Annotated in this window: 97 protein-coding genes, 1 tRNA gene, 1 pseudogene and 3 riboswitches; of the genes and pseudogenes, 55 read left to right on the top strand and 44 right to left on the bottom strand. The window is 72.5% G+C overall.

Annotated features, from left to right (window positions below):
• Positions 1-271 (top strand): integrase core domain-containing protein (locus AB0O11_RS25755; RefSeq protein ID WP_363391456.1); only part of this gene is annotated, 271 nt, incomplete at its 5' end.
• A gap of 32 nt (positions 272-303) precedes the next feature.
• On the opposite strand, the pseudogene AB0O11_RS25750 reads toward AB0O11_RS25755, so the two are convergent.
• Positions 304-621: pseudogene (locus AB0O11_RS25750) on the bottom strand (GTP cyclohydrolase); the annotation flags it as partial.
• A gap of 367 nt (positions 622-988) precedes the next feature.
• On the opposite strand from AB0O11_RS25750, the gene gdhA reads away from it, so the two are divergent.
• The 3 genes from gdhA (at position 989) to AB0O11_RS25735 (ending at position 4,528) form a co-directional block, all read left to right on the top strand.
• Positions 989-2,404, top strand: coding sequence for an NADP-specific glutamate dehydrogenase (gdhA, locus tag AB0O11_RS25745; protein WP_363391453.1), 1,416 nt, complete (start codon positions 989-991; stop codon positions 2,402-2,404).
• A 215-nt stretch (positions 2,405-2,619) separates the two neighbouring features.
• The gene (locus tag AB0O11_RS25740) at positions 2,620-3,537 is read left to right on the top strand and encodes an AraC family transcriptional regulator (RefSeq protein WP_363391450.1); all 918 of its coding nucleotides are present in this window, start codon (positions 2,620-2,622) and stop codon (positions 3,535-3,537) included.
• A 226-nt stretch (positions 3,538-3,763) separates the two neighbouring features.
• A complete protein-coding gene (locus tag AB0O11_RS25735) occupies positions 3,764-4,528 on the top strand; it encodes a VOC family protein (RefSeq protein WP_363391447.1) in 765 nt (254 codons plus the stop codon).
• Here the strand turns inward: AB0O11_RS25735 and lnt are convergent.
• The 3 genes from lnt to AB0O11_RS25720 form a co-directional block, all read right to left on the bottom strand.
• Positions 4,504-6,090 carry an apolipoprotein N-acyltransferase gene (gene lnt / locus AB0O11_RS25730; RefSeq protein ID WP_363391444.1) on the bottom strand — a complete coding sequence of 529 codons (1,587 nt, stop codon included), beginning with the start codon at positions 6,088-6,090 and terminating at the stop codon, positions 4,504-4,506. The genes AB0O11_RS25735 and lnt overlap by 25 nt on opposite strands.
• A gap of 230 nt (positions 6,091-6,320) precedes the next feature.
• The gene (gene cobN / locus AB0O11_RS25725) at positions 6,321-9,944 is read right to left on the bottom strand and encodes a cobaltochelatase subunit CobN (RefSeq protein WP_363391441.1); all 3,624 of its coding nucleotides are present in this window, start codon (positions 9,942-9,944) and stop codon (positions 6,321-6,323) included.
• The gene (locus AB0O11_RS25720) at positions 9,941-10,099 is read right to left on the bottom strand and encodes a hypothetical protein (RefSeq protein ID WP_363391438.1); all 159 of its coding nucleotides are present in this window, start codon (positions 10,097-10,099) and stop codon (positions 9,941-9,943) included. The genes cobN and AB0O11_RS25720 overlap by 4 nt, the downstream gene beginning before the upstream one ends.
• A 65-nt stretch (positions 10,100-10,164) precedes the next feature.
• Positions 10,165-10,250: riboswitch (cobalamin riboswitch) on the bottom strand.
• A gap of 180 nt (positions 10,251-10,430) precedes the next feature.
• Here AB0O11_RS25720 and AB0O11_RS25715 point away from each other — a divergent pair.
• Genes AB0O11_RS25715 through AB0O11_RS25705 form a run of 3 tightly spaced genes read left to right on the top strand, consistent with a single transcriptional unit; the run spans position 10,431 to position 13,881 of the window.
• Positions 10,431-11,744 carry a hypothetical protein gene (locus AB0O11_RS25715; protein WP_363391435.1) on the top strand — a complete coding sequence of 438 codons (1,314 nt, stop codon included), beginning with the start codon at positions 10,431-10,433 and terminating at the stop codon, positions 11,742-11,744.
• A complete protein-coding gene (locus tag AB0O11_RS25710; RefSeq protein ID WP_360338504.1) occupies positions 11,741-12,367 on the top strand; it encodes a precorrin-8X methylmutase in 627 nt (208 codons plus the stop codon). Before AB0O11_RS25715 ends, AB0O11_RS25710 begins: the two co-directional genes overlap by 4 nt.
• Positions 12,364-13,881, top strand: coding sequence for a precorrin-2 C(20)-methyltransferase (locus tag AB0O11_RS25705; protein ID WP_363391432.1), 1,518 nt, complete (start codon positions 12,364-12,366; stop codon positions 13,879-13,881). Before AB0O11_RS25710 ends, AB0O11_RS25705 begins: the two co-directional genes overlap by 4 nt.
• Before the next feature lie 86 nt (positions 13,882-13,967).
• On the opposite strand, the gene AB0O11_RS25700 is transcribed toward AB0O11_RS25705, so the two are convergent.
• The gene (locus AB0O11_RS25700) at positions 13,968-15,707 is read right to left on the bottom strand and encodes a TIGR03767 family metallophosphoesterase (protein WP_363391429.1); all 1,740 of its coding nucleotides are present in this window, start codon (positions 15,705-15,707) and stop codon (positions 13,968-13,970) included.
• 365 nt (positions 15,708-16,072) lie between these two features.
• Here AB0O11_RS25700 and AB0O11_RS25695 point away from each other — a divergent pair, with 365 nt between their 5' ends.
• Positions 16,073-17,224 (top strand): cobalt-precorrin-5B (C(1))-methyltransferase, encoded by a 1,152-nt coding sequence (locus AB0O11_RS25695; protein WP_363391426.1) that lies wholly within the window; start codon positions 16,073-16,075, stop codon positions 17,222-17,224.
• A 183-nt stretch (positions 17,225-17,407) separates the two neighbouring features.
• Positions 17,408-18,937, top strand: coding sequence for a UDP-N-acetylglucosamine 1-carboxyvinyltransferase (locus AB0O11_RS25690; protein WP_363391423.1), 1,530 nt, complete (start codon positions 17,408-17,410; stop codon positions 18,935-18,937).
• A gap of 25 nt (positions 18,938-18,962) precedes the next feature.
• Here the strand turns inward: AB0O11_RS25690 and AB0O11_RS25685 are convergent, their stop codons facing one another.
• From AB0O11_RS25685 to AB0O11_RS25660, 6 genes are all read right to left on the bottom strand, one after another.
• Entirely contained in the window at positions 18,963-19,469 is a 507-nt protein-coding gene (locus AB0O11_RS25685) for a protein phosphatase (RefSeq protein WP_363391421.1), read from the bottom strand.
• A gap of 101 nt (positions 19,470-19,570) precedes the next feature.
• A complete protein-coding gene (locus AB0O11_RS25680; RefSeq protein WP_363391418.1) occupies positions 19,571-20,074 on the bottom strand; it encodes a DinB family protein in 504 nt (167 codons plus the stop codon).
• 102 nt (positions 20,075-20,176) lie between these two features.
• Positions 20,177-20,917: a cobalt-precorrin-6A reductase gene (locus AB0O11_RS25675; RefSeq protein ID WP_363391415.1), complete on the bottom strand. Its 741-nt coding sequence runs from the start codon at positions 20,915-20,917 to the stop codon at positions 20,177-20,179.
• Positions 20,914-21,675 (bottom strand): precorrin-4 C(11)-methyltransferase, encoded by a 762-nt coding sequence (gene cobM / locus AB0O11_RS25670; RefSeq protein WP_224278408.1) that lies wholly within the window; start codon positions 21,673-21,675, stop codon positions 20,914-20,916. Before cobM ends, AB0O11_RS25675 begins: the two co-directional genes overlap by 4 nt.
• Positions 21,672-22,976 carry a precorrin-6y C5,15-methyltransferase (decarboxylating) subunit CbiE gene (gene cbiE, locus AB0O11_RS25665; RefSeq protein WP_363391412.1) on the bottom strand — a complete coding sequence of 435 codons (1,305 nt, stop codon included), beginning with the start codon at positions 22,974-22,976 and terminating at the stop codon, positions 21,672-21,674. Before cbiE ends, cobM begins: the two co-directional genes overlap by 4 nt.
• A 168-nt stretch (positions 22,977-23,144) precedes the next feature.
• Positions 23,145-23,582: a gamma-glutamylcyclotransferase family protein gene (locus AB0O11_RS25660; protein ID WP_363391410.1), complete on the bottom strand. Its 438-nt coding sequence runs from the start codon at positions 23,580-23,582 to the stop codon at positions 23,145-23,147.
• A 130-nt stretch (positions 23,583-23,712) separates the two neighbouring features.
• On the opposite strand from AB0O11_RS25660, the gene AB0O11_RS25655 reads away from it, so the two are divergent.
• Complete coding sequence (locus tag AB0O11_RS25655) at positions 23,713-24,786, top strand: EamA family transporter (protein WP_363391407.1); 1,074 nt, start codon at positions 23,713-23,715, stop codon at positions 24,784-24,786.
• Positions 24,787-24,937: 151 nt separating this feature from the next.
• On the opposite strand, the gene AB0O11_RS25650 is transcribed toward AB0O11_RS25655, so the two are convergent.
• The 6 genes from AB0O11_RS25650 to AB0O11_RS25625 form a co-directional block, all read right to left on the bottom strand.
• A complete protein-coding gene (locus AB0O11_RS25650) occupies positions 24,938-25,501 on the bottom strand; it encodes an EF-hand domain-containing protein (RefSeq protein ID WP_363391404.1) in 564 nt (187 codons plus the stop codon).
• A gap of 192 nt (positions 25,502-25,693) precedes the next feature.
• Complete coding sequence (locus tag AB0O11_RS25645; protein ID WP_363391401.1) at positions 25,694-26,104, bottom strand: cytidine deaminase; 411 nt, start codon at positions 26,102-26,104, stop codon at positions 25,694-25,696.
• A gap of 44 nt (positions 26,105-26,148) precedes the next feature.
• Entirely contained in the window at positions 26,149-27,924 is a 1,776-nt protein-coding gene (locus tag AB0O11_RS25640; protein ID WP_363391398.1) for an ABC transporter ATP-binding protein, read from the bottom strand.
• 14 nt (positions 27,925-27,938) lie between these two features.
• The gene (locus AB0O11_RS25635) at positions 27,939-28,931 is read right to left on the bottom strand and encodes an ABC transporter permease (protein ID WP_363391395.1); all 993 of its coding nucleotides are present in this window, start codon (positions 28,929-28,931) and stop codon (positions 27,939-27,941) included.
• 172 nt (positions 28,932-29,103) lie between these two features.
• The gene (locus AB0O11_RS25630) at positions 29,104-30,861 is read right to left on the bottom strand and encodes an ABC transporter substrate-binding protein (protein WP_363391392.1); all 1,758 of its coding nucleotides are present in this window, start codon (positions 30,859-30,861) and stop codon (positions 29,104-29,106) included.
• Between the two features lie 109 nt (positions 30,862-30,970).
• Positions 30,971-31,948, bottom strand: a complete 978-nt coding sequence (locus AB0O11_RS25625; RefSeq protein WP_363391389.1) for an ABC transporter permease — start codon at positions 31,946-31,948, stop codon at positions 30,971-30,973.
• Positions 31,949-32,252: 304 nt separating this feature from the next.
• Positions 32,253-32,350, top strand: a riboswitch (ZMP/ZTP riboswitch).
• A gap of 19 nt (positions 32,351-32,369) precedes the next feature.
• Between AB0O11_RS25625 and AB0O11_RS25620 the strand changes: the two genes are divergently transcribed.
• Entirely contained in the window at positions 32,370-33,827 is a 1,458-nt protein-coding gene (locus tag AB0O11_RS25620; protein WP_363391386.1) for a glycine hydroxymethyltransferase, read from the top strand.
• 113 nt (positions 33,828-33,940) lie between these two features.
• On the opposite strand, the gene AB0O11_RS25615 is transcribed toward AB0O11_RS25620, so the two are convergent.
• From AB0O11_RS25615 to AB0O11_RS25600, 4 genes are all read right to left on the bottom strand, one after another.
• Complete coding sequence (locus AB0O11_RS25615) at positions 33,941-35,368, bottom strand: aldehyde dehydrogenase family protein (protein WP_363391384.1); 1,428 nt, start codon at positions 35,366-35,368, stop codon at positions 33,941-33,943.
• A gap of 111 nt (positions 35,369-35,479) precedes the next feature.
• Positions 35,480-35,944: a DUF6624 domain-containing protein gene (locus tag AB0O11_RS25610; protein WP_363391478.1), complete on the bottom strand. Its 465-nt coding sequence runs from the start codon at positions 35,942-35,944 to the stop codon at positions 35,480-35,482.
• A gap of 309 nt (positions 35,945-36,253) precedes the next feature.
• Positions 36,254-37,906, bottom strand: a complete 1,653-nt coding sequence (locus AB0O11_RS25605) for an APC family permease (RefSeq protein WP_363391381.1) — start codon at positions 37,904-37,906, stop codon at positions 36,254-36,256.
• Between the two features lie 316 nt (positions 37,907-38,222).
• A tRNA-Leu gene (locus tag AB0O11_RS25600) sits at positions 38,223-38,307 on the bottom strand.
• A 511-nt stretch (positions 38,308-38,818) separates the two neighbouring features.
• Here AB0O11_RS25600 and AB0O11_RS25595 point away from each other — a divergent pair.
• Complete coding sequence (locus AB0O11_RS25595; RefSeq protein WP_224281127.1) at positions 38,819-39,238, top strand: ATP-binding protein; 420 nt, start codon at positions 38,819-38,821, stop codon at positions 39,236-39,238.
• A gap of 9 nt (positions 39,239-39,247) precedes the next feature.
• Here the strand turns inward: AB0O11_RS25595 and idi are convergent, their stop codons facing one another.
• Entirely contained in the window at positions 39,248-39,901 is a 654-nt protein-coding gene (gene idi, locus AB0O11_RS25590) for an isopentenyl-diphosphate Delta-isomerase (RefSeq protein WP_363391378.1), read from the bottom strand.
• 532 nt (positions 39,902-40,433) lie between these two features.
• Between idi and AB0O11_RS25585 the strand changes: the two genes are divergently transcribed.
• The 15 genes from AB0O11_RS25585 (at position 40,434) to AB0O11_RS25515 (ending at position 58,158) form a co-directional block, all read left to right on the top strand.
• Complete coding sequence (locus AB0O11_RS25585; RefSeq protein ID WP_363391375.1) at positions 40,434-41,189, top strand: phosphocholine cytidylyltransferase family protein; 756 nt, start codon at positions 40,434-40,436, stop codon at positions 41,187-41,189.
• On the top strand, positions 41,177-42,238 hold the full coding sequence (locus tag AB0O11_RS25580; protein ID WP_363391372.1) for an iron-containing alcohol dehydrogenase family protein: 1,062 nt from the start codon (positions 41,177-41,179) through the stop codon (positions 42,236-42,238). The genes AB0O11_RS25585 and AB0O11_RS25580 overlap by 13 nt, the downstream gene beginning before the upstream one ends.
• Positions 42,239-42,329: 91 nt before the next feature.
• Positions 42,330-43,067, top strand: coding sequence for a CDP-alcohol phosphatidyltransferase family protein (locus AB0O11_RS25575; RefSeq protein WP_363391475.1), 738 nt, complete (start codon positions 42,330-42,332; stop codon positions 43,065-43,067).
• A 73-nt stretch (positions 43,068-43,140) separates the two neighbouring features.
• On the top strand, positions 43,141-44,040 hold the full coding sequence (locus tag AB0O11_RS25570) for a glycosyltransferase (RefSeq protein ID WP_363391369.1): 900 nt from the start codon (positions 43,141-43,143) through the stop codon (positions 44,038-44,040).
• Between the two features lie 154 nt (positions 44,041-44,194).
• On the top strand, positions 44,195-45,136 hold the full coding sequence (locus AB0O11_RS25565; protein ID WP_363391366.1) for an ABC transporter permease: 942 nt from the start codon (positions 44,195-44,197) through the stop codon (positions 45,134-45,136).
• Positions 45,129-45,938: an ABC transporter ATP-binding protein gene (locus AB0O11_RS25560; protein WP_363391363.1), complete on the top strand. Its 810-nt coding sequence runs from the start codon at positions 45,129-45,131 to the stop codon at positions 45,936-45,938. The genes AB0O11_RS25565 and AB0O11_RS25560 overlap by 8 nt, the downstream gene beginning before the upstream one ends.
• A 293-nt stretch (positions 45,939-46,231) precedes the next feature.
• Positions 46,232-47,194, top strand: coding sequence for a squalene synthase HpnC (hpnC, locus tag AB0O11_RS25555; protein ID WP_363391360.1), 963 nt, complete (start codon positions 46,232-46,234; stop codon positions 47,192-47,194).
• A gap of 41 nt (positions 47,195-47,235) precedes the next feature.
• A complete protein-coding gene (hpnD, locus tag AB0O11_RS25550) occupies positions 47,236-48,093 on the top strand; it encodes a presqualene diphosphate synthase HpnD (RefSeq protein WP_363391472.1) in 858 nt (285 codons plus the stop codon).
• Between the two features lie 127 nt (positions 48,094-48,220).
• Positions 48,221-49,654 (top strand): hydroxysqualene dehydroxylase HpnE, encoded by a 1,434-nt coding sequence (hpnE, locus tag AB0O11_RS25545; RefSeq protein ID WP_363391357.1) that lies wholly within the window; start codon positions 48,221-48,223, stop codon positions 49,652-49,654.
• A 236-nt stretch (positions 49,655-49,890) separates the two neighbouring features.
• Positions 49,891-50,922: a polyprenyl synthetase family protein gene (locus AB0O11_RS25540; RefSeq protein WP_363391469.1), complete on the top strand. Its 1,032-nt coding sequence runs from the start codon at positions 49,891-49,893 to the stop codon at positions 50,920-50,922.
• A 7-nt stretch (positions 50,923-50,929) separates the two neighbouring features.
• Entirely contained in the window at positions 50,930-53,011 is a 2,082-nt protein-coding gene (gene shc / locus AB0O11_RS25535) for a squalene--hopene cyclase (protein ID WP_363391355.1), read from the top strand.
• Positions 53,008-53,688 (top strand): 1-hydroxy-2-methyl-2-butenyl 4-diphosphate reductase, encoded by a 681-nt coding sequence (locus AB0O11_RS25530; RefSeq protein WP_363391352.1) that lies wholly within the window; start codon positions 53,008-53,010, stop codon positions 53,686-53,688. The genes shc and AB0O11_RS25530 overlap by 4 nt, the downstream gene beginning before the upstream one ends.
• A 2-nt stretch (positions 53,689-53,690) precedes the next feature.
• Positions 53,691-54,719: an adenosyl-hopene transferase HpnH gene (gene hpnH, locus AB0O11_RS25525; RefSeq protein WP_363391349.1), complete on the top strand. Its 1,029-nt coding sequence runs from the start codon at positions 53,691-53,693 to the stop codon at positions 54,717-54,719.
• A 138-nt stretch (positions 54,720-54,857) separates the two neighbouring features.
• A complete protein-coding gene (gene dxs, locus AB0O11_RS25520) occupies positions 54,858-56,768 on the top strand; it encodes a 1-deoxy-D-xylulose-5-phosphate synthase (RefSeq protein WP_363391346.1) in 1,911 nt (636 codons plus the stop codon).
• Positions 56,758-58,158: an aspartate aminotransferase family protein gene (locus AB0O11_RS25515; protein WP_363391344.1), complete on the top strand. Its 1,401-nt coding sequence runs from the start codon at positions 56,758-56,760 to the stop codon at positions 58,156-58,158. The genes dxs and AB0O11_RS25515 overlap by 11 nt, the downstream gene beginning before the upstream one ends.
• 71 nt (positions 58,159-58,229) lie before the next feature.
• Here AB0O11_RS25515 and AB0O11_RS25510 read toward each other — a convergent pair whose 3' ends face one another.
• Positions 58,230-58,502: a DUF6343 family protein gene (locus AB0O11_RS25510; protein ID WP_363391341.1), complete on the bottom strand. Its 273-nt coding sequence runs from the start codon at positions 58,500-58,502 to the stop codon at positions 58,230-58,232.
• A gap of 75 nt (positions 58,503-58,577) precedes the next feature.
• Between AB0O11_RS25510 and AB0O11_RS25505 the strand changes: the two genes are divergently transcribed.
• Positions 58,578-58,823, top strand: a complete 246-nt coding sequence (locus AB0O11_RS25505; RefSeq protein WP_363391338.1) for an I78 family peptidase inhibitor — start codon at positions 58,578-58,580, stop codon at positions 58,821-58,823.
• A 78-nt stretch (positions 58,824-58,901) separates the two neighbouring features.
• On the opposite strand, the gene AB0O11_RS25500 is transcribed toward AB0O11_RS25505, so the two are convergent.
• Both AB0O11_RS25500 and fabG read right to left on the bottom strand, forming a co-directional pair.
• The gene (locus AB0O11_RS25500) at positions 58,902-59,564 is read right to left on the bottom strand and encodes a phosphatase PAP2 family protein (RefSeq protein ID WP_363391335.1); all 663 of its coding nucleotides are present in this window, start codon (positions 59,562-59,564) and stop codon (positions 58,902-58,904) included.
• Positions 59,565-59,942: 378 nt separating this feature from the next.
• Positions 59,943-60,710 (bottom strand): 3-oxoacyl-ACP reductase FabG, encoded by a 768-nt coding sequence (gene fabG / locus AB0O11_RS25495; RefSeq protein WP_363391332.1) that lies wholly within the window; start codon positions 60,708-60,710, stop codon positions 59,943-59,945.
• A gap of 445 nt (positions 60,711-61,155) precedes the next feature.
• Between fabG and AB0O11_RS25490 the strand changes: the two genes are divergently transcribed.
• Complete coding sequence (locus tag AB0O11_RS25490) at positions 61,156-61,980, top strand: MarR family transcriptional regulator (protein WP_363391330.1); 825 nt, start codon at positions 61,156-61,158, stop codon at positions 61,978-61,980.
• Between the two features lie 179 nt (positions 61,981-62,159).
• Here AB0O11_RS25490 and AB0O11_RS25485 read toward each other — a convergent pair whose 3' ends face one another.
• A complete protein-coding gene (locus AB0O11_RS25485; RefSeq protein ID WP_363391327.1) occupies positions 62,160-63,023 on the bottom strand; it encodes an aldo/keto reductase in 864 nt (287 codons plus the stop codon).
• A 566-nt stretch (positions 63,024-63,589) separates the two neighbouring features.
• Here AB0O11_RS25485 and AB0O11_RS25480 point away from each other — a divergent pair.
• The 12 genes from AB0O11_RS25480 to AB0O11_RS25425 all read left to right on the top strand — a co-directional run bounded on the left by AB0O11_RS25480 (position 63,590) and on the right by AB0O11_RS25425 (position 75,912).
• Positions 63,590-65,365: an ABC transporter ATP-binding protein gene (locus tag AB0O11_RS25480; protein WP_363391324.1), complete on the top strand. Its 1,776-nt coding sequence runs from the start codon at positions 63,590-63,592 to the stop codon at positions 65,363-65,365.
• A gap of 43 nt (positions 65,366-65,408) precedes the next feature.
• Complete coding sequence (locus AB0O11_RS25475) at positions 65,409-67,181, top strand: ABC transporter ATP-binding protein (RefSeq protein WP_363391322.1); 1,773 nt, start codon at positions 65,409-65,411, stop codon at positions 67,179-67,181.
• A gap of 159 nt (positions 67,182-67,340) precedes the next feature.
• Positions 67,341-67,586 carry a LapA family protein gene (locus tag AB0O11_RS25470; protein ID WP_363391319.1) on the top strand — a complete coding sequence of 82 codons (246 nt, stop codon included), beginning with the start codon at positions 67,341-67,343 and terminating at the stop codon, positions 67,584-67,586.
• A gap of 47 nt (positions 67,587-67,633) precedes the next feature.
• Positions 67,634-68,362, top strand: a complete 729-nt coding sequence (locus AB0O11_RS25465) for an amino acid ABC transporter ATP-binding protein (protein WP_363391467.1) — start codon at positions 67,634-67,636, stop codon at positions 68,360-68,362.
• A gap of 135 nt (positions 68,363-68,497) precedes the next feature.
• On the top strand, positions 68,498-69,379 hold the full coding sequence (locus tag AB0O11_RS25460; RefSeq protein ID WP_363391316.1) for a glutamate ABC transporter substrate-binding protein: 882 nt from the start codon (positions 68,498-68,500) through the stop codon (positions 69,377-69,379).
• 12 nt (positions 69,380-69,391) lie between these two features.
• Entirely contained in the window at positions 69,392-70,036 is a 645-nt protein-coding gene (locus tag AB0O11_RS25455) for an amino acid ABC transporter permease (protein WP_363391313.1), read from the top strand.
• Positions 70,033-70,902, top strand: a complete 870-nt coding sequence (locus AB0O11_RS25450; protein WP_363391310.1) for an amino acid ABC transporter permease — start codon at positions 70,033-70,035, stop codon at positions 70,900-70,902. The genes AB0O11_RS25455 and AB0O11_RS25450 overlap by 4 nt, the downstream gene beginning before the upstream one ends.
• A gap of 175 nt (positions 70,903-71,077) precedes the next feature.
• Complete coding sequence (locus AB0O11_RS25445; RefSeq protein WP_363391307.1) at positions 71,078-71,983, top strand: LysR family transcriptional regulator; 906 nt, start codon at positions 71,078-71,080, stop codon at positions 71,981-71,983.
• Positions 71,984-72,109: 126 nt separating this feature from the next.
• Entirely contained in the window at positions 72,110-72,691 is a 582-nt protein-coding gene (locus AB0O11_RS25440) for a cysteine dioxygenase family protein (RefSeq protein WP_363391304.1), read from the top strand.
• 58 nt (positions 72,692-72,749) lie between these two features.
• Positions 72,750-73,892, top strand: coding sequence for a putative sulfate exporter family transporter (locus AB0O11_RS25435; RefSeq protein WP_363391464.1), 1,143 nt, complete (start codon positions 72,750-72,752; stop codon positions 73,890-73,892).
• A gap of 102 nt (positions 73,893-73,994) precedes the next feature.
• Complete coding sequence (locus AB0O11_RS25430; protein ID WP_363391301.1) at positions 73,995-74,705, top strand: spermidine synthase; 711 nt, start codon at positions 73,995-73,997, stop codon at positions 74,703-74,705.
• A 175-nt stretch (positions 74,706-74,880) separates the two neighbouring features.
• Positions 74,881-75,912, top strand: coding sequence for a TetR/AcrR family transcriptional regulator C-terminal domain-containing protein (locus AB0O11_RS25425; protein WP_363391298.1), 1,032 nt, complete (start codon positions 74,881-74,883; stop codon positions 75,910-75,912).
• 131 nt (positions 75,913-76,043) lie between these two features.
• Here AB0O11_RS25425 and AB0O11_RS25420 read toward each other — a convergent pair whose 3' ends face one another.
• From AB0O11_RS25420 to AB0O11_RS25410, 3 genes are all read right to left on the bottom strand, one after another.
• A complete protein-coding gene (locus AB0O11_RS25420) occupies positions 76,044-77,924 on the bottom strand; it encodes a hypothetical protein (protein WP_363391295.1) in 1,881 nt (626 codons plus the stop codon).
• A 207-nt stretch (positions 77,925-78,131) separates the two neighbouring features.
• A complete protein-coding gene (locus tag AB0O11_RS25415; protein ID WP_363391292.1) occupies positions 78,132-78,974 on the bottom strand; it encodes a TetR/AcrR family transcriptional regulator in 843 nt (280 codons plus the stop codon).
• 96 nt (positions 78,975-79,070) lie between these two features.
• Positions 79,071-79,580: an NUDIX domain-containing protein gene (locus AB0O11_RS25410; protein WP_363391289.1), complete on the bottom strand. Its 510-nt coding sequence runs from the start codon at positions 79,578-79,580 to the stop codon at positions 79,071-79,073.
• 111 nt (positions 79,581-79,691) lie between these two features.
• On the opposite strand from AB0O11_RS25410, the gene AB0O11_RS25405 reads away from it, so the two are divergent.
• Positions 79,692-80,912 (top strand): serine hydrolase domain-containing protein, encoded by a 1,221-nt coding sequence (locus AB0O11_RS25405; RefSeq protein ID WP_363391286.1) that lies wholly within the window; start codon positions 79,692-79,694, stop codon positions 80,910-80,912.
• 119 nt (positions 80,913-81,031) lie between these two features.
• On the opposite strand, the gene AB0O11_RS25400 is transcribed toward AB0O11_RS25405, so the two are convergent.
• The 3 genes from AB0O11_RS25400 to AB0O11_RS25390 all read right to left on the bottom strand — a co-directional run bounded on the left by AB0O11_RS25400 (position 81,032) and on the right by AB0O11_RS25390 (position 84,596).
• Entirely contained in the window at positions 81,032-81,355 is a 324-nt protein-coding gene (locus AB0O11_RS25400) for a nuclear transport factor 2 family protein (protein ID WP_363391284.1), read from the bottom strand.
• A 267-nt stretch (positions 81,356-81,622) separates the two neighbouring features.
• A complete protein-coding gene (locus AB0O11_RS25395) occupies positions 81,623-83,146 on the bottom strand; it encodes an aldehyde dehydrogenase family protein (protein ID WP_363391281.1) in 1,524 nt (507 codons plus the stop codon).
• Positions 83,147-83,648: 502 nt separating this feature from the next.
• On the bottom strand, positions 83,649-84,596 hold the full coding sequence (locus AB0O11_RS25390) for a terpene cyclase (RefSeq protein ID WP_363391278.1): 948 nt from the start codon (positions 84,594-84,596) through the stop codon (positions 83,649-83,651).
• Positions 84,597-84,906: 310 nt separating this feature from the next.
• On the opposite strand from AB0O11_RS25390, the gene AB0O11_RS25385 reads away from it, so the two are divergent.
• Positions 84,907-87,921: an AAA family ATPase gene (locus AB0O11_RS25385; RefSeq protein ID WP_363391276.1), complete on the top strand. Its 3,015-nt coding sequence runs from the start codon at positions 84,907-84,909 to the stop codon at positions 87,919-87,921.
• A gap of 281 nt (positions 87,922-88,202) precedes the next feature.
• Entirely contained in the window at positions 88,203-89,270 is a 1,068-nt protein-coding gene (locus AB0O11_RS25380; protein WP_363391273.1) for an aldose epimerase family protein, read from the top strand.
• 35 nt (positions 89,271-89,305) lie between these two features.
• Here the strand turns inward: AB0O11_RS25380 and AB0O11_RS25375 are convergent, their stop codons facing one another.
• Positions 89,306-89,809, bottom strand: a complete 504-nt coding sequence (locus tag AB0O11_RS25375) for a GNAT family N-acetyltransferase (protein WP_363391270.1) — start codon at positions 89,807-89,809, stop codon at positions 89,306-89,308.
• 310 nt (positions 89,810-90,119) lie between these two features.
• Here AB0O11_RS25375 and AB0O11_RS25370 point away from each other — a divergent pair, with 310 nt between their 5' ends.
• From AB0O11_RS25370 to AB0O11_RS25350, 5 genes are all read left to right on the top strand, one after another.
• A complete protein-coding gene (locus tag AB0O11_RS25370; protein WP_363391267.1) occupies positions 90,120-91,397 on the top strand; it encodes an extracellular solute-binding protein in 1,278 nt (425 codons plus the stop codon).
• Positions 91,398-91,605: 208 nt separating this feature from the next.
• Complete coding sequence (locus AB0O11_RS25365; RefSeq protein ID WP_363391265.1) at positions 91,606-92,607, top strand: sugar ABC transporter permease; 1,002 nt, start codon at positions 91,606-91,608, stop codon at positions 92,605-92,607.
• Positions 92,608-92,647: 40 nt separating this feature from the next.
• Complete coding sequence (locus AB0O11_RS25360; RefSeq protein ID WP_363391263.1) at positions 92,648-93,547, top strand: carbohydrate ABC transporter permease; 900 nt, start codon at positions 92,648-92,650, stop codon at positions 93,545-93,547.
• A 73-nt stretch (positions 93,548-93,620) separates the two neighbouring features.
• Positions 93,621-95,318: a glycoside hydrolase family 13 protein gene (locus tag AB0O11_RS25355; protein ID WP_363391260.1), complete on the top strand. Its 1,698-nt coding sequence runs from the start codon at positions 93,621-93,623 to the stop codon at positions 95,316-95,318.
• 25 nt (positions 95,319-95,343) lie between these two features.
• Positions 95,344-96,363 (top strand): LacI family DNA-binding transcriptional regulator, encoded by a 1,020-nt coding sequence (locus AB0O11_RS25350; protein ID WP_363391257.1) that lies wholly within the window; start codon positions 95,344-95,346, stop codon positions 96,361-96,363.
• 100 nt (positions 96,364-96,463) lie between these two features.
• Here AB0O11_RS25350 and AB0O11_RS25345 read toward each other — a convergent pair whose 3' ends face one another.
• From AB0O11_RS25345 to AB0O11_RS25335, 3 genes are all read right to left on the bottom strand, one after another.
• Positions 96,464-96,664: a hypothetical protein gene (locus AB0O11_RS25345; protein ID WP_360338684.1), complete on the bottom strand. Its 201-nt coding sequence runs from the start codon at positions 96,662-96,664 to the stop codon at positions 96,464-96,466.
• 287 nt (positions 96,665-96,951) lie between these two features.
• Entirely contained in the window at positions 96,952-98,331 is a 1,380-nt protein-coding gene (locus tag AB0O11_RS25340) for a transglycosylase family protein (protein ID WP_363391253.1), read from the bottom strand.
• Positions 98,318-98,482: riboswitch (cyclic di-AMP (ydaO/yuaA leader) on the bottom strand. Its footprint overlaps the gene before it by 14 nt.
• 462 nt (positions 98,483-98,944) lie before the next feature.
• Positions 98,945-99,904: a hypothetical protein gene (locus AB0O11_RS25335; RefSeq protein WP_363391250.1), complete on the bottom strand. Its 960-nt coding sequence runs from the start codon at positions 99,902-99,904 to the stop codon at positions 98,945-98,947.
• Positions 99,905-100,463: 559 nt separating this feature from the next.
• Here AB0O11_RS25335 and AB0O11_RS25330 point away from each other — a divergent pair.
• Positions 100,464-100,727 carry a DUF397 domain-containing protein gene (locus AB0O11_RS25330; RefSeq protein ID WP_097235176.1) on the top strand — a complete coding sequence of 88 codons (264 nt, stop codon included), beginning with the start codon at positions 100,464-100,466 and terminating at the stop codon, positions 100,725-100,727.
• A 387-nt stretch (positions 100,728-101,114) separates the two neighbouring features.
• Here the strand turns inward: AB0O11_RS25330 and AB0O11_RS25325 are convergent, their stop codons facing one another.
• Entirely contained in the window at positions 101,115-101,690 is a 576-nt protein-coding gene (locus AB0O11_RS25325; protein WP_363391247.1) for an ATP-binding protein, read from the bottom strand.
• 418 nt (positions 101,691-102,108) lie between these two features.
• Between AB0O11_RS25325 and AB0O11_RS25320 the strand changes: the two genes are divergently transcribed.
• Positions 102,109-102,975 (top strand): helix-turn-helix transcriptional regulator, encoded by an 867-nt coding sequence (locus AB0O11_RS25320; protein ID WP_363391244.1) that lies wholly within the window; start codon positions 102,109-102,111, stop codon positions 102,973-102,975.
• 79 nt (positions 102,976-103,054) lie between these two features.
• Here the strand turns inward: AB0O11_RS25320 and AB0O11_RS25315 are convergent, their stop codons facing one another.
• Positions 103,055-103,660 carry a TetR family transcriptional regulator gene (locus tag AB0O11_RS25315; protein ID WP_363391241.1) on the bottom strand — a complete coding sequence of 202 codons (606 nt, stop codon included), beginning with the start codon at positions 103,658-103,660 and terminating at the stop codon, positions 103,055-103,057.
• Between the two features lie 228 nt (positions 103,661-103,888).
• Entirely contained in the window at positions 103,889-105,403 is a 1,515-nt protein-coding gene (locus tag AB0O11_RS25310) for an MFS transporter (protein ID WP_363391238.1), read from the bottom strand.
• 87 nt (positions 105,404-105,490) lie between these two features.
• On the opposite strand from AB0O11_RS25310, the gene AB0O11_RS25305 reads away from it, so the two are divergent.
• Positions 105,491-105,925, top strand: coding sequence for a MarR family transcriptional regulator (locus AB0O11_RS25305; RefSeq protein ID WP_363391236.1), 435 nt, complete (start codon positions 105,491-105,493; stop codon positions 105,923-105,925).
• Between the two features lie 41 nt (positions 105,926-105,966).
• On the opposite strand, the gene AB0O11_RS25300 is transcribed toward AB0O11_RS25305, so the two are convergent.
• From AB0O11_RS25300 to AB0O11_RS25280, 5 genes are all read right to left on the bottom strand, one after another.
• Positions 105,967-106,914 carry a M56 family metallopeptidase gene (locus AB0O11_RS25300; protein ID WP_363391233.1) on the bottom strand — a complete coding sequence of 316 codons (948 nt, stop codon included), beginning with the start codon at positions 106,912-106,914 and terminating at the stop codon, positions 105,967-105,969.
• 175 nt (positions 106,915-107,089) lie between these two features.
• Complete coding sequence (locus tag AB0O11_RS25295; protein ID WP_363391231.1) at positions 107,090-107,644, bottom strand: DUF5134 domain-containing protein; 555 nt, start codon at positions 107,642-107,644, stop codon at positions 107,090-107,092.
• Between the two features lie 294 nt (positions 107,645-107,938).
• A complete protein-coding gene (locus AB0O11_RS25290; protein ID WP_363391229.1) occupies positions 107,939-108,697 on the bottom strand; it encodes an amino acid ABC transporter ATP-binding protein in 759 nt (252 codons plus the stop codon).
• Positions 108,694-109,569 (bottom strand): amino acid ABC transporter permease, encoded by an 876-nt coding sequence (locus AB0O11_RS25285; protein WP_363391461.1) that lies wholly within the window; start codon positions 109,567-109,569, stop codon positions 108,694-108,696. The genes AB0O11_RS25290 and AB0O11_RS25285 overlap by 4 nt, the downstream gene beginning before the upstream one ends.
• A 74-nt stretch (positions 109,570-109,643) precedes the next feature.
• Positions 109,644-110,531 (bottom strand): ABC transporter substrate-binding protein, encoded by an 888-nt coding sequence (locus tag AB0O11_RS25280; protein WP_363391227.1) that lies wholly within the window; start codon positions 110,529-110,531, stop codon positions 109,644-109,646.
• A gap of 527 nt (positions 110,532-111,058) precedes the next feature.
• Here AB0O11_RS25280 and AB0O11_RS25275 point away from each other — a divergent pair.
• The 3 genes from AB0O11_RS25275 to AB0O11_RS25265 are packed head-to-tail and all read left to right on the top strand — an operon-like array spanning position 111,059 to position 114,287.
• Positions 111,059-112,459, top strand: a complete 1,401-nt coding sequence (locus tag AB0O11_RS25275) for a DUF6421 family protein (RefSeq protein WP_363391224.1) — start codon at positions 111,059-111,061, stop codon at positions 112,457-112,459.
• On the top strand, positions 112,456-113,214 hold the full coding sequence (locus tag AB0O11_RS25270) for an SDR family NAD(P)-dependent oxidoreductase (RefSeq protein ID WP_363391221.1): 759 nt from the start codon (positions 112,456-112,458) through the stop codon (positions 113,212-113,214). The genes AB0O11_RS25275 and AB0O11_RS25270 overlap by 4 nt, the downstream gene beginning before the upstream one ends.
• Positions 113,211-114,287 (top strand): low specificity L-threonine aldolase, encoded by a 1,077-nt coding sequence (locus AB0O11_RS25265; protein ID WP_363391458.1) that lies wholly within the window; start codon positions 113,211-113,213, stop codon positions 114,285-114,287. Before AB0O11_RS25270 ends, AB0O11_RS25265 begins: the two co-directional genes overlap by 4 nt.
• Positions 114,288-114,529 lie beyond the last annotated feature (242 nt).

Genomic DNA, 114,529 nt, shown 5'->3' with positions numbered 1-114,529 from the left:
CGAGGTCTGCGACCGGCACGGGATCCGCAGGAGCATGGGCCGGGTCGGCTCGAGCTACGACAACGCTCTGGCCGAGAGCCTGTGGCAAGGACTGAAGCGAGAGGTGATGTACAGGAAGCCGATCTTGACGATGAGCCAGGCAAGACTGGAGATCTTCCAGTGGCTGACCTACTACAACGCCCGCCGTCGCCACAGCACGCTGTCCTACCTCTCACCGATCGAGTTCGAACAGCAACACCACATGCACGCTAGACTCTCACTCGCAGCATGAACCCCTGTGTCCACGTTCCAGGGGTCACCTCAGAGCCCGATGCCACGGCCCTCCTGCCGCAGGTAGAGCAGGTATCCGCCGGCCTCGCTGATCCGCTCCACCGACTCGCGCAGCTGCGGCCCGCAGTCGCAGCGGTCCGAGCCGAAGACGTCGCCGGTCAGGCACTCGGAGTGCAGTCGCACCAGTGGTGTCCCGCCCTCGGGGACCGAGCCGAGCGCGAGTGCCAGGTGCTCGGCGCCGTCGGCGAGGTCGTGGAAGGTGAAGACCTCCGCCTCGGCACGGTAGCCGTCGGGGAAGGTCAGCGGGATGCGCACACGCGAGCGCACCGTGGCGGAGCCGGGCTGCGGCATGGGCGGGCCTCCGTGGATCGGGGGTGGACCGGGACGAGCCGGGGTGGACCGGACCGGGACGGACCGGGCCGAGGTGGCACGGACCGGGGGGATTCGATCGGACCCGGATGGATCGTGGTGGATCGGAGGTCGACCGTACTAGGTAGTTCCAATTTGAACAACTAGGTGCCGGTGTTGCCGGACTCGACCGCGGAGGCGCAGAACACCCCATCAGCCCCGTCTGTTCCCGCCGGGTCTTCCACCATGTGGATGGTGCGGGACCCGGGGTGTGGACACTGCGAGACTTCCCCCGTTTCCTGGGCACGTCCGTCCGACCCACGGGAACGCTGCGCAAGCCCATCGACGACCACGGAAGGGTCCTGACCAGATGCCGACGACCCCTGCCACCCCCGCCACCCCCGCATCCTCCGTCTCCTCCGTCTCCCCCTCCTCCTTCGACGCCGAGCAGCGCGCGATAGAGGCGCTCTACGCGGATGTGGTCCGCCGCAACCGGGGCGAGGACGAGTTCCACCAGGCCGTCCACGAGGTGCTGGAGACCCTGGCGCCGGTGCTCGCCCACCGCCCCGAACTCCTCGACGCCCGGATCATCGAGCGGATCTGCGAGCCCGAGCGGCAGCTGATGTTCCGGGTGCCGTGGACGGACGACTCCGGCGACATCCACGTCAACCGCGGCTTCCGGGTGGAGTTCAGCAGCGCCCTCGGCCCGTACAAGGGTGGGCTGCGCTTCCACCCCTCGGTGAACCTCGGGATCGTCAAGTTCCTCGGGTTCGAGCAGATCTTCAAGAACGCGCTCACCGGTCTGCCCATCGGTGGCGGCAAGGGCGGCTCCGACTTCGACCCCAAGGGCCGTTCGAACGCCGAGATCATGCGGTTCTGCCAGTCCTTCATGACCGAGCTGTACCGGCACCTCGGCGAGTACACCGACGTGCCGGCCGGGGACATCGGTGTCGGCGGCCGGGAGATCGGCTACCTCTTCGGCCAGTACAAGCGGATCACCAACCGGTACGAGAGCGGTGTGCTCACCGGAAAGGGCCTCGGCTGGGGCGGTGCGCAGGTGCGTACCGAGGCCACCGGCTACGGCTGCGTCATGTTCACCTCCGAGATGCTGCACAGCCGCGGCGAGAGCCTGGACGGGCGCCGGGTGGTCGTCTCCGGGTCCGGCAACGTCGCGGTCTACGCGATCGAGAAGGCGCAGCAGCTCGGCGCGACCGTGCTCACCTGCTCCGACTCCTCCGGCTACGTGGTGGACGAGAAGGGCATCGACCTCGACCTGCTCAAGGAGGTCAAGGAGGTCCGGCGCGGCAGGGTCTCCGACTATGCCCGACTGCGCGGCAGCCACGTCAAGTTCGTCGAGGGCCCGGGCGTGTGGAACGTGCCCTGTGACGTCGCGCTGCCCTGCGCCACCCAGAACGAGCTGACCGAGGCCGACGCACTGGCCCTGGTGCGCAACGGGGTGCTGGCCGTCGCCGAGGGCGCGAACATGCCCACCACCCCGGAGGCGGTGCGGGTGTTCCAGGAGGCCGGGGTGGCCTTCGGCCCGGGCAAGGCGGCGAACGCGGGCGGCGTCGCGACCAGCGCGCTGGAGATGCAGCAGAACGCCTCGCGCGACTCCTGGACCTTCGAGCACACCGAGGAGCGGCTGGCCGGGATCATGAAGCACATCCACGACTCCTGCTTCACCACCGCCGAGCGCTACGGTCATCCGGGCAACTACGTGGTCGGTGCGAACATCGCCGGCTTCGAGCTGGTCGCGGACGCGATGCTGGCCCAGGGCCTGATCTGAGCGGCTGAAACAGACTCGCTGAAACTGGCTCGCTGATTCAGGGCCGGTGATTCAGGGCCGCTGAACCGGGGGCGCTGAATCGCAGCTGCCGAATCCCAGCCGCCGACGGCCGTCACCCGGCGATCGCCACCCGACCGGAGCGGGCACCGATTGTCGGGTGCGGCAGGGTGGGTCCTTCCTACGGTGAAGGTCTGTAAGGGAAGGGCAGGGTTGGTGTGCTGGAGCACTTGAACCGGGCGATGGACCGGATCGAACGGGACCTGGACCGCGAGGTCGACGTGGCCGAGCTGGCGCGGATCGCGATGACGTCGGAGTACCACTTCCGGCGGCTGTTCTCGATGCTCTCCGGGATGCCGTTGTCGGAGTACGTCCGGCGCCGGCGGCTCACCGTCGCCGGGGCCGAAGTCCTGGACGGCGAGCGGACGTTGCTCGACATCGCGGTCCGGTACGGGTACTCCTCGGGGGAGGCGTTCGCCCGGGCGTTCCGGGCCATGCACGGAGTCGGGCCGGGGGAGGCCCGGCGCGACGGTGCGGTGCTCGTCTCCCAGCCCCGGATGTCCTTCCGACTCGTCGTGGAGGGAAGCAGCAGTATGGAATACCGGATCGTCGAGAAGCCGGACTTCCGGATCATCGGCAAGAAGGCGCGGGTCACCCTGATCTACCTGGGGATCAACCCGGGGATCGCGGAGTTCATCAAGGGACTCGGCAAGGAGACGGTCGAACGGATCGCGGCCCTGTCCGGGGACGACCCGGCCGGGATCCTGTCGGTCAGCGACGACTTCTCGCCGAACCGTGAGGAGGGGTCCGAACTCGACTACTGGCACGCGGTGGTGGCGCGCGAGGGTGTCGCCGTCCCGGCGGACCTGGACGTGCTCGACGTCCCGGCCGGCACCTGGGCGGTGTTCACCAACACCGGGCCGTTCCCGCAGGCCTTGCAGGAGATGTGGGGGGACGTGGCCAGCCAGTGGTTCCCGTCCAACCCCTACGAGGCCCGGCCGGGTCCGGAGATCCTCCGGATCCGGCCCGTCCCGGGGGCGGCCGATGCCGAGGCGGAGCTGTGGATCCCGGTGGCGCGGGCCGTGCGGGGCCGACCGGGCGCGGATGACGGCCGACGGCCGACAGCTATCGGATAACCGGTAACAGATGACAGCTGACAGATTTCGAAATCTGTCAGCTGTCATCTGTCCGCCCACGCCGTCCGCCCCACCGCCCCGCCACCCCGCCGCCACTTCGCTCACCCCGTTCGGCCCACCACCGCCCGCCGAGGTCCGCCTCCGTCCCGCATGCTGGGGCAGGGGGTGCGGGGGCCAAGGTGCCGAGAACCCGCGAGTTCCCAAGCAAGCTGCGAGGACAGACGTCATGAAGCAGACCTCCGTGACCACCAACGCCCCCTGCTGGACCGAGCTGGGCACTTCCGACCCGGCCGCCGCCCGGGCCTTCTACACCGAGCTCTTCGGCTGGCAGGTGGACGACGCGGCCCGCCCCAACGACGGCGACTACACCCAGGTGCTCGTCCAGGACGCACCGGCTGCCGCCATCACCCCGCGCTACGCACCGGATCAGCCGATCGCCTGGACGGTCTGCATCGCGGTCGCCGACGCCGACGCCACCGCCGCGAGCATCAGGAAGGCCGGCGGCCGGATCCTGAAGGACCCCACCGACGTCGTCGACCTCGGCCGCTTCTCGGTGGCCGCCGACCGCTCCGGCGCGGTGTTCATCCTCTGGCAGGCCCGCGCCTTCCAGGGTGCCGGGGTGTTCAACGAGCCCGGCTCGCTCGGCTGGGTGGAACTGCTCACCCGGGACCCGGCCGGCGCGCTCTCCTTCTACCCGGAGGTCTTCGGCTGGTCCGTCGCCCCCTCCGAGCACTACCCCCAGTGGGGCCTGGACGGCCGGGACTTCGGCGGCATGCTGACGATGGACGACCGCTTCCCGCCCCAGGTGGCGCCGCACTGGATGCCGTACTTCGCGGTCGCCGACGTCGACAACACCACCAGCCGGGCGGCGACGCTCGGCGGGGAGGTGCTGATGCCCGCCACCGGCGTGCCGGGCGGTCGGCGGATCGCCGTGCTGCGTGACCCCCAGGGCGCCGCGTTCGGCGTCTACACCGCCGGCAGCGAGGGCTGATCGGCGCGCCGGACGACGCGCGAGCGCCACCCCGCCACCGCCGCCCCCGCCGTGACCAGCAGCGCCCCCAGCGGCACCACGTCGCCGATCCGGTCGTACCAGGTCAGCGTCCCGGGCGCGGTGAGCGGCAGCCGGACGGTCAGCGCGCCGGTGCCGTCGGTACCGAGCCGGGCGAGCTCCCGGCCCTGGGCGTCGAAGGCGGCCGAGACCCCGGTCAGCGAGGCCTGCACGGCCGGCCGGCCGGTCTCGGCGGCCCGTATCGCCGCCAGCGAGACGTGCTGTTCGGGGGCCCAGGTGCGCTGGAAGGTCGAGGTCGAGGACTGGTAGACCAGCACCCGGGCGCCGTCCCGGGTGGCGGTGCGGGACATGTCGGGGAAGGCCGACTCGAAGCAGATCAGCACCCCGACCGGCAGTGGCGCGCCCGCCCGGTCGGTGGTGGGCAGCACGTGGAAGGACGTGCCGGGCGCCCGGTTCTCGCCCGCGGCCCGGCTGACCCCGGCGATCCAGCCGAGCACCGGCCGCAGCGGGATGTACTCGCCGAACGGCACCAGCCGGATCTTGCGGTAGCGGTCCACCACGCCGGTGGGCGAGACCAGCACCGCGTCCTTGGAGATCCGCCCGTCCGCCTTGCGTGCGTCCTCCCCGGCGACGACCTCGGAGCCGGTGGTCGCGGCGAGTCCGCGCAGGGTGTCCAGCGCGGCCGGGTCGCGGTCCAGGTCGGCGGTGGTGCTGCTCTCGCCCCACACGACCAGGTCCACCGGCTGTCCGACCAGTCCGGCCGTGATCCGTGCGCTCGCCTCGAACCGGGCCTGCGGATCCTCCACGATGCCGGGCTGGACCAGCGCCACGGTCACGGCCCCGTCCCCGGCGGGCGCCTCGCGCAGCGCGAACAGCAGCGGGCCGGAGACCAGCACCAGCACGACGGACCCGGCCGCGACGGCCCGCGGCCGCCGGCGCACCGCGGTCAGCGCGATCAGCACCCCGGTGTTCACCGCCGCCACCGCCGCGCTGACCAGCCAGATCCCGCCGGCCGAGGCCAGCCCCAGGATCGCCGGGTGCTGCCACTGGGTGGCGCCGAGCAGCGCCCACGGCCCGCCGAGTGCGGGCCAGGACCGCGCGTACTCGGTGGTCACCCAGACCGCCGGCACGACCAGCAGCGCCAGGAGGGCGCGGCGGGCGGTCAGCTGAGGGCGCAGCAGCCGGTGCACGGTGTACCCGACGGCGCCCTGGAGCGCCCCGAACAGCACCGCGAGCACCGGCAGCCCCGGTCCGATGGACGGGACCAGCCAGTACATCGCGGTCAGGATGAACCCCGTGCCGAACCACCAGCCGCGCACCGCCGCCTCCCGACCCGAGGGTGCCCGCTGCATCAGCAGCAGCCCGGGGACGAGCGCGATCCAGGCCAGCCAGGCCTGCCCGGGCGCGGGGAAGGCGAGCACCGGAACCGCTCCGGCCACCAGTGCACCGATCCGCGCGCGGTACCGGTGCGGCGCGTGCGGCTCCCGTTCCTCGGTGGCAGGCGTGCTCAGGGCCGGGCTGGTGGGAGCGGAGCGACGCGACATGATCCGTATTGTCCGCCGGGAGGGCGTGCACCACCAGTACGCCGATCGGCCGAACGGGTGAGGTGGACGCCACGTGTGGAACCAGTGGCCTCAGTCGAACTGGCGATCCAGCGGCGAATCCGGGGCAGGCCGGGGGCAAGCAGGGGGAAGCAGGGCGCAAGCAGGGCGCAAGCGGGTGGCGGGCCAGGGGTGGGCCTGCGGAGGCCGCCCCTGGCCCGCCCCGCGCACCCTCAGTCCTCGCCGCCCTCCAGGTCCCCCTCGGTCTCCAGGAACGCGGCCTGCAGCTGCTCGATCAGCTCCGGGTCCGGCTGCTCCCACAGCCCGCGGCTCGCCGCCTCCAGCAGCCGCTCGCTGATCCCGTGCAGCGCCCACGGGTTGGCGCCCGCGAGGAACTCCCGGTTGACCGGGTCGAGGACGTACTCCTGGGTCAGCTTCTCGTACATCCAGTCCGCGACCACGCCCGTGGTGGCGTCGTAGCCGAACAGGTAGTCCACCGTCGCGGCCATCTCGAAGGCGCCCTTGTAGCCGTGGCGGCGCATCGCCTCGATCCAGCGCGGGTTGACCACCCGGGCGCGGAAGACCCGGGCGGCCTCCTCGGTCAGGGTGCGGGTGCGGACCGTCTCCGGGCGGGTCGAGTCGCCGATGTAGGCGGTCGGGGCCTTGCCGGTGAGGGCGCGCACGGTGGCCACCATGCCGCCGTGGTACTGGAAGTAGTCGTCCGAGTCGGCGATGTCGTGCTCGCGGGTGTCGGTGTTCTTCGCGGCGACGGTGATCCGCTTGTAGGCGGTCTCCATCTCCTCGCGTGCCGGGCGGCCGTCCAGCCCGCGGCCGTACGCGTAGCCGCCCCAGACCGTGTACACCTCGGCCAGGTCGGCGTCGGTGCGCCAGTCCCGGCTGTCGATCAGCTGGAGCAGACCCGCGCCGTAGGTGCCCGGGCGGGAGCCGAACACACGGACGGTGGCCTTGCGTTCGTCGCCGTGCAGCGCGAGGTCGGCCTGCACGTGGGCGCGGACGTAGTTCGACTCCGCAGACTCCTCCTGGGCGGCGGCCAGGCGCACCGCGTCGTCCAGCAGGGCGACCACGTGCGGGAAGGCGTCCCGGAAGAAACCGGAGATGCGCAGCGTGACGTCGATGCGCGGGCGTCCAAGCTCGGCCGGCGGGATCGGTTCCAGGCCGGTGACCCGGCGCGAGGCGTCGTCCCAGACCGGGCGGACGCCGAGCAGGGCGAAGGCCTCGGCGATGTCGTCGCCCGCGGTGCGCATCGCGCTGGTGCCCCAGAGCGAGAGCCCGACCGAGGGCGGGTAGGCGCCGTCGTTGTCCGCGCGGTAGCGCTCGATCAGCGAGGTGGCGAGCGCCTGGCCGGTCTCCCAGGCGAGCTTGCTGGGGACGGCCTTCGGGTCGACGGAGTAGAAGTTGCGGCCGGTCGGCAGCACGTTGACCAGGCCGCGCAGCGGAGAGCCGGACGGGCCGGCCGGGACGAAGCCGCCCTGGAGCGCGTGCAGCACGGCGTCCAGCTCGTCGGTGGTGGCAGCCAGCCGCGGCACCACCTGGGTGGCGGCGAAGGCCAGCACCTCGCGGACGGGCTCCTGGACGGCCTCCGGCAGCCCGGCGGTGACCTTGTCGACCGCCTCGGGCGCCCAGTCCTCCGCCTCCATCGCCTCGACCAGGGCGCGGGCCTTCTCCTCGGCCGCGTCGGTGGCGCCCAGCGTCAGCGCCGCCTCGTCGAGGCCGAGCGCCTCGCGCAGGCCGGGCAGCGCGCTGACGCCACCCCAGATCTGCCGGGCGCGCAGGATGGCGAGCACGATGTTGACCCGGTCGGTGCCGGTCGGCGCCTGGCCGAGCACGTGCAGACCGTCGCGGATCTGGGCGTCCTTGACCTCGCAGAGCCAGCCGTCGACGTGCAGCAGGAAGTCGTCGAAGCCGTCGTCCTCGGGGCGCTCGTCCAGGCCGAGGTCGTGGTCGAGCCTGGCGGCCTGGATCAGGGTCCAGATCTGGGCGCGGATGGCCGGCAGCTTGGCCGGGTCCATCGCGGCGATGTTGGAGTGCTCGTCCAGCAGCTGCTCCAGGCGCGCGATGTCGCCGTAGGAGTCGGCGCGGGCCATCGGCGGGACGAGGTGGTCGACGAGCGTGGCGTGGGCGCGGCGCTTGGCCTGGGTGCCCTCGCCCGGGTCGTTGACCAGGAAGGGGTAGATCAGCGGCAGGTCGCCGAGGACGGCGTCGGGGCCGCACTCGGCGGACAGCGCGGCGGTCTTGCCGGGCAGCCACTCCAGGTTGCCGTGCTTGCCGAGGTGGATCACGGCGTGGGCGCCGAAGCCGCCGTCCTCCTGGGCGGCCTCGATCCAGCGGTAGGCGGCCAGGTAGTGGTGGCTCGGCGGCAGGTCGGGGTCGTGGTAGATGGCGACCGGGTTCTCGCCGAAGCCGCGCGGTGGCTGGATCAGCACGAGCAGGTTCCCGGAGCGGATCGCGGCCAGCACGATGTCGCCGTCGGGGTTCTGCGAGCGGTCGACGTACAGCTCGCCGGGGGCCGGGCCCCAGTGCTCCTCGACCTGCTCGCGCAGGCCCTGCGGGAGGGTGGCGTACCAGCGGCGGTAGTCGGCGGCGGGGATGCGCACCGGGTTGCGGGCCAGCTGGTCCTCGGTCAGCCAGTCCTGGTCGTAGCCGCCGGCCGCGATCAGGGCGTGGATCAGCGCGTCGCCCTCGTGGCCGCCCTCGCTGTCGTCGAACGCGGGGAGGTTGTTCCCGAGGTCCATGCCCTCCGCGCGCAGCCGCTCCAGCAGCCGCACCGCGCTGGCCGGGGTGTCCAGGCCGACGGCGTTGCCGACCCGGGAGTGCTTGGTCGGGTACGCGGACAGCACCAGGGCGAGGCGGCGCTCGGCGGCCGGGACGTACCGCAGGCGGGCGTGCTTGACGGCGGTGCCGGCCACCCGCGCGGCGCGCTCCGGGTCGGCGGCGTAGACGGTGAGGCCGTCCTCGTCCAGCTCCTTGAAGGAGAACGGGACGGTGATCAGGCGGCCGTCGAACTCCGGGACGGCGACCTGGGTGGCGGTGTCCAGCGGGGACAGACCGTCGTCGCTGCCCTCCCACTGGGCACGTGACCAGGTGAGGCAGAGAGCCTGGAGGATCGGGCGGTCGAGCGCGGCCAGCGCGCCCGCGTCCCAGGCCTCCTCGTCCCCGCCGGCCTGGGCGTCGGCCGGGCGGGTGCCGCCGGCGGCGAGCACGGTGGTGACGATCGCGTCCGCCTCGCCGAGCGCGGCCAGCAGCTCGGGCTCGGCGCCGCGCAGCGAGGCGCAGTAGTAGGCCCGGGCCCGGGCGCCCTGGTCCTCGACGGCCCGGCAGAGCGTCTCCACGAAGGCGGTGTTACCGCTCATGTGGTGGGCGCGGTAGTAGAGCACCGCGACCGTCGGACCCTCGGACGTACGGGCCTCGCGCTCCAGCGGGCCCCAGGCCGGGGCGGAGGCGGGCGGGGCGAAGCCGTGGCCGGTCAGCAGCACGGTGTCGGAGAGGAAGGCGCCCAGCTCGGCCAGGTTGGCCGCGCCGCCGTGGGCCAGGTAGGCGTGCGCCTCGGCGGCGATGCCGGCCGGGACGGTGGACAGCTCCATCAGCTGGGCGTCGGGGGCCTGCTCACCCGTCAGTACCACCACAGGGCGGGGGCCGGCCAGCAGCGTGTCCAGGCCCTCCTGCCAGGCGCGGCGCCCGCCGAGCAGGCGGACCACGACAAGCTCGGTTCCCTCCAGCAGTGCGGGCAGGTCCTCGGGGGCGAGCCGGGCCGGGTTGCCGAGCCGGTAGCGCACCGGGCCCTCGGAGGCACGGGCGCTGAGCAGGTCGGTGTCGGACGTCGACAGCAGCAGGATCATGCGAAGGCCCTCCCGGCCTCGTCGGTGGCCGGGATGGCCGGGATCTGGGCCGGGTCGGCCGCTGTGGTGGCCGGGACGGCCGCGCGGTCGACCGGGGTGGTCGTGGCGGCGGCCGGAACGGCCGTGATGGCGGCCGGGGACACGGGCGCGGGCATGCGACAGCGCTGGAACATTTCTGCCTTCCTCGGGGTCCGCGCCCCGGGCCGGTGGAGGACGGCAGGAGTTCCTGGCTTCCGCGGCCGACCGGTCTACCGGTGAACCGCGGTCACAGTGGCGGGACCGCACCGGGTTCGCACCGGTTTCCTCCCCTGCGCCGTCGCTGGCGTGTGGACGGCCCGCGGGGACCGCCCGCCAGCATCGTACGGGGTGCGGCTGACCTGGGGGAGGGTGAGCTTTCGGACGTTCGGCGAGCGGGGCGGCCTGCCGGGCCGGGGTGTGATGCAGCGGACGGAGGCAAGCGATCGGATCATCTGTATGCTCGCCGCCATGCCACCGACACCCGCCGCCGCCGCGCCGGGCGCCGCAGGACCCGACCGGGAGGTGCCCGACCGGGGGCGTGCGGACGCCTGCCCCGGAGCGCTTCGTCTGCATGCGGCCGACGACGGCGCCCTGGCCCGGATCCGCCTCCCCGGCGGGCTCCTGACGGACCATCAGGCGCTAGCGCTGGCCGAGGCGGCCGAAGCCCTCGGCGACGGCGAGCTGGAGACCACCTCGCGCGGCAACGTCCAGCTGCGCGGCCTGGCCCCGCACTGTGCGGCCGAGCTCGCCGACCGGCTGCGCGCCGTCGGACTGCTGCCCTCGGACACCCACGAGCGGGTCCGCAACATCGTCGCCTCGCCGACGGCGGGACTGGACACCGCCGGGGGCACCCCCGGCACCGCCGATGTGCAGGCCTGGGTACGGGAGTTGGACGCGCGGCTGTGCGCGAGCGACTGGGCGGCCGGGCTCTCCGGCAAGTTCCTGTTCGCGCTGGACGACGGGCGGGGCGATGTCGCCGCGCTCGACGCCGATGTGACATTGATCGCAGGCCCGGACGGTACCGGGCTGCTGCGCCTCGGCCGCGACGGGCGCGGACACCCGGTCGAGGCCGGGCAGGAGGTCACGGCCGTGCTGAACGCGGCCCGCTCCTTCCTGACGGCGCTGCGGACGAACGGACGCAGGGCCTGGCACCTGCGCGAGGTCCCCGAACTGATGCCGGCCGGCTCGGTGCCGCTGCCCGACTTCGCCGGTGCCGCGCCCGCCGTCGGCGCGCTGCCCGGCGGGCTCTCGGTGGGACTGCGCTTCGGCCGGGCGAGCGCCGGACAGTGGCGGACGCTGGTCGCCGCCTCGGCCGGTGAGCTGCGGCTGACCCCCTGGCGCGGGGCGGTGCTGCCCGGCGCCGCGGCCGACCGGCTGCCCGCGCTCGCCGCGGCCGGCTTCCGTGCCGAGCCCGGCTCGGCCTGGGAGCGGGCCACCGCCTGCACCGGGCTGCCGGGCTGTGCCAAGTCGCAGGCCGATGTCCGTACGGACGCGGCCCGGGCGCTGGACGCCGGTGCCGCGGCGGGAACCGGTACCGGCCCCGCCGGTGTTCTGCCCGTCCACTGGTCGGGCTGTGAACGGCGCTGCGGCCACCCGGCCGGGCGGTGGGTGGACGTGCTCGCCACGGGGCGCGGCTACCGGGTGACGGTGAACGGGGCGGGGGCCGGTGCGGCGTCCACCGCGACCGCCGCCGATGCGACGGACGTCAATGCGACGAGCGTCGACGTGACGAACGAGGAGATGGCCGAGGCGGTCGCCGAGGCCAGGAGGACGACGAAGTGATCGAGTACGAGAAGGACGGCGCGTCCATCTACCGCCAGTCCTTTGCCACCATCCGTGCGGAGGCCGATCTGGCCGCCCTCCCGGCGGACGTCTCCCAGGTCGCGGTGCGGATGATCCACGCCTGTGGGATGGTCGACCTGGTCGAGGACCTGGTGTACTCGCCCGGCGTGGTCGCCTCCGCGCGCGCCGCGCTGCACGCCGGTGCGCCCATCCTCTGCGATGTCAACATGGTCGCGAGCGGCGTCACCCGCAAGCGGCTGCCCGCCGACAACGAGGTGATCTGCACCCTCACCGACCCGTCGGTGCCCGAACTCGCCCGGAAGATGGGCAACACCCGCAGCGCCGCGGCCATGGAGCTGTGGCTGCCCCGGCTGGAGGGCGCGGTGGTCGCCGTCGGCAACGCGCCGACCTCGCTGTTCCGGTTGCTGGAGATGATCGAGGCGGGTGCGCCGCGACCGGCCGCGGTGATCGGCGTCCCGGTCGGCTTCATCGGCGCCGCCGAGTCCAAGCAGGCCCTGGCCGAGCACCCGTCCGGCCTGGAGCACCTGGTGGTCCGCGGCCGGCGCGGCGGCAGCGCGATCGCCGCCGCCGCCGTCAACGCGATTGCGAGCGAAGAAGAGTGACGGATCAGCAGAAGGCGACGGGCCGGCTGTACGGAGTCGGGCTCGGGCCGGGCGACCCTTCGCTGGTGACCGTCCGCGCCGCCGAACTCATCGGCAAGGCCGACGTGGTGGCCTACCACAGTGCCCGGCACGGCCGGTCCATAGCGCGGTCGATCGCCGAACGGTACCTGACGGGTGGTCAGATCGAGGAGAAGCTGGTCTACCCGCTCACCGTCGAGACCACCGACCACCCGGGCGGTTACCGCGGCGCGCTGGACGACTTCTACGAGGAGGCCGCCGCCAGGCTGGCCGCCCACCTGGACGCCGGGCGCGACGTGGTGGTCCTCGCCGAGGGAGACCCGCTCTTCTACGGCTCGTACCAGCACATGCACAAGCGGCTCGCGCACCGCTACCCGACCGAGGTGGTGCCGGGCGTGACCTCGCTCAGCGCGGCCGCCGCCCGGCTCGGGCAGCCGCTGACCGAGGCCGAGGAGACGCTCACCGTCATCCCCGGCACGCTGCCCGAGGAGGAGCTGACGGCGCGGATCGCGGCCGCCGACTCGGCCGTGATCATGAAGCTGGGGCGCACCTTCCCGACCGTCCGCCGGGCCCTGGAGCGGGCGGGGCGGCTGGCGGACGCGCAGTACGTGGAGCGGGCCTTCATGGCGGGGGAGCGGGTCGCGCCGCTCGCCGAGGTCGACGGTGGGACGGTGCCGTACTTCTCGGTCGCGGTGCTGCCGAGCAAGGTCGCGCCGCTGGAGCCGGAGGTACGGCTCTCGGACGGCGTCGGCAGCGTGACCGTGGTCGGCACCGGGCCGGCCGGCCCGCTCTGGCTGACCGCCGAGGCGCGCGGCGCGCTGGCCGAGGCCACCGACCTGGTCGGCTACACCACCTACCTGGACCGGGTGCCGGAGCGGCCGGGGCAGCAGCGGCACGGCTCGGACAACAAGGTGGAGTCGGAGCGTGCCGAGTTCGCGCTGGACCTCGCCCGCCGCGGGCACCGCGTCGCGGTGGTCTCCTCGGGCGATCCGGGGGTGTTCGCGATGGCCACCGCGGTGCTGGAGGTCGCCTGTGAGGAGGCGTACCGGGACGTCCCGGTCCGGGTGCTCCCGGGCATGACCGCCGCCCACGCGGCCGCCTCCCGGGCCGGAGCCCCGCTCGGGCACGACTACGCGACGGTGTCGCTCTCGGACCGGCTCAAGCCCTGGGACGTGGTGGCGAAGCGGCTGCGGGCCGCGGCCGAGGCGGACCTGGTGCTCGCGCTGTACAACCCGGGCTCGAAGTCCCGGACCACCCAGGTCGGGCTCGCCCGTGACCTGCTGCTGGAGTACCGGGCGCCGGAGACCCCGGTGGTGATGGCCCGTGACGTGGGCGGCCCGACCGAGCGGGTGCGGATCGTCCGACTGGGTGAGCTGGACCCGGCGCTGGTCGACATGCGGACCATCCTGCTGATCGGGTCCTCGCAGACGCAGGCGGTCGAGCGGGGCGGCGGCGTGGAGGTCGTCTGGACGCCGCGGCGGTATCCGGAGGAGTGACGGGCGACAGATGACAGCGAACAGATTTCATCATCTGTTCGCTGTCATCTGTCATTCGTTCGCTGTTCTCCGTCCCCCGAAAGCCGTTACCGGGTCGGCTTGGTGATCAGCAGCTCCGTGTTGTGGTCCTCGCCCGCGCCCAGCAGTGCCGTCGGGCGGCCGTTCGGGTCGTTGTACGACAGCTCGCGGTAGAGCGCCGCGAGGTTGGCGTCCGAGGTGCTGCCGAAGTCCGTCCCGTACGGCGCGGAGGACTCGATCAGCGTGGTGAACAGCGAGAGCGTGCCGTCCCCGTTGTCCGCGATCTCGATGATCCGCCCGTGCTGCGGGTAGTCGATGTGCGAGGCGGTGTTGATCTCCCAGAACGCCCGCTCCGGCACCGCGTGGCCGTGCGGCGTGATCTTGTTCGTGTGGGTGTGCCCGTTCACCCACGCGACCACGTTCGGGTAGCGCTGGAGCAGCGCCACCAGCTCGTTGCCGTCGTGCCGCCCCTCGAAGATGTTGCGCGGGTCCGGCAGCAGGTTGCCCATCGAGCCGCTGGTGTGGTGGCTGAAGACCAGGATCGGCTCGTCCGTGCTCCCGCCCGTCACCCTGCGCCCGTCGGCGTCGTACCAGTGCCCGCTGTGCGCCTGCAACTGCTGCTCCAGCCAACGCAGTTGCGCGGTGCCCAGTGAACCGTCGGCGAAACCGGCCTGGTTGGTGGTGTCCAGGCTGATGCCGACCACCTTCTCCGAGATGCGGAAGGTGTAGTAGAGCTTGCCGCTGTTCACCATGTCCGAGGTGAAGCCGTGCCCGTACGGGCCGGCGCCGGTGACCGCCGGGTTCAGGTGGGCCTTGGCGAACTCCTTGAGCGTGAACGGCCGGCGGCGCTCGTCCGGGGTGATCCGGCGCACCGCCTCGCCGCCGGCGATCAGCTTCGCCAGCAGCAGCACGGCGCCCGCCGGGTCGCGGCGCAGCGAGTCCATCAGCTGGCCGGCCGTGGCGTCGTCGCAGCCCTCCAGCTTGTACTGGCCGGTGTACAGGTCGTTCAGCAGCCCGAAGTCGGGCAGCGAGCCCTCGATGCTGTCGTCGTGGTTGCCGACCGTGGTGTACCAGGGCGTGCGCAGGCCCGGTGCGTCGAAGGGGCGGCCGGCGGCGGACAGGAAGCCGGGCAGCTGGGGGAAGCCCTTCGCCTTGTAGCCGTCGGTGTAGGCGAGTTCGGGGTTCCAGTAGGCGGCGTTGCCGGAGTTCTGCACACCCTCGTAGCGGCTGGGGTCGCCGGTGCTCTGGGCCAGTCGGCCGCCGCCCATGACCTTGAGGTACCAGTCGAGTTCGGCGAGCTCGTGGTTGTCGGTGTTGTCACCGGTGGCCATCACCATGCTGAACGGCATCCCGGTGTACGGGCCGCCGGCGAGCGAGTTGACCCGCTCGACGAGAGCCGAGACACCGCGGGCGTTCAGGGCCTCCTGCGGCCGGTACGCGCTGCCGTTGAGCTTGGCCAGGTACTCGAAGCGCACCGGGGACTCGGTGTCCACCAGGTGCAGGTCACTGAACTGGACGAAGCTGGCCAGGCCGGTCCGGCGGTCGTCCCGTCCGGCGGTCGCCGATGCCAGGTCGCCGCGCACCACCAACGGCCAGCCCGGCCCGGCCGTCAGGCGCTTGTAGCCGCCGGTGCCGACCGGCGTGGCCACCTGCTCCAGCGTGGTCCCGGCGGTCCTGACCGCCCGCGCGGCCGTCGTGGCCAGCGCCTGGTCGCGCGCCGCGGCCGAGGCGAACTGCGCGCCGCCCAGCGACAAGGCCGACCAGGCGGCGGCCACCGACGTACCGGTGAGGAACGTACGCCGATTCATCCCTGCCACAAAAACCCCCACATACTGATGGCCCGGCGGGGAATTCGACCCCGGCCGGGCCCACGTGTCATGAACCCGCTTCTGGCGGACCGCCAGATTACTCACTGGTAGGTGTGGTGGGCGAGGCCCCTGCGGAGAACTCTTCGGGAATGCGGGGCGCCGCCTCCTCCGCAGCGCGTGCACGGGGGCTGCTCCGGCCCGGGAACGGGTGCGGGTCCTGGTATCTCCACAGGTCGCGCACGGCGCGGTGACCGCCACCCCGGTCGGGCCCCGCCAGGCCGGGTGAGGGAAAATCGGCGACGGCGACCGGTGAGGCCGCCGGAGCGGAGCAGGACGGCGCGGACGCCGTCGGAAACGGGGCGCAGGTGGCCGCAGCGGGAGCCGAGGCGGGAGCGGGAGGCCGGGCCGGCCAGCTGAAGAGCAGCGGTCTGCGGCCCGGCTGGACGACGGGAGCCTGCGCCACCGCCGCCACCAAGGCCGCGTACACCGCGCTGCTCACCGGCGAGTTCCCGGACCCGGTGGTCATCACCCTGCCCAAGGGCCAGCAGCCCGCCTTCGCCCTCGCCGCCGAGGAGCTGACCGGTGCGCAGGGGCGGCCGGCCGCCGCCACGGCCGGGGTGGTCAAGGATGCGGGCGACGACCCCGACGTCACCCACGGCGCGCTGATCCGTTCGACCGTACGGTCCGGCGAGCCCGGCACCGGGGTGGTCTTCCGGGCCGGTCCCGGGGTGGGGACGGTCACCAAGGCCGGCCTGCCGCTGCCCGTCGGCGAGCCCGCGATCAACCCGGTGCCCCGGCAGATGATCCGGGACGCCGTCGCCGAGGTGGCCGCCGCGCACGGCGGCAGCGGGGACGTCGTGGTCGAGATCTCGGTCGACCACGGCGAGGAGATCGCCCGCTCCACCTGGAACCCCCGGCTCGGCATCCTCGGCGGTCTGTCCATCCTCGGCACGACCGGGGTGGTCGTTCCCTACTCCTGCTCGGCCTGGATCGACTCGATCCGCCGCGGGGTGGACGTGGCCCGGGCGGCGGGGCGCACCCACGTGGCCGGCTGCACCGGTTCGACCTCGGAGAAGGTCGCGGTCGCGGAGCACGGGCTGCCCGAGGACGCGCTGCTGGACATGGGCGACTTCGCCGGTGCCGTGCTCAAGTACCTCAAGCGCCACCCGGTGCCCCGGCTGACCATCGCGGGCGGCTTCGCCAAGCTGTCCAAGCTCGCGGCCGGCCACCTCGACCTGCACTCGGCGCGCTCCCAGGTGGACAAGGGGTACCTGGCCGAACTGGCCCGCCGGGGCGGGGCGGACGAGGCGCTGGCCGAAGCGGTCGCGGGCGCCAACACCGCGCTGGAGGCGGTGCAGTTGTGCCGTGCGGCCGGGGTGCCGCTCGGGGACCTGGTCGCCGAGGCGGCCCGGGCGACGGCACTCGGCGTACTGCTGGGCTCGCCGGTCGCGGTGGACGTCATCTGCATCGACCGCGCGGGCACCGTTGTCGGCCGGGCGGAGCCGCTCGGGCCGTGAGGTGGTGCGCGCTGCGGGGGAGCCGCCGGGCCGTGACATTGTCACGAGTGTCACGACGGCGTGACAACATCGCGTGGTGATGTGAAGAACTGACATCCATAAGAGGCGAGAAGCGGACAAATAGAGCGGTGTGCAGGGCCCCTGGTTCTGGCGCCATCTCAACCATGAGATATCGTCTGGCGAGTGACAGGCGACTACCTCACCCGTATCGGCACCCTCATCCGTACCGCGCGCCAGCACCGCGGCTGGTCCCAGGCGCAGCTCGGAGAGGCCCTCGGAACCAGCCAGAGCGCGGTCAACCGCATCGAACAGGGCAAGCAGAACGTCAGCCTTGAGATGATTGCCCGCATTGGCGAAGCCCTCGACAGCGAGATCGTCTCCCTCGGCTACTCCGGCCCGATGCACCTGCGCGTTGCCGGCGGCACCCGGCTCTCCGGCGCGATCGACGTGCGCAGCAGCAAGAACGCCTGCGTGGCGATCCTCTGCGCCTCGCTGCTGACCACCGGCCGCACCACGATCCGCAGCGTCGCCCGGATCGAGGAGGTCTACCGCATCCTCGAGGTGCTCACCAGCATCGGCGTCAAGAGCCGCTGGATCAACGAGGGCCGCGACCTCGAACTCACCCCGCCCGCCGAGCTGGACCTCGCGGCGATGGACGTCGAGGCGGCCCGCCGCACCCGCAGCGTGCTGATGTTCCTCGGCCCGCTGATGCACCGCGCCCAGCACTTCGCCATCCCGTACGCGGGCGGCTGCGACCTCGGCACCCGCACCGTCCAGCCGCACCTGACGGCGCTGCGCCGCTTCGGCCTGGAGGTCGCCACCACCGGCGGCGCCTACCACGCCTCGGTCGAGCCGGGCGCCCCGCTGGACCGCCCGATCGTGCTGACCGAGCGCGGGGACACCGTCACCGAGAACGCCCTGCTGGCCGCCGCGCGGCACGACGGCGTCAGCGTCATCCGCAACGCCTCGCCCAACTACATGGTCCAGGACCTCTGCTTCTTCCTGGAGAAGCTGGGTGTGAGGATCGAGGGCATCGGCACCACCACCCTCACCGTGCACGGCGTCCCGGAGATCACCTGTGACGTCGACTACACCCCGGCCGAGGACCCGGTGGAGGCGATGAGCCTGCTGGCCGCCGCCGTCGTCACCTCCTCCGAGCTGACCATCCGCCGGGTGCCGATCGAGTTCCTGGAGATCGAGCTCGCGGTGCTGGAGGGCATGGGCCTCGACTACGACCGCACCCCCGAGTACCGGGCCCACAACGGCCAGACCCGGCTGGTCGACCTCACCGTGCGCCCCTCCAAGCTGACCGCGCCGATCGACACCATCCACCCGATGCCGTTCCCCGGCATCAACATCGACAACGTGCCGTTCTTCGCCGCCATCGCCGCGGCCGCGCACGGCACCACGATGATCCACGACTGGGTCTACGACAACCGCGCGATCTACCTGACCGAGCTGACCCGCCTCGGTGCCGACGTCAAGCTCCTCGACCCTCATCGTGTGCTGGTCCAGGGCCCCACCCGTTGGCGTGCCGCCGAGATGATGTGCCCGCCGGCCCTGCGCCCCGCCGTGGTCATCCTGCTCGCCATGCTCGCCGCCCAGGGCACCTCCGTCCTGCGCAACGTCTACGTCATCAACCGCGGCTACGAGGACCTCGCCGAGCGCCTCAACTCCATCGGCGCCCAGATCGAGACCTTCCGCGACATCTGACGAACCGTCATGCGGTCGACCGGCCTCACCCGTCGAGGCCGGTCAGCAGCACGGCAACCTCCAACCCGGTGTTCAGGTAGTCCACGAACACCGGGTTGTTCAGCGCCCAGGGCGAGCGCCGCTGCCGGACCAGCCGGACCACCTCGCCGCTCTCGTGCCCGAGGTCGACCAGCGCCTGCGCCACCACCAGGCCCGAGCGGTTGTAGCCCGAGTGGCAGCGCACCAGCGTGCGCCGTCCCCGCCGGACGGCGGCCGCGGTGAGCTCGGCCGCCTCCTGGACGGCGAGCAGTTGACCGGGGGAGAGCGGGTCGTCGGGCACCTCCCGGACGATGTGCTCCACCCCCGGTGCCGGGCCGTGCCCGGGGAGCGTGAAGAGGCTGACCACCAGGTCGAACTCGGTCCGTACGATCGCGAGTTCAAGCTCGCCGCCGGGCGGGGTGAAGTAGTGCCCGCCCATCCAGAGCCCGGGGACGATCTCGTTCCAGGGCTCGGACGGCCCGGGGGTCCGGCGTTCCTTCTGGCGGGTCCGCACTTCCTGCTCGCTCCCTGTCCGCGATGCCGGGGCCCGGCGCTGTCCGTCCTGCGCCGTCCGTCCTGCGCCGTCCGTCCTGCGCTGTCCGGTGCCCTCCGGTGCTACTCGCCGGTGGTGCCGTCGAGGTGCTCGCGGAGGAGGTCGGCGTGGCCGTTGTGGCGGGCGTACTCCTCGATCATGTGGGCGAGGATCCAGCGCAGCGAGAAGACCTCGTCGCCGTAGTGGCTCAGGACGTCCAACGACTCCGCGGCGGCCACGAGTTCCCTGGCGTGGTCGCACTCGCGGCGCCAGATCGCGAAGGCCTCGTCGGGGTCGGCGGTGTCGACGTCGAACTCGGCGAAGGAACCGTCGGGGCGTCCCCAGAAGCCGCGTGCGTCCTCGCCGTTGAGGATGTTGCGGAACCAGCTGCGCTCCACCTCGGCGAGGTGGCGGACCAGCCCGAGCAGGGAGAGCCCGGAGGGTTCCAGCACGCGGGCGCGGAGCTGTTCCGTGGTGAGGCCCGCGCACTTCATCGCGAGGGTGTCGCGCTGGTAGTCCAGGAAGCCTGCCAGAGTGGTGCGTTCGTCGGCGGTACGGGGGGTCCGGCTACGCTGATCATCGCTCATCGGACCATCCTGCCCGCCATCCGGCGGGCCCGCCCGCCATTTCCCCGGAGGCGGCGAACGGTCACCACGAGCACGGGTGGGCAGCCGTAGTCGCTGGGTCTCCTAGTGCAGTTGCTCCAGCCAGCGCAGTGCGCCCGGGACGTCGGGTGCGACCGGTACGCCCTCCGGTACCGGCGGGCGCTCCACGATGATGACCGGCAGGCGGAGACCGCGGGCGGCGGTCAGCTTGGGAGCGGTCGCGGCGCCGCCGCTGTCCTTGGTGACCAGGACGTCGATGTCGCGCTCGCGCAGCAGTGCCAGTTCGTCCTCGATCGTGAACGGCCCACGGTCCAGGAGGACTTCGAACGAGGGCGGCACCGGGGGCTCGGGCGGGTCCACCGAGCGGGCGAGGAAGTGGACGCCGTCCAGGTGGGCGAAGGCGGCGATGCCCTGCCGTCCGATGGTGAGGAAGACCCGCTCCCCGCGCCGGGGCAGCAGGTCGGCCGCCGCGGCGAGCGAGGGGACGGGGAGCCAGCGGTCCCCGTCGACCCGGGTGAAGCCGGGGCGGCGCAGCACCAGCAGGGGAACACCGGTGGCGGCGGCCGCGAGGGCGGCGTTCTGCGAGATGCCGGCGGCGAACGGGTGGGTGGCGTCCACCACCGCGTCCACGTGCTCCGCGCGCAGCCAGTCGGCCAGGCCTTCCGCTCCGCCGAAGCCGCCGATCCGCACCTCCCCGGCGGGCAGCCGGGGTCGGGCGACCCGGCCGGCCAGCGAGCTGGTGACCCGGTGCGCGGTCGGGGCGAGTTCGGTGGCCAGTTCCCGCCCTTCGGTGGTCCCGCCGAGGATGAGCAGGTGCCGCATCACGCCCCGCACGGCTCGTGCGGGCGCTCGCGGTCCGCCGAGTAGAGGTGGCTGTCGCGGAACTGCTCGGCGGCCAGCGTGCGGCCGACGATGATGACGGCGGTGCGGACCACGCCCGCCGCCTTGACCTGCTCGGCGATGTCGCCGACGGTGCCGCGCAGCACCAGCTCGTCGGGGCGGCTGGCCATCGCGACCACGGCGGCCGGGCAGTCGGCGCCGTAGTGCGGGAGCAACTGCTCGACCACGTCGTCCACGTAGCCGGCGGCCAGGTGCAGCACCAGCAGGGCGCCGCTGCGGCCGAGGGTGGCGAGGTCCTCGCCCTCGGGCATCGGAGTGGCGCGCTTGGCGATCCGGGTGAGGATCACGGTCTGGCCGACGGTCGGGACGGTCAGCTCCCGCTTCAGCGCGGCCGCGGCGGCGGCGAAGGCGGGCACGCCGGGGACCACCTCGTACGGCACGCCGGCCGCGTCCAGGCGGCGCATCTGCTCGGCGACGGCGGAGAAGACGGACGGGTCGCCGGAGTGCAGCCGGGCCACGTCCTGGCCGGCCTCGTGCGCGGTGACCAGTTCGGCGGTGATCTGGTCCAGGTTGAGCTGCGCGGTGTCGATCAGGCGGGCGCCGGGCGGGCACTCGTCCAGCAGCTCGCGCGGGACCAGGCTCCCCGCGTACAGGCAGACCTCGGCGCGGGCCAGGATGCGCTGGCCGCGCAGGGTGATCAGGTCGGCGGCGCCCGGGCCGGCTCCGATGAAGTGGACGGTCACGAGGCGTTCTCCTGGCGGGTGTCGGGTTCGGGGGTTCCGGGTTCGGGGGTTCCGGGCTTGAGGACGTCGGGCTTGAGGACGTCGGGCTCGGGCTTGACGGCGGACCACTGGGTGACCGGCATGGCCTGGCGCCACCCGGTGAAGCCGCCCACCGGGACGGCGTGGGCGACGGCGAGTTTGACGAGCTCCCCGCCGTGGCGCCGGTACCACTCGGTGAGCAGCGCCTCGGACTCCAGCGTCACGGTGTTGGCGACGATCCGGCCGCCCGGGCGCAGCGCGGCCCAGCAACCGTCCAGCAGGCCGGGCGCGGTGAGGCCGCCGCCGATGAACACGGCGTCGGGGGTGGGGAGTTCGGCGAGCGCGGCGGGGGCGGGGCCGGTCGCCACGCGGAGTCGGGGCACGCCGAGTGCAGCGGCGTTGCGGGCGATCCGTTCGGCCCGCGCTGGGTCGCGCTCGATGCTGACGGCCTGGCAGTCGCGGTGGGCGCGAAGCCACTCGACGGCGATGGACCCGGAGCCGCCGCCGACGTCCCAGAGCAGTTCGCCGGGGGAGGGGGCCAGCGTGGCGAGGGTCGCGGCGCGGACGTGGCGCTTGGTGAGCTGGCCGTCGTTCTCGTACGCGGCGTCGGGCAGGCCGGGGACGAGGGAGGTGCGCGGGCCGTCGCCGAGGTCGACGGCGATGACGTTCAGCGGGTCGCCGGGCGGGTGCGGCCAGCCGTCGGCGGGGCCGTCCAGGTGGCGTTCGGCGGGGGCGCCGAGCTGTTCGAGCACCCGCAGCCGGGCGGTGCCGTAACCGCGGGCGGTGAGCAGATCCGCGACGGCGGCCGGGGTGGTGGCGTCGGCGCTGAGCACCAGCAGGCGGCGGCCGGGGTGGAGGGCGAGGGAGAGGGTGTCCAGCGGCCGGCCGACCAGGCTGACCACCTCGGTGGCCTCCAGCGGCCAGCCGAGCCGGGCGCAGGCGTAGGAGACGGAGGAGGGGTGCGGCAGGACGTGCAGGCGCTCGGCGCCGACGGTCTCGGCGAGGGTGCGGCCGATGCCGTGGAACATCGGGTCACCGCTGGCCAGGACGGCGACGCGGCGGCCGGCCTGGGCGGCGAGCAGCCCGGGGACGGCAGGCCGCAGTGGGGACGGCCAGGGGATGCGTTCGGCGGTGACCTCGTCGCGGGGGAGCAGGTCCAGCTGGCGGGGGCCGCCGACGACGGCCTCGGCCTCCCGCAGCGCGGCCCGGGAGTCGGCGGCGAGGCCGGACCAGCCGTCGGCCCCGATCCCGACGACGGTGATCGGGGGTGGCAGCTCGGGCACCGGGTGGCTCCTCGTCGTTCGATCCTGCGATCCCAGCGATCCTGCTGGCCGGGGCAGCCTACCTGGCGGTGTGCGGGCGGCTCGGCGCCGGATCTCGGGGTGGCGGGTGACAACCGACAGATGACAGATGACAGATTTCAGATAACAGATTTCAGACTCTGTTCGCCGTCACCTGCCATCCGTCACCCACCCCCAGTCCCCCGACTCGATCAGTGCCGGCTGCTCCCGCAGCCGCGCCTCGGCCCTCGGCCCGGCGAGGTAGACCCAGGCCGCCCGCAGCTCGCCCGTCGCCGTCCGCACCGTCGTCCGCTGCCGCACGTACAGCCCGGTCCCGTCCGGCCGGCAGTCCTCCAGCCGGTCCAGAGCCTCCAGGGCTCCGGCGTACGCGCCCGGGCGTACGGTGACGAGCTCGCCCAGGATCCGGCGCCCGGGAGCCGGATCCGGCACCGCGTACGGGAAGCCGGGGCCCTCGTGCAGCGCGGCGCCCTCCAGGACCGCCGGCCGGATGTCGGTGCAGCGCCCGGCCAGGTGGACGGCATGATTGCGGCCGCCGCTGCGCAGGGTTCCGTACACGAAGAACGGCAGCGCCTCCTCGGGTGTGGACACGGGTTCGACCTCCTTGCTGGGGAGCGCCCACGGTACGTCCTGTGCCCGATTTCTGATACCGACTGGCGCACGGGCCGTCCATGCGCTGTCATGTCGGGTGTTTGGCCAGCACCGTCCAAGGGGGACACACGTGACATCGCCCGCTTCACCCTCCCAACCGGCCGCGACCCCCGGCGCGGCCCCTGACACCCCTGGCGTCGCCGCCAAGGCCAGGACAACCCCCACCCCGCCCCCGCTCGCCGACGCCGGCCCCGCCCCCCGCCTCGGCGGCGCGGTCTGGCTGGCCCTCCTCGTGGTCTACATCGTCTGGGGCTCGACCTACCTGGCGATCAGGGTCGCCGTGGAGACGATGCCCTCCTTCCTCTCCGCCAGTGCCCGTTTCATCACCGCCGGCCTGCTGCTGGCCGGCTACCTCCTGGTGCGCCAGGGCCCGGCCGGCCTGAAGGTGACCGGGCGGCAGCTGGCCTCCTCCGCCCTGGTCGGCGTGCTGCTGCTGACCGGCGGCAACGGCATGGTGGTCCTGGGCGAGACCTCCGTCCCCTCGGGCCTGGCCGCCCTGCTGGTGGCCGCGGTCCCGCTGTGGATGGTGGTGCTGACGGCGTTCGGCGGGGAGCGCCCGCGGCCGGCCGAGCTGGCCGGGGTGCTCCTCGGGCTGGTCGGCCTCGGCGTTCTGTCGGCCCCGGCGATCAGCGGGTCGATCGAGCCGGTCGGCGTGATCCTGATCATCGGAGCCACCCTGCTCTGGGCGACCGGCTCCTTCGTGAGCAAGAAGATCCCGATGCCGGGCAACGTGCTCGCCGCGAGCGCCTACCAGATGCTGGCCGGCGGCCTCGGCAACCTGCTGGTCGGCCTGGGCCGCGGCGAGCAGCACGGACTGGACCTCGGGGCGGTCTCCGGCCGGTCCTGGCTGGCCCTCGCCTACCTGGTGCTGTTCGGCTCGCTGCTCGCCTTCACCGCGTACGCCTGGCTGCTGCGCTCCGCCCCGCTCACCCTGGTGGCCACCTACGCGTACGTGAACCCGGTGGTCGCGGTGCTGCTGGGCTGGCTGATCCTGGCCGAGCCGCTGACCGGCCCGACCCTCGAGGGCGGTGCGATCGTGGTGGCGGGCGTCTGCCTGGTGGTGAGCGTCAGCCGGCGTCCGGGCCGCTCGTCGCGCGCCGGGAGCCCGGCCCGCCCGGCGAAGGGGCCGTCCGCCCGTAGGTGAGTACGACGTTCCGGGGCGGCAGCCGGCCCTCACCCTGCCCGAGGTGGTGGCCGTCCACGGCCTCGCGGCGCCGGCCGACACCGTCGCCGAGGAGGATCGTCCCGGCCGCCTGATCGGGACGATCCCCACTGCGGGCCGCCGGAGGTGCGGCTCAGAAGGTGCGCGGCGGCTTGCCCGTCCACCAGTTGCCGGGCGCGTCCGGGTCGCGGCTGGTCCAGAACTCGATGATGGCGTCGGTGAACTCGGCCGCGGAGAGCACCCCGTCGCCGTCGGTGTCGAGGTGGCGGAAGGCCTCGTCGGCGTCGTCGCGGGAGAGGCCGGCGAAGTGGCCGCGCTGGAAGACGAAGAACTCGCCGGCGTCCACCGTCCCGCTGCGGTCGGCGTCGGCGACGGCGAGGAAGGCTTCGGCGAGCGCGCCGAGGATGTCGCGCGCGGCCTCCGGGTCGTCGGCGAGCGAGCCGGTCGAGGTGACGAACTGCTCACGGGTGATCGCCTGGGTGCCGGCGGGCAGCCGGGCGAGGTGCAGGTCGTGCCAGGTCGTCAGGTAGGCGCGGACGATCACGGCCTCCGCCTCGGAGCCCTCCTGGTGACCGAGCGAGCGGGCCACCGAGAGGCCCATCAGGACGTGGTCCCGCTCGGTCAGCAGGCCGTCGCCGTCGGCGTCGAGGTGATCGAAGCCGTGGTTGATCTTTGCGATGAGCAGGTCGTCCGACAAATGTGCCCCCTCGGTTGGTGATTCCTTGCCCGGGTCTCCTACGTCACATCGCCTGCACGCTAGCGCCTTGAGCCGGACCGGCGCAGCCGAACGAACGCCGGACGACCTGCTGATTCATTCCTGCGCCGCCCGCCGCGCCGCCCGCCGAGCCGTCCGCGGATCCCCCGCCGGGCCGCCCGCCGAGCCCCCCGTTCAGTCCTCCTGGTGGTCGGCCCAGACGTACGCCCCCGGCAGGAGGGCCGACACCGGTACGGTGTGCAGCTCCGGCCCCCGCCGGACGATGACGCCTGCCTCGGGGAAGTAGTCCAGCAGTACCTGCCGGCACCGCCCGCACGGCGGGATCACCCCGCGTTCCCGGTCGCCCACGGCCACCACCGTGGTGAGCTCGTACGCCCCCTGGCCGGCCGCCGCGCCGATGAGTACCAGTTCCGCACACGGCCCGCCGGTGAAGTGGTAGGCGTTCAGCGCGGTGACGATCCGCCCGTCGGCATTGCGCCCGGCTGCCGCCACGGTGTGGTTGTCACCCCGCGCGTACCGCCGTGCGACCTCCAGGGCCGCCTCCACGAGCTCCTCATCCACGGTTGCCCGGTCGCTGGTGGACATCGTTGTTGCACCTCTCCGATCGTGTCCGACGGGCCTCGATCATCTCAGTGAACCGCCGCCAGCAGCTCCCTCGTGTACTCGGTGTGCGGAGCCGCGAACAGCTGGTCCCGGTCGGTGGACTCGACCAGCCGGCCCCGGTGCATCACCGCCACCCGGTCGCAGAAGTGCCGCACCACGGCGAGGTCGTGGGAGACGAACAGGAAGGCGACGCCGAGCCGTTCGCGCAGCTGCATCAGCAGGTTGAGCACCTGGGCCTGCACCGACACGTCGAGCGCGGAGACCGGCTCGTCGGCGATGATCAGGCGCGGCTGCGGGGCCAGCGCCCGGGCGATGCCGATCCGCTGGCGCTGGCCGCCGGAGAACTCGTGCGGGTAGCGGTCCAGATGCCCGGCCTCCAGCCCCACCTGCTCCAGCAGCTCCACCGAGCGCTCCCGACGTTCGGCCGGGCCCAGCGAGGTGTGCAGGCGCAACGGGGTGTCCAAGGTCTGGGCGACGGTCCGGCGCGGGTTGAGCGAGGCGTACGGGTCCTGGAAGACCAGCTGGATCTCCCGGCTGAGCCGCTTCCGCAGCTCCCGGCCCGGCCGGGTGACGTCCTGCCCGTCGTACAGCACCCTTCCGCCGGTGGGCCGTTGCAGGCCGGCCAGGACCCGCGAGGTGGTGGACTTGCCGGAGCCGGACTCGCCGACCAGTCCGAGCGTCTCGCCGGGCGCGATCCGCAGACCGACGCCCTCGACCGCCCGGACCGGTGCGGCCCGCAGGCCGGGGAAGCGCCGGCGCCCGGGGAAGTGCACGGACAGGTCGTCCACCTCGACCAGCCACCGCCCGGGACGCTCGACGGTCCGCGGCCGGAACGTCCGCGACGGCGCCGGCTCGTCGACCGTCGGCAGGGCGGTGCCCGGCACCGAGTCCAGCCGGAGCGCAGCGCCCACCAGCGCCCGGGTGTACGGCTCGCGCGGGGTGGCCAGCAGCTCGGCCGTCGGTGCGGACTCGATCCCGACCCCGCCGCGGAGCACCAGCGTGTGGTCCGTCGTCCCGGCGACCACGCCCAGGTCGTGGCTGACCAGCAGCACAGCTGTCCCGTGCTCGCGCTGCAACTCGCCGAGCAGGTCGAGGACCTGCCGCTGGACACGGGCGTCCAGGGCGGTGGTCGGCTCGTCCGCGATGAGCAGTCGCGGGTCGTTCATCAGCGCCATCGCGATCATCACGCGCTGGCGCATGCCGCCGGAGAACTGGTGCGGGTAGTCGCGCGTCCGGGCCACCGGGATGCCGACCCGGTCGAGCATCTCGGCCGCCCGCCGGCCCGCCTCGGCCCGGCCCGCACCCGGGTGGTGCAGCCGGTACATCTCGGCGAGCTGGGCGCCCACACCGTGGAAGGGGCTGAGCGAGGTGAGCGCGTCCTGGAAGACCAGCGCGGCCCTTCCGCCCCGCACCCCGCGCAGCACGGACTCCTCGGCGCCGACCAGCTCCTGCCCGCCCAGCCGGATCGAGCCGGTGACGGCGGTGGTGCGCGGGTCGTGCAGGCCGAGGACGGCGAGCCCGACGGTCGACTTGCCGGAGCCCGACTCGCCGACCAGGCCGAGGACTTCACCGCGCGCGAGGTCGAAGGAGAGGCCCCGGACGGCGGTCACCGGTGCGCCACCGCGCGGGTCGGCGAAGGTGACGGTCAGGTCGCGGACGCTCAGCACCGGCTCAGCGGTCGTCGCGTCAGTGCTCTTCGCATCAGTGCTCTTCGCGTCAGCGCTCCTTGCGTCGGTGCTCTTCGCGTCAGCGCTCCTCGCATCGGTGCTCTTCGCGCCGGTCCCCGGAACAGTGGATTTCATCGAAGGGCTCCCCATCAGCTCAGCCGGACACGCGGGTCGAGCCAGGCGACCGCGAGGTCGGCCAGCGCGACGAACAGCACCATGAAGCAGGCGGCCAGCAGCACCGCGCCGACCACGGCGGGCAGGTCCTGCCCGGCGACGGCCTCCGAGGCGAACCGCCCGACCCCGTTCAGCCCGAACACCGTCTCGGTGATCACGGCCCCGCCGAGCAGCACCCCGGCCTCCAGCCCGATCAGCTGCACCAGCGGCCCGGCGGCGCCGCGCGAGGTGTACTTGAGGTGGGCGCGCAGCCGTCCCAGGCCCTTGCCGCGGGCCGTGCGGACGTATTCCTCGTTCATCGTCTCCAGGAGCTGCGAGCGCGAAAGCCGGGCGAAAACGGCCGAGTTGACGAAGCCGAGGACGAGCCAGGGGAGCAGCATCCCGCCCGTCCAGGCGGCCAGGTCCTCGGCCGGCGGGGTGTAGGCGGGCAGTGGCAGCAGCCCGGTGGAGTACACCAGCAGCCACTGCGCGACGTACCCGAGGAAGTAGATCTGCACGCTGGCGCCGACCAGGGTGAAGCCGGACAGCAGCCGGTCGGTCCGCCGCCCGTGCCGCAGCGCGGAGACGAACCCGGTGCCGAGGCCGAACAGCAGCAGGACGGCGAGCGCCCCGGCGGTCAGCGAGAGGGTGACCGGCAGGTGGTCGGCCAGCGCCTCGCTGACCGGCTGGTGCAGCCGGTAGGAGTAGCCGAGGCAGGGGGCGTCGCAGCGGATGGTCGAGCCGTCCACGTCGCCGATGTCCCGCCCGGCGACGACCCCGACCAGGTAGTCGGTGTACTGGGTGAGCAGCGGCTGGTCCAGGCCCATGCTCTGGCGCACCGCCGCGACCTGCCCGCTGTCGCAGCGCGGGCCGCAGGCGGCGCGGGCCGGGTCGGCGGGCGCGGCGTAGAAGAGGGCGAAGGCGGCGGCGGAGACCGCGACCAGGACCGCGAGGGCCTGGGCGGTCCGCCGCAGGACGAAGGAGAGCATGGCCGATCCGGGGTCGACGTGACGGGGGAGGCAGGACGGAACTGCGGGACGCAGGTCCGGTACGGAAAGCGAGCAGTACGGAGAGCGAGCAGTGCGCGAAGCGATCAGGACGGCGACACCAGGGGCCCGCTCCCGCCACCCGCGAACAGGCGGCGGGAGCGGGCCCCGGCGCTCAGGACTTCAGGTACAGCCAGGCCAGCGAGACGGTCCCGTAGATCGGGTGGACGAACGCCCCGCCGACGTTGCTGCCGCGCAGCTGGTTGACCGTCGGGTAGGCGAACGGCAGCACCGGCACGTCCTTCATCACGGTCTGCTCCAGCGCGTACAGCTCCTTGGCCTTGGCGCGCGGCTCGCCGATCCGGTTGATCCGGTCGATCTCCTTGTCGACCTCCGGGTTGCGGTAGCGCGCGGAGTTGAGGTCGCTGCCGGCCCGGCCGTCGAAGGAGAACGGGATCAGGGTGGACGGGGTCGGCCAGTCGACCGAGCTGGTCTCCTCGAACAGGTCGTACGGGGAGTCGGCGCGGTGCACCTCGTCCAGGAAGGCCTTGGGGTCGACCGGCTTGGGCACGACGGTGATCCCGGCCTTGCCGAAGCCCTCGACCAGCACCTGCGCCACGCGCTGGCCCGTCGGGGTGTTCCGGTACGCGTAGGTCAGGCTCCCGGGCGCCTGCCCGGCCTTGGCGAGCGCGGCCTTGGCGGCCTCCGGGTCGCCCTCGGGCCTGGCCGGGTAGAGGTCGTACTTCTGCCAGTCGATCAGCGCGGGCGAGCTGAGCGTGGTGGCCAGTTCGCCGGTCCGGGCGCCGCCCTGGACCTGGCGGGCCTGCTGGCGCGGGTAGGCCAGGTGCAGCGCCTTGCGGACCTCGATGTCCGGCACCCGCTCGTTGTTGACCACCAGCTGGGTGACGAAGGCGCCCTGCCGGCCGGAGACCACCAGCTCCTTGGCCTTCGGGTCGGTGTCGGTGGTCTGGTACAGCTCGGCGGAGAGGGTGTCGGACGCGGTGGTGGCGTTGGCGCCGCCGTCCCGCCCGGAGAGGATCTCCTGGTTGAGGTTGAGCGCCTCCTTGCCGTACGTGAAGACGAACTTCTCCGGGTACTGGCTGCGGATCGGGTCGGTCTCGGGCTTCCACGCCGGGTTGCGCTCCAGCACCATGCGGGTGTTCTGGACGTGCTCGACGATCCGGTACGGCCCGGTCGCGAACGGCAGGCGGTCGTAGTCCGTGCCGGTGTCCTTGTCCCGGCGCACCGGCGAGGAGGAGGACTGCGCGGCCATGTACGGGACGTCGGCCTGCGGCTGCGGGAAGTGGAAGACGACGGTGCGCTCGTCCGGCGTCTCGATCGCGTCCAGGTCGCCGGCCTGCGGGCCCGCGTACTTGGCGCGCGCCGCCTCGTAACCGGCCTCGCCGGTGAGCCACTGCGGCCAGTACGGCGGGCCGACCTCGTAGCCCTTGCCGAAGGTGCGCTCGATGCCGTACTTGACGTCCTGGGCGGTGATCGGCTGACCGTCCTCCCAGGCGACGCCCTGCTTGAGCTTGTACGTCCAGGTGCGGCCGCCGTCGGTCGGGGTGCCGGTGTCGGTGGCCAGGTCGCCGACCAGCTTGGCCTTGCCGTCCACGACCTGGTACTGGGTCAGCTGGCGGCCCCAGAGCAGGGAGGCGTTGTAGGTGGCGCCCGCGTAGACCTTCTGCGGGTCGAGGTGGCGGAACTCGACGCTGTTGTACACGTTCACCGTGCCGCCCGCACGGGCGCCCGGGACGGCCGGGGCCGGGCCGGCGCTCTCCTGCTCGCTGCCGAGCACGGCGGTCAGCGGGGAGGTCTCCTTGGCGGAGGCCCCGGCTCCGCCGGAGCCGGTGGTGCTGCCCGCGCCGGCCGAGCAGGAGGTCGCCAGCAGGGCGGTGGCGATGACGGCGAGGGACGGTCTGGTCCAGCGCATGGCGAATCTCTCCTTGCCCCGGCGGATCGTGCCGGGACGGGCTTGGGTCGATGGATGGGAGGTGGACGGGAGGTGGATGGGAGTGGATGGGAAGGGAGCGTGAAGGGCCTCAGCGGGCGCCGGTGCGCGGGTCCAGCGCGTCCCGGACGGCGTCGCCGAGCAGGTTGAAGGCGATGACGAACAGCAGTAGCGCCGCGCCGGGGAACACCATGTAGGTGGGGTCGGCCTGGAAGACCTCGGAGCCGCGCGCGATCATGCGACCCCAGTCCGGGACCGGCTCGGTGACGCCGACGCCGAGGAAGGACAGCGCGGCCTCGGAGGCGACGAAGGTCGGCACCGCCATGGTGGCGTGCACCAGAAGCTGCGAGCGCACATTCGGCAGAAGTTCGTGGACGACGACGTGGAACCGGCTCGCACCCTGGGCTCGCGCGGACTGCACGAAATCCCTTTCCCGGAGCGAGCGGACGGTGGCCCGCAGGGAAAGCGCGAGCGGAATCCAGCCGAACGCCGAGAAAACCAGGACCAGCACCAGGAACTGCATCCAATCCGGTTCCGCGGAGCCCGGGTCGACCAGCCGGGACTGGATCACCGGACTGAGCGCGAGCAGCAGGAGCAGCGTGGGAAAGGCCAGCAGCACATTCGCGAGGAATCCGAACAGCCGGTCCGTGATCCCGCCGAGGTAGCCGACCGCGACGCCGGCCAGCACGCCCAGCGTGGTGGTCACCGCGGCGGCCGCGAAGGCGATCAGCAGCGAGGTGCGGATGCCGTACAGCAGCTGGGTGAACACGTCCCGGCCGAGGCCGGGCTCCAGGCCGAACCAGAAGTCGCCGGAGATCCCGCCGTTCGGCAGCATCGGCAGGCCGCCGTCGCTGAGCAGGCCGGGGAGGTTCTGGCCGTAGTGGTCGACCGGGTTCTTGCCGTACAGTGCGGCGACCAGCGGCGCGCCGAGGGCGAGCAGCAGGAACAGCACCACCACCGCCAGGGCGGCGGCGCCGACCCGGTCCCGCAGGATCCGGCGGAGCAGGCCGGGGTCGGCGGCGGGCACGGGCCCGGCCCCGGTCACCGGGACGGTGTCGACCACTGCCATGAGGCGTAACCCCCGAATTCTCCGCCGCCCCATGGGTGAGGGTGCGCTGGTGTGTATTTCCGGTATGGCCTCCGAGGGTTTCCCGATGGCCGTTCGAGTGCTATTTGATCGGATGCGTCCGAGGTTTCGCAAATCATCTTCGGCTGACGTCCGGGTAATTCCTGTCGAACTGTTTCGGGAAATGTGGCGGCTTCATTTCGGTGAAACGCCGGCGTTGCAAAAGAATGGACATATCGCGACAGAACGGACTGCCCGTTCCGCATTCTGAGACCTCCGCCACAGTCCCTCCGGTGTTGGTACGATCCCGGTGGGCCGCAACTGGCGCGCAGGGATGGAATCAACCATCGGGAAGCGGCCCCGTGAATCCTCACGTGCACGTTGCCGAGCGCCTGGGCCCCCGCATCCCCACCAGGAGACCGCCATGGCCCAGCAACCCCACACCGCCGCCTCCGCCGCGGCCGACACCGCCTTCCGCAGCGCCCTCGACGTGGTCGCCGGCGTCGAACCGAGGATCGCCGCGGCCATCGGCCAGGAGCTCGCCGATCAGCGCGCCTCGCTCAAGCTGATCGCCAGCGAGAACTACGCCTCCCCGGCCGTCCTGCTCACCATGGGCAACTGGCTCAGCGACAAGTACGCCGAGGGCACCGTCGGCCGCCGCTTCTACGCGGGCTGCCGCAACGTCGACACCGTCGAGAGCATCGCCGCCGAGCACGCCCGCGAGCTGTTCGGCGCCGACCACGCCTACGTCCAGCCGCACTCCGGCATCGACGCCAACCTCACCGCCTTCTGGGCCGTCCTCTCCCAGCGGGTCGAGAGCCCGGCCCTGGAGCGCGCCGCGGTGCGCAACGTCAACGACCTCACCGAGGAGGACTGGGCGCAGCTGCGCCAGGAGCTCGGCAACCAGCGGATGCTCGGCATGTCCCTGGACACCGGCGGCCACCTCACCCACGGCTTCCGGCCGAACATCTCGGGCAAGATGTTCGAGCAGCGCAGCTACGGCACCGACCCGGCCACCGGGCTGATCGACTACGACGCGCTGCGCGAGACCGCCCGCGAGTTCCGCCCGCTGATCATCGTGGCCGGCTACTCCGCCTACCCGCGCCTGGTGGACTTCCGCAGGATGCGCGAGATCGCGGACGAGGTCGGTGCGACCCTCATGGTCGACATGGCGCACTTCGCAGGCCTGGTCGCGGGCAAGGTGCTGACCGGCGACCACGACCCGGTCCCGCACGCCCACATCGTCACCACCACCACCCACAAGTCCCTGCGCGGCCCGCGCGGCGGCATGGTGCTGTGCCGGTCCGAACTGGCCGAGCACGTCGACCGAGGCTGCCCGCTGGTGCTCGGCGGCCCGCTCTCGCACGTCATGGCCGCCAAGGCGGTCGCCCTCGCCGAGGCCCGCCGCCCCGAGTTCCGGGCCTACGCCCACGCCGTCGTCGCCAACGCCCGGGCGCTCGCCGAGGGCCTGCTGCGCCGCGGCGGCACGCTGGTCACCGGCGGCACCGACAACCACCTGGTCCTCGCCGACGTCTCCGGCTACGGCCTGACCGGCCGCCAGGCCGAGGCGGCCCTGCTCGACTCGGGCATCGTCACCAACCGCAACTCCGTCCCGCAGGACCCGAACGGCGCCTGGTACACCTCGGGCATCCGCCTCGGTACCCCGGCCCTCACCACCCGCGGCCTCGGCACCGCCGAGATGGACGAGATCGCCGACCTGATCCACACCGTCCTGGGCGCCACCACCCCCACCACCGCTGCCGGCGGCTCCCCGTCCAAGGCCGCTTACACCCTGGACGCCGCCCTCCGCGACGCCACCGCCAAGCGCGCCGCCGACCTGCTCGCCCCGTACCCGCTCTACCCGGGCGTCGACCCGGTCTGACGGCGGGTCGGAAGCGGCCCAGGCCATGCCCCGGGCGGCGCGAAGAGCCGCCCGGGGCCGTCGAACCTCCGCTCGACGGCCCCGGTCCCGGGGCCGTCCGCGGCCCGGCCCCGCTAGTACTGCAGCGACTTGTACTGGAGGAACTCCTCCAGCCCGTGCCGGCCCAGCTCCCGGCCGAGGCCCGAGCTCTTGTAGCCGCCGAAGGGCGCGAGCGGGTTGAAGCGGCCGCCGTTGAGGTCCACCTGGCCGGTGTCGAGGCGGCGGGCGAAGGCGGCGGCGGTGTCGGTGTCGCGGGCCCAGACGCCGCCGGCCAGACCGTACGGGGTGCCGTTGGCGAGTTCGGCGGCGTGGTCCTCGTCGCGGTAGCGGAGGATCGCCAGGACCGGGCCGAAGACCTCCTCCTGGGCCACCGTCATCTCCGGGGTCACGTCGGCGAGCACGGTCGGGCGGACGTAGTAGCCGGTGGGCAGCCCGGCGACCGGCTCCGAGCCGCCGACGACCAGCCGGGCGCCCTCGGCCAGCGCGCCGTCGATGTAGCCGCGCACCCTGGCCAGCTGCGCGGCACTGACCAGCGGGCCGATCCGGGTCTGCGGGTCGGTCGGGTCGCCCGGCCGGTACTGGGCGGCGACCTCCTCGGCCCGGGCGACCGCCTCCTCGTACTGGTCCTCGTGCACCAGCAGCCGGGTCAGCGCGCTGCAGGTCTGGCCCGAGTTGGCGAAGACGTTGGCGACGTTCACCTTGACCGCGCGGGCCAGGTCGGCGCCCGGCAGCACCACGTTGGCCGACTTGCCGCCCAGCTCCAGGGAGACCCGCTTCAGCCCCCGGCCGGCCGTCTCGGCGATCTGCCGGCCGACGGCGGTGGAACCGGTGAACGAGACCGCGTCCACCTCCCGGTGCCCGACGAGCGCCGCGCCCGCCACCGCACCGGTGCCGGTCACCAGGTTGAAGGCGCCCGCCGGGAACCCGGCCTCGTGCACCAGCCGGGCGAACAGCCGGGCCACCAGCGGGGTGTCCTCGGCCGGCTTGAGGACCACCGGGCAGCCGGCCGCCAGCGCCGGGACGGCCTTGGCCACGATCTGGTGCAGCGGGTAGTTCCACGGCGTGATCGCCGCGACCACTCCGGCCGGCTCGGCGTGCACCACCGAGTTGCCGATCCGCTCCTCGAAGGGGTGGTCGGCGAGCAGGGTCAGGTAGGAGGTCGCCACGGCGAGCGGCAGCCCGGCGTGCACGGCCCCGGCGAAGCCGACCGGGGAGCCCAGCTCGGCGACGACCGTCTCGGTGATCTCGTTCTGCGCGGCGGCGATCCCGTCCCGCAGCCGGGTCAGCAGCGCCAGCCGCTCCTCGCGGGTGGTCCTGCCCCAGCCGCGGGCCGCCCGGCGGGCCGCCGTCACCGCCGCGTCGACGTCGGTCGCGCCGCCGGCCGGCACCGTGGCCAGCACCTGCTCGGTCGCCGGGTTCAGCACGGTGATCGACCCGGCGTCCCCGGAGGGCCGCCACTCGCCGTCGATGTACTGGTCGCTGTACTCCGCGTACTGCCGCACCGATCGTCCTCTCATCCGCCCAGGCCTTGACCAGCAGCGCTGGTCGAAGGTCAGTCAATGCGGCGCGGGAGGCCGCGCGCAAGAGTCAATCCGGACCGGCGGACCTGGCGGTTACTTCGGAGCGAACCGTGCGGTGTACTCGTCGAACGGCTCGATGCCGACCTCCGCACGCCGCTCGTCCAGCCGCTCCGGCTCCTCGCACGGCCACGGCACCGGGCGGCCGTCCGCCACCGCGCCGATCTGCGTCCCGTAGCGCTGCTCCCGGCCCTCGTTGACCGCCAGCCGGTCCTGGAGGAAGGCCAGGTCACGGGCGCTCGCCTCGCCCCGCGCGACGGCCTCGCCCATCAGTGCCACCGCCCGCCGCTGGACATCGAGCTGCCGGTCCGCGTGCTGCGCCACCAGCCAGGCCGCCCGGGCGGCCTCGGGGCCGACGGTGCGCTCGGTCGGCCAGCCGTGCGCCGCCATGATCTCCGCGAGCCGGTCCCCGTGCCGGGCGGTGAGCCGCCGCCAGGCCGCCTGCTCGGTCAGGTCGGGGCTGTTCGCCAGCCGGGCGGCCGCGCCGTCCTCGGCCATCATCCCGGTCAGTTCCCCGGCCGGCCCTGCGGCCGGTGCCGATCCGAGTCCGCCGTCCTGCCGCCGTGCTTCCGTCATGCCGATCCGCTCCTCGTGCCCGGGTCCTCCTGCCGAGGACCGCCCGCCACCACGCTAGGCGCGGAAAACGCGACGAAGATCATCCCCGAAGGCGGTGACCCGGGGGTGCCCGCCACGGCAGAATGGATGCACACCGGGAGCGGAGCGCATCGCGCACGCTCCCCACGGACGCCGATGGGCCGGTCGGAGGATTCCGACCGGCCCATCACCGTGTGCTCACGAGCCCCGCTCGTCCTAGCCTCGGACCCGCGAGCGCTCCGTGGCGTCGGCCGGTGCGGCGCCCTCGGCCTCCGCCATCTCCTGGCGGACCGCGGCCAGCGAGGGGTTGGCCCAGGCGCTGGCGACGCCCCAGCGGTAGAACGCCAGCCCGATCGCGGCGACGATCAGCAGGTCCCAGCCCTCAGGCAGGTAGCCGTGCCCGCCGAAGTCGGCGCTGCCCGCCCAGGAGACGCCGGCCATCACGAACAGGTACGCGATCATCCAGGCACCCGCCTTCAGGTGCGGCTTCAGCTCGGCGAACGGCTTGCGCAGCTCGTACCAGGCCCAGATCGGCAGACCGACGGCCATCAGCAGGATGACCTTGCCGGTGAGCGGCCAGCGGGCCCAGTAGAGCACCAGCGAGCCGAACACCATCGCGACCGGGGCGATCACCGGCATGGCACGCAGCCGGACCGGCCGGGGCAGGTCCGGGGCCAGACGGCGCAGCGCCATCACGGCGACCGGGCCGGTGATGTACGAGATCACGGTGGCCACCGAGACGATCTCGGCCAGCGAGCCCCAGCCGCGGAAGACGGCGAGGAACAGGAAGGCGACCACCAGGTTGAGCAGCAGCGCCGGGCGCGGGATGCCGGTCTTGGCGTCGACCTTGCCGAAGACCTTCGGCAGGTGGCCGTTCTCCTGCACGCCGTGGATCATGCGCGAGGTGGTGGCGGCGTAGATCATGCCGGTGCCGGACGGCGAGATGAAGGCGTCCGCGTAGAGCAGGATCGCCAGCCAGTTGAGGCCCCAGGCGATGGCCAGGTCGGCCAGCGGCGAGGTGTAGGAGAGGTTGCTCCAGCCCTGGGCGAGGTCGCCGCCCGGGATGGCACCGAGGAAGGCGATCTGGAGTGCGACATAGATCACCAGGGCGATCAGGATCGAGCCGATGACGGCCTTCGGCAGCGACTTGCCGGGGTTGCGGGCCTCGCCGGCCAGGTTGAGCGGGGACTGGAAGCCGTTGAAGGCCCAGACGATGCCGGAGACCGCGACGGCGGTGAACACCGAGCTCCAGCCGTTCGGCGCGAAGCCGCCGTGGTCGGTGAAGTGCGCCGAGTCGAAGTGCGCGAAGAGCAGCGCACCGGCGGTCACCGTCGGGACGACGACCTTGAAGACGGTGATCGCGGTGTTGGTCTTGGCGAACAGCGTGATCGCGAACCAGTTGAGGACGAAGTAGACGACCAGCAGCACGCTGGCGAGCGCCACGCCGCTGAGGGTCAGCTCCTTGCCGTTGTACAACCCCTGTGCCCAGCCGAAGTGCCAGGAGCTCATGTACTGCACGGAGGCGGTGGCCTCACCCGGGATGACCGAGACGATGGCGATCCAGTTGGCCCAGGCGGCCAGGTAGCCGGCCAGTGAGCCGTGCGAGTACTGGCCGTACCGGACCATGCCGCCGGCCTTGGGGAACATCGAGCCCAGCTCGCTGTAGGTGAGTGCGATGGTCAGCGCCACCGCGGCACCGATCACCCAGGCGAGGATCGAGGCGGGGCCGGCGAGCTTGGCGGCCCGCTCGGCACCGAACAACCACCCGGAGCCGATGATCGACCCCAGTCCGACCGCGGTCAGGCTGATGGTGCCGAGCGATCGGCGGTAGTTCTGGTGTGATGCCGTCGACGGTTCGGGCTCACTCAACGTATCGGTCCTCTCGCTCGTGGTTCATCGGATGGTGTCGGCGTTTTTACGATTTTGAGTCGTTATTTCGGGCAAACGGAGAGCAGCCTATGGTCCCAAAACGGGCGAATACCTCAGAGGAAGCTCAAACCGTCCGATTGTTGCCATCTCGTGTCCGGCTTCCGGCTCGGTGCGAACCGGTGAGGAGACCGGCGCCACAGCGCCCGGAGGGGCGGTGGCCGGGATGGCGATCAGGGCCGGCCCGGGGAATGGGGGCGGCTCGGAAAAGCGAAATTCCCCGTGCGAGCCTCTCGGCTCCCACGGGGAATTTCGGCTGTGTCCGAGGGGGGACTTGAACCCCCACGCCCGATAAAGGGCACTAGCACCTCAAGCTAGCGCGTCTGCCATTCCGCCACCCGGACGGGGTGTGTGCTTCGGGGGTTTTTCTCGCCCCCTCGGCGACAGAGAGAACATTACCAGGCTTCTGGAGTGCTTCTCACCTGCGTTTCCTCGGGGCCGCGCCACCGGACATCCTGGTCGGGCCGCTCCGGGGCCCGGGGGGCCGCGGCATCCGGCCCCACCCCGCTCGCACCCGTCCGCACAGGTTGGTACGGCCTGTGAACACGCTCGAATCCGGCCCGAACCGGTGGTGTCCGCGAAGGAAGCGGTCGACTCCGGCACCGCCCGCGGTCGGTTGCGGCCGGAACCGGTCCGACACGGGCAACTTGTCGACGGTGCCACGGCCGCTGCGGCGGCTCTCCTAGCCTCTGTGGACCGAGGGCGCCATGAAGCGGATCGCCTGATTCCCGGGTCGCGGACGAAGGGCGGCTGGACGTGGAGCAGATCAGCGGAGCGGCGAAGGCCGAACCGAGACGCGGCAGGCGGAAGGAAGGGCCGGGCGGGGCCGCGGCCTCCGGGGGCCCCGCCGAGGGCGTGTGGCGCTTCCCCGTGCCCGCCGCCGAGGCCTCGGTACCGCTCACCCGGCACGCGGTGCGCGACCGCCTGCTGGCCCAGGGCATGACCGGGCTGCGCTACCAGGAGCTGGTGGACGACCTGCTGCTGATCGTCTCGGAGCTGGTGAGCAACGCGGTGACGCACGCCGCCGAGCTGTCGCCCGAGGTGGTCACCGAGCTGTCGGTGGGCCGGGCCTCGGTCCGGGTGGCGGTCGAGGACGGCGACCCGTACCGGCCGAAGGCGCTGGAGAACGACACCGGGCGCACCGGCGGGCGCGGCCTGCTGCTGGTGAAGAGCGTCACCCTGCAGGCCGGCGGGGTGTGCGACGTCGAACGCACGGGGGAGGGCGGCAAGGTCATCTGGGCCTCGCTGCCCGTCCCTCCGGAGCCCGGCCGCTGAACGGCGGGCCTACCAGTCCCGCCCGGCGATCTCCCGGATGCCCGGCAGCGCGGCCTCGAAGACCGTCTCGAACCAGACCGAGAACGGCCGCTCCGCCCGCAGCTCCCGCAGCTCCTGCGCGGTCACGAAGGCGAAGTCGTCCACCTCCTCCGGGTCCGGCTCGACCGGCGCGGTGACCAGTCCCACGAACAGGTGGTTCCACTCCCGCTCGATCAGCCCGGACGCCTCGTCCGGCAGGTCGTAACGGACGGTGCCCGCCTCGCACAGCAGAGCCGGTGCGACGCCCAGCTCCTCTGCGGTGCGCCGGGCGGCGGCGACGAACGGCGGCTCGTCCGGGTACGGGTGGCCGCAGCAGGTGTTCGACCAGACGCCGGGGGAGTGGTACTTGCCGAGGGCCCTGCGCTGGAGCAGCAGCCGGCCCTGGCGGTCGAACAGGAAGACCGAGAAGGCCCGGTGCAGTCGGCCCGGCTGCTGGTGGGCCCAGAGCTTCTCGCCGGTGCCGATCGTGACGCCCTCGTCGTCGACCAGTTCCAGCAGGATCTCGGCTCCGGCGGGCGCGGACCCGGTGGCCCGGGGATCGACCGTCACATCGGTCTCCACGTCGAGACCGGTGTCGATCTCGGCGGAGAAGTGCGTCGGGTCGGTCGGCAGACTCTGGGGCATGGGGCCTCTTTCGGGAGCGGGAGCAACGGGAGCATCGGCTGTCTCCGACACACCGGGCGGAGTGCGGCGGACACAGCGGGGCACCGGCGCCGACGTCGGGCTCCAGTCTGCCGTATGGGTGGCACTCGGCAGGGGTCCCACGCACAACCGGACGGATCATGACCCGGAGGAGTCGGAAACCGCCCGGAGAAGGGGCAGGGAAGCCCCCGCAAGGGTCACGGAATTCGCAGAACCGTTCGGTGCGCGTTCGGAGCTCGTTCGACCGACCGGGGGCGTCCTCCGGGCGGAGCCGGTGCGGACCCCGGGCCGTTCCGCCGCCGCCCCGACTGCCGCCCGCCCGTCGTCCCGGGCCTCCGGGTGCGTTCTGGCCGGTCGTCCCGGTCGCCTACCATCACATACGACACGGTGCCCGGATCTGTGCCGGACCGGCGCGCCGCCACCCGGCCCGGTCGAACACCGGTCCGAGTGAACGGTGGCGCCGTCGACCTCCGGCACGGCGCCCGCGCACAGCACGACGGATCAGGAGACCCGCATGATCGGCCTCGTTCTGGCAGCCGGCGCCGGCCGCCGGCTGCGCCCGTACACCGACACCCTGCCCAAGGCGCTGGTGCCGGTCGACGGGGAACGGACCGTCCTGGACCTCACGCTCGGCAACTTCGCCGAGGTCGGACTGCGCGAGGCCGCGATCGTCGTCGGCTACCGCAAGGAGGCGGTGTACGACCGCAAGGACGCCCTGGAGAGCAAGTACGGCGTCAAGCTCCACCTGGTCGAGAACGACAAGGCCGAGGAGTGGAACAACGCCTACTCGCTCTGGTGCGCCCGCGAGCTGTTCACCGAGGGCCTGCTGCTCGCCAACGGCGACACCGTCCACCCGGCCTCCGTCCAGCGCACCATGCTGGAGGGCAACCGGCGACTGACCGACGCGGGCACCGCCCCGGGCATCCTGCTCGCCCTCGACACGGTGAAGAAGCTCGCCGACGAGGAGATGAAGGTCGTCGTCGACCCGGCCGCCGGCATGCGCCGCATCACCAAGCTGATGGAGCCGGCCGAGGCGACCGGCGAGTACATCGGCGTCACCGTGATCAACCCGTCCGCCGCCGCCGACCTGACCGACGCGCTGCGCGCCACCTACGAGCGCGACCCGCAGCTGTACTACGAGGACGGCTACCAGGAGATGGTGAACCGCGGCCTGCGGATCGACGTGCAGCCGATCGGCGAGGTCTCCTGGGTCGAGGTCGACAACCACGACGACCTGGCGAAGGCGCGGGAGATCGCGTGCCAGTACTGACCCGGCTGGTCCCGTCACCGCTGTTCGTCGAGATCCGCCCGGGCGCGCTGGACGCGCTCGGCGGCATCCTCGCGGACCAGCGGCTGTCGGCCTCGGGCCGGATCGCGGTGGCGATCAGCAACGGCTCCGGCGCGGCCATGCGCCGCCGCCTGGAGCCCGCCCTGCCCGGCGCCGACTGGTACAACGTGGACGACGGCACCCTGGACAGTGCGGTCCGGCTGGCCGAGGAGATGCGCGGCGGGCACTACGACGCGATCGTCGGCCTCGGCGGCGGCAAGATCATCGACGCCGCCAAGTACGCCGCCGCCCGGGTCGGCCTGCCGCTGGTCGCGGTCGCCACCAACCTGGCCCACGACGGCATCTGCTCGCCGGTCTCCACCCTCGACAACGACGCGGGGCGGGGCTCCTACGGGGTGCCCAGCCCGATCGGCATCGTCGTCGACCTGGACGTGATCCGGCAGGCGCCGCCGCGCTTCGTGGCGGCCGGCATCGGGGACGTCGTCTCCAACATCTCCGCCTGCGCGGACTGGGAGCTGTCACACGCGGTGACCGGCGAGCCGGTGGACGGGCTGGCTGTGGCGATGGCCCGCTCGGCGGGCGAGAACCTGCTGCGGCACCCGGGAAGCACTCAGGACCAGGACCTCCTGACGGCGCTGGCCGAGGCCCTGGTACTGTCCGGCATCGCGATGAACATCGCGGGCAGCACCCGGCCCTCGTCGGGCGCCTGCCACGAGATCTCGCATGCCCTGGACGTGCTGTATCCCAAGCGGTCCGCCCAGCACGGCGAGCAGGTCGGCCTCGGCGCCGCCTTCGCCAGCTTCCTGCGGGGCGAGCATGAGCTGACCGGTCTGATCGTGGAGCGCCTGGCGAGCCACGGACTGCCGGTGACCGCCGCTCAGATCGGCTTCACCGAGGCGGAGTTCACCGAGGCGGTGCACTACGCTCCGAACACCCGCCCGGGGCGCTTCACCATCCTCGAACACCTCGACCTCTCCCCTTCCGCTATCAGGGACGCGTACGCCGACTATGTCCAAGCCGTCAACAGCTGACCCCTCCACCGCGGGCGCCGAACGGCCCCCGGTGGACCTGACCCGCCGGCCCTCGATCGAGGAGCTGCGCGCGGTGATCCACCCGGAGGGCATGCTCCAGCGCCGCAGCGCCGAGCACTGGGCCGGACGCCTGTACATGCGGAAGATCTCGCTGCGCATCACCCGCGTGCTCTCCACCATGACGGCGATCACGCCCAACGGCCTGACGTACCTGATGATGTTCACCGGCATCCTGGCCGGCGCCGCGCTGATCGTGCCGGGCATCGCGGGCGCGGTCCTGGGTGCCCTGCTGATCCAGGTCTACCTGCTGCTGGACTGCGTGGACGGCGAGGTGGCGCGCTGGCGCCGGCAGACCTCGCTCACCGGCGTCTACCTGGACCGGGTCGGCCACTACATGTCCGAGGCGGCCCTGCTGACCGGCCTCGGCCTGCGCGCCACCGACCTGCTGCACCGTGAGGGCGGCGGCTCCCACTGGGAGTGGGCGTTCCTCGGCACCCTGGCCGCGCTCGGCGCGATCCTGATCAAGTCCGAGACCGACCTGGTGGACGTGGCCCGGGCCCGCAGCGGCATGACGGCCGTCGAGGACAGCGCCTCGGTGCCGCGCTCGGCCACCGTCGCCAAGGCCCGCCGGGCGGCCTCCCTCCTGAAGTTCCACCGCCTGGTCGGCGCGGTCGAGGCCTCGCTGTTCATCCTGGCCGCCGGCATCGCCGACGCCGTGCACGGCGGACTGTTCTTCACCCGGCTCGCGGTGGTCGTACTGGCGGCGATCGCGATGCTCCAGACCGTGCTGCACCTGCTGAGCATCGTCCTCTCCAGCAGGCTGCGATGAGCGAGCGGAGCGAGCGAATGATCGAAAGGCGCGCGTGGGTGAACGCCCCCGCCGAGCACACCGAGGCGGGGGCATGAACGCGCCGAGCACCGCGGAGGACTTCCGCCTGGGCGCCGTGATCATCACCATGGGCAACCGGCCCGCCGAGCTCAACGCCCTGATCGAGGCCGTCCGCGCCCAGGAGGGCCCGGCGGTCGAGCTGGCCGTGGTCGGCCAGGGCGTGACGCTGCCCCCGCTGCCGGAGGGCGTGCGCAGCGTCGAACTGCCGGAGAACCTCGGCATCCCGGGCGGACGCAACGTCGGCATCGAGCTGTTCGGCCGGGACGGCGCGGAGGTCGACGCCGTCCTCTTCCTGGACGACGACGGGAACCTGCCGCGCACCGACTCGGCCCGCCTGCTGCGTGAGGCCTTCACCGCCGACCCGGAGCTGGGCATCGTCTCCTTCCGGATCGCCGACCCGGACACCGGTGTCACCCAGCGCCGGCACGTCCCCCGGCTGCGTGCCAGCGACCCGCTGCGCTCGTCCCGGGTGACCACCTTCCTGGGCGGCGCGAGCGCGGTGCGCTGCAAGGTGTTCGAGCAGGCCGGACAGCTGCCCGCCGAGTTCTTCTACGCCCACGAGGAGACCGATCTCGCGTGGCGCGCGCTGGACGCCGGCTGGGCCATCGACTACCGGGCGGACGTGGTGCTGCACCACCCCACGACCTCGCCCGCCCGCCACGCGAGCTACTTCCACAACGTGGCCCGCAACCGGGTCTGGCTCGCGAGGCGGAACCTTCCGGCCCTGCTGGTGCCTCTCTATCTGGGAACCTGGTTCCTGCTGACCCTGGCCCGCCGCCCCTCCCCGGAGGCGCTGAAGGCCTGGTGGGGCGGATTCCGGGCGGGCTGGCGCGAACCCTGCGGTCCGCGGCGGCCCATGCGGTGGCGTACCGTTTGGCGACTGACCAGGCTGGGCCGACCACCGATCATCTGATCGCATCTGATGGCATGCACATCGAATGATCGATCGCTGCGGCCGGTGCCCACACACCGGCCGGCTCCCCGAGATCCCAGTGGATCCCCATCGGCGCACCACCGGCGGACCCCGCCGACCGGCCGCCCCGACCGATCCCGCGTGAAGGACGAATGTGTCGACAGTGAGTGAACCCGTCAGCCTCTCAGCCCCCAGGGGGGCGGACGCGGGCCTGACCCCCAAGCAGCTTGCGGACAAGTACAACCTGGCGGTGAGCGGTGCCCGTCCCGGCCTGTTCGCCTACTCCAAGCAGCTCTGGGCCCGGCGCCACTTCATCTGGGCCTTCGCCACCGCCCGCCTGGTGGCCCAGTACACCAACGCCAAGCTCGGCCAGCTGTGGCAGGTGGTGACCCCGCTGCTCAACTGCGCGGTGTTCTACCTGGTCTTCGGTGTGATCCTGGCGAGCAAGCAGGGCTTCCCGGACAACACCTACATCGCCTGGCTGTGCATCGGCGTCTTCGTCTTCCAGTTCACCCAGAACGCGGTGCAGGCCGGCACCCGGGCGATCTCCGACAACCTCGGGCTGATCCGGGCGCTGCACTTCCCCCGGGCCAGCCTCCCGATCGCCTTCACCGTGATCCAGCTCCAGCAGCTGCTGATCTCCATGGCCGTCCTGGTCGTCACCGTGCTCGCCGCCGGCATCACCCCGGGCCGGACCTGGCTGCTGATCATCCCGGCGCTGCTCCTGCAGACGCTCTTCAACACCGGCATCTCGCTGGTGATGGCCCGGATCGGCTCCAGGACCAGCGACATCTCCCAGCTGATCCCGTTCGTGATGCGCGCCTGGATGTTCCTGTCCGGTGTGATGTTCAGCATCCAGGACAAGATCACCCACTGGCCGCACTTCATCCAGACGCTGATGGCGGCCAACCCGGCGTCGGTCTACATGGACCTGCTGCGGCACGCCTTCGCGCCGGTCATCTACAACCCGCACCAGCCGGTGCACCAGACCCTCCCGCCGCACCTGTGGGCGTACGGCCTCGCGTGGGGCGTGGGCATGTTCGTCGTCGGATACGTCTTCTTCTGGAAGGCCGAGGAGGAGTACGGCCGTGGCTGACATCGAGCTGGGCAAGAACGACATCGTCCGGGACGCGGACGTGGCCCGCGAGCCCACCGTCGTCGTCGACGACGTGCACATCGTCTACAAGGTGCACGGCGCCGGCTCCGGCAAGGGCAGCGCCACCTCGGCGCTGAGCCGCATCATCAGCCGCAAGCGCGCCGCCGGCGTGCGCGAGGTGCACGCGGTCAGGGGCATCAGCTTCACCGCCTACAAGGGCGAGGCGGTCGGCCTGATCGGCTCCAACGGCTCCGGCAAGTCGACCATGCTGGCCGCCATCGCGGGCCTGCTGCCGACGGAGAAGGGCGGCATCTACACCAACGGCCAGCCCTCGCTGCTGGGCGTCAACGCCGCGCTGATGAACGAGCTCACCGGTGAGCGCAACGTCACCCTCGGCTGCCTGGCGATGGGCATGACCCCCGCCCAAGTGAGGGCGCGCTACCAGGACATCGTCGACTTCTCCGGCATCAACGACAAGGGCGACTTCATCTCCCTGCCGATGCGTACCTACTCCTCCGGCATGGGCGCCCGGCTGCGGTTCTCGATCGCGGCCGCGAAGACCCACGACGTGCTGCTGATCGACGAGGCCCTCGCCACCGGCGACCAGGCCTTCCAGCAGCGCAGCAAGCGGCGGATCGACGAGCTGCGCAGGTCCGCCGGTACGGTCTTCCTGGTCAGCCACGACAACAACTCGATCCGCGAGGTCTGCGAGCGGACGATATGGATCGAGGCCGGCGAGCTGGTCATGGACGGTCCCACCGAGGAGGTCGTCAGCCGCTACGAGCGCGGCGAGCGACCGTAGTCTCCGTCACTCACACAGGGGCCGGTCCCGGATCCTCCGGGGCCGGCCCTTCGCGTTGCCCGCCCCTCGGGCGCCCCGGGCCGTCCGCCGCCGCGGGGGTGAGCGCCCGGTGCTCCGGGTGGTGCGCCCTTCTCCGGCGCGCCCGGGCGTGTCAGCCTGGTGGTCTCGGGGGCGGTGTGCCATGCGTGACGCCCGCGCTCGGACGCGTGTCCGAGTCGGGCCGGTCGTGCCAAGCGGTGTAGAACGGGGGAGTGACAGCAGTGTCGGCTTCGGCCCAGCTCAGAGATACGCCAGTGAACAGTTCCGTAGGACAGACCCTGGAGAAGGCGGGCGCGGAGAACTTCCCGGTCGCCCCGTTCTTCCTGCCCGCGGCCTGGCGCGACGACCTGATGGCGGTGTACGGCTTCGCCCGCCTGGTCGACGACACCGGCGACGGCGACCTGGCCGACCCGGCCGCCACCGCCCGCCTGCTCGGGGTCGAGCAGACACCCCCCGCCACCCCTTCGGACCAGTCCGGCCCGCCGACTCCGCAGGAGACCGCCTTCCGGCTCGCCCTGCTCGACGGACTGGAGCAGGACCTCGACCGGGTCTTCGAGACCGCACTGCGCCCCGCCGGCGGTTCCGGGGCCGGTGCCGACCGCCCCCGCCACCCGTTGATGAGCGCGCTCGTCCCGCTGGTCGACCGCCGGGGCCTGACCCCCGAGCCGTTCCGCCGTCTGATCGAGGCCAACCGGGTGGACCAGACCACCACCCGCTACGCCACCTTCGACGACCTGATCGGCTACTGCACCCTCTCCGCCGACCCGGTCGGCCGCCTCGTGCTGGCCATCGCGGGCGTCTCCACCCCCGAGCGGATCGAGCTCTCGGACGCCGTGTGCAGCGGCCTCCAGGTGGTCGAACACCTCCAGGACGTGGCCGAGGACCTGGCCCACGGCCGGATCTACCTGCCCGCCGAGGACATGGCCCGCTTCGGCGTCACCGAGGCCGACCTCGCGGCCCCCTCCGCCGACGGCGCGGTGCGCGAGCTGATCGCGTCCGAGGTCGAGCGGGCCCGCACCCTGCTCGACCGCGGCGCACCATTGGTGGGTACGGTTCGGGGGAGGCTTCGACTGCTCCTGGCGGGATTCACCGCAGGCGGCTACGCGGCCCTGGCGGCCATCGAGGACGCCGGGTACGACGTGCTCGCCCAGCAGGCGAAGCCGGACAAGCGCCGCCTCGCAGCGAAGGCGGCGGCCATCTTCGCGAAGGGAAGGTGAACGCCCGAGTGGCGGCATCACCACTGGCGTCGGCCCAGGTCATGGCGGCGTACCGGTACTGCGAGGCAGTCACCGGGCTGCAGGCGCGCAACTTCAGCTACGGCATCCGGCTGCTGCCCGAACCCAAGCGGCTGGCCATGTCGGCCCTGTACGCCCTGGCCCGCCGGGTGGACGACATCGGCGACGGCGACCTCCCGGACGACCGCAAGGCCGAGGCGCTGCTGCGCACCCGGGAACTGGTGGACGAGGTCCGGTCCGGGGTGGTCGCCGAGGACGACACCGACCCGATCAAGGTCGCCCTGGCCGACGCGGCCCGGCGCTTCCCGATCCCGCTCGGCGGCTTCGACGAGCTGATCGACGGCGTCGAGATGGACCTCAAGGGCGCCGAGTACCAGACCTACGAGGAGCTGAAGGTCTACTGCCGGTGCGTGGCCGGCGCGATCGGCCGGCTCTCGCTGGGCGTCTACGGCTGCGACGACCCGGAGCGCGGGGCGCGCTACGCGGACACCCTGGGCCTGGCTCTGCAGCTCACCAACATCCTGCGCGACCTGCGCGAGGACGCCCTGAACGGCCGTACCTACCTGCCCGCCGAGGACCTGGTCCGGTTCGGCTGCGAGCAGGGCTTCGCACTGCCCGAGCCGCCGCTCGGCGCGGACTTCACCGGCCTGGTGGCCTTCGAGGCCGCCCGCGCCCAGGCGGCCTTCGAGGAGGGGCTGCGGCTGCTGCCGATGCTCGACCGCCGCAGCCGCGCCTGCACCGCCGCGATGGCCGGGATCTACCACCGGCTGCTCGGCCGGATCGCCGCAGACCCGGAGTCGGTGCTGCGCGGCCGGGTCTCGCTGCCGGGCTGGGAGAAGGCGTACGTGGCGCTTTCCGGGCTCGCCGGGGGGCGTTCTTGATTCTCGCGACAGTTCTGTCACGCTGTGTCAGCGGGGAATCACGAGCGGGCAGTCCCGTGTTGACCGACCGAGTACCGGCTTCAGCGACCGCCTGCGGGCGGTCCACCGACTGCGAGGGGGAGGGCCGATGACCGGGCGAGCCGACGACGCCTGCCCGGCGGCCGTCGTGGTCGGCGGCGGCCTGGCCGGGATCACCACCGCACTGCGCCTCGCCGAGGCGGGCCACCGGGTCACCCTCGCCGAGGGCCGGCCCCGGCTCGGCGGCCTGGCCTTCTCCTTCCGGCGCGGCGAGCTGACCGTCGACAACGGTCAGCACGTCTACCTGCGCTGCTGCACCGCCTACCGGGGCCTGCTGGAGCGCCTCGGTGCCACCCGGCTGGTCCACCTCCAGGACCGCCTCGACATCCCGGTACTCTCCGTCAGCGGGCCCGAGGCCGCCCCGGTGCGCACCCTCGGCCGGCTGCGCCGGGCCGGCCTGCCCGTCCCGCTGCACCTGGCCTCCAGCCTGGCCCGCTACCCGCACCTGTCCCCGGCCGACCGCGTCCGGGTGGTCCGCGGCGCGCTCGCCCTGCAGCGCCTGGACCTCGCCGACCCGGCGCTGGACGGGGTCTCCTTCGGCGAGTGGCTGCGCCGCAACGGGCAGAACGCCGCCACCCAGGCCGCCCTGTGGGACCTGGTCGGCGTCGCCACCCTGAACGCCCGGGCCGACCAGGTGTCGATGGCGCTCGCCGGGATGGTGTTCAAGACCGGCCTGCTCTCCGACCCGGGCGCCTCGGACATCGGCACTGCCGCCGTCCCGCTCGGCACGATCCACCACGACCGGGCGCTCGCCGAGCTGGAGCGGGCCGGCGTCCGGGTGCTGCTGCGGGCCCGGGTGGCCGAGCTGAAGCCGGCCGCGCCGCAGCACGCCGTCCGGCTGGAGGGCGGGGAGCTGCTCACCGCCGAGACCGTCGTGCTGGCCGGCGCCCAGGACAGCGCGGCCGCGCTGCTGCCGCCGAACGCGATCCCCGGGCAGGAGCGGCTGGCCGGCTTCGGCACCGCGCCGATCCTCAACGTGCACGTGATCTACGACCGCAAGGTGCTGCGCCGTCCGTTCTTCGCCGCGCTCGGCTCCCCGGTCCAGTGGGTCTTCGACCGCACCGCGCACTCCGGGCTGGCCGCCACCGGGCTGGGCCGGGCCCACCCGGGCGCCCAGTACCTGGCGCTGTCGCAGTCCGCCGTGCAGGACGAGATCGACCTGCCGGTCGCCGAGCTGCGCCGCCGCTACCTGCCCGAGCTGGGCCGGCTGCTGCCGGCCGCGGCCCAGGCCGAGGTGCTGGACTTCTTCGTCACCCGGGAGCGCACCGCGACCTTCGACCCGGCCCCGGGCAACGGGGCGCTGCGCCCGTCGGCCCGCACCGGGGTTCCCGGCCTGCTGCTGGCCGGCTCGTGGACGGCCACCGGCTGGCCCGCGACCATGGAGGGGGCCGTGCGCAGCGGCCACGTCGCGGCCGACGCCGCGCTCGCCGCGGCCGGCACCCGGGTGCCGGTGGACCGCGGCGACGGGAGGTGGCCCAGGTGACGGCGGGCCCCGCGGCCGGAGAGCCCGCCAGAGCCGACGGGCGTACCGTCGAGCGCATCGGCGCAACCACCGGGAGCGGTCCGGCCAGCCGCACCGGCACCACTCGATTCGACACCGGCCGCACCGACAACACCTGGCCGCCCCGTGCGGTCCGGCACCACGAGGGAGAGGGAACGCACGTGGAGTCACGCACCGGCTTCGCCGTCGGAGGCACGGCGCACGCCGAACCGGTCTCGGTGCCGGAGCTGCTCGCCCGCAGCCGTACGCTCTGCACCCCGCCGCTACGGGCCGCCGTCGCCCGGTTGGCCGCACCCATGGAGACCGTCGCCGCCTACCACTTCGGCTGGATCGACCGGGACGGAACCCCGGTGACGGGGGACGGCGGCAAGGCCGTGCGCCCGGCGCTGGCGCTGCTGTCCGCCCGGGCCACCGGCGCGGCGGCCGAGGTGGGGGTGCCCGGCGGAGTCGCGGTTGAACTGGTGCACAACTTCTCCCTCCTTCATGATGATCTGATGGACGGTGACGAGACCCGGCGGCACCGGGCCACCGCCTGGACGGTCTTCGGGCCGGCCCAGGCGATCCTGGTCGGCGACGCCCTGGCGACACTCGGCACGGAGGTGCTGCTCGACGCCGCGGCGCCCGGTGGCACGAGCGCCACCGACGCCGCACGTGCCGTCCGACTGCTCACCACGGCGACCCGCCGACTGATCGACGGCCAGGCCATGGACGTCGCCTTCGAACAGCGCGACAGCGTCACGGTCGCGGAGTGCCTGGAGATGGAGGGCGGCAAGACGGCGGCACTGCTGGCCGCCGCCTCGGCGATCGGCGCCGTCCTGGCCGGTGCCGACGACAAGGTCTCCGGCGCGCTCCAGCGCTACGGCCACCACCTCGGTCTGGCCTTCCAGGCGGTGGACGACCTGCTCGGCATCTGGGGTGCCACCGAGGTCACCGGCAAGCCCCACTGGGGAGACCTGCGCCAGCGCAAGAAGTCCCTGCCGGTGGCCGCCGCACTGGCCGAGGGCGGAGCGGCCTCGCGTCGGCTCGCCGAGCAACTGGCCGACCCGACGGGACGCGGGGAAGAGAGTGAGCCCGAGCTCGCCGCCCGGGCCGCGCTGATCGAGGAGGCCGGCGGCCGAGCCTGGACCCAGGAGGAGGCCCGCCGCCAGCACACGACTGCCCTCGCCGCCCTGGACGAGGTGCCCATGTCCGACGAGGTGCGTGAGCACTTCGTCGCACTCGCCGAATTCGTGGTGGTACGAGAGAGGTGACGTTACGTTGACAGCAACCGCGGACGGCCGGCTCGACCCTGAGTACGATTCCGAGCCGGTCGCGGTGGGCGACCGCCCCCCGGCCCTGCTGGGCGCGGGGCGGCGGCAGCCCGAGGACACCGGCCAGCTCCGGCCGGCCGGTGAGGCGGACCGCCGACCGTCCGACGCGCGGGAGGCCCTGGCCCGCGCCAGCACCCACCTGCTCTCCCTGCAGTCCTCGGAGGGCTGGTGGAAGGGTGACCTGGAGACCAACGTCACCATGGACGCCGAGGACTTACTGCTCCGCCAGTTCCTGGGAATCCGCACCGAGGAGCAGACCCACGCCACCGCCGAGTGGATCCGCTCCCAGCAGCGCGAGGACGGCACCTGGTCCACCTTCCACGGCGGTCCGCCCGAACTGTCCACCACGGTCGAGGCCTACGTCGCGCTCAAGCTGGCCGGCGACGACCCGGACGCCCCGCACATGCTGGCCGCCGCGCGCTACGTCCGCTCCGCCGGCGGCATCGCCGCCGCCCGGGTGTTCACCCGGATCTGGCTCGCACTGTTCGGCTGGTGGCCCTGGGAGCGGCTGCCCGAGATGCCGCCCGAGATCATCTTCCTGCCCAGGTGGCTGCCGCTGAACATCTACGCCTTCGGTTGCTGGGCCCGCCAGACCATCGTCCCGCTGACCGTCGTCTCGTCCCACCGCCCGGTCCGTCCGGCCCCCTTCGCGCTCACCGAACTGCACACTGACCCGGACGACCCGTACCCCCACCGGCCGCTCGCCCCCGCCACCACCTGGGACGGCCTCTTCGAGCGCCTCGACAAGGCGCTGCACGCCTACCACCGCCGGGCCTTCCGCCCGCTGCGCCGGCTGGCCGTCTCGCAGGCCTGCCGCTGGATCGTCGAACGGCAGGAGGCCGACGGCTGCTGGGGCGGCATCCAGCCCCCCGCCGTCTACTCGCTGATCGCCCTGCACCTGGAGGGTTACGAGCTGGAGCACCCGGTGATGAAGGCCGGGCTCTCCTCCTTCGACCGCTTCACCGTGCACACCGAGGACGGCAAGCGCTGGCTGGAAGCCTGCCAGTCCCCGGTCTGGGACACCTGCCTGGCCACCATCGCCCTGGTCGACGCCGGGGTGCCGGCCGACCACCCGGCGCTGGTCTCCGCCGTGGACTGGATGCTCGGCGAGGAGATCCGCAAGCGCGGCGACTGGGCCGTCCAGCGGCCCGGGCTCGCCCCCGGAGGCTGGGCCTTCGAGTTCGAGAACGACACCTACCCCGACATCGACGACACCGCCGAGGTGGTGCTCGCGCTGCGCCGGGTCGCCCACCCCGACCCGGCCAAGGTCGACGCGGCGGTGGACCGGGGCGTGCTGTGGAACCTCGGCATGCAGTCCAAGAACGGCGCCTGGGGCGCCTTCGACGTGGACAACACCAGCACGCTGCCCAACAAGCTGCCGTTCTGCGACTTCGGCGAGGTGGTCGACCCGCCGTCCGCCGACGTCACCGCGCACGTGGTGGAGATGCTCGCGGAGACCGGCCGCTCCCGTGACCCGCGGACCAGGCGCGGCATCGAGTGGCTGCTGCGCAACCAGGAGGCGGACGGCTCCTGGTTCGGCCGCTGGGGCACCAACTACATCTACGGAACCGGCTCGGTGCTGCCCGCCCTGGTGGCGGCCGGCGTCCCGGACGAGCATCCGGCGATCCGCCGGGCGGTGCGCTGGCTGGAGGACCGGCAGAACGCCGACGGCGGCTGGGGCGAGGACATGCGCTCCTACGACGACCCGGCGCGCTGGGCCGGGCGCGGCGACTCCACCGCCTCGCAGACCGCGTGGGCGCTGATGGCGCTGCTCGCGGCCGGCGAGGGGCCGCAGTGCCGGGCCAACCCGGCGGTGGAACGCGGCGTGGAGTGGCTGGTGCGCACCCAGCTCCCCGAGGGCACCTGGGACGAACCGCAGTTCACCGGCACCGGCTTCCCGTGGGACTTCTCCATCAACTACCACCTGTACCGGCTGGTCTTCCCGGTCACCGCGCTCGGCCGCTACCTCAACGGCGCCCCCGGCACGAGCCGGGCCGACGGCGCCCCGGCGATCGGGGCGGCGCGGTGACCACCGCGCCCCTGCTGGTGCTCTGCGCCCTGGGCCCCGAGGTGTGGGCCCTGCGCGGCGGGGACTGGCGCGGCGCGGCCGGCGGGTCCCCGGTGCTGGTGCGCACCGGGGTCGGCCGGCGGCGCGCCGGGCTGGCCGTCCGGCGGCTGCTCGGCTCCGCCCCCACCGGCTACGGCGCCGTGGTGGTGGCCGGCTTCGGCGCCGCGCTCGGCCCGGGCGTGCTGCCCGGCGACGTGGTCGCCGCCGACGGAGTGCGCGACGCCGAGGGCCACCTGTACCCGCTCGACTCCGGGGCGGAGCTCGGCCGGGCGCTGAAGGAGTGCGGCCTGACCGTGCACACCGGGGTGCACCACACCGCCGACCACGTGGTGCGCGGCCTCGAACGGCGGGCGCTGCACCTCCAGGGTGCGCTCGCCGTCGACATGGAAGCCGCCGCCGTCCTCGCCGCGCTGCGCGAGGTGCGGTCCGCGCTGCCGACGGCCGTCCTACGGGTGGTGGTGGACACGCCCGAGCACGAGCTGCTGCGGCCCGGCACCCTCCCGGCCGGGGTGCGAGCCTGGCGGACCCTGCGGGCGACGGTACCCGCCCTGGTCGACTGGTACCGGCAGGAGCGCGCGCCCGGCTCCGCAGACCTGAACCACCCCACATCCTCGACGCTCCCCCAGGAGGCGAGCTAGCCATGGCCATGCCGTTGCGCCAGACCGTGCGGGTCGGCACCTACCTCATGCAGCAGAAGCTGCTCAAGCGCCGGGACAAGTTCCCGCTGATCGTGGAGCTGGAACCGCTCTTCGCCTGCAACCTCGCCTGCGAGGGCTGCGGCAAGATCCAGCACCCGGCGGGCGTCCTGAAGCAGCGGATGCCCGTCGCCCAGGCGGTCGGCGCGGTCCTGGAGTCGGGTGCCCCGATGGTCTCGATCGCAGGCGGCGAGCCGCTGATGCACCCGCAGATCGACGAGATCGTCCGGCAGCTGGTCGAGCGCCGCAAGTACGTGTTCCTCTGCACCAACGCGCTGCTGCTGCGCAAGAAGATCGACAAGTTCAAGCCCTCGCCGTACTTCACCTTCGCCGTGCACATCGACGGCATGCGCGAGCGGCACGACGAGTCGGTGGCCAAGGAGGGCACCTTCGACGAGGCGGTGGCCGCGATCAAGGAGGCCAAGCGGCGCGGCTTCCGGGTCACCACCAACAGCACCTTCTTCAACACCGACACCCCGCAGACCGTCATCGAGGTGCTGGACTACCTCAACGACGAGCTCAAGGTGGACGAGATGATGATCTCGCCCGCCTACGCCTACGAGAAGGCCCCCGACCAGGAGCACTTCCTCGGCGTCGAGCAGACCAGGGAGCTCTTCCGCAAGGCCTTCGCCGGCGGCAACCGCAAGCGCTGGCGGCTCAACCACAGCCCGCTCTTCCTGGACTTCCTGGAGGGCAAGGCCGACTTCGAGTGCACCCCCTGGGGCATCCCCAACTACTCGCTGTTCGGCTGGCAGCGGCCCTGCTACCTGATGGCCGACGGCTACGTGCCGACCTACCGCGAACTGGTCGAGAAGACCGACTGGAGCAAGTACGGCCGAGGCAGGGACCCGCGCTGCGAGAACTGCATGGCCCACTGCGGCTACGAGCCGACCGCCGTCCTCGCGACCATGGGCTCGCTCCAGCAGTCGCTGCGCGCCATCACCGAGACCATCAGCGGCAACCAGGGCCGCTGATCCGGGAGTTGACCCCAAAGTCGGCACCCCGGCCCGGGCCTTCGCGCCCGGGTCGGCTCCGTCCCCGAACCAGGCCGGGCTCCGTCCCCGGGCCGGGCGGAGGCACCACCGCACCGCTCCGAGTCGTGAGGTGTACCCATGTCACTGCTCTCCCGCGTCACGTCCCCGGCCGAGCTGCGCAAGCTCCCGGCGGCCGAGATCCCGCTGCTCGCCGACGAGATCCGCGACTTCCTGATCGACGCCGTCACCCGCACCGGCGGCCACCTCGGGCCCAACCTCGGCGTGGTGGAGCTGACGATCGCGCTGCACCGGGTCTTCGACTCGCCGTACGACCGGATCGTCTTCGACACCGGCCACCAGAGCTACGTCCACAAACTGCTCACCGGCCGCCAGGACTTCAGCCGGCTGCGGATGCGCGGCGGCCTCTCCGGGTACCCGTCGCGGGGCGAGTCCGAGCACGACCTGGTCGAGAACTCGCACGCCTCCACCGCGCTCTCCTACGCCGACGGCCTGGCCAAGGCCGCCCAACTGCTCGGCCAGCACGACCGGCACACCGTCGCGGTGATCGGCGACGGCGCGCTCACCGGCGGGCTCGCCTGGGAGGCGCTCAACAACATCGCCGAGGCCCGCGACCGGCCGCTGGTCATCGTCGTCAACGACAACGAGCGCTCCTACGCCAGGACCATCGGCGGCCTCGCCAACCACCTGGCCACCCTGCGCACCACCCAGGGCTACGAGCGCTTCCTCGCCCTCGGCAAGGAGGCCCTGCAGCGCACCCCGCTGGTCGGCCAGCCGATCTTCGACGCGCTGCACGGCGCCAAGAAGGGGTTCAAGGACGCCTTCGCCCCGCAGGGCATGTTCGAGGACCTCGGCCTCAAGTACCTCGGGCCGATCGACGGCCACGACCTGGGCGCGGTCGAGCAGGCGCTGCGCCAGGCCCGCAACTTCGGCGGGCCGGTCATCGTGCACTGCCTGACCGTCAAGGGGCGCGGCTACCGGCCGGCCGAGCAGGACGAGGCCGACCGCTTCCACGCCGTCAACCCGATCGACCCGTACACCTGCCTGCCGATCTCGCCCAGCGGCGGCGTCTCCTGGACCTCGGTGTTCGGGGACGAGCTGGTCACCCTGGGCGCCGAGCGGCCGGACCTGGTGGCGATCACCGCGGCCATGCTCCAGCCGGTGGGCCTGGCCCCGTTCGCGAAGGCCTACCCGGCGCGGACCTTCGACGTCGGGATCGCCGAGCAGCATGCCGTCACCAGCGCGGCGGGGCTGGCCACCGGCGGGCTCCACCCGGTGGTCGCGGTGTACGCGACCTTCCTCAACAGGGCCTTCGACCAGGTCCTGATGGACGTCGCCCTGCACGGGCTGGGCGTCACCTTCGTGCTCGACCGCTCCGGGGTGACCGGGCCGGACGGCGCCTCGCACAACGGCATGTGGGACATGTCGATCCTCCAGGTCGTCCCCGGCCTGCGGCTCGCCGCGCCGCGCGACGCCGAACAGCTGCGCGTCCAGCTGCGCGAGGCCGTCGAGGTCGAGGACGCCCCGACCGTGGTGCGCTTCCCGAAGGGGAACGTCGGGCCCGCCGTCCCGGCCGTCGAACGGATCGGCGGGGTGGACGTACTGCTGCGCACCGGGCGGGCGCCGGAGATCCTGCTGGTCGCGGTCGGCGCCACCGCCTCCGCCTGCCTGGACGCGGCCCGGCTGCTGCTCGCCGAGGGCTTCACCGCGACCGTGGTCGACCCGCGCTGGGTCAAGCCGGTCGACCCGGTGCTGCCCGAACTGGCCGGCGCCCACCGGCTGGTGGTCACCGTCGAGGACAACGGTCGTACCGGTGGCGTCGGTTCGGTCGTCGCCCAGGCGCTGCGCGACGCCGACGTGGACGTGCCGGTGCGGGTGCTCGGCCTGCCGCAGGAGTTCCTCGACCACGCCTCGCGCGGGGAGATCCTGGAGGAGGCCGGGCTGACCGGGACCGGGGTCGCCGCCCAGACCGCCGTCTTCGCCAAGAACCTGCTACCGACCCGAGGAGCGAACCCGCGCCATGCCGGCTGAACCAGACCGCCCCGCCTTCGACCTCGCCGCGCTGATCGCCGAACGCGGCGGCGAGCGCTACGAGTTGCAGAGCCGCTACCTCAACCCGCAGCTGCCGCGGATGCTGCACACGATCGGCTTCGACAAGTACTACGAGCGCGCCCGGGGTCAGTACTTCTACGACGCCGAGGGCAACGAGTACCTCGACATGCTGGCCGGCTTCGGCATCTTCGCGCTCGGCCGCCACCACCCGGTGGTGCGCTCGGCGATCCAGCAGGTGATGGACCTCGACCTGCCGGACCTGGTCCGCTTCGACTGCTCGCCGCTGCCCGGCCTGCTGGCCGAGCGGTTGCTGTCCCACGCGCCCGGACTGGATCGGGTGTTCTTCGGCAACAGCGGCACCGAGGCGGTGGAGACCGCGCTCAAGTTCGCCCGGTACGCCACCGGACGCCGGCGGATCCTCTACGCCGACCACGCCTTCCACGGACTGACCACCGGCTCGCTCTCGGTCAACGGGGAGAGCGGCTTCCGCAAGGGCTTCGACCCGCTGCTGCCGGACACCGCCATCCCGCTCGGCGACCTCGGCGCACTGGCCAAGGAGTTGAAGCGCGGCGACGTCGCGGGGCTGATCGTCGAGCCGATCCAGGGCAAGGGCGTCCAGGCGCCGCCGCCCGGCTGGCTGCGGGCCGCGCAGGCACTGCTGCACGAGCACAGGGCGCTGCTGATCTGCGACGAGGTGCAGACCGGTATCGGCCGCACCGGCGTGTTCTTCGCCTACCAGCACGAGGACGGCGTGCTGCCCGACCTGGTCTGCGCGGCCAAGGCGCTGTCCGGCGGGTACGTGCCGGTCGGGGCGACGCTCGGCAAGAGCTGGATCTTCGAGAAGGTGTACTCCTCGATGGACCGGGTGCTGGTGCACTCGGCCAGCTTCGGGTCCAACGCCCAGGCCATGGCGGCCGGGCTGGCGACCCTGGAGGTCCTGCGCGACGAGCAGGTGGTGGAGAGCGCCCGCAACGTGGGCGACCACTTCCGCGAACGGCTGGCCGCACTGGTGGACAAGTACGAGCTGCTCGCCGAGGTGCGCGGCCGCGGGCTGATGATCGGGATCGAGTTCGGCCGGCCCAAGTCGCTCAAGCTGCGCACCGGTTGGACCGCGCTCCAGGCGGCGCGCAAGGGGCTCTTCGCGCAGATGGTGGTGGTGCCGCTGCTGCAACGGCACCGCATCCTGACCCAGGTGTCCGGGGACCACCTGGAAGTGATCAAGCTGATCCCGCCGCTGATCATCACCGAGCGCGACGTGGACCGGTTCGTGGACGCCTTCACCGACATCATGGACGAGGCCCACCGGGGGAGCGGACTGATGTGGGACTTCGGGCGGACGCTGGTCAAGCAGGCGGTCGGCGGCCGCTGAGGCCCGGAAGACCGGTGGCACGGAGTGGGAGGTCGACCGGGCCGACTTCCCACTCCGTGGGAGACACCGCGTCAGAGCTCGGTCCGGCGACGCCGGATGACCACCATGAGATCGACGGCGGCGAACAGGGTGAGCAGTCCGCAGGCCACGGCGAAGCCGGTGAGGGTGCCCCGGCTGGGTGCGCCGTAGGCGGGCGAGGCGGCCGCCCAGATGGCGAAGCCCACCGTCGCCAGCGCGAACAGCGGCGTGAAGACGAGCGAGAGCAGGTAGCGGAGCTTGAGGTCGCTGCGGGCGGTGGCCGGCTCGGTGCCGCTGCGCCATCGTCGCGGGGTGGTGGTGCGCATGCCGTTCACCTCCGGACCGCGTGGGTCGGGCTACGATTCCAGCGTACGTCCGAGGAGGCGAGCCGGGGAGGCGCGATGTCGGGTTCGGGCGCGGTGGGGGCGGGGGCCGGTGGGGCGGGCTCGGGCGCGGGCGCGGCGGGCCAGGACGGTGAGGGGTACGCGGGGCTGCGGATCGCGCGGGCCCGGGAACTGGCCCGGCGGCACGGCTGGGCGTCGGTCCGGGTGCTGGAGCCGGGGGACCTGATGACCATGGAGTACCGGCAGGGGCGACTCAACCTCGCGGTGCGGGACGGTGTGGTCGAGCGCAGCTGGGAGGGGTAGGTCCAGCGCGCCCGCGGCGCGGACTCGGCTCGCCCGGTCCGGTGCGGTCCGGCCCGTCCGATTCGGTGCGGCTCAGGCTCAGCAGGGCAGGTGCCGGCGGGCGAAGCGCCGGCGCAGCCGCTGTTCGGCCGTGGCGACCAGCGGTTCCAGCAGCGGCAGGGAGAGCAGGACGAGCAGCCCGGCGGCCCAGCCGGCCAGGACGTCGGTGACCCAGTGGGTGCCCAGGTAGACCGTGGTCAGACCGATCGAGCAGGCGGTGGCGGCAGCGATCAGCGCGCCGGTGCGCCGCCAGCGGACGGCGAGGTAGGCGAGCACGCCCCAGGTGACCACCGCGTTGGCGGTGTGGCCGGAGGGGAAGATGGTGCCGCCGGAGAAGAGTTCGGGCGAGCCGACGTACTGGGCGTAGTGCGGGCCGAGCCGGCCGGTGACGATCTTGACCGCGCCGACGGTGACGTTGAGCAACAACAGCGCGATGGCCATGACCAGCAGCGGACGCAGCCGGCCGAGGCGGCGGGCCCGCCAGCCGAGCCAGGCGAAGGCGGCGATCGCCGAGGGGCCGCGCTGCCCGGCGACCACCCAGGTGTCGAGCAGCGGCTCCAGCCGGGGCCACCGCTCGTAGGGGCGCAGCAGGCGGACCGACCAGTCGAGGTCGACCAGCGCGGTGTTGAGCAGGACCCCGGCCAGCACCAGCAGGTAGCCGGCGAGGGTGACGGCGAGCAGGGCGGCCCGCCGCCGGCTCATCGGCGGCCAGCCGGGTTCGCGGGGGTCGGACCCGACCGGGGCGAGGGCGCGCCCGGGGGCGAGGGGGCGTTCCCGGAGACCGGTTTCGGTGCTCCGGCGATCCGGCTCCTGGCGCGGAAGGGGAGCAGGGGTACTTCTGGATTGCACGGGGCGACCTTACCCAGCCGGACAGGGCTATTCCGGTGGTAATTGTCATTTACCCGGGAAATCGACAATTGGGTCGACCCGGGATGGTCCGGGGGGTGATTTCCACTATTCCGGCATCGAAAGTCAGTGTGGTCGTCGAATGATTCTGCAAAAGCCCCGGTAAAGGGAACGGAGTGGGAGGCCGGTGCGCTCGGCTTCCCACTCCGTGGTAACCCTGTGTAGGTTCCGTGCTCAGTCGAGGGGGCCGCCCGCGACGTAGATCACCTGGCCGGAGACGAAGCCGGCACCCTCGCTCGCGAGGAAGGAGATGGTGTGGGCGACGTCCTCAGGTCGGCCGACCCGCTGGACCGGGATCTGAGAGGCTGCGGCCCGCTTGAAGTCTTCGAAGTCCATGCCGACCCGGGCGGCGGTGGCGGCTGTCATGTCCGTGGCGATGAAGCCCGGGGCGACGGCGTTGGCCGTGATGCCGAACTTGCCCAGCTCGATGGCCAAAGTCTTGGTGAAGCCCTGGAGGCCGGCCTTGGCGGCCGAGTAGTTGGCCTGGCCGCGGTTGCCCTGGGCCGAGGACGAGGACAGGTTGACGATGCGGCCGAAACCGGCGTCGACCATGTGCTTCTGCACCGCGCGGGTCATCAGGAAGGCGCCGCGGAGGTGAACGTTCATGACCGTGTCCCAGTCGGACTCGGACATCTTGAAGATCAGGTTGTCGCGGAGTACGCCCGCGTTGTTCACCAGGACGACCGGGGCGCCGAGCTCGGCGGCCACGCGGCCGACGGCGGCCTGGACCTGCTCGGCGTCCGAGACGTCGGCGCCGACGGCCAGCGCCTTGCCGCCGGCGGCGGTGATCCGGTCGACGGTCTCCTTGCCGGCCGCCTCGTCCAGGTCCAGGACGGCGACCGCGTAGCCGTCGGCGGCCAGTCGGACGGCGGTGGCGGCGCCCAGGCCGCGGGCGCCGCCGGTGACGACGGCGACCCGGGGGGCGGTGCTCTGCTCGGTCATGCTTGCTCTCGTCTCTCTCGGGGGTTGCCTCCGGGGAGAGCCCCCGGAGAGGGTGGCCACACCCTACCGGCGGGTAGGGAGGGCGGCCAGGGTGGAGAGACGCAGGTGACGGTGGGTAAGGACCGGCCGGTCGGCTTTCTGCCGAGAACGGGTTACTGCAAGGCCTTCGCAGTCCGTAAATATGCCAATGTTGCCGAACCTGCGTCTACTATCCGCCCCTGCCTGCCAGCAACGGCCCGCCGTTTGTATAGTGTCCGCCAGCAGCCACCGGCTGCACGGCTGGAGCGCCCTCCCTCATAGCTGGACGCCCACTCGCCGTTACTGCCCCACCCGGGTGTCCCACACACACCGGGTGTGACATCGGGACGGATACATGGTGCTGGGGGAGATCCCGACAACCCGCGTGTCTGCGCGACTTCAGCAGTCGCCCGGACACCTCATTCGCGTGGCACAGCAGGTTCACACCCGCTTGTGGTCCGAACACGTCGGAGCCGATCTCACGGCTCCGCAGTTCGCCGTGCTGCTGGTCCTGGCCCTGGAGCCGGGTGCGGACCAGCGGACGGTCGGCGAGCGGGCCTCGCTCGACAAGGCCACGATGGCCGAGATGGTCGCGCGGCTGGTCCGCCGCGGCCTGGTGCTGCGCAGGCGCGACCCGGCCGACGGCCGGCGAAAGCTGTTGGCCCTCTCGCAGAGCGGTGCCCAGGCGGTGCGCGAGGCCACCGGTGGTGTGGTCCGCGTGCAGCGCGTCCTGTTCGAGTCGCTCTCGGCGGAGGAACAGGTCGAGATCGTCCGGGTGATGGCCAAGATAGCCAGGCTGGAGCCCGCGGCGGTCGCCGTCATCGCCGACGCGCGGCCGATACTGGACGCCCAGCGGGCGATCGGCTACCTGATCAGGGTGAGCCAGCAGGTGCACACCAAGCTCTGGTCGGAGCACGTGGGGGCCGAGCTGACGGCTCCGCAGTACGCGGTGCTGGACGCGCTGGAGCTGGAACCGGGCGCCGACCAGCGGACGGTCGGCGAGCTGGCCTCGCTGGACAAGGCCACGATGGCCGAAATGGTCAGCCGGCTGGTGCGCCGCGGTCTGGTGCAGCGCCGGCGCGACCCCTCGGACGGACGGCGCAACCTGCTCTCGCTCTCACCGGCGGGACAGGACCTGCTGCACCGCTCGGCCGCTGGGGTGGCCGAGGTCCAGCGGCTGCTGCTGGCCCCGTTGGAGGAGGGCGAGCACGAGGCCGCGCTCGCGCTCATCGCGAAGGCGGCCAGGCTCTAGGTCAAGATTTCGCCGCAGTAGCCAAAACGATTCGCCAAAACGCTGAGGGTCCATGGTCGTGGGCTTTGGCGGATCAGGGTACGCCGAAGACCGCCCGCACCCTCGGGGTGCGGGCGGTCTTCGTGTGACCGGCCGTCAGGCGGTTCGGTGGCTCGGGGGCCGGGCCCCCGAGCCGGGCGTCAGTTCCAGTCGAAGTCCTGCGGGTCCGGGCCGATCCGCTTGCCGGTGGCCACGGCGGCGATCGCCGCGAGGTCCTCGGCGTCCAGCTCGAAGCCGGTGACGTCCAGGTTCTCGCGGATCCGGGACGGGGTGACCGACTTCGGGATGGCGATCACACCGCTCTGGAGGTGCCAGCGCAGCACCACCTGGGCGACCGTGCGGCCGTGCTTCTCGGCGATCTTCACCAGTGCGGGCTCGGCGAGCAGTTCCTTGCCCTGGCCCAGCGGGCTCCACGCCTCGGTGGCGATGCCGTGCTCGGCGTGGAAGGCGCGCAGCTCCGTCTGGGGGAAGTACGGGTGCAGCTCGACCTGGTTCAGGGCCGGGGCGACGGAGGCCTCGTCCAGCAGGCGGGTCAGCTGCTCGGTGCCGAAGTTGGAGACGCCGATGGACTTGACCCGGCCGTCCGCCTTCAGCTGCTCGAAGGCCTTCCAGATGTTCAGGAAGCTGCCGTGCATCGGGCGCGGCCAGTGGATCAGGTACAGGTCGAGGTGGTCGAGGCCGAGCTTGGCCAGCGAGGCGTCGAACTCGCGCAGCACCGCGTCGCGGCCCTGCTCGCCGGACCAGTCGCGGGTGCCCGAGTTCCACAGCTTGGTGGTGACGTAGAGGTCCTCACGGGCCACGCCGCCCGCCAGGGCCTCGGTGATCGCCGCGCCGGTGCCGGCCTCGTTCTCGTAGATGGCCGCGGTGTCGATGGAGCGGTAGCCCGCCTCGATCGCGGTGCGGACGGCCGGGGTGGCCTCGGCGTCCGGGACCTGCCACACGCCGAAGCCGAGCTGCGGGATCCGTGCGCCGTCGTTGAGGGTGACGGTGGGGATGGTGCTCACGGGAAGGGATGCCCTCCTGATTGTCCTGTTGGTTCCAGTGGGGGCAACTGGTGCCCAGGTGCGATTGTTCCCGCCGAACGGGCGAATCTTGGGTGAAGCTTTGCGGGGGTTTGCCCCGGGGTGACCGCCGGCTGACGGTGCGCCCGGGACCGCCCTGCTGGGGGACGTGCGGGGGCGTGGGGGAGCGTGCGGGGCCGGCGTGCGGGGGGCGTGCGGATCCGGTGCGCTCGGCGGTGGTGAAAAACCTGTTGCGCGGATCACAGGGAGGTTGGCAGGCTCGCGGCCATGACCTCCTGACTTTCCGGGCCCTTCGTGCCCATCCCGTCTCCGTCCGGTGTCTCCTCCGGACGCATCGTCGACGTCGCGCCGCCGCCGTGCTGCCGCGCCGCGCGTCCTCCGCCCGTCGGCTCGGGCCGTCCTGCCGTCCCGCTGTCGTTCGGCCGCTGCCCGTGCTGTGCGCACGTCACCGAGGCGTTCCGTGCGCCCTGCTCCCGTACTCCCGTGCCTCCCCCGTACCCCTGTGCCCCCGTGCCTTCGCACCCGCGCACCGCTCGTATCGGAGTGTCATGCTGCTCACCCCTCTGCCGCTGGCCGACCCCGGCAGTCCCGATCTCTCCTCACCCCTGGCCTTCCTGCGTTGGCTGCAGCGCAGCCAGCGGCGCGGGCAGTTGCTCGCCACCTGCTGGACGCTGATCGAGATGGGGTGCCAGGCCGCCCTGCCGATACCGCTCGGGTACGGCGTGCAGGCCGCCGTGGACGGCGATGCCGGCGGGATCCGGCGGGCCGGCGGGCTCCTGCTCCTGCTGGGTGCGGGCGCCGCGCTCGGCGCCGTGCTGACACATCGTCAGGCGGTTTGGAACTGGATCCACGCGGCCACCCACGTACGGCAGTTGGTGGCCCGGCAGGCCTCGCACCTCGGGGCCGGCCTGTCGCGCCGGATCGCCACCGGCGAGGTCGTCGCGGTCGGCAGCGGGGACGTCGAGCGGATCGGCTGGTACGTCGAGCTGGTCGCCCGGCTCCGCTCCGCGGTGATCGTCTGGCTGGCCGTCAGCGCCACGGTGTTCACGGTCGATCCGGTGCTCGGGATCGGCGTACTGCTCGGCGTCCCGGTGCTGGCCGCCTCCGTCTGGCCGCTGATCGGGCCGTTCGAGCGGCGCTACGAGCAGCAGCGCGCCCTCGGCGGCAAGGCCACCGAGCTGGCCGCCGACACGGTCGCGGGGCTGCGGGTGCTGCGCGGCATCGGCGGCGAGGAGCTGTTCCTGGAGCGGTACCGGGCGGCCTCCCAGGAGGTCCGGGCGGCGGCCGTCCGTTCGGCCCGGATCTGGTCGCTGATGCAGGCGCAGCAGGCGCTGCTGCCCGGCCTGTTCGTGGTCGGCGTCACCTGGTACGGCGCCCGGCTGGTGGCCTCCGGCGAGCTCGCCGTCGGCACCCTGATCGCGGTGTACGGCGCGACGGCCTTCCTGGCCGCTCCGCTGCGCATCCTGGGCGAGGCGGCGCACGCCTGGAGCGTGGCCCGGGTCTCCGCCGGGCGGGCCGTCCGGGTGCTCTCGCTCAGCCGGACGGGCGGCACCGCCGAGGCCTCGCTGGTCCGGCCGGACAAGGCCGACCTGCACGACCCGGCGAGCGGGCTGACCGCGCGGGCCGGCGAGCTGACCGCGGTGGTCTGTGGGGACCCGGACTTCGCCGGGGCGCTGGCCGAGCGGCTCGGCGGCCACGTTCCGACGGCCGAGGGCGAACGGGAACAGGCCTCGGTGCGGCTCGGTGGCACCGAGCTGGACGCGGTGCCGCTGGCCGAGGCCAGGGCGGCGGTGCTGGTCCACGACAAGGAGCCGGTACTGCTCTCCGGCACGCTCGCCGAGCTGTTCGACATCCCGTCCTCGGGGCGGGTCCCGGCTCCCGCGGCCCTGGCGGCGGCCCGGTCCGACGACGTGCTGGAGGCCCTGGTGGAGGGCTCGCCGGAGTGCGGGGGAGACCCGATGCGTGCCCGGATCACCGAGCGCGGACGCTCGCTCTCCGGCGGGCAGCGCCAACGGCTCGCCCTGGCCCGCGCACTGCTGGCCGACCCGCCGGTGCTGGTGCTGGACGAGCCCACCAGCGCGGTGGACGCGCACACCGAGTCGAGGATCGCGTCCGGGCTGCGGGACACCCGGGAGGGGCGCACCACGGTGGTGTTCGCGACCAGTCCGCTGCTGCTCGACCAGGCGGACCGGGTGGTGCTGCTGCAGGAGGGCCGGGTCGTCGCGGCCGGGCGGCACCGCGAGCTGATGCGGACCGAGCCGGCCTACCGGGCCGTGGTCACCCGCGACGAGGAAGCGGCCCGTCCGGTGGGTGAGGCCGTATGAGGACCGCCGTCAACTTCCCTGCCACCCACGCGAGGAGTACGTCATGAAGCCCCCCGTCCAGGAGGAACAGGGGCCGGCCACCACCCTGCCGGTCGGGTCCCCGGCCGCCGTGCGTGGGTACCTGCTGCTGCTCGCGCGGCGGCACCGCGCCGGGTTCTCCGCGGTGGTGACGCTGCACTCGGTGGCCACGGTGGCCGGGCTGGTCGGGCCGTGGGTGCTCGGGCGCCTGGTCGAGTCGCTGGCCACCGGCACCGCCGGGTCCACCGTCGCGGTGGCGGTCGCCTGGTACCTGCTGGCGCTGGTGGCGCAGGCGGCCTTCACCGGCTGGTCGCGGATGCGCGGTTCGGTGCTCGGCGAACGGGTGCTGGCGGACCTGCGGGAGGACTTCCTGGTCCGCTCGGTGGCCCTGCCGACCGGTGTGCTGGAGCGGGCCGGCACCGGGGACCTGGTCTCCCGGGGCACCACCGACGTCGACCGGCTGGACAAGTCGGTGCGCGAGGCGGTGCCCGAACTCGCGGTCGCCGTGGTGTCGTTGCTGCTGGTGGTCGGCGCGCTGCTGGTCACCTCGCCGCTGCTCGCGCTGACCTCGTTGGTCGGGCTGCCGCTGCTGCTGGTCAGCTCCCGCTGGTACTTCCGGCGTGCGCCGCAGTCCTACCGCAGCGAGTCGGCCGGGTACGCGGCGGTGAGCAACGTGCTGGCCGAGACGGTGGACGCGGGGCGGACGGTCGAGGCATTGCGGCTGGGCGATCAGAGGGTCCGGCTGACCGACCGCAAGCTGAGCGAGTGGCTGGCCTGGGAGCGGTACACCCTGTGGCTGCGCTCGGTCTGGTTCCCGACCATCGACGCGGTCTACACCTCGGCGGTGCTCGCCACCATGGTGCTCGGCGGGCTGTTCACCCTCCGGGGCTGGATCACCGTGGGCCAGTTGACCACCGGCGTGCTCTACGCGCAGATGCTGACCGGCCCGGTGGACCTGATCCTGCGCTGGTACGACGAGCTCCAGATCGGCCAGGCCTCGCTGGCCCGGCTGGTCGGCGTGCGCGAGGTGCCCGAGCACGAGGGGGACGAGTCCGCCCGGCCGGACGGCCGTCGGGTCGAGGCGAAGGACGTCCGGTTCGGCTACCGCGAGGGAGCCGACGTCCTGCACGGGATCAGCCTGGACGTCGCCCCGGGCAGCCGGGTCGCGCTGGTCGGGCCGTCCGGCGCGGGCAAGTCCACCCTCGGCCGGCTGCTGGCCGGGATCTACGCCCCCGGCCGCGGCAGCGTGACTCTCGGCGGGGCGGCGCTGGCGCGGATGCCGGCCGAGCGGGTGCGTGCGGAGGTCGCCCTGGTGAACCAGGAGCACCACGTCTTCGTCGGCACCCTGCGGGACAACCTGCGGCTGGCCGCGCCCGACGCGGACGACACCGAGCTGCGGGCCGCGCTGGACGCGGTGGACGCCGGGTCCTGGGTGGACGCCCTGCCGGAGGGCCTGGACACCGAGGTCGGCTCCGGCGGCACCTCGCTGACCCCGCCGCAGGCCCAGCAACTGGCCTTGGCCCGGCTGGTGCTGGCCGACCCGCACACCCTGGTGCTGGACGAGGCCACCTCCCTGCTGGACCCCCGGGCCGCCCGCCACCTGGAGCGCTCGCTCTCCCGGGTGCTGGAGGGCCGGACGGTCATCGCCATCGCCCACCGGCTGCACACCGCGCACGACGCGGACGTGATCGCCGTGGTCGAGGGCGGGCGGATCAGCGAGTACGGCAGCCACCCGGACCTGGTCGCGGCGGGCGGTCCGTACGCGGCGCTCTGGCGGTCCTGGCGGGACGAGCGGTAGCGGCCGAGGCCGCGACCGCGGCTGTCCGGACCGATGGTCCGGAATTGGGTCGGAGCGTTTCAAACCCGTACGGGGCCGGATTGCCCCGTACGGGTTACTCCCTGACCCGGAAGGGCGCGTAACCGGGCAAATCAGCCGTCCGGCCCGCAGACTGCTCCGGTGACCAAGACTTCAGGCGGCTCGTCCCGCTCCTCGCGCGGTGAGATCGGCGGGATTCCCACGCGCTACATCGGGATCGGCGTCATCGTCATCCTCGCCGTGTGGTTCCTGTTCGCCAACCTCGACAAGGTCAAGATCCAGTTCTGGGTCTTCACCGTCACCGCGCCGCTCTGGATCGCGCTGCTGGCCACGCTGATCGCGGGCGGCGTGCTGGGCTGGCTGCTGAAGGGACGGCGCGACAGGTGACCACAGCCCCCGGGCAGGCCCCGATCGGCGCCTCGTCCTTCACCCCACTGATCGAGATGCGCGGGGTCAACAAGCACTTCGGGGACCTGCACGTGTTGCAGGACATCGAGCTGACGGTGGGGCGCGGCGAGGTCGTCGTGATCATCGGCCCGTCCGGCTCGGGCAAGTCCACGCTCTGCCGGGCGATCAACCGGCTGGAGTCGATCGAGGACGGCACCATCCTGATCGACGGCCAACCGCTGCCCGAGGAGGGCAAGGGCCTGGCCAGGCTGCGTGCCGAGGTCGGCATGGTGTTCCAGTCCTTCAACCTGTTCGCGCACAAGACCGTGCTGCAGAACGTCTCGCTCGCGCAGATCAAGGTCCGCGGTCGGCCCAAAGCGGAGGCGGACGCCAAGTCCCGCGCACTGCTGGAGCGGGTGGGCCTCGCCGGTCATGCCGGCAAGTACCCGGCGCAGCTCTCCGGCGGGCAGCAGCAGCGGGTCGCGATCGCCCGGGCGCTGGCGATGGACCCCAAGGCGCTGCTGTTCGACGAGCCCACCTCGGCGCTCGACCCCGAGATGATCAACGAGGTGCTGGACGTCATGCGCCAGCTCGCGAGCGAGGGCATGACGATGGTCGTGGTCACCCACGAAATGGGCTTCGCCCGGGCCTCCGCGAACCGGGTGGTGTTCATGGCCGACGGCCGGATCGTCGAGGACCGTGCCCCGGAGGCCTTCTTCAGCGCTCCCGAGAGCGATCGCGCCCGGGACTTCCTGTCCAAGATCCTGAAGCACTGAGGCGGCGCCGTGAACCGTGAGACGACGCCCGCGGCAAGGCCCGCGACGACGTTCGTGACGAGGTCTGCGGCGACGTCCGTGACGCCGCCCGTGGCGAGGCCCGCGGCGCGGCCCGTCGCGCGGGCGGGGAAGCGCGTGCTCGCCGCCGCCCTGCTGCTCGCCGCTCTGGTCGCCGGCTGCGGCAAGCCCGGCACCCCGCCGCCCAAGGGCCCGCAGCCCAGCGCCCTGCCCAGTTACCAGGTGCAGGACGCCTCCGCGATCACCGGCTCGCCGACCCTGGACGCCGCCCGCCGCCGGGGCCACCTGGTGGTCGGCGCCAAGGAGGACCAGCCGTACCTGGGCCAGCGGAACCCGGCCACCGGCGAGTACTCCGGCTTCGACATCGAGATCGCCAAGATGGTCGGCGCCTCGCTGGGCTTCCCACCGGACCGGATCGAGTTCAAGACCATCGCCTCGGCCAACCGCGAGACCGCTCTGCAGAACGGCCAGGTGGACTACTACGTCGGCACGTACACCATCAACGACAACCGGAAGAAGCTGGTCGGCTTCGCCGGCCCGTACTTCATCGCCGGGCAGTCGCTGCTGGTGCGCAAGAACAACGACACCATCCACGGTCCGGAGGACCTGGACGGCAAGAAGGTCTGTTCGGCGGCCGGCTCCACGTCGTACCAGCGCATCCAGTCGAAGTACCCGAAGGCCAAGCTGATCGGCTACGACACCTACTCGGCCTGCGTGGACAACCTGATCGCCAACCAGGTCGACGCGGTGACCACGGACAACGCGATCCTGCTCGGCTACGCGGCCAAGGTGCCGGACGAGCTCAAGGTGGTCGGCCCGCCGTTCTCGACCGAGCCGTACGGGATCGGGGTGCCGAAGGACGACACCGTGCTGCGCGGCGCGATCAACGACGGGCTGGAGCACCACATGCAGAACGGCGACTGGACGAGGGCCTTCGAGGCGACCCTCGGCCTCTCCGGGGAGCCGGCGCCGAACCCGCCGCAGATCGACCGGTACTGAGAGGGCCGCGCCGTGAAAACGCTGACCGACAACTGGTCGACCTACTGGGAGGGGTTCCTCGGCACGCTCTCGCTGTTCGTGGTGGGCGCCGTGCTGGCGCTGGTGCTGGGCGTGCTGATCGCGGGCTTCCGGGTCTCACCGGTCAAGCCGCTGCGGGTGTTCGGGACCGCCTGGGTGACGGTGCTGCGCAACACGCCGCTGACCCTGCTGTTCTTCATCGTGGTGCTGGGCCTGCCCCGGTTCGACATCACCCTGCCCTTCTTCACCTTCGCGGTGCTCGCGCTCGGCTGCTACACCTCGGCCTTCGTCTGCGAGTCGATGCGCTCGGGCATCAACACGGTGTCGCCCGGGCAGGGCGAGGCGGCCCGCAGCCTCGGCATGAGCTTCGGGCAGACGATGGGCCTGGTGGTGCTGCCGCAGGCGTACCGCTCGGTGGTGGCGCCGCTCGGCAGCGTGATGATCGCGCTGGCGAAGAACACGGCGATCGCCGGTTCGTTCAGCGTCACCGAACTGCTGGGCACCTACCGGACCATCAACGAGCTGGGCTACGGCATCGTCTGGACCTTCGTCTGGATCGCCGTCGGCTACCTGATCATCACCCTGGCCATCAGCGCCGTCTTCAACCTGCTGGAACGACGAGTGGCGGTGTCCCGATGACCGTTGAATCCTCGGCGCTGTACGACATCCCCGGCCCGAAGGCGATCGCCCGCCACCGGTTGTACGGCGGGATCGTGCTGCTGCTGATCGCGGCGGTGGTCGGCTGGGTCGTCTACATGCTGTTCCACACCCAGCAGTTCACGTACGGGAAGTGGATGGCCTTCGAGTACCGGGGCGTGCAGGAGTTGCTGCTGCGCGGGCTCGGGAACACCCTGAAGGCCTTCGGCTGGACGGTGCTGTTCGTGCTGCCCTTCGGCGCGCTGTTCGCGGCCGGGCGGCTGTCCGACCACCGGGTGGTGCGCTGGTCGGCCACGCTGGTGGTGGAGTTCTTCCGGGCCATGCCGGTGCTGGTGATGATCTTCTTCGTCTTCGTCGCCCTCAAGGTGCAGCCGCTGTGGGCGCTGGTGACCGGGCTGGTGCTCTACAACGGGTCGGTGCTGGCCGAGGTGTTCCGGGCCGGCGTGCTCGCGGTGCCGAAGGGGCAGCGGGAGGCGGCGTACGCACTGGGCATGCGCAAGACCCAGGTGATGACGTACGTGCTGGTGCCGCAGGCCAACCGGGCGATGCTGCCGGCCATCATCAGCCAGCTGGTGGTCGCGCTCAAGGACACCTCGCTGGGCTTCCTGATCACCTACGAGGAGTTCCTGCACGCGGGCAAGCTGATCGCCACCAACCTCGACTACGACCTGCCGTTCATCCCGGTGGTGATGGTGATCGCACCGATCTACATCGGCATGTGCCTGCTCCTCTCGTGGCTCGCCCGCTTCGTGGAGCGGCGCAGCCGGCGCAGCCCGAGCGCGCGTGGCGGGGCGCCGGTCGCCACGGCCGGGGTGTCGATGGGGCTGCCGCCGTCGGCGCAGCAGTGAGAAGGCTGGTTCGGGGCTGAACCATAGGTGCAGGTGGGGTCGGGGTCGATACCTCCAAATTCCTCTTATGATTCTCGGGCATCGAGGCGAGGCGGCAGCGGGGCTGATGCGCCCCTGCGATGACGTCGATGCGGGACCGAGGACGGACGAGCGGGTGGGAGGGATCATGGAGCCGGTGTTCGATTCGCGGCACATCAGGACGTTCCGCGAGGTCGTCCGGGCAGGCTCCTACTCGGCCGCCGCCCGCGAACTCGGCTACACCCAGCCCGCCATCACCCAGCACATGAAGGCGCTCGAACGCACCGTCGGCGTCCCGCTCTTCACCCGGGAGGGGCGCGGACTGCGGCTCACCGAGGCCGGCGAGGCGCTCTCCCGGCACGCCGAGCTGATCCTCGGCAGCATGTCCGCCGCCCAGAAGCAGCTCGCCGCGCTCGCCCGGCTGCGCGCCGGGCGGGTGCGGGTCTGTGCCTTCCCCAGCGCCAACGCCACCCTGATACCCGAGACGATGGCCCGGCTGCTGGCCGAGCACCCCGGCGTGCGGGTCGAGCTGCTGGAGGCCGAGCCGCCGGACTCCGTCCAGCGTCTGCTGCGCGGGGAGTGCGACATCGCGCTGGCCTTCCGCTATCCGGGCGGGGCCACCGAGGTGCCGGACGGCCTGGACGAGATCCCGCTGATGGAGGACCTGCTCACGGTACTGCTGCCGGTCGGGCACCCGCTCGGGCGCCGGCACGCCGTACGGCTGGCCGACCTCGGCGGCGAACGCTGGATCGCCGGCTGTCCGCGCTGCCGGGCCAACCTGCTGCACGTCTGCGCGGAGGAGGGCTTCGCGCCGGACATCGTGTTCTCCACGGACGACAACCTCGCGGTGCAGTCGCTCGTCGCCGCCGGGGTCGGGATCGCGCTGATGCCGGCGCTGGTGCTCTCCTTCATGTGCCACCGCAAGGTCACCGGGCGGGCCGTCGAACCGCACCTGCGGCGGCAGGTGAGCGCGTACGTACTGCGCGAGCACCGCCGGATCCCGGCCACCGGGCTGGTGCTGGACCACCTGCGGCAGGCAGCGGCGAGCCGGGTGGGGTGCTGACCGCCGATCGTCGGCAGGTGGCCGCCCGGCTGGTGACTGCCGACTACTGACATATAAGCGTTGACGGGGAGGTTGCTTATAAACCCTCCTTGGACGTGATGGGTCGGTAGGCCCGAACCTGCTGGTATGACACCCCCAGCCACGGTCGGCAGCGACCGGCTCACCGAGCGGATGACCGCGCTGATCAGTGAGATCCGCGCCGTCGTGGACCGCGGACTCCCGCCCGAGCTCACCGCCTACCTGGTCGGCGAGCGCCTGGCTCCGCACCTGCACGCCGACCAGGACGGGCCCGACGCGCTGCTCACCCCCGCCCAGCGCGAGGGTGACCCGCAGCGCTACCGCCAGCACGTGCTGCACGCCGAGGAGGACGGCAGCTTCTCCGTCGTCGCCCTGGTCTGGCTGCCCGGACAGCAGACCCCGATCCACGACCACGTCTCCTGGTGCGTGGCCGGCGTCCACCAGGGGCAGGAGAGTGAGACCCGCTACCGGCTGGTCTCCGACGGCCGGACCGCCCGGCTGGTCGAGACCGAGCACGTGGCCGGCCCGGCCGGCACCGTGGCCGCCTTCGCCCCGCCCGGCGACATCCACCTGGTGCGCAACTCCTGTAGCAGCACGGCGATCTCCATCCACGTGTACGGCGCGGACGTCTCGCGGCTCGGCACCAGCATCCGGCGGGTCTACCGGCTGCCCGCCGACCAGCAGCGGTGAGCGCGGCGTGACACTGATCCTCCGGCACCGCATCTCCGGTACCCGCTCACTGCCCCCGATGCGCGGGGACGCCCCCGGGCTGCTGCTCGCGGCCCTCGGGGTGGCCGCCGCCCTGGGCGTCCACGCGCTGGTGCCGGCCGTGCCCGAGCTCACCGCCGCGGTCGTGCTCGGCATGGCGGCGGCCCACCTGCCCGGGCTGCGCCCGGTGGTCCGCGGGATCGCCCGGCCGGGGCTGTCCACGGCCGGGAAGCGGTTGATGCGGCTCGGGATCGTGCTGCTCGGGCTCAAGCTCAGCCTGGACGACGTGCTCGGCCTCGGCTGGGCCACCGTCGCCATGGTGCTCGCCGTGGTCGCGGCCACCTTCGCGGGCACGCTCTGGCTGGGCCGGCGGCTCGGCCTTCCCGGGGACCAGCCGCTGCTGGTCGCCACCGGGTACTCGATCTGCGGGGCCTCGGCGATCGGTGCGGTCAGCCAGGCGGCGGGCAGCGAGGAGGAGGACGTCGCGGCCTCGGTGGCGCTGGTCACCCTGTGCGGGACGCTGGCGATCGCCGTGCTGCCGTTGCTCCAGCACCCGCTCGGGCTCGGCGAGCTGGAGTTCGGGCGCTGGGTCGGGGCGAGTGTGCACGACGTCGGACAGGTGGTCGCCACCGCGCAGACCGGCGGGTCCGGGGCACTGCGGGAGGCGGTGCTGGTCAAGCTGATGCGCGTGGTGCTGCTGGCTCCGCTGGTCGCGGGGGTGGCCGTCGTGGTGCGGCGCAACCTGCGGGCGGCGCGGGTGGCGGCTCCGCTGGAGGCTGCCGTGGCGGCTCCGGTGGCGGGCGGTACGGGGCATGTGGCGGGCGGTACGGGTCATGTGGCGGGCGGTACGGGTCATGTGGCGTCGGAAGCGAACTCGGGCTCGGGTTCGAGGCCGGGTGAGAAGTCGGTGAAGGCCGGCAGTCGTCCGCCGATCGTGCCGCTGTTCGTGGCGGGGTTCCTCGCGATGATCGTCCTGCGGACCACCGGGGTGCTGCCGGAGCGCGTGCTCGGCCTGGCCGCGGACGCCCAGGGACTGCTGCTGGCCGCTGCGTTGTTCGGTCTCGGCAGTGCGGTGCACCTGCCGACCATGGCTCGTACCGGCGGGCGGATCGCCCTGCTCGGGCTCGGATCCTGGGTGGTCGTCGCGGGCGTCTCGTACGCGGGGGTGCTGGTCACGACGTGACGGACCCGGGGACGGACTCGGCTATTGTCGGGCGGGTGTCCGCCCCGCCCGTACCGGGGTGGTCCCGCAGCCGAGTTCGCCCGAGTCCGCCATGGAGGACGGATGACCACCGCACTGCCCGAACGTGACGGCCACGAGGCCGTCGTCACGCTCGACCGACGGGAGGGCCCGTACGGTGAGGTGGTGCTCCGGCAACGCGGTCGGGACTTCGAGATCATCGCCAACGGCTGCTTCCTGATGGACACCGCCGACGGGCGCTCGGAGCGGCTGCTGATCCAGGCGGCGCTGGACGAGCTGGACCGTACGGGCGGGCCTGCCGAGCGGCCGTCGGTGCTGATCGGGGGCCTCGGGGTCGGCTTCTCGCTGGCGTACGCGGCGGCCGAGCCGCGCTGGGGCCGGATCGCCGTCGTCGAGCGGGAGGCCGCGATCATCGACTGGCACCGGACCGGCCCGCTCGGCGCCTTTTCGGGCGGTGCGCTGGACGACGAGCGGGTCGAGGTGCTCCACACCGACCTGCTGGAGTACCTTGCGGCGGCGGACGGCGAGCGCTACGACGCGCTGTGCCTGGACATCGACAACGGGCCGGACTGGACCGTCACCGAATCCAACGACGGGCTGTACGGCGCGGACGGGCTCGCGGTGCTGTGGCACCGGTTGCGGTCGGGCGGGGTGCTGGCAGTGTGGAGTGCGCAGCCTTCGCCGGCCTTCGAAGAGGCGCTGCGGACGGCGGGGTTCTCCGACGTGGTGACGCACGAGATCCAGGTGGCCCGGGGGGTGCCGGATGTGGTGCACCTGGCCCGGCGGGCGGGCTGAGGGCGGACGCGGACCGGATCGGGGTCGGGCGCGGGTCGGGTTCGGCCGGGTTCGGGCTTGATGGGTGGGGCCGGAGTGCGGGTGGACCCGGCGGTGGTGGCCGGTGGTTGCTGCCGCGTGCGTCAACTTCGATCGGCAGTGGGGCAGTCGGGCGGCAGGCTGGCGGTGGGGTTGGGTGACTGAGAGCGGGAGTCCCTCGGAGCGGATCGCGGCCGAGCTGCGACGGCGCATCGCGGCAGGGGAGTTGGCGCCGGGGGCGCGGGTGCCGTCCACCCGGCGGATCACCCAGGAGTGGGGCGTCGCGATGGCCACGGCGACCAAGGTGCTGAACCGCCTGCGGGAGGAAGGGCTCGTCCGGGCCGTCCCCGGGGTGGGCACGGTGGTGGCAGGGAAGCCGGCCCCGGCGGCCGCCCGGTCCCGGGAGCCCCAGCGGGCACAGCAGCAGGTGTCCGAACCGGCGTCGCAGCGGGAAGTGCGGCCGGTGGCGCAGCCGGCCGGAGGGCGGCGGGTGCGGACGGGCGGCGAGCGTGACCTCACGCGGGAGCGCATCGTGGCGACGGCCGTCCGGGTGGCCGACGAGGAGGGGCTGGTGGCGCTGTCGATGCGCCGGGTCGCGACCGAACTCGCTGTCGCAACGATGTCGCTCTACCGTCATGTGCCCGGCAAGGACGAGTTGTTGCGGCTCATGATGGACGTGGTGTTCGGCGAGCAGCCGCTGCCCGAGCTGCGGGCGTCGGACTGGCGGGAGGGGCTGGAGACGATCGCGCGGCTGCAGTGGCGGATCTACCGGCGGCATCCGTGGCTGGCCTCCACGATGTCCTTCACCCGGCCGGTGCCGGCGCCGGATGCCGCGCTGCACACCGAGCGGTCGATGGCCGTCCTGGCGGGGCGGGGACTGAGCTGGGAGGAGATGGCCCAGACGTCCGTCGCCCTGGCTGCGTTCGTGTGCGGGCTGGCCGTTCACTTCGAGCGGGAGGCGCAGGCCGAGCAGGACAGCGGGCTGTCCGCGGACGAGTGGATGGAGCGGGTGGGCGACGAGGACCACGGGCGGCTGATGGCGGATCCGGAGCGGTTCCCGATGTTCGACGCGCTGAACCGGGGGCCGGAGATCGACCTGAGCCTGGAGGCGCTGTTCGAGTTCGGGATGGCGCGGATGCTGGACGGGGTCGGTCTGGTGATCGAGCGGCGGGGCGGTGCGGACAGGTGACGGCGAACAGGTGACAGGCAACAGGTAACAGATTTCAGATTTCGTTCGCTGAAATCTGAAATCCGTCAGCTGTCATCTGTTCGCCGCGCAGCCGCGTTGCCGCCGCAGTCGCCCCCCGGCCCCCGCCCGGCTCAGCCGAACGGGCGGCTCTCCGGCGCGGCATCCGCCTCGTCCGCCGGCTCCGGTTCGGCGGTCGGCAGCTCCGGGAAGCCTCCGAGGGCGAAGGGGTTGAAGTCCGGTGGCGGGATCATCACCGGCGTGCCCTTGCTCGGAGCCGGCTCCTCCACGTCCCCGCCCCGCCCCGAACCCTGCTCCGTCACTTCCGCGGCGACGGGCGGAGCCTGGGCCGGGATGACGGGCGGGGCCGACGGCGGCGGCGGGACGGCCGGGCCCTGGGCCGGGAGAGTGGTGCCGAACGGATCGGGCTTCTGCTCGGCCGCGACCGTGGTGCCGAACGGGTCGGCGACCGGAGCGGCCCCGGCGGGCGGTGTTGCGGGCGCGTCACCCGACACGTCCGGGATGCCCTCCATGGTGAAGGGGTTGAAGTCCGGCGGCGGGACCATCACCGGGGTGCCCTTCGGACCGTCCTCGGCACCGGGCGCCGCGTCGTCGCCGCCGTCGGCGGGGACCTCCGCGACCGGTGCGAAGGGGTTGAAGTCCGCGGGAGGCACCCGTACCGGCGTGCCGCGAAGGTGCACCGGCACCTCCTCCGGCTCCTCCTCCACGGCGGAAGCAGGAGCCTGTGCTGGCGCCGGAGCCGGGACCGGAGCCGGAGTCGGAGCCGGGACCGGAGGCGGAGCCTGGGCCGGGACCGGCGCCGGCACGGCAGCCGCGGCGCTCGGGGCCGGTACTCCGTCCCAGCCGAACTGGATGCTCTTCAGCAGCTCCGCGAACGCCTCCGTGTACAGCTCCCAGTCCTCCGGCCGCGCCGTGGACAGCTGCGCGCACAGCACCGTCCCGCCGTCCGGCAGCGGTACGAAGGCCTGGACGGCCGAGGTGACCACCCAGCGCCGCTGCCCGTCGGCGGCCAGCGGCCCGGGCACCGGGACGGTGCGGCCCTCGACGAGGACGGCGGCCGGCCCGGCCGGCAGTAGGACGGTCCACACCTCGGCGTGCCGCCGGACGGTGGCCAGTTCGGTGGCGAGCGGGGTGATCGGCAACGGGTGCCGGGCGAGCGAGACGACCAGGGTGGCGTCCGAGGTGCGGTCGTCCAGCTCCAGGGCGCAGACACCGGCGTACACGACGCCCGCGTCGCGGATCAGGTCGGCCAGGGTGGCGGAGATCACCGCGAAGTCGCGCCGCGGCTCCGGGCCGGTGGCACTGAACAGCTCCTCGGCGACCTCGGTCAGGTGCCGGGCCAGTTCGTCGGCGGCCGCCACGGTGGCCGGGGCGGCACCGCCGGCCCGGCCACCGCCGTCGGACAGCGGGGGCAGCGTACGGGCGGAGACGCCGGGCGGACCGCCCGGGGAGGTCAGCGAGTGGAAACCGGGCGGTACGACCAGCCGGACCTCGGCGCCCGCACCGGTGGGCAGTTCGACCGGCTGCCGGGTCTGCTGCCCGGCCGCCAGTGCGGCCAGTGCGGGGGCGAACGGCGGGCGCAGCTTGGCGTCGGCGAACTCGCCGGTGACCGGCAGCTGGAACAGCGCGGCCGAGGTGGTGCCCCGGTCGGCGATGGCACCGCGCACCGCGCCGCCGCCGTACCGGGTCTGGAGCGCGGCGACCACCCGGTCGGTCAGCCGCGCACCGGTGCCCGGACGGGCGGTGCCCGCGGTGGTCACCGTGCCGAGCCGGTCGAGGGCGGTGTGCACCGGGCCGTTGGGGGCCAGCGGCAGGCCGAACAGTGCTTCGGCGGCGGGGTGTTCGACCGTCCGCAGGGCGCTCAGCGAGGCCGCCGGGTGGCGCGAGGTGTGCTCGTCGAAGAGGGCGTCGGTGAGGGTGCCGAGGGTCGCGCAGACCTGCTCCGCTGCCGCGAAGGGATTGGCCTCCGCGCTGAACTGGACGTCCTGGGTCAACTGGTGAGCCCCCCGCTCTGCTCCGTCTACCGTCGGTGGTTCGGGTGGGACCGGGCCCGCCGCGGCGGCGCGTCGTCAGATCCCTGCTCATTCCTATCAGAGCCCACCGTCCTGACCGAACCGCAGGATGACCGGATGATCACTCGGGCGACCGCCGCCCGATGACTCCGACGGCCGTTCCGACGACCGCTGCGGTGACCGCGCCGGTCACTCGGCGGCGGCCCCGGTGGCCCGCGCGGATCCGTCGTCAGGGGTGCCGGCGGCGAGCGCGGTGACCGCCTCGACGATCCCCGGCACGGCGAACAGCCCCGCGAGGTCCCGCACCAGGCGTCCGGTCGGGCCGTCCGGGTGCTCGTCGGCGAGGAAGGAGGCGAGTTCGGCGGCGAGGGCAGGCTCGCGGGCGGCGGTGAGGGTGAGCGCCGCGACGAACTCCTGCACCAGGTGCAGCTGGAGCTCCTCCAACGGCACCGAGCGCTCCGCCAGCCACTCCAGCGAGGTGATCTCGGCGTTGGCGATCCAGGCCCGGACGGTCAGCCGCAGCCCGACGCTCGGCGCGGGGACGGCCAGGTGGGTCAGGATCTGCTCCTGTGCGGCCCGGCGCACCTCGTCGATCACCGCAGAGGTGCCCGCGCTGGCCGCCACCGAGCCGCCGCGCAGCAGCGCGGCGAAGCCCGGCCCGTGGCTCTGCACGAAGTCCAGGTAGCGGCCCATCACCCGGTACAGCCGCTCCGACAGGGGCCCCTCCATGGGCTCCTCGAACCGGGCCGACAGCTCCTGCCCGGCCCGCCGCAGCGACTCCTCGTACAGCGCCTGCTTGCCGGGGAAGTAGTGGTACACCAGCGGCCGGGAGGCACCCGCGGCGGCGGCGATGTCGTCGATCGACACCTCCTCCGGCGGCCGCCGGCTGAACAGCTCCAGCGCCACCGCGATCAGCTGCTCCCGCCGCTCGTCCACGCTCAGCCGCCGCCGCGGCCGCTCGCCCGCCGCCCGGGCGGATGCGGAGGTCCGTGCTGCGCGGTCGGCCGTCGGTGACGGCGTACGGGAGGCCATGCGCGCCACCCTAGTTCGTCGACGGCCCTCCGGTGGAGCCAGGGGGCCTGCCGTTCCGCCCACGCTCCGCCCCCGGATCCCGAGGTCGTGGTGGCGCTATGCGGACCGGAGGTCCAGGTAACGGCGGTAGGCCTCGACGCCGTCGGGGACGAAGGCGTCATGGGTGAGGCGGTCGGCGAGTTCGGCGGGGGTGAGCCAGGCGTGCCAGGCGACCTCGGATTCCTGCGGGGAGACCGGGCCGTCCCACTCGGCCTCGTACGTGTCGCACCACCAGGAGAGCCGGTCCTGCTCGAAGAGGAACTTGAACAGGGGGCGCGGGGTGATGCCGCGCACGCCGAGTTCCTCCTCCGCCTCGCGGACGGCGGCCTCGGCGTAGGTCTCGCCGGAGCCGACCACGCCGCCGACGAACATGTCGTACGCGCCGGGGGCGAACAGCTTGGTGTCGGTGCGGCGGTGGACGAAGATCCGCCCGGCCGGGTCGCGGACCAGGATGAAGACGCAGCGGTGGGTGAGCCCGCGTCGGTACACCTCGCCGCGCAGGGCGGTCCCGATCACGCGGTCGTGCTCGTCGACGATGTCCAGCAGTTCCTCGGCAGGGTTGGTCATGGGGGACAGGTTAGGGTTTCCGGGCTCGGTTCGAACGGATTCGATCGAAGAAGATCGAGAACGAGCGCGAGTGGCACGAGAAGTAGCGGAACTGGTCGAGGACGGCGCGCGGTGGTGGATATCTGGGGCGAGACGGCCGAGGGGTTCGAGCCCGTACGGGCGGCTTTCGCGCGGAACTTCGCCGACTACGGCGAGCTCGGCGCGGCCTTCGCCCTGTACGTGCGCGGCCGCAAGGTGGTCGATCTGTGGGGCGGCGACGCCCGGCCGGAGGTCGGCGGCCGGCCGGCGCCCGCGGTGCCGTGGACGGCGGACACCGCGCAGGTGCTGCGCTCGGTCACCAAGGGCCTGACCGCGACCACCGCCCTGCTGCTGGCCGAGCGCGGCCTGCTCGACCTGGACGCACCGGCGGCCTCGTACTGGCCGGAGTTCGCGGCGGCCGGCAAGGGCCGGGTACCGGTGCACTGGCTGCTCTCGCACCAGGCCGGGGTGCCCGCGCTGGACGCGCCGCTGCGGCTGGAGGACGTGCTCACCTGGGAGCGCGCGGCCGCCGCCGTCGCCGCGCAGACACCCGCCTGGGAGCCCGGCACCGCGCACGGCTACCACCCGTACACCTTCGGCTGGCTGGTCGGCGAGGTGGTGCGGCGGGTGAGCGGCCGGACGATCGGCCAGTACTTCGCCGAGGAGGTCGCCCGGCCGCTCGGGCTGGACCTGTGGATCGGGCTGCCGGCCGGTGCCGCGCCCCGGGTCGGCAAGCTGGTCGACCTGCCCGCCCCGGAGGCGGCCCGGACCGGCCCGAGCGGGCTGCGGCTGCGGCCCAAGCAGGCCGTCCGGGACGCCTACCAGGACCCGGCCTCGCTGACCGCCCGCTCCTTCGCCTCGGTGCGCCCCGGCGTGGACCTCAACGACCCGGCCGTACAGGCCGCCGAGATCCCCGGGGCCGGCGGCATCGGCACCGCCCGGTCGCTGGCCCGGTTCTATGCGGCGCTGATCGGTGCGGCCGACCGCCCGGACGGCTCCGGCGCGCTGCTGCCGCCGCTGCTCGGCCCCGAGGTGCTGGCGCGCGCGGTCGCGCCGGCGGTGAGCGGACCGGACCGGGTGCTGATCGTCAACTCGACGTTCGGCCTGGGCTTCTGGCGGCACGGTCCGACCGCGCCGATGGCCTCCCCGGCGAGCTTCGGCCACCCGGGCCGGGGCGGTTCGCTGGGCTTCGCCGACCCCGACCTGGGGCTGGGCTTCGGCTACGTGACCAACGGCATGCAGCCGGGCGTCACCGGGGACGTCCGCTCGCGGAACCTGATCCGCGCGGTGCGGGGGTGCCTGGGGCTGTCCTGAGCCCGGGGCTGCCGTGCCCGGCCGGGCCGCTGCGCCCGGCGGTCCCGCCGAGCAAGGGCGTCCCGCCGAGCAAGGCCGTCCCGCCAAGCCAGGGCGTCCCGTCGAGCCCGGCCGTCCGGTTACGCCTGGCCGGTCTCGAAGCGGCTGACCTTCCCGCCGTCCACGGTGAAGCGCCAGGCGGTGCGCATCTCGCCCCAGGTGTCGTTGGTGAAGTTGGCGACCAGCGCGCGGCCGCCGTCGGATTCGGTCTGGACGTCCATCCGGCCGTGGGCGGTGAAGATCTCGCGGTCGATCCAGTCCGCCAGGTCCCGGTCGGAGCCGTCGTCGGACATGGTCGCGCCGTCGGTGAGCAGTCCGACGAAGGCCTCGCGGTCGCCCGCGTTGATCGCGGTGACGACGGCGCGCACGACGGGGTCGCTGAGCTTGGCGGTGGCGATGGTCACGGGGGACTCCCGGGGAGGGTGAGGGGTTCGGGAGTCCTGTCTACGGCGTTCGCGCGGGCCGTCCGGGCATGTCGGCGGCGCGTCGGGAAAATGTCGGGGATTCATGTGCTTGGATCCCCGGAAGCGGTGATTCGCCCCGGAGCCCGCCACGGGGAGTGGCGAGGGAGCGAGAGGTCGCAGTGGGCCTCCCGCTCCGCTTCCGCCGAGGGTCCGGTGACCTCCGGCGGCCTCGGTGACCTCCCGGGGCGTCGGCGGCCTCCGAAGGGCCTAGAAGAAGCCGACCGCGTCGGGGGAGTAGCTGACCAGCAGGTTCTTGGTCTGCTGGTAGTGCTCCAGCAACGCCTTGTGGTTCTCCCGCCCGATGCCGGAGTTCTTGTAGCCGCCGAAGGCCGCATGTGCCGGGTACGCGTGGTAGCAGTTCGTCCAGACCCGGCCCGCCTGGATGGCGCGTCCGGCCCGGTGGGCGGTGTTGAGGCTGCGGGTCCAGACGCCCGCGCCGAGCCCGTACTGGGTGTCGTTGGCGAGGGCGACGGCCTGGTCGAAGCCGTCGAAGCGGGTGACCGAGACGACCGGTCCGAAGATCTCCTCCTGGAAGACCCGCATCGAGTTGTCGCCCTCGAAGACCGTCGGCGCCACGTAGTACCCGCCGGCCAGCGCGCCGCCGAGGTCGGCCCGCTCGCCGCCCACCAGCACCTTGGCGCCCTCGGCCTGGCCGATCTCGAAGTAGGAGAGGATCTTCTTCAGCTGTTCGACGCTGGCCTGGGCGCCGACCTGGGTCTCGGTGTCCAGTGGGTCGCCCTGGCGCATCGCCCGCACCCGCTCCAGACCGTCGGCGAGCAGCCGTTCGTAGATCGCGGAGTCGATCAGCGCGCGGCTGGGGCAGGTGCAGACCTCGCCCTGGTTGAGGGCGAACATCGCGAAGCCCTCGACGGCCTTGTCGTAGAAGGCGTCCGAGGCGGCGGCGACGTCCGCGAAGAACAGGTTGGGGCTCTTGCCGCCGAGCTCCAGCGTGACCGGGATCAGGTTGTCGGCCGCCGAGCGGGCGATCAGCCGGCCGGTGGTGGTCTCGCCGGTGAAGGCGAGCTTGCGGATCCGGTTGCTGGCGGCGAGCGGGGCGCCGGCCTCCTCGCCGAAGCCGGTGACGATGTTGACCACGCCGGGCGGCAGCAGGTCCGCGGTCAGCTCGGCGAGCAGCAGCACCGAGGCCGGGGTCTGCTCAGCGGGCTTGAGCACCACCGTGTTGCCGGCCGCGAGCGCCGGGGCGAGCTTCCAGATCGCCATCAGGATCGGGAAGTTCCACGGGATGATCTGGCCGACCACGCCCAGCGGCTCGTGGAAGTGGTACGCGACGGTGTCCTCGTCCAGCTGGGAGAGGCTGCCCTCCTGGGCGCGCAGCGCACCGGCGAAGTAGCGCAGGTGGTCGACGGCGAGCGGGAGGTCGGCGGCCAGCGTCTCGCGCACCGGTTTGCCGTTCTCCCAGCTCTCCGCGACGGCCAGCTGCTCCAGGTTGGCCTCCATCCGGTCGGCGATCCGCAGCAGGACCTGCGCCCGCTCGGCGGCCGGGGTGCGGCCCCAGGAGGGGGCGGCGGCGTGGGCCGCGTCCAGGGCGGCCTCGACGTCCTCGGCGGTGCCGCGGGCGACCTCGGTGAACACCTCGCCGGTGACCGGGGTCGGGTTGCCGAAGTACTCGCCGCGCGCGGGCGGCGTCCATCCGCCGCCGATCCAGTGCTCGTACCGGGAGCGGTAGGCGACGATGCTGCCGGGGGTGCCGGGGGGCTGGTAGACCGTCATGCTCGGTCTCTCCTCGCTGTGTCGGGCGCCGCCCGGCACGGCTCGGGCTACGGGCGGCGCGCCGGACCGCCCGTTCAGGGGCGGTCCGGCGGAGGGTTCGGACACGCAATCGGGCCGGCGTCCCACCGGGGCGCCCGCCGTCGAGCACGATAGCCGCCGGGCGCCCGGCGCGGCTACGGTCCGTACGCCGGACCCGTACGGAGGGTGCGCCTTCCGGCCGATCTCGCGGTGCTCCGCGCTGCCACGGATCGGGTCACTACCGGGTGCCCCGGATCGGAGCACTGCGGGCGTCCCGACCCGGAGCACTGCGGCCGCCCGGACCGGATCGCCGCGGGGTGCGCATTGCGGTCGCGCCCCGGCGACGCGCCGCCGCGCGCCGCCGTACGTCGGCCGGACTGCTCCCGGGGCGTGCCGCCGCGCGCCGCCGCGTGACCGGGGGCGACACTCTCGGGGCACGCGGCACGCGGCGCGCGACCGTCGGGCGGCTCCGGGTGCGCGCCGGTCAGACCGCTTGGTACCGGCCCGTACGGGCCTCCCAGCTGAGGTAGCCGGCCAGCCAGGTGAGCAGTCCGTCCGCGTACCGCTGGGCGATCGTGCGTTCGATCCGGGAGAGGCCCAACTCGCGGTGGACGCCCGGCAGTCGGTCGCGCAGCTCGGCACAGCGGTCGACCATCAGCTGGGCCTCGGCGATGACCGCCGCGCAGGCCTCCTCGGCCGAGCAGCGCCGCTCCCGCTGGACGATCATGACCAGGTTGTTCACGTCCCCGCGCGGCGCCTCCAGCGGGTAGGAGCGGACGTCGTTGCTGAGCGACGGTATGTCGGCTGCCAGCTGGCGCAGTTGACGCAGCACCGGGTGGTGCAGGACGGCGGCCGGGACCTCGAACTGGCCCAGGCGTTCGACCATGTCGAAGATGGTCTCCATCGCCGCGGTGCCCCGTCGGAGCTCCAGGTAGCCGTCCCGGTCCGGCGGCCGGGTGGAGATCCGGCCGGCCGCCTCGGCCGGGTGGCTGGCCAGGTAGTACTCCCAGTTGTAGGCCGCGCGGGCCTGCCAGCGGGCCGGCATGCCCTGCACGCTGCGGTCCCACAGGTCGGCGAAGGCGGTCTCGATCGCGGAGCCCTGGTCGGGTGGGGCGCCGTGCAGGACGGCGATCAGCCGTTCGCAGATCGGGGCCACCTCGGTGGGACGGCGGCCGAGCGGGCCGTCGAACTGGTCGTCGAAGAGGAAGTAGAAGCCCATCAGGTCGGCGGCCAGGGCGAGTTCGTCCGGGCCGGCGTCCGGATAGCCGAGCGCGGCGAGGTCCACCACCTCCCAGTGCGCGTAGCCGGGGTGGTCGGCGTCGGGCAGCAGTGGGTGGCGGATCAGCCAGTCTCTGTGCAGTGCGGTGGCGTGCCGGCCGTGCGAACTGCGGCGGTGCGGGAACGGAATCTGAAGTGATGTGTCGTCAGACATCGGACTCCCGGTGCAGCGGAGGGTGGGGGCGCTTTTTGTTCGAGCACTGATGGTGGGGGGAGTTGACGCGGCGAGACGCGGACGGTGAGGGTGGAATTCGCAAGATCATCTGCGCCTCGAAGGCCGTAGGGTATCTGATGTAATGATTGGATGTTAGGGATACAGGGCAATTGCCATCGGCAAGTCACCCGAACCCTCACCGTCCGCCCCAGCCTGCACGAATGCCCCACGGGGAGGTCCGCTCGGCGCTAATCTCGGCTCCACGCAGTGATCGAGCTGTGACGCGAGTGGGCGAGGCGGAGGCGCGACGGTGACCGAGCAGGAGAACGTACTTCGGGCGGGTGCTGGTTCCGCCCGCGACGGTGACGGTACCGCGCCCCGGGTGCGGCTGCGCGACCGCGATGCCGAACTGCGCTCGGTGGAGGCCGCCGTGGAGCGGCTCTGCCGCGGATTCGCCGCCGGCGGTACCGAGATCGGTGACCTGCTCGCCTTCTCCGGCCGCCCCGGCATCGGCAAGACCAGCCTGCTGCACGAGGTCCGGCGAATCGCCAAGCTCCGCGACGGTGCCACCGTGCTGTTCGCCCGAGGCGGCGAACGGCAGTTCAAGGAGCCCTACCACGTGCTGCGCCAGCTGCTCCAGCCCGTGCTCAGCGACCTGGATCCGGACGTGTTCAGCCAGGTCATGGGCACCTGGGAGGAGGTCGTCGGACCGGCCATGGGCCTCAAGCAGCCCAAGGCCGGCGCCCGCCGCCTCGACCCGCAGGGCGTGCGCGACGGCCTCGACTACGTGCTCACCCAGCTCGCGCCGCGCCGCGCGCCGATGGTGATGATCGTCGACGACCTGCACTGGGCGGACGGGGAGTCACTCTCCTGGCTGACCAAGTTCGCCGTCCGATCGAGTGAACTTCCCGTCCTGCTCGTCTTCGCCTTCCGAGAGGACGAGAACGACTGGCCCACCGGGACGCAGGACTTCCGGCGGGACGTCCTCGCGCTCAAGGGCCGCAAGCACGAGCTCAACCGGCTCACCCTCAGCTCCGTCACCGACATGATCCGGGCCGAGCTCGGCGACAAGGCCGAGGACGCCTTCTGCTACGAGTTCTGGAACGTCGTCAACGGCAACCCGTTCGAGGCCAACGCCCTCCTCGACCAGGTCCGCGACCAGGAACTCGAACCGGTCGAGGAGAACTCCCGGCAGCTGCGCGAACTCGCCGTCGACGCCACCGGGATGACCCTCAAGAGCTGGCTGGACCGGCTCGGCGCGAGCACCCTGCGCTTCGCCTGGGCCTGCGCGATGCTGGGAACCGACATCCGGGTCGACCTCGCCACCCGGATCTCCACCCAGAGCACCGAGGGCGCCCGCGAGTCCATCAAGCAGCTGCGCAAGCAGCGCGTGCTGACCCAGACCCCCAACGGGAACCTGGAGTTCGTCCACCCGCTGATCGCCAGCTCCATCTACAACACCATGCCGGACGCCACCCGACTCGGCATGCACGGCATCGCCGCCGCCGAGATCGAGAACGCCGGACTCGGTCTGCTCGCCGCCTCCCGCCACCTGGTCGAGACCCACTCCGGCGAGGGCGACGACCGGATCGTCAAGAAGCTGCGCCGCGCCGCCGTCGAACACCAGCTGATCGGCGCCCCCGAGGCCGCCCAGCGCTGTCTGCACCGCGCGCTCAACGAGCCGCCCGCCGACGAGATCAAGGCCGAGGTGATGTACGAACTCGGCTGCTCCGCACTGCTCACCGACCCCGTCGCCACCGTCAACCAGCTCAAGCTGGCCCTCGACCCCGACGAGGTGCCGCTGCGCCCCGCACTGCGCGTGGACGCCACCTTCCGGCTCTCCGAGGTGCTCGCCCACGCCGGTGAGCTGGGCCAGGCCGCCGTGGTCTGCCAGAAGGAGGCCCAGAAGACCGTCGACCCGGCCGGACGCCAGCGGCTCCAGGCCGCCTCGTTCATGTGGCACGCCTTCCGCAAGTCCGAGGAGGACGGCCCGGGCCGCTCCCTCCGGCTCGGCGAGATGTGCCGGAGCCTGAGCGGACGGGAGGCGGCCGACCGGGCCGTGCTCGCCATGCGCGCCTGGGACCTCACCCTGAGCGGCGCCCCCTCCACCGAGGCGCTCGCGCTCGCCGACGAGGTCCTCGACGGCGGTCGGCTGCCCAAGGGCCTCGGCTGGACCGACACCACCTGGGGCTTCGAACTGCCCTCGATGCTCGGCCTGACGTACATCTACAACGACCGCATCGCCCAGGCCGAGCGGCTGGCCGCGGACGCCATCATCCAGTTCGAGATCGCCGGTTGGAGCGGAGCCCACCGGGGCTTCGCTTACTTCCTGATGGGCCTGGCCCGGTTCCGCCGCGGGCTGCTCGCCGAGGCCGAGGACTTCCTGCGCCGGGCGTACCGCATCTCCGAGCGGATCAGCGAGAAGCTGCCGCTGGCCTGGGACGCGATCGGCGTGCTGGTCGACACCCTGATCGCCCGCGGCCGGGTCGAGGAGGCCTGGAACCTGGCCAACGACTTCGGCTTCCACCCGCCGTACCACGCGACGGCCATGGTGCTGCCGGACGCGGCCTCGCTGTACGGCAAGCTGCTGGTCGCCAAGGACCGGTACGCGGGCGCGGCCGCCGCGCTCACCGAGGCGGGCGCCCAGCTGGAGGTCCGCGGCTGGCGCAACACGGTCTGGGCGCCCTGGGCCGGCCACCTCGCCATCGCGATCGCGGACGACGAGCCCGAGCGCGCCCGCGACTACGCGCAGAAGGCGGTCCGGGACGCACGTGCGTTCGGCACCGCCTCGGCGATCGGCAGCGCGCTGCGCCTGCAGGCCCGGATCGAGGACGGCCGGGCGGCGGTCGAGCTGCTGGAGGACGCCGTGGCGTACCTCGGGCAGTCTCCGGCCGGCTACGAGCACGCCGTCGCGCTGGTCGACCTCGGCGCCGCGCTGCGCCGGGTCGGGCGGCTGGAGGACGCCCAGGAGTACCTGTACCAGGGCATCGAGCTGGCTCAGCACTGCTCCGCGGAGGGGCTGGTCGACCGGGCCCGGCGGGAGCTCGCCAACTACGGCCTGCGGCCCAACCGGCTGGGGCTGCGGGACTTCCGGGACACCCTGGAGACGCTCAGCAGCGCGGAGTGGGAGGTCGCCAAGCGGGCGGTGCAGGGCGTGCCGCCGCAGCGGATCGCCGACGAGCTCGGGGTGCCGATCGGCCTGGTCAACCGTCGGCTGGCGGCGGTCTACCGCAAGGCGGGCAGCGGGCCGGACGGCCTGGCCTCGGCGCTCGGGCTGCCGCAGCAGCAGCGGGACGCGGGCCGGCTGGAGGACCTGGACGACTAGGCGCGGCCGGAGCCGATGCCGGGCGAGGCGTCGGGCGCCCGGCAGTCGGGTCCGGCGTCCCGGTGGCGGGTGTGGCGCCCGGTGGCGGGTCCGGCGCCCGGTGGTCGCGCAGGCCGCCCGGTGGTGGGCGGCGGCGCGTAGGGCGGCGTGTGGGTTCGTGGAAGCGCCCCTGCGGCCGCCGCCGTCGCTAGGCTGACGGGCACGGGGCTGCCGCGGCGACCCCTCGACGGACCCGGAACCGGGCGCCCGCGGTGACGCGGCCGCCAGTGAGGAGCAGGCCAATGGCGAGCGAGGCCACCAGCGTGCGGCAGGAACCCCTGGACCCCTCGGGCGCCGGCGCCGCCATCGAGCGCTGGACGCTCACGGCAGGCCCGTACGAGGCGAGCGTGCTCACCCTCGGCGCGACCCTGCACACCCTGAGCGCGCCGGACCGCTCCGGCCGCCCCGCCCAACTGCTGCTGGCCACCGACCGGTTGTCCGAGATCCTCGGCCCGGCCCGGCACTACGGCACAGTGGTGGGCCGGTACGCCAACCGGATCGACCGCTCGTCGGTGCCCATCGACGGCGAGGAGCACCAGCTCGCCCCGACCGGCGGCGGCATGACCATCCACGGCGGCCCGGACGGCTTCGCGCACCGGATGTGGGCGGCCGAGCCGGTCGCGGGCGGGGTATGGTTGGCGCTGCACAGCCCGCACGGGGACCAGGGCTTCCCGGGCGCGCTGGACGTCACCGTCACGTACACCCTGGACGCCTCCGGCGAGCTGGTGATCGCGTACCGAGCCGTCACCGACAGGCCGACCGTCGTCAACCTGACCAACCACGCTTACTTCAACCTTTCGGGTGAAGGCAGCGGCGACGTCCTCGGCCACCTGCTGACGCTGGACGCCGACGAGTACACCCCGGCCGACGAGCGGCAGATCCCGTACGGCCGGACCGAGCCGGTGGCCGGCACGCCGTTCGACTTCAGGGTGGCCACGCCGATCGGCAAGGCGGTGCACGACGAGCACCCCCAGCTGGCCGGGCCCGGCGGCTACGACCACAACTGGGTGCTGCGCGCCCGGCCGGCGGACGGCAGCCCGGCGCGGGCCGTGCTGCTGGAGGACCCGGTCAGCGGCCGCACCCTGGAGGTGCTGACCACCGAGCCGGGCATCCAGGTCTACACCGCGAACAAGTTCCAGGGCGCGGTCACCGGCGCGAGCGGCGTCCCGTACGGGCCGTTCGCCGGGATCGCGCTGGAGACCCAGCACTTCCCCGACTCCCCGCACCACCCGGCGTTCCCCAGCACGGAGCTGCGGCCGGGGGAGGAGTTCCGCTCGACGACCGTGCTCCGGCTGGGGGCCGATCGGTAGGACCGGCTGGTAGGGCGGCTGGTAGGAGGGGCGGCCTACGGCCGCAGGTCGCGGCGCATGCAGAGCCGTGGCCAGCGGTCCAGGCCGTGCTCGGCCTCCTTGCGGCGGATCTCACGCAGGCCGGGGGTGAGTTCCTCCCCGGCGAGCGGGCGGAAGCCGCAGCGGGCGTAGTAGGGGGCGTTCCAGGGGACCTCGGCGAAGGTGGTGAGGGTGAGCGCGGGGGCGTCGGCGGTGTCGGCGAGGTGCTCGATCAGCGCCCGGCCGACGCCGCGGCGGGCGTGGTCGGGGTGCACGGAGACCTGCTCGATGTGCAGCGCGCCGTCCACCGGCTCGGCCAGCAGGTAGGCGGCGACGGTGCCGTCGGAGGCCTCGGCGACCAGGGCCACGCCCTGCTCCAGGTAGTGCGCCAGCTCCTCCGGCGCCGGGGGCTCGTCCTCGGCGATCTCCTGCATGCCGATCGCGGCGAAGGGTGCGCCGGCGGCCCGCTCCAGCTCGGCGAGCAGTGGAAGTTCGTCCCTGGTGACGGATCTGATTCGCATGCGCCCAGTCTGCTGCAGTCCGATTTCGGCCACGCACGGTGGTTTCGTCAGCCAGCTCGCGGAGGGGTGAATCGGACGAACCTGGGCAATCTGCGCCGCTGTCAGCTACCGTGCGGCAACGTCCAGGACACGCGGGCGTAACGATCGCCGTTTCTTGCAGAAACTTGCTGCAAGGACTTTCCGTCGCTCTTACGCCGCTGTTAACTTCCTTCCCGAGCCCGACGGCAGCAACGGTGCGGTCGGCACGAGGCAGCCATTATGCGCCTGTCTCCGAACATCTCGGGCACCCCCACCCTCCCAAGGAGTTCTCATGCGGCGTGGCATCGCGGCCTCTGCCCTCGTTGTGGCCCTCGCGGTCTCGATGGCTGCCTGTGGCAGCAGCGGCTCCAGCTCTGACGGCAAGGCCGACGGTCCGGTCACCCTCACGTACTGGGACACGTCGAACGCCACCAACGAGGCGCCGAACTACCAGGAGCTCGTCAAGAAGTTCGAGGCTGCGAACCCGAACGTCAAGGTCGACTTCGTCAACGTGCCGTTCGACCAGGCGCAGAACAAGCTCCAGACCGCCATGGGGGCCAAGGGCGCTCCGGACGTGTTCCGCTCCGAGGTCGGCTGGACCGCCGCCTTCGCCAAGGCCGGCTACCTGGAGCCGCTGGACGGCACCCCGGCCGCCGCCGACACCTCCGCCTTCCAGCCGAGCCTGATCCAGCAGGCCAAGTACGAGGGCAAGCTGTACGGCGTTCCGCTGGTGACCGACACCCTCGGCCTGCTCTACAACAAGGAGCTGTTCGCCAAGGCCGGCATCACCGAGGCGCCGAAGACCTGGGACGAGCTGAAGACCGACGCCGCCGCCGTCAAGGAGAAGGCCGGCGTGGACGGCTTCTGGCTGAAGGCCGCGGACGGCTACTACGCGCTGCCGTTCCTGTTCGGCGAGGGCACCGACACCGTCGACGCCGCCGGCAAGAAGATCACCATCACCTCGCCGGAGGCCGTCAAGGCCGTCGAGACCTACAAGACGATGTTCACCTCGCCCGGCACCGCCAAGGCCGACGTCACCACCGACGCCTACGCGCACATGATGGACGCCTTCAACAGCGGCAAGGTCGCGGCGATCATCCAGGGCCCCTGGGAGATCACCAACATCTACAAGGGTTCGGCCTTCGCCGACAAGAACAACCTCGGCATCGCCGCCGTCCCGGGCGGCTCCGCCGGCAAGGGCGGCGCCCCCACCGGTGGCCACAACATCTCCGTCTACGCCGGTGCGGACAAGGCCCACAAGGCCGCCGCGGAGAAGTTCGCCGCCTTCATGACCTCGGCCGAGAGCCAGGCGTTCATCGCGCAGAAGAACGCCACGCTGCCCACCCGCTCCGACGCCTTCACCGCCGACGTCAAGGCCGACCCGGGCATCGCCGGCTTCCAGGCCGTGCTGAGCAGCGCCAAGCCGCGCCCCGAACTGCCCGAGTACAGCTCGCTGCTCACCTCGCTGAACACCAACCTGGGCAAGGTCGTCCAGGGCACCGGCACCCAGGACGCGCTGAACACCGTCGCCACCGACTACGCCAAGCTCCTGCCGGGCTTCGCCAAGTAGTCCCTGCGCCCGGCCCGCCGGCTGACGGATGACAGCTGACGAGTGGCGGCGAACAGATGGCAGCGAACGGATGACAGAGAACAGATTTCATCATCTGTCAGTCGTCAGTTGTTCGCCGTCTGCTGTTCGCTGCCGCCCGTCACCTGTCGTCCCCCGGTGGGCCGGGCCGTCGGCTCCCCCGAGAATTCCCCCCGAGAAGGTGCAAACGATGTCAGTCGCCGTGCAGGGCGCCACCGGCAAGGGCAGCCGGGAGCGCGAGCAGCGTCCGGGCCTGCTGGAACGCGTCAAGCGCTCCTACGCCAAGCACTGGTACGCCTACGCGATGATCGCCCCGGTCGTGCTGGTGCTCGGCGTGCTGGTGCTCTACCCGCTCGCCGAGGGCATCTGGCTCACCCTCACCGACGCCAACAGCCTCAACGTGGCCCGCAAGATCGGCGTCAACGAGATCCCGGCGAGCTACGAGTTCGTCGGCTTCCACAACTACGCCGACATCCTGTGGGGCCCCGGCTCGTACGACCGCTTCTGGTCGCACTTCGTCTGGACCATCGTGTGGACGGCGGTCTGCGTCTTCCTGCACTACACCCTCGGCCTCGGCCTCGCGCTGCTGCTCAACCAGAAACTGCGCGGCCGCGCCGCCTACCGGATGCTGCTCATCCTGCCCTGGGCCGTACCGACCTTCGTCACCGTTTTCTCCTGGCGCCTGATGCTCGCCGACGGCGGCGTCGTCAACAGCTTCCTCTCCTTCCTGCACCTGCCCGAGCCGGGCTGGCTCACCGAGCCGTGGGCGCAGAAGGCGGCCGCGATCATGGTGAACACCTGGGCCGGCGTGCCGTTCATGATGATCTCGCTGCTCGGCGGCCTCCAGTCGATCCCGGCCGAGCTGTACGAGGCCGCCGAGATGGACGGTGCCAACGCCTGGCAGCGCTTCCGGTACGTCACCCTGCCCGGGCTGCGCTCCGTCTCCTCCACGGTCGTGCTGCTCGGCGTGATCTGGACGTTCAACCAGTTCAACGTCATCTTCCTGCTGTTCGGCACCGGCGCCCCCGACGCCCAGCTGCTGGTCACCTGGGCGTACCGGCTCGGCTTCGGCCAGATCCCCCGGGACTACGCGCAGTCCGCCGCCTACGGCGTGATCCTGCTGTCCATCCTGATCGTCTTCACCGCCTTCTACCGGCGCTGGCTTGCCCGCAACGAGCAGGCCAACGGCTGAGGCCCCGGACCCAGTTGACCCACGAAGGCAGGTAACCCCGATGAGCACCACCACCGAACTCCCGGCCCGCGCGGCGGCCCCGGCCGCCCGGCCCGCCAAGGTCCGCCGCCGCGGCGAGCGCAGCCCGATGGCCCGGGCGCTGTCCCACGGCACCCTGATCCTGGCCGGCCTGATCGCGCTGTTCCCGGTCGCGTGGATCCTGTTCGTCTCGCTCGGCCCGGACAAGACCGACTACCTCCACCCCGGCGAGATCCTCGGCAAGCTGACGCTGTCGAACTACCAGCACGTGCTGTCCGACACCGACTTCTTCACCTGGTTCGGCAACGCCCTGCTGGTCTCCGGCATCACCACCGTGTTCGGCGTGCTGCTCGCCGCCACCACCGGCTACGCCGTCTCCCGGATGAAGTTCCCCGGGCACAAGCCGCTGATGTGGTCGCTGCTGGTCACCCAGATGTTCCCGATCGCGGTGCTGATCGTGCCGATGTACACGATGCTCTCCGAACTCGGCCTGCTGGACAGCTACACCGGCCTGATCCTGGTCTACTCGACCACCACCGTGCCGTACTGCGCCTGGCTGCTGAAGGGCTACTTCGACACCATCCCGGTGGAGATCGACGAGGCCGGCCGGGTCGACGGGCTCAGCCCGTTCGGCACCTTCTGGCGGCTGGTGCTGCCGCTCGCCCGCCCGGGCCTGGCGGTGGCGGCCTTCTACTCCTTCCTCACCTACTGGGCCGAGGTGCCGTTCGCCTCCACCTTCATGCTCAGCTCCGACAAGTACACGTTGGCCGTGGGCCTCCAGACCTTCGTCAGCGAGCACGACGCCCAGTGGAACCTGATGGCCGCGACCGCGGTGCTGATCGCGATCCCGTCCGCGGCCTTCTTCTACCTGGTGCAGCGCCACCTGGTCACCGGCCTGACCGCCGGTGCCTCCAAGTCGTAACGCGCCGCCACCTCGTCACGCGCCTCCACGCCCCAGCGCCTTCCGCTCCTCTAGTCCCCAAGGGATACCGTCCATGACCCAGAACCTGGCCGACACCTCCCGGCCTGCCGCCGACACCGCTCACGAGGCGAACGTCGGCGCGTCCAGAGGCTGGTGGCGGGACGCGGTCATCTACCAGGTGTACCCGCGCAGCTTCGCCGACTCCAACGGCGACGGCATGGGTGACCTGCCCGGCATCCGCAGCCGTCTGCCCTACCTGCGCGACCTCGGCGTGGACGCGGTCTGGCTCTCGCCGTTCTACGCCTCGCCGCAGGCGGACGCCGGCTACGACGTCGCCGACTACCGCGCCGTGGACCCGATGTTCGGCACCCTGCTGGACGCCGACGCCCTCATCCGGGACGCCCACGACCTGGGCCTGCGGATCATCGTCGACCTCGTCCCCAACCACTCCTCGGACCAGCACGAGTGGTTCCAGCGCGCCCTGCGCGAGGGCCCCGGCTCCCCGCTGCGCGACCGCTACCACTTCTGCCCCGGCAAGGGTGAGCAGGGCGAACTGCCGCCCAACGACTGGGAGTCCATCTTCGGCGGCCCGGCCTGGACCCGCACCGAGAACCCGGACGGCACCCCCGGCGACTGGTACCTGCACCTGTTCGCCCCGGAGCAGCCCGACTTCAACTGGGAGAACCCGGCGGTCGCCGACGAGTTCCGTTCGATCCTGCGGTTCTGGCTCGACATGGGCGTGGACGGCTTCCGCATCGACGTTGCCCACGGCCTGGTCAAGGCCCCCGGCCTGCCCGACCTCGGAGGCGCCGACCAGCTCAAGCTGCTCGGCAACGACGTCATGCCGTTCTTCGACCAGGACGGCGTGCACGAGATCTACCGCAGCTGGCGCAAGATCCTCGACGAGTACCCGGGGCAGCGGATCGGCGTCGCCGAGGCCTGGACCCCGACCGTCCAGCGCACCGCCAACTACGTCCGCCCCGACGAGCTGCACCAGGCCTTCAACTTCCAGTACCTGGGCACCGATTGGGAGGCCACCGCGCTGCGCGAGGTGATCGACCTCTCGCTCGACTCGATGCGCCCGGTCGACGCCCCCACCACCTGGGTGCTGTCCAACCACGATGTCACCCGGCACGCCACCCGGTTCGCCAACGAGCCCGGCCTCGGCACCCAGATCCGCACTCCCGGCGACCGCGAACTCGGCCTGCGCCGCGCCCGCGCCGCCACCCTGCTGATGCTCGCGCTGCCCGGCTCGGCGTACGTCTACCAGGGCGAGGAACTCGGCCTGCCGGACGTCACCGACCTGCCCGACGAGGTCCGCCAGGACCCGTCCTTCTTCCGCCAGGCGGGTCAGGACGGCTACCGCGACGGCTGCCGCGTCCCGATCCCGTGGTCCGGCACCGAGGCCCCGTACGGCTTCGGACCGGTGGCCGGCGGGCCGTCCTGGCTGCCGCAGCCGACCGAGTGGGCCGAGCTGAGCGTCGAGGCGCAGACCGGGGACCCGACCTCCACCCTGGAGCTCTACCGCAGTGCGCTGGCCGTCCGCCGGGCGCAGTCCGACCTCGGCGCCGGCACCGGCGTCGAGTGGCTGGAGAGCCCCGAGGGCACCCTGGCGTTCCGTCGCGGCGCCTTCGTCTGCACCGTGAACACCACCGGCGAGCCGGTGCGGATCGCGGCCCCGGGCACGCTGTTGCTGGCCTCGGCGGACCTCGTGGTGGACGGCGGCGAGACGGTGCTCGCCCCGGACAGCACCGGCTGGTGGGCGGTCTGACGTGGTTGGAATAGGCTCTGGGACCGTGACTACGGCGCGACTCTCAGACATCGCGGCGCAGGCGGGGGTCAGTGAAGCCACCGTCTCCCGCGTGCTCAACGGCAAGGCGAACGTTTCCGCCGCCACCCGGCAGACCGTGCTGGCGGCGCTCGACGTGCTCGGGTACGAGCGGCCGACCCGCCTTCGCCAGCGCAGCGCCGGGCTGATCGGACTGATCACGCCGGAGCTGAGCAACCCGATCTTCCCCGCGCTGGCCCAGGTGATCGAGCAGGTGCTCAGCCGGCACGGCTACACCCCGGTGCTGTGCACCCAGACGCCGGGCGGGTCCACCGAGGACGAACTGGTGGAGATGCTGGTGGACCGGGGCGTGGCGGGCATCGTCTTCGTCTCCGGGCTGCACGCCGACAGCACCGCCGACCACGACCGCTACGCCCGGCTGGCCGGGCGCGGGGTGCCGTTCGTGCTGATCAACGGCTACAGCGAGAAGATCGACGCGCCGTTCATCTCGCCGGACGACCGGGCCGCGATGTGGATGGCCGTCCAGCACCTGGCCGAGCTCGGGCACGAGCGGATCGGGCTGGCCGTCGGTCAGCGCCGGTACGTGCCGGTGCTGCGCAAGATCGAGGGCTTCACGGCGGCGATGTGCGAGGTGCTCGGACGCACCCGGGAGGAGGCCGAGAACCTCGTCCACCACACGCTGTTCAGCGTGGAGGGCGGGCACGCGGCGGCCGGCGCGCTGCTCGACAAGGGCTGCACGGCGATCGTCTGCGGGAGCGACATGATGGCGCTCGGGGCGATCCGGGCGGTGCGGCAGCGCGGGCTGTCGGTGCCGCAGGACGTGTCGGTGGTCGGCTTCGACGACTCGCCGCTGATCGCCTTCACCGAGCCGCCGTTGACCACGATCCGCCAGCCGGTCGAGGCGATGGCCACGACGGCGGTGGACGCGTTGCTGGAGGAGGTCGGCGGAAACGCGGCCCAGCGCGGCGAGTTCATGTTCCAGCCGGAGCTGGTGATGCGCGGGTCCACCGGGGCCTGCGCACGCTGAGCCCCGGCTGCCACGGCCTAACGAACGGGCCCCGGAGGGCGGTTGCTCTCCGGGGCCCGTTCGGCGTGCGCGCGGTCGGCCGTCGCGGGCCGTCCGGCGGTCAGCCCTCCTGGGTGGTGGGGCGGTCGACGGTCAGACGGTGTCCGTCGGCGGCCTCGCCGGTACGGGTTTCGGTGCGGCGGCCGCGGGCCAGGTAGTCGCGCAGGACCAGTTCGACGGCGTCCTGGGGGTTCTTGGTACCGGAGAGCATCATCGCGTCGATCGCGAGGTTCGCGTCGAGGGTGACGGTGACCTGGGCCATGTGACTCCTCCTCGGGTGCAGAGCAGCAGCATGCCCGTTGGGGCGGGGATTCACCACGGGATATGGCGGAACCGCCGGAGGGGGCCCCGGGACCGTCGGCGGGAACGCCGGAACCCCCGGGGAGGAGCGACCAGACTCTCCCCGGGGGTGGTGGGCGGTCAGTGTTCGGATGACGACCTGCGGGCAACAGATGACAGATGTTGAAATCTGTTACCTGTTATCTGCTGTTCGTCATCCGTCGGCTGTCACCGGCTGTCACCGGCAGCCCGCAGGCCGTTGCTCCGTCCTCAGACCCGGCCGGCGAAGTCCGGGGCCCAGTTGGCGATGCTCTGCTTGCGGACGCCCGAGCTCGGGTTGGCGGCCTCGACGTACTTGCCGTTGCCGACGTAGATCGCGACGTGGTAGACGCCGGAGTCCTTGCCGTTGTTGGACCAGAAGAGCAGGTCGCCGGGCTGGAGGCTGTCCAGCGAGACGTGGGTGCTGGCGGCGGCCTGGTCGGCGGCGACGCGCGGGATGGAGATGCCCGCGGCGCGCAGCGCGGCCTGGGTCAGACCGGAGCAGTCCCAGCCGCCGTTGCCGGTGCCGCCGTAGACGTACGCCTGACCGACCTTCGACTCGGCGAAGGAGACCGCGGCGGCCATGCCGCCGGTGGCGGCGGGGGTCTGGGCCTGGGCCTGGGTCTGGGTCTGCGGAGCGGGCTTGGCGGCCGGAGCCGGAGCCGGGGCCTGGGTCTGCGCGGTCGGCCGGACGTTCACTGCACCGCCGTTCGCGGACTGGCCGGGCTTCTGCGAGCGGTCGAACCAGGTGAAGTCCGAGCCGGTGGTGGAGGACTGGTCGGCCCGGGCCTGGCCGTTGCCGCCGAGGGACAGGTGCTGGCCCGGGTAGATGGTGTCCGGGCCCTCGGTCAGGGTGCCGCGGTTCAGCTCGTACAGCCGCTGCCAGCCGCCCTGCACGTTGTGCTGGTCGGCGATCGAGGACAGCCAGTCGCCCTCGACCACGGTGTAGTCCCCGCCCTGGGCCTGCTGCTGGCGCTTCTGGACCCAGTCGCTCCGGCTGCCGGAGGCGGCGGAGCCGGTGGTGGCCTGCGCGTTGTCCTGGGCAGGCGCGGCAGGCGCGGCGGGCGCGGCGGGCTTGGCGGCCGGGGCCTGGGGCTGCGCGGGCTTGGCGGTGGGCTTCGCGGCCGGAGCGGCGGGCTTGACGTTCTGCTGGGCGGGCTTGGCGGCGGACGAACCGGCGGTGGAGCCCGCCGAGGTGTCGACCGACGCGGCGGCGCCGCCCTTGGTGAGGCCCGCCTGGACGGAGCAGACCGGCCAGGCGCCGGGGCCCTGCGAGGCGAGGACCTTCTCGGCGACGGCGATCTGCTGGTCCTTGGTGGCCAGGTCGGCGCGCGCCGCGTAGGTGGTGCCGCCGAAGGCGGACCAGGTGCTGGAGGTGAACTGGAGGCCGCCGTAGAAGCCGTTGCCGGTGTTGATGCTCCAGTTGCCGCCGCTCTCGCACTGGGCGACCTTGTCCCAGGTGGCGACGGAGGCGGCGGAGGCGGTGCCGGAGGTGAGGCAGGGGACGGTGAGGCCGACGCCCGCGACGCCGAGGGCGGCGATCACGCGGTGGGTGCGGCTGGACGGACGAGTGCCGTTGGTGGGCAGCATGAAGACGCGGTCCTCTCCCACGCCTGCGAGGTGAGCTGTCGGATTCGGGCTGGAGTTGCCCGGCCGCGCGGTGGGCGCGGCTTCACCCCTAGCCCTGGACCGTTCCGGAGACCGGTCCGGGGCGACTTACCTGTGGGTCCCCCGCTCCTGCCGTGGTGTGCGTTTTCGCGATGCCAGGACATCCGACGGCAGGACTCGGCGTTGCGGATGAACCGGGTTCGTGTGGTTACGAACGGGGAGCACGTTAATCAGACTTAAGTTCAAACTGCAAATGACTGTGACGTGCATCACGGTTTATTGGGAACTGCCAAAATTGCAGCTAATCATGATCGTAAATGATCGTTTTCAGGCAATGCCATTGCGGAAATCGACAACTGGCTTCGCCTCAGGAGGAGTGTGACGGCGCGTCGAATTGCGGAACGGTGCACTCGGGAGAGTGGGGGAGTGGCCGCGATTCGCGCGCGCGGACAGGCGATCCCCATTTCCTTTCAAATGGCGCCAGAACGGACATTCCATCTCATTGCCGTTCGACTCCCCCGTACGGGACGCGCGTGGCAGGAGGGGTAGAGCGAAGGGTCCGGAACGCAAGCCGTTCCGGACCCTTCGGTGCGCGCGAACCGGCGCGCGGTGTCGACTACTGCCCGGCGGTCCCCCCGGCGGCCGCGTGGGCGCCGCGAGAGCCCTCCACGGCCCCCTCGGCCTCGGCGGCGGCCGCCGCCTCCGCCTCGGCCCGCGCCAGGTCCTCCGGGGACGGCGCGGGCAGTGCGGCCAGGTAGGTGGAGGCGATCAGCTGGCCGACCGACGGGTACGCGCCCAGCGGCGCGGCCGACGGGCAGCCGGTCTCCTCGGCGGCGGTGGCGAGCAGCTCGGAGTCCGCCTCCGGACCGATCACCAGCGGGGCCAGCGCCGGGCGCTGCGAGCCGGTGTCCTTGAGGTGGTTGACGGCCGCGGCCACCGAGCCGGGCACGTCGAGCGCGGCGGCGACGACCGGCACGGCCAGCCGGGCGGCCAGCAGCACGCCGGTGATGCCGGCCGCGGCGGCCGCGTCCTCGCCGCCGACGGTGGTCAGCACCACGCCGTCCGCGGCGGTCGCGATGGCGAACAGCCGGGCGCGGTCGGCCCGGGCCAGCCCGGCCTCGGACAGCCGGACGTGCACGGCCTCGGCCAGCAGCGGGTGCGGGCCCAGCGGGTCGGTGACGGGCGCGCCGTACTCGGCGGCGATCGCGTGAAGCTCGGTCAGGAAGCTGTGCGGGCCGGGGACCAGCGGCACCAGGACGGGCATCGGCAGCCCGGCCTCGGCGGCCAGGGTCAGCAGCTCGGACACGGTGCGGTCCTCGCCGTCGGGGCCCTCGGTGCCGCCGGCGGCGAGGTAGCCGACCGCGGTCTGGACGCCGTTCTGCTCGGTGCGGACGATCGAGAGCAGCTCCTCGACGACCGAACGGGACTCGGGCCCGGCGGTCGCGGGCACGGCGAGCACCAGGGCCGGGGCGCCGGCCGGGATCTCGGGGCGCTCGGGACGACGGTGGCGCCCCCGCGCACGGGAGCCTGGAGTGCGGACGGGCAGTGGCGCGCCCGGGATGGCTGCGGTGCTCATGCCGGAGATCGTAGGACATCGGCCCGTCCGGCTTGCAGTCGGCTGCCGTTCGGGTTTCGCGTGGCCGCCGCGCGGACTCGGTGCGTCTCCGGCGCCGGTCCGGGCGTATTGCCTACAATCCGGACATTCCTCACCCAACCCCCTGGCGGTCGCCGGTGGTTGCCTCGACGTGATCCGAGGGGTCGGGCGTTGCATCTGCGGTGCGTGAGATGTCTCACAGCATGGGGGCGGCTTGACGGAGGGTCACGGGGGTGCGACTCCCGGCATTCGAAGATCAACATTTAGCGGGGAGGCGCTCACGGCCGGTTATCGCGAGCCCGGTGATTCCATCGGCTATGTCCGTTTACGTACCGTCAGGAGAAGGGCCCGTGAAGAGTTCGGGGCTGCGGATAAAAGGCCTCGTGCACCTGCAACGTCCCGTGCTGATGCACGTGCACTGCGGCTATCATCGCGTCAAGTGAGGCGTTGTGCCGGACCGGTACGGGGCCGGTCCGTTCGTTCGGCGGTGCCGGGGGGCGCCGCGCTGGACGACAACTCCGGAGCTCTTCGGGAGATTTCTATGCACGACTCGCAGGACACGCACGGCTCGTACGACACCTACAACGGGATGGCCGCCGCCGATCTTCAGGGGGTGGTCTGGCAGAAGAGCCGGCACAGCAACTCCCAGGGCAACTGTGTCGAGTTCGCGGCCCTGCCGGGCGGCGATGTGGCGATGCGCAACTCGCGGTTCCCGGACGGTCCGGCCCTCATCTACACCCGGGCCGAGATCGCCGCCCTGCTGCTCGGGGCGAAGGACGGGGAGTTCGACCACCTGGCGGTCTGACCGGCCGCCGTGCTCCACCATCGGGGGGCCGTCGTGGGTGCCGACACCACGACGGCCTTTGTCTTTGTCTCCTGAGGATGCCTCTCGTCCGGATGCCTTTCCACCGGATGCTTCTCCTCCGGCGGCCACTTTCCCGGACACCTCTTTCCCGGACACCTCTTTTCCGGACACCTCTTTTCCGGACACCTCTTTTCCGGAGACCTCCTCCGGTCCGGATCCGCCCGGCCGCCCTGAGCCGCTCGCGGGTCCGAGGCGCCGGGAGGCCTCGGCGGGGCCTGGTGGAAGGGCCCGGGGTGTGGTCCTCCCGGGGCTGCCCTCGGCCGGCCGCGCGCCGTGTGGCGCAGGGTCCGTGCTGGGCGCGGGGCCCGTCCTGGCACCGTTGCAGTACTAGGCCGAGCGCCGATGCCGCCCGCCGACGTCGACGGGGCCGTCGAGCGGTGAGCGGCCGCGGAGTTCGGGGTGTCCGTCCAGCGGGGAGCCGCCGACCGCCTCCGCCTCGAACATCGCCCAGACCACCTTGCCGGTGCCCAGCGGATTCCAGCCCCAGGAGCGGCTGAACGACTCCACCAGGTGCAGCCCGCGGCCCGATTCGGCGACGAAGTCGGCCTCCCGGGCGACCGGACCGATGCTGCTCGGATCGCTCACCGCGCAGACCACCTGGGGTGCGCGGTGCACCAGGCTTATTCGGATCGGGAGCCGGCCGTCCGCGGTCGGCTGTATGGGAAAGTCGTACTCGCCCCGGGCGCCGCCCGACGGGTCGGGCCGTGCGCCGATCGCATGCCGGAGCGCGTTGGTCACGAGTTCCGAGGCCACCAGCGCGACGTCGTCGAACAGCTCCGTCAGGCCCCAGCGCTGGAGCGTGGTCCGAGCGAAGTCGCGTGCGGTTCTGACGGCTTCGAAGCGAGGAGCGAGCGTGCAGGTGACCACATGGGGGTCAACCGCCAAGGCCGTACCGGTGCTCATGAAGAGCTCCTCCCATAAGGGGGCGGACACGGCTGGACCCGCCGGGGTCATGCCGGTCACCTCCGACTCGCTCGGCCGCTCGGCCGCCCCCTCGACCAGGCGCGCGCGCACTCGAACGCCCGATGGCGCGGGGGACGCCGTCGGGTCGGTGCACGGAGTCGCGCGTGGGGTCGACGCGGAGCCCGCGGGATTGCCAGGGATGTGCAGGTGCACGTGCACCATGGTGGTGTGCGCTCACTGCAGATGCAAGAGTCGATTCACGTGCAGTCGCACTATTGGCATATGCAAGCGCCGGATGCACGTGCATCCTGGTGCATGGAGTGCAGAACTGATAGGAACATCCGTCAGTATCGGCACCGTGAGCGCTCAACTGATGGCAGACTGTGCGCTGTTTGCCCTAGGTGGAGGTTTCGACCGCATGACCACAGTTCAGCCGGGCGGCGGCTCGATGGTCCGCCGGATCCTCCTCGGCTCGCAGCTGCGCCGCCTGCGCGAGGCGCGCGGCATCACCCGCGAGGACGCGGGCTACGCGATCCGGGCTTCCGAGTCCAAGATCAGCCGCATGGAACTCGGCCGCGTCAGCTTCAAGGAGCGCGACGTCGCCGACCTGCTCAGCCTGTACGGCGTGGACGACGGGACGGAGCGGGAAGCCCTGCTCGGCCTGGTCCGCGAGGCCAACAAGTCCGGCTGGTGGCACAGCTTCAACGACGTGCTGCCGGGTTGGTTCCAGACCTACGTCGGCCTGGAGGAGGCCGCCCAGCTGATCCGCACGTACGAGGTGCAGTTCATCCCCGGGCTGCTCCAGTCCGAGGAGTACGCACGGGCGGTTTTCGGCCAAAGTCGGCCGGTCATCAGCGAGGAGGAGGTCGAGCGGCGGGTCAGCCTCCGGCTGCGCCGCCAGAAGCTGCTGGCCGAGGGCGCCAGCCCGCGCCTGTGGGCGGTCATCGACGAGGCCGCGCTGCGCCGGCCGGTCGGCGGGCCCAAGGTGATGCGCGGCCAGGTGCAGTACCTGATCGACGTCGCCGAGCAGGCCAACGTGGTCATCCAGGTCATGCCGTTCCGGTTCGGCGCGCACGCGGGCGAGTCCGGGGCATTCACGATCCTGCGCTTCCCGGAGCAGGACCTCGCGGACGTGGTCTACCTGGAGCAGCTCACCAGCGCGCTCTACCTGGACAAGCGCGACGACGTCGACGCCTACATCCAGGTCATGGAGCGGCTCTGTGTCGACAGCCTCACGCCGGAACGCACGATAGACCTGCTCGCCTCGATCCTGAAGGAACGCTGAGCCGCTGCCGCCCGGGGCCTGTGAGCACCCTCCCTCGCGAGGCCCCCCGGCAGCCGGTCACCAGGCCGCCCACCCGCCGTCAGCCGCGGGCCGGCGGCCGTTCGCGTTCCGGCGGGGACGGCTGCGGCGGGTGGCCCAGTTCCCACTCCAGGTCGTAACGGCGGAAGAGGTCGGCCCGGATCGGCGCCAGCGGGATCTCGGCGCCCGGCAGCAGCACTCCGATGCAGCCGCCCATCAGCGCACTGCGCAGCACCGCGTGCTCGGCGACCGGGTCGGGTGCGCCCCAGTCCCGCAGCAGCCCCTGGAGGATGGCGCTGAGCTGCTGCTGCTCCGGGTCCTGGACGAAGGCGCCGGTGTCCGGGTCGAGGATCAGCGCCAGGTGCGAGCGCATCACCCGCGGGTGGTCCATCGCCAGGCCGAGCACGGTGTCGATCGCCCGGGCCAGCCGGGCGTCGGGGGATGAGCCGGGTGCCAGTTCCGCCAGCGCGTCGGACAGCGACTGGTGCATCATCCGGTGCGTCGCGGACTGCATGAGCAGCCGTTTGCCGTCGAAGTAGTACGAGAGCAGCCCGCGGGCGAGCCCGGCCCGTTCGGCGATGTCCGTCAGTGTGGTGCCCGCGTAACCGCGCTGGTCAACCAGCTCGACGGTGGCCCGCATGATGCGCTGGCGAGAGCGTTGCCGCATCTCCTCATTGACCGAATCCGCGCGAGGTGCCATCGTGTCTGCTCCGAACGTTCGTTGGCTCTGAGCCAATATACTTGCGGAGCCGACAGCCACCCGAGGAACCGCGTCCCGGCGGACGCTGCCCGGGCGGCCGCCACGAAGACGGCCGGCTCCACCAACACGGGGGTTTGGTGGAGCCGGCGCCATTGCCCGACGGCCCGGAGGCCGGCCGCAGGCGGAGTCGGAGGGTCAGCGCTCGGTCAGGACTTCGGTCCGGGTCGCTGTCGACCCGGCTGTCGGATAGTCGTAATCCGGCACGGACACGGGAGTTGCCCTACGGCGTCGGTCCACCAGGGCGCCCGCACCTGCGACCACCAGACCGACCAGGGCGACCACGGTGACGAACAGCAGCGCCGGCCGGTAGCCGTCCAGCTGGGCCTGCGGACTGTCGCCGCCCGCACTGCCGGCCGTGATCATCGCGGTCGCTCCGGCCAGCACCACCGCGGTGCCGACCTGGATGGCGGTGTTCACCAGGCCCGAGGCCAGACCCTGCTCCTCGTCGGCCACGCCGTCGGTGGCGGCGATGTTCACCGAGGGGAAGGCGAACGCGAAACCCACGCCGAGCAGCAGCATCGAGGGGAGCACCAGGCCCGGGTACGAGCTGTGCTCGTCCAGCCGCAGGAACAGCGCGAAGGCGGCGACCAGCGAGACCAGGCCGATCGGCAGCAGCCGCGCGGTGCCGAAGCGGTCCACGATCGGGCCCATGAAGGGCGCCGAGAGCGCGATGAGGGCCGCGGCCGGGAGCAGCCCGAGGGCCATCTCCAGGGCCGACCAGCCGAGCAGGTGCTGGAGGTAGAGGGTGACCACGAACTGGAACCCGCCGTACGCGCCGGTCATCGCGAAGGCCACCACGTTGGCCCGGGCGACCGAGCCGTTGCGGAAGATGCCGAGCCGGACCAGCGGGTGCGCGGTGCGGCTCTCCACCCGCAGGAAGGCGGCGGCCAGCCCGGCGACGACGAGCAGCGAGCCGAGGGTGCGCAGGCTCAGCCAGCCGGCGCCCTGGGCCTCGGTGACGGTGAAGACCAGCAGCAGCACGGTCGCGGTGCCGGTGATCGCGCCCAGCACGTCGTAGCCGCCCTTGGCACGCTCCTCGACCGGCCGGGGGAGCAGTCGGAGGGCGAAGACCAGGGCGAGCAGCGCGACCGGGACGGGCATCAGGAAGGTCCAGCGCCAGCCGACCTCGGTGAGCAGGCCGCTGAGCACCAGGCCGAGCGAGAAGCCGCTGGCAGCGCAGGTGGTGTAGATCGACAGTGCGCGGTTGCGGGCCGGGCCCTCCGCGAAGGTCGTGGTGATGATGGACAGGCCGGCCGGGGCGGTGAAGGCGGCGCTGACGCCCTTGAGGAAGCGGGCCGCGATCAGCAGGCCGCCGTCGTCGACCAGGCCGCCGGCCAGCGAGGCGGCGGCGAAGACGCCCAGGGCCACCAGGAACACCCGGCGGCGGCCGAGCAGGTCCGCGGCGCGGCCGCCGAGCAGCAGCAGGCCGCCGTAGCCGAGCACATAGCCGGAGACCACCCACTGGAGGGTGGCGGTGGACAGGTGCAGGTCGGAGCCGATGGACGGGAGGGCGACGCCCACCATGGAGACGTCCAGGGCGTCCAGGAACATGGCGGCGCAGAGCACGATGAGGGTGCCCCAGAGGCGGGGATTCCAGTGCAGCCCGCTGGTTGACGGGGCGTCGGGTGGCGTGGCGGTCGCGGTGGTCATGGGGAGGACAGTACATGCACATGCATTCAATGCAAGTGAATTAGATGTGAACGCAATAATTGTTGATGCACGTGCTAGGGTGGCGGCGTGGCTGAACTCGACTCCCCGGCGGAGGCCGGTCTCGTCGCGCAGTGGCGCGAGCTGCTGGCCCGGCATGCCGCCGCGGCCTGCATGCTCGACCGCGAGCTGGGCGACCGGTACGGGCTGGGCATGAGCGAGTTCGAGGTGCTGGAGCGCCTCGTGGAGGAGTGCGGGGGCGGCGGCGGGCATGCGGTCCGGGTGAGCGACCTGGCCCACACCGTCCACCTGAGCCAGAGCGCGCTGTCCCGGCTGATCGCCCGACTGGAGAAGGCCGGACTGGTCACCCGGGCGATGTGCGAGAGCGACCGGCGGGGCATCCTGCTCACCCTCACCGATGCCGGCCGGGAGCGCTACGAGCAGGCCAGGCCGCTCCACCGCGAGGTGCTGGAGCTGACCCTCGGTGACGGGCTCGACCCGGGCTGCGGAGCGCCTGGGGACTGACGGTCGGTCGAAGACGCCCGCGGTGTGCTGCGGGGTCGGCCTCAGAGCAGCGAGTGCAGCCCCGGCGCGGCGGCCAGCAGGACGACCACGGCGGGCGCGGCGAGCGCCGCGACGGTCAGTCGCAGCCGGTGCGGGACGGAGAGCCGCGGACGGCCCGCGAGCAGCCGGTCCACCCGCTTCGGCGACTGCGCCAGGCCGGGCGGACAGGAGCCGAACACCCCACGGTCCAGGTTGAGTTCGGCCAGTGCGAGGGCGGTGGTGTGCCGGCCGTGCCGACGGGCGGCCCGGTCGTCGGCGGCCAGCTCGACCAGCTCCGCCACCTGGTCCCGGAAGGCGCTGAACACGCCGACGCCGGGGAATCCGGAAGCGAGCGCCTGGGAGAACTGCTGGAGCCAGTGGTGCCGGGCCCGGACGTGGCCGCGCTCATGGCTCAGCACGGCGGCCAGCTCCCGGTCGGTCAGTTGCTGGAGGGCGCCGGTGGTGACCACCAGCCGGGAGTTCGGCCCGGGCAGCGACCACGCCTCCGGGCGGACGTTCTCCAGCACCACCAGCCGCTCCCGGCGGCTCCGGGCGGTCTCGATGGTGTCAGGCAACTCCGGTGCGCGGGTCGCCAGTTGGGCGTGCCGGCGATCACGCAGCGCCTTGGCCGTGCGGACCTCCCGGGTGAGCGCCAGCACCGTCTGCACCCCGCCCGCGGCCAGCACCGCGGCGCACAGCCGGCCCCAGCCCTCGGCCTCCTGGAGGGCGTACGCCGCCTCCACGCCGTGCGGTGCGCCCGCGAACACCAGCGTGCGCAGCTCCGGCAGGGCGGCGGAGGCCGCCAGCACCAGGCTCAGCGCGCAGCAGAGCAGTACGGCCACCACCAGGCACTGCCACACCAGCAGTGCCAGCACCGGTTCGCGCTCCGCCCAGCGGGCCCGGGCCAGCAGCCGGGGCACGACGGTCGAGAGCAGCAGGCCGAGCAGCAGAAGGCCGATCAGGGCAGGCATCGATGGGCTCCCCGAGTACGCACGGAACGCGACAACGCGCTCCCTGCCAACCTATGCGCTGGCGACGCCCGGTGGAACGGCTTTCGACCGGCCAGTGACCAACGCCACGCCCAGGTGGGGGTCTTGGGGTGCCGGGCGTGGGCAGCTCGCACGGTCGCTGCGCGGTCAACGGTCGTCACATGGTCAGGAGCATGGCGAACATGCCGATGCCCATGGTGAGTCGGCAGGCCTGCGGCAGCCCGGCGGTGCCGACCGCGAGGGTGCCCGCCGGAGTGCGCAGCAGCCGCCTGCCGGCCCAGAGGGTGTACCCGCCGAAGTAGAGGAGGAGCACCCCGGTCAGCACCGGAAGGCCCAGGGTGGCGGACTGGTGGTGCTCGTGGCCGGAGGCGACCGTCATGGCGATGGCCATGTACGTCATGGCGAGCGAGCCGACCGCGTGGTGCAGCCGGTGCGCCCTCCCGGTCGGGGCGTGGGCGGCGGCGAACAGGAAGGCGGCGGCAGGGAGGCCGAAGAGTCCGGCCCAGACGGCGGCCGGGACGGTGGTGCCGGTGACGGCCATCGCGGCCATGCCGAGGCCCATCAGGGCCTCGGCGGCGTCGGACTCACGGGCGAGCGGTCGGTGCGTGCCGTCCGGGGTGCAGGGGGAGCGGCGCAGCCGGACCAGGCAGGAGGTGCCGACGCCGGCGGCGAGGAGGGCGAGGAGCCAGTTGACCAGGGCGGGTCCGTGCAACGGCGGCCTCCCGGGGCGGTGGGGCGCCGGGGCGGCGGACAGGCGACAACGGACAGTGGTCAGCGAACAGATGATGAAATCTGTCCGCTGTTATCTGTCATCCGTCAGCTGTCGTCTGTTCGCCACCCCCGTGCGCGGCGACGGACGTCCGGTCCACGATCACCGCACTCGGCCGGGCACGGCCAGGGCGCGTACAGGGGCGCATGGTGGCGCCCGTCGTTGCGAAAGCCCTGGTCGCGCACCTGGTCGCACGCCCCGGTCGCACGCGGTCACCCACTGCGCCGGCGAGGGTGCTCAGCCCTGGAGTCGCCCCGAGGCGACCACCCGGCTGAGGAACTGCCGGGTCCGCTCCTCCTGCGGATCGCCGAAAACCTGCTCGGGCGGTCCCTGTTCGAGCACCACGCCGCCGTCCAGGAAGCAGACCCGGTCGGCGACCTCACGGGCGAAGCCCATCTCGTGGGTGGAGAGGACCATCGTCATCCCCTGCTCCTTGAGGTCCCGCACGACCGACAGCACCTCGCCGACCAGCACCGGGTCGAGCGCCGCGGTGATCTCGTCCAGGAGCAGCAGCCGCGGCCCGGTGGCCAGTGCGCGCACGATGGCGACCCGCTGCTGCTGCCCGCCGGAGAGCCGGTCCGGGTACTCCTTCGCCTTGGCCGCCAGCCCGAGCCGGTCGAGCAGTTCCAGCGCCCGCGACTCCGCCTCGGCCCGGGCGACCCGGTGCACCCGGCGCGGTGCGAGCGTGACGTTCTCCAGCACCGTCAGGTGAGGGAACAGGTTGTACGACTGGAACACCACGCCGATCCGGCGCCGCACGGCGTCCTCGTCCGCGCGCGGATCGGTGATCTCCTCGCCGTCCAGGAAGATCGCCCCGTCGTCGATCCCCTCCAGCAGGTTGACGCAGCGCATCAGCGTGGACTTGCCGGAGCCGGACGCCCCGATCAGCGCCGTCACCGAGTGCTCGGCCACGGTGAGGTCCACGTCGCGCAGCACCACCTGGCCGCCGAAGGTCTTGCGCACCGACTCCAGCCGGAGCACCTCGTTCGACGTCACACCGCACCTCCCTGGAGCTGGCGGCGGTTCATCCGGCTGGTCAGCCAGTCGGCGAACCGGGTCAGCGGAATGGTCAGCACGATGAACACCAGCCCCGCCACCAGGTACGGCGTGAAGTTGAAGGACCTGGCCGCGATGATCTTCGCCGCGTACACCGCGTCGATCGCGCCGCCGATCGAGACCAGCCCGGTGTCCTTCTGAAGGCTCACCAGGTTGTTGAGCAGCGGCGGCACCACCCGGCGGACGGCCTGCGGCAGCACCACGTACCGCATCGCCTGCGCGTTGGTCAGCCCCAGCGACCGGGCCGCGGCCCGCTGACTCGGGTGCACCGACTCGATGCCGGAGCGGAACACCTCCGACACGTACGCCGAGTACGTCAGCACCAGCGCCGCTCCGCCCAGCAGCAGCGGATCGGTGGTCACCCCGGTCAGCCGCAGCGCCGGCACCCCGGTGATCATCACCAGCAGGCAGATGATCATCGGCAGCCCGAGGAAGAAGTCCACGTACGCGGTGGCGAGCAGCCGCACCGGCAGAAAGACCGGCCCGCGCAGCGTCCGCAGCACCGCCAGCAGCAGCCCGAACAGCAGGATCAACGCCCCGCAGCCGAGCATCAGCTCCAGGTTCAGCCGCAGCCCCTTCAGCACCTCGGGCAGCGCCTGGCGGGCGTAGTCGAGGTTGAAGAAGGTCCGCCGAGTCACCTCCCAGCCGGGGGAGTTGACGACCAGCAGGTAGAGCACGATCGCCGTCGTCAGGGTCGACGCGGTGGCGATCAGCGCCGAGCGGCGGGCCCGGGCCCGCCGGTACGCCTCGCGCGCCAGCCGCCGCTCGGACGGGCGGTAGTCGTCCTCCGCGGCAGGCGCCCCGGTCCGCACCGCCGGTGCCTTGGCGAGCTCCACCGCCGCGGTGTCCGCCGCCTCCCCGCTCAGCCCGGGGCCCAGGTCAGCGCTCACTTCAGCACCGGTGCCGAGACGGCGTCGGAGAGCCACTGCTTCTCCAGCTTCGCCAGTGTGCCGTCGGTGCGCAGCGCGTCCACCGCCTGCGAGACGCAGCCGGTCAGCTTGGAGCCCTTGTCCAGCACCAGGCCGAACTGCTCGGCCTTCGCGGCCGTCTCGAACTGGCCGACCACCTGGGCCTCCGGCACCTCGGCGCCGGTGATGTAGAAGGCGGTCGGCAGGTCCACCACCAGGGCCTCGATCTGGCCGTTCTTCAGCGCGGCCTTGGCCAGGTCGTTGGAGTCGAAGACGGCCGGCCGGGTGTTCGGCTTGATGGTGTCGGTGATGGTCTCCAGGCTCGTGGTGCCGACCTGCGCGCCGAGCTTGGTGTCCTTGAGGTCGGCGATGCTCTTGGCGCCCGCCGCCTTGGAGTTCTTCAGTGCGATGACGGTCTGGCGCACGTCGTAGTAGCCGGAGGAGAAGTCCACCGCCTGCTTGCGTTCATCGCTGATGGACACCTGGTTGATGTCGAAGTCGAAGTCCTTGGCGCCCGGCGAGGTCGCCTTGTTGAACGGCGCGACCACCCAGCTGACCTTCTCCTTCGGGTAGCCCAGCTTCTCCGCGACCGCGTAGGCCACGGCGGACTCGAAGCCCTTGCCGTTCTCCGGCTTGTCGTCGGAGAACCACGGGTCGTACGCGGGCTTGTCGGTGCCGACGGTCAGGGTTCCGGCGGTACGCGTGGCCAGTGCCCCCGGCGCGCAGCCCGCGGCCGACCCGGCCGAGCCCGAGGCACCGGAGGCGGCGTCGGACTTCGAGTCCTGCGGCGCGCAGGCGGTCAGCACGGCCGCGGCGGCGACCAGCGCGGCGATGGGCAGGACGGCGGACGGCTTGCGGAGGGTCATGACGGGGCTCCAGGGAAGGACCGGGCGGGACGGGAACAACGAGGGGCACGGGAGGGCGCGACGGGCGGCCCGCATCCCGGCGGGTCACTTCCCCCCGGTGGCGGCGCCGGAACACACGCGGCATGGTCGGCGTACGGGCCCGTGTCCGCGGCGCCCCCCGAGCCGGATCGGCAGCAGCCTGGTCGGCGGCAACCGGTCAACAACAGCGGCGACAGCGGCAGCAGAGGCCGCGCGCGCGACAGCGACGGCAGACGTGCCGACGGGAGGGCACCCGGAACGGGCTGTCGTGGCGTTCGGCCACCGTGATCACCGCCGGGAGCATGCGGGGAGGTTCGCATCAGAACAGCGCATCTGTCCAGAACATCCAGATCACTGTCCACATGCCGGACAACCCGTCTCCCGCCGAAGGTTTCGGCACGGTAGCGGGGGTGCGCCGGAGTTTTGCCGGTCTGGGCCCCCTTGAACGGGAGAACCTTTCGTACTTATGGTGTCCCCGTTGAAATAACTCCTGTCGAAGTGAGTCCACGATGCAGAATCTTTCGCCAAGGCTCGCTGTGGCGGCCGACGCCCCGGTCTCGACCCTCGCCGGCCACCCGGCCTGGCTGCGCCTGAAGGAGGCCGTCGAGTCGCTGCGCCCGCTCCAGTCGAAGGACGGCTCGATCGACCTGGCCGCCGTCCAGCGGCACACGGTCGACCCGCTGGTCGCCACCGTCCGCGCCGCCGTCCAGGAGCTCGCTCCGAACTTCCCGCACGACGCCGCCTACCTGGCCGCCGTCGACGCGGACCTCGCCAAGTGGGCCGACACCGGCTACCGCGAGCCCGACTTCCTGGACTCGCTGCTCGCCTTCCAGCCCGCCGACCAGCGCGAGGACGGGCTGGAGCACCTGGTCGTCTTCCCGATGTACACCCAGAACGGGAACCCGAACCGCAACCTGGAAGCCGTTCTGCTGCGCGTCGTGTGGCCCGACTGGCTGGCGGAGCTGGAGCGCACCCGCTTCGACAACCCGATGTTCGTGCCGATCACCTTCACGGACTTCACCGCCGGATACGACACCAACTCGGCCGTGCTCTTCCCCGAGACGGTCGCCGTGCGCAAGGCGCCGGAACGTTTCACCTGGGGCGGCATCTTCTGCGACCGCGAGGCCGCCCGCTTCCGCGCCGTCTCCACCAGCGCCGTCCAGCAGCTCGGCCTGGAGATCCCGGCCGACGCCGAGGGCCTGCTCCAGGACCAGCAGCGCGCGCAGGAGACCTTCGTCCTGTGGGACCTGATCCACGACCGCACCCACAGCCACGGTGACCTGCCGTTCGACCCCTTCATGATCAAGCAGCGCAGCCCGTTCTGGATGTACGGCCTGGAGGAGCTCCGCTGCGACCTCACCACCTTCAAGGAGGCGGTGCAGCTGGAGACCGAGGGCAACCCGCACGCCCGCGACGTCCAGTACGCGGTCCTCTTCGACCGCCTGTTCCGCTTCCCGGTCTCCGGCGACCGGGTGCGCAACTACGACGGCATGGGCGGCCAGCTGCTCTTCGCCTACCTGCACAAGCACGACGCGCTGCGCTGGCGCGACAACCGCCTCACCATCGACTGGGAGCGCGCCCCGCAGGTCACCAACGCGCTCTGCGCCGAGATCGAGACCCTCTACCGCGACGGCATCGACCGGCCGAAGTCGGCCCACTGGATCGCCGCCTACGAGCTGGTCTCCCGCTACCTCACCCCGCACCCGGCCTCCACCTGGGCAAAGGGTTCCGAGGCCCTGCCGCTCGACATCACCGACGGCAAGGCCCTCAACAAGGCCCTGTGCGACGCCGTGCTCCCGGACGAGTTCCCGCTGAGCATGTTCTACGAGGCCCTCAACAAGAAGCTGAGCGGCGTCATCGCCGCCACCGCCGGCATCACCGGCGCCGGGATCCAGGGAGCCGCCGCGTGACCACCTCCACCAACGCCCCGCTCGCCGGCAAGGTCATCGCCGTCGCCGGAGCCAGCGGCCCGGCCGGCCGCGCCGTGCTGCGCCGCCTCACCGCTGACGGCGCCACCGTGATCGGCGCCGACATCGACGCCCAGCGGCTGGAGTCCGCCCTGGACGCCACCCGGGTGGCCGTCCGCGGAGCCAAGGTCAGCGGCCAGGTGATCGACCTGCTCGACCCGCAGGAGGTCCACGACTGGGCCGACCACCTGGAGTCCGAGCACGGTCACGTCGACGGCCTGTTCCACCTGGTCGGTGGCTGGCGCGGCAGCAAGACCTTCTTCGACACCCGGCTGGACGACTGGGACTTCCTGCACGACACCGTCGTGCGCACCCTCCAGCACACCTCGCTGGCCTTCCAGCCCGCGCTGGTCCGCAGCACCGCCGGCCGTTACGCCATGATCTCCGCCGCGGCCGCGCACAAGCCCACCGCCGGCGGCGCCGCCTACGCGGCCGCCAAGGCCGCCACCGAGGCGTGGACCCTCGCCATGGCCGACTCCTTCAAGAAGGAGACCACCGACCCCGAGGGCGAGCCCACCGCGGCAGCTGCGATCCTGGTCATCAAGGCGCTGGTCAGCCCCGAAATGCGGGCCGAGAAGCCGGAGGCGAAGTTCGCCGGCTTCACCGACACCGCCGACCTCGCCGGACACCTGGCGGGCCTCTGGGACCGCCCCGCAGCAGAACTGAACGGACAGCACCTGTGGCTGACAGCCCGATGACCGACCTCACCCGTACGGACGCGGTACGGCGGCACGACCCCGCCGTCCGCGGCTTCGCCAGCGACAACTACGCCGGCGTGCACCCGGAGGTCCTCGCCGCGATAGCCGTCGCCAACGGCGGTCACCAGATCGCCTACGGCGAGGACGACTACACGGCCCACCTCCAGGACGTCTTCCGCCGCCACTTCGGCGAGAAGGCCGAGGCCTACCCCGTCTTCAACGGCACCGGCGCCAACGTGGTCGCCCTCCAGTCGCTGCTCCCGCGCTGGGGCGCGGTGGTCTGCGCCGAGACGGCCCACATCCACGTGGACGAGGGCGGCGCGCCGGAGAAGATGGGCGGTATCAAGCTGCTCACCGTCCCCACCCCGGACGGCAAGCTCACGCCCGAACTGCTCGACCAGCAGGCCTGGGGCTTCGGCGACGAGCACCGCGCGCAGCCGCTCGCGGTCTCCATCACCCAGAGCACCGAGCTCGGCACCCTCTACACCGCCGACGAGATCCGCGCGATCACCGAGCACGCCCACCAGCTGGGCATGCTCGTCCACGTGGACGGCTCCCGCCTGGCCAACGCCGCCGCCTCGCTCGGCCAGCCGCTGCGCGCCTTCACCACCGATGTGGGCGTCGACGTGCTCTCCTTCGGCGGGACGAAGAACGGCCTGCTGTTCGGCGAGGTCGTGGTGGTGCTCAACCCGGAGCGGGTGCGCAACATCAAGTACCTGCGCAAGACCTCGATGCAGCTCGCCTCGAAGATGCGCTTCGTCTCGGTCCAGTTCGAGGCGCTGCTCTCCGGTGACCTCTACCTGCGCAACGCCGGCCACGCCAACGCGATGGCCAGCCGCCTGGAGGCCGCGGTCCGGAAGATCGACGGCGTCGAGGTGGTCCGCCCGGTCCAGGCGAACGCGGTGTTCGCGATCCTCCCGCGCGAGGTGAGCGAGCGACTCCAGAAGCGCTACCGCTTCTACTTCTGGAACGAGCACACCGGTGAGGTCCGCTGGATGTGTGCCTTCGACACCACGGAGGCCGACATCGACGCCTTCGCGGCGGCCATCGCCGAGGAGATGGGCCGCGCCTGACGGTGCTCGAACAACGGATCGTCCCGTCCTGCGACCCGCAGGGCGGGACGATTTGCATGTGGCGGGCCGGTCCCCGTACAGTTCCGGAGTCGCCGCGGGAGACCGGGACGGCAAAGCGGAAAGCGAATCCGATGAATGAAACTCCGATAAACGGAGCGGAAAGCGTCTGATAAGCTGGAAACACGAAAGAACGAAGCCCGGAGGGTCCGCTGGAAGGCGGTCCGAAGGAAGCGTCCGTTCCT

The sequence above is a fragment of the Kitasatospora sp. NPDC093102 genome (assembly GCF_040683915.1).
Classification (GTDB): Bacteria; Actinomycetota; Actinomycetes; order Streptomycetales; family Streptomycetaceae; genus Kitasatospora.
Note: the sequence above shows the minus strand (reverse complement) of the source record. Positions and strands in the feature narration are given on the sequence as shown.

Bases quoted from the DNA above. Each gene is read 5' to 3' on its own strand.
- gdhA (WP_363391453.1), top strand. From the start codon at position 989: ATGCCGACGACCCCTGCCACCCCCGCCACCCCCGCATCCTCCGTCTCC.
- AB0O11_RS25735 (WP_363391447.1), top strand. From the start codon at position 3,764: ATGAAGCAGACCTCCGTGACCACCAACGCCCCCTGCTGGACCGAGCTG.
- lnt (WP_363391444.1), bottom strand. From the start codon at position 6,090: ATGTCGCGTCGCTCCGCTCCCACCAGCCCGGCCCTGAGCACGCCTGCC.
- cobN (WP_363391441.1), bottom strand. From the start codon at position 9,944: ATGATCCTGCTGCTGTCGACGTCCGACACCGACCTGCTCAGCGCCCGT.
- AB0O11_RS25720 (WP_363391438.1), bottom strand. From the start codon at position 10,099: ATGCCCGCGCCCGTGTCCCCGGCCGCCATCACGGCCGTTCCGGCCGCC.
- AB0O11_RS25715 (WP_363391435.1), top strand. From the start codon at position 10,431: ATGCCACCGACACCCGCCGCCGCCGCGCCGGGCGCCGCAGGACCCGAC.
- AB0O11_RS25700 (WP_363391429.1), bottom strand. From the start codon at position 15,707: ATGAATCGGCGTACGTTCCTCACCGGTACGTCGGTGGCCGCCGCCTGG.
- AB0O11_RS25680 (WP_363391418.1), bottom strand. From the start codon at position 20,074: ATGAGCGATGATCAGCGTAGCCGGACCCCCCGTACCGCCGACGAACGC.
- AB0O11_RS25645 (WP_363391401.1), bottom strand. From the start codon at position 26,104: ATGTCCACCAGCGACCGGGCAACCGTGGATGAGGAGCTCGTGGAGGCG.
- AB0O11_RS25640 (WP_363391398.1), bottom strand. From the start codon at position 27,924: ATGAAATCCACTGTTCCGGGGACCGGCGCGAAGAGCACCGATGCGAGG.
- AB0O11_RS25635 (WP_363391395.1), bottom strand. From the start codon at position 28,931: ATGCTCTCCTTCGTCCTGCGGCGGACCGCCCAGGCCCTCGCGGTCCTG.
- AB0O11_RS25630 (WP_363391392.1), bottom strand. From the start codon at position 30,861: ATGCGCTGGACCAGACCGTCCCTCGCCGTCATCGCCACCGCCCTGCTG.
- AB0O11_RS25625 (WP_363391389.1), bottom strand. From the start codon at position 31,948: ATGGCAGTGGTCGACACCGTCCCGGTGACCGGGGCCGGGCCCGTGCCC.
- AB0O11_RS25620 (WP_363391386.1), top strand. From the start codon at position 32,370: ATGGCCCAGCAACCCCACACCGCCGCCTCCGCCGCGGCCGACACCGCC.
- AB0O11_RS25610 (WP_363391478.1), bottom strand. From the start codon at position 35,944: ATGATGGCCGAGGACGGCGCGGCCGCCCGGCTGGCGAACAGCCCCGAC.
- idi (WP_363391378.1), bottom strand. From the start codon at position 39,901: ATGCCCCAGAGTCTGCCGACCGACCCGACGCACTTCTCCGCCGAGATC.
- AB0O11_RS25585 (WP_363391375.1), top strand. From the start codon at position 40,434: ATGATCGGCCTCGTTCTGGCAGCCGGCGCCGGCCGCCGGCTGCGCCCG.
- AB0O11_RS25575 (WP_363391475.1), top strand. From the start codon at position 42,330: ATGCTCCAGCGCCGCAGCGCCGAGCACTGGGCCGGACGCCTGTACATG.
- AB0O11_RS25570 (WP_363391369.1), top strand. From the start codon at position 43,141: ATGAACGCGCCGAGCACCGCGGAGGACTTCCGCCTGGGCGCCGTGATC.
- hpnD (WP_363391472.1), top strand. From the start codon at position 47,236: ATGGCGGCGTACCGGTACTGCGAGGCAGTCACCGGGCTGCAGGCGCGC.
- hpnE (WP_363391357.1), top strand. From the start codon at position 48,221: ATGACCGGGCGAGCCGACGACGCCTGCCCGGCGGCCGTCGTGGTCGGC.
- hpnH (WP_363391349.1), top strand. From the start codon at position 53,691: ATGGCCATGCCGTTGCGCCAGACCGTGCGGGTCGGCACCTACCTCATG.
- dxs (WP_363391346.1), top strand. From the start codon at position 54,858: ATGTCACTGCTCTCCCGCGTCACGTCCCCGGCCGAGCTGCGCAAGCTC.
- AB0O11_RS25515 (WP_363391344.1), top strand. From the start codon at position 56,758: ATGCCGGCTGAACCAGACCGCCCCGCCTTCGACCTCGCCGCGCTGATC.
- AB0O11_RS25510 (WP_363391341.1), bottom strand. From the start codon at position 58,502: ATGCGCACCACCACCCCGCGACGATGGCGCAGCGGCACCGAGCCGGCC.
- AB0O11_RS25505 (WP_363391338.1), top strand. From the start codon at position 58,578: ATGTCGGGTTCGGGCGCGGTGGGGGCGGGGGCCGGTGGGGCGGGCTCG.
- AB0O11_RS25500 (WP_363391335.1), bottom strand. From the start codon at position 59,564: ATGAGCCGGCGGCGGGCCGCCCTGCTCGCCGTCACCCTCGCCGGCTAC.
- fabG (WP_363391332.1), bottom strand. From the start codon at position 60,710: ATGACCGAGCAGAGCACCGCCCCCCGGGTCGCCGTCGTCACCGGCGGC.
- AB0O11_RS25480 (WP_363391324.1), top strand. From the start codon at position 63,590: ATGCTGCTCACCCCTCTGCCGCTGGCCGACCCCGGCAGTCCCGATCTC.
- AB0O11_RS25475 (WP_363391322.1), top strand. From the start codon at position 65,409: ATGAAGCCCCCCGTCCAGGAGGAACAGGGGCCGGCCACCACCCTGCCG.
- AB0O11_RS25450 (WP_363391310.1), top strand. From the start codon at position 70,033: ATGACCGTTGAATCCTCGGCGCTGTACGACATCCCCGGCCCGAAGGCG.
- AB0O11_RS25440 (WP_363391304.1), top strand. From the start codon at position 72,110: ATGACACCCCCAGCCACGGTCGGCAGCGACCGGCTCACCGAGCGGATG.
- AB0O11_RS25435 (WP_363391464.1), top strand. From the start codon at position 72,750: ATGCGCGGGGACGCCCCCGGGCTGCTGCTCGCGGCCCTCGGGGTGGCC.
- AB0O11_RS25430 (WP_363391301.1), top strand. From the start codon at position 73,995: ATGACCACCGCACTGCCCGAACGTGACGGCCACGAGGCCGTCGTCACG.
- AB0O11_RS25415 (WP_363391292.1), bottom strand. From the start codon at position 78,974: ATGGCCTCCCGTACGCCGTCACCGACGGCCGACCGCGCAGCACGGACC.
- AB0O11_RS25410 (WP_363391289.1), bottom strand. From the start codon at position 79,580: ATGACCAACCCTGCCGAGGAACTGCTGGACATCGTCGACGAGCACGAC.
- AB0O11_RS25395 (WP_363391281.1), bottom strand. From the start codon at position 83,146: ATGACGGTCTACCAGCCCCCCGGCACCCCCGGCAGCATCGTCGCCTAC.
- AB0O11_RS25390 (WP_363391278.1), bottom strand. From the start codon at position 84,596: ATGTCTGACGACACATCACTTCAGATTCCGTTCCCGCACCGCCGCAGT.
- AB0O11_RS25380 (WP_363391273.1), top strand. From the start codon at position 88,203: ATGGCGAGCGAGGCCACCAGCGTGCGGCAGGAACCCCTGGACCCCTCG.
- AB0O11_RS25375 (WP_363391270.1), bottom strand. From the start codon at position 89,809: ATGCGAATCAGATCCGTCACCAGGGACGAACTTCCACTGCTCGCCGAG.
- AB0O11_RS25370 (WP_363391267.1), top strand. From the start codon at position 90,120: ATGCGGCGTGGCATCGCGGCCTCTGCCCTCGTTGTGGCCCTCGCGGTC.
- AB0O11_RS25365 (WP_363391265.1), top strand. From the start codon at position 91,606: ATGTCAGTCGCCGTGCAGGGCGCCACCGGCAAGGGCAGCCGGGAGCGC.
- AB0O11_RS25360 (WP_363391263.1), top strand. From the start codon at position 92,648: ATGAGCACCACCACCGAACTCCCGGCCCGCGCGGCGGCCCCGGCCGCC.
- AB0O11_RS25355 (WP_363391260.1), top strand. From the start codon at position 93,621: ATGACCCAGAACCTGGCCGACACCTCCCGGCCTGCCGCCGACACCGCT.
- AB0O11_RS25345 (WP_360338684.1), bottom strand. From the start codon at position 96,664: ATGGCCCAGGTCACCGTCACCCTCGACGCGAACCTCGCGATCGACGCG.
- AB0O11_RS25335 (WP_363391250.1), bottom strand. From the start codon at position 99,904: ATGAGCACCGCAGCCATCCCGGGCGCGCCACTGCCCGTCCGCACTCCA.
- AB0O11_RS25330 (WP_097235176.1), top strand. From the start codon at position 100,464: ATGCACGACTCGCAGGACACGCACGGCTCGTACGACACCTACAACGGG.
- AB0O11_RS25325 (WP_363391247.1), bottom strand. From the start codon at position 101,690: ATGAGCACCGGTACGGCCTTGGCGGTTGACCCCCATGTGGTCACCTGC.
- AB0O11_RS25320 (WP_363391244.1), top strand. From the start codon at position 102,109: ATGACCACAGTTCAGCCGGGCGGCGGCTCGATGGTCCGCCGGATCCTC.
- AB0O11_RS25315 (WP_363391241.1), bottom strand. From the start codon at position 103,660: ATGCGGCAACGCTCTCGCCAGCGCATCATGCGGGCCACCGTCGAGCTG.
- AB0O11_RS25310 (WP_363391238.1), bottom strand. From the start codon at position 105,403: ATGACCACCGCGACCGCCACGCCACCCGACGCCCCGTCAACCAGCGGG.
- AB0O11_RS25300 (WP_363391233.1), bottom strand. From the start codon at position 106,914: ATGCCTGCCCTGATCGGCCTTCTGCTGCTCGGCCTGCTGCTCTCGACC.
- AB0O11_RS25280 (WP_363391227.1), bottom strand. From the start codon at position 110,531: ATGACCCTCCGCAAGCCGTCCGCCGTCCTGCCCATCGCCGCGCTGGTC.
- AB0O11_RS25275 (WP_363391224.1), top strand. From the start codon at position 111,059: ATGCAGAATCTTTCGCCAAGGCTCGCTGTGGCGGCCGACGCCCCGGTC.
- AB0O11_RS25265 (WP_363391458.1), top strand. From the start codon at position 113,211: ATGACCGACCTCACCCGTACGGACGCGGTACGGCGGCACGACCCCGCC.